Annotated in this window: 78 protein-coding genes (2 of these 78 only partly in view); 55 read left to right on the plus strand and 23 right to left on the minus strand. The window is 72.2% G+C overall.

The window, feature by feature from the left end; genetic code table 11:
* The 13 genes from B7C62_26540 to B7C62_26600 all read left to right on the plus strand — a co-directional run.
* Positions 1 to 898, plus strand: the final stretch of a protein-coding gene (locus B7C62_26540; protein ARF75413.1) for a DNA ligase (NAD(+)) LigA. 1,370 nt of this gene lie to the left of the window's left edge; only the last 898 of its 2,268 coding nucleotides appear in the window; its start codon lies beyond the left edge, outside the window; its stop codon occupies positions 896 to 898.
* 355 nt (positions 899 to 1,253) lie between these two features.
* Positions 1,254 to 3,413: a GGDEF-domain containing protein gene (locus tag B7C62_26545; protein ARF77386.1), complete on the plus strand. Its 2,160-nt coding sequence runs from the start codon at positions 1,254 to 1,256 to the stop codon at positions 3,411 to 3,413.
* Positions 3,414 to 3,527: 114 nt separating this feature from the next.
* A complete protein-coding gene (locus tag B7C62_26550) occupies positions 3,528 to 3,824 on the plus strand; it encodes an aspartyl/glutamyl-tRNA(Asn/Gln) amidotransferase subunit C (protein ARF75414.1) in 297 nt (98 codons plus the stop codon).
* A 5-nt stretch (positions 3,825 to 3,829) separates the two neighbouring features.
* Positions 3,830 to 5,323, plus strand: coding sequence for an aspartyl/glutamyl-tRNA amidotransferase subunit A (locus tag B7C62_26555; GenBank protein ID ARF75415.1), 1,494 nt, complete (start codon positions 3,830 to 3,832; stop codon positions 5,321 to 5,323).
* The gene (locus tag B7C62_26560; protein ARF75416.1) at positions 5,320 to 5,562 is read left to right on the plus strand and encodes a hypothetical protein; all 243 of its coding nucleotides are present in this window, start codon (positions 5,320 to 5,322) and stop codon (positions 5,560 to 5,562) included. The genes B7C62_26555 and B7C62_26560 overlap by 4 nt, the downstream gene beginning before the upstream one ends.
* 16 nt (positions 5,563 to 5,578) lie before the next feature.
* The gene (locus tag B7C62_26565; GenBank protein ID ARF75417.1) at positions 5,579 to 7,087 is read left to right on the plus strand and encodes an aspartyl/glutamyl-tRNA amidotransferase subunit B; all 1,509 of its coding nucleotides are present in this window, start codon (positions 5,579 to 5,581) and stop codon (positions 7,085 to 7,087) included.
* Between the two features lie 270 nt (positions 7,088 to 7,357).
* Complete coding sequence (locus tag B7C62_26570; GenBank protein ID ARF75418.1) at positions 7,358 to 8,575, plus strand: arsenic transporter; 1,218 nt, start codon at positions 7,358 to 7,360, stop codon at positions 8,573 to 8,575.
* Between the two features lie 124 nt (positions 8,576 to 8,699).
* Positions 8,700 to 10,805 (plus strand): phospholipase C, phosphocholine-specific, encoded by a 2,106-nt coding sequence (locus B7C62_26575; protein ARF75419.1) that lies wholly within the window; start codon positions 8,700 to 8,702, stop codon positions 10,803 to 10,805.
* A 184-nt stretch (positions 10,806 to 10,989) separates the two neighbouring features.
* Positions 10,990 to 13,260: a hypothetical protein gene (locus tag B7C62_26580; GenBank protein ID ARF75420.1), complete on the plus strand. Its 2,271-nt coding sequence runs from the start codon at positions 10,990 to 10,992 to the stop codon at positions 13,258 to 13,260.
* A complete protein-coding gene (locus B7C62_26585) occupies positions 13,238 to 13,807 on the plus strand; it encodes a GNAT family N-acetyltransferase (GenBank protein ARF75421.1) in 570 nt (189 codons plus the stop codon). Before B7C62_26580 ends, B7C62_26585 begins: the two co-directional genes overlap by 23 nt.
* 62 nt (positions 13,808 to 13,869) lie before the next feature.
* Positions 13,870 to 14,484, plus strand: a complete 615-nt coding sequence (locus tag B7C62_26590; GenBank protein ID ARF75422.1) for a hypothetical protein — start codon at positions 13,870 to 13,872, stop codon at positions 14,482 to 14,484.
* A gap of 232 nt (positions 14,485 to 14,716) precedes the next feature.
* The gene (locus B7C62_26595) at positions 14,717 to 14,911 is read left to right on the plus strand and encodes a hypothetical protein (protein ID ARF75423.1); all 195 of its coding nucleotides are present in this window, start codon (positions 14,717 to 14,719) and stop codon (positions 14,909 to 14,911) included.
* An 89-nt stretch (positions 14,912 to 15,000) separates the two neighbouring features.
* Positions 15,001 to 18,129, plus strand: coding sequence for a hypothetical protein (locus B7C62_26600; protein ID ARF77387.1), 3,129 nt, complete (start codon positions 15,001 to 15,003; stop codon positions 18,127 to 18,129).
* Positions 18,130 to 18,586: 457 nt separating this feature from the next.
* On the opposite strand, the gene B7C62_26605 is transcribed toward B7C62_26600, so the two are convergent.
* The 5 genes from B7C62_26605 to B7C62_26625 form a co-directional block, all read right to left on the minus strand.
* Positions 18,587 to 19,084 (minus strand): hypothetical protein, encoded by a 498-nt coding sequence (locus B7C62_26605; GenBank protein ARF75424.1) that lies wholly within the window; start codon positions 19,082 to 19,084, stop codon positions 18,587 to 18,589.
* Positions 19,085 to 19,090: 6 nt separating this feature from the next.
* The gene (locus B7C62_26610) at positions 19,091 to 19,501 is read right to left on the minus strand and encodes a hypothetical protein (GenBank protein ARF75425.1); all 411 of its coding nucleotides are present in this window, start codon (positions 19,499 to 19,501) and stop codon (positions 19,091 to 19,093) included.
* Between the two features lie 247 nt (positions 19,502 to 19,748).
* Entirely contained in the window at positions 19,749 to 19,949 is a 201-nt protein-coding gene (locus tag B7C62_26615; protein ARF75426.1) for a hypothetical protein, read from the minus strand.
* A gap of 52 nt (positions 19,950 to 20,001) precedes the next feature.
* Positions 20,002 to 21,249 (minus strand): glucose sorbosone dehydrogenase, encoded by a 1,248-nt coding sequence (locus tag B7C62_26620; protein ARF75427.1) that lies wholly within the window; start codon positions 21,247 to 21,249, stop codon positions 20,002 to 20,004.
* A gap of 128 nt (positions 21,250 to 21,377) precedes the next feature.
* Entirely contained in the window at positions 21,378 to 22,334 is a 957-nt protein-coding gene (locus B7C62_26625; GenBank protein ID ARF75428.1) for an oxidoreductase, read from the minus strand.
* Positions 22,335 to 22,498: 164 nt separating this feature from the next.
* Here B7C62_26625 and B7C62_26630 point away from each other — a divergent pair, with 164 nt between their 5' ends.
* The 12 genes from B7C62_26630 to B7C62_26685 all read left to right on the plus strand — a co-directional run bounded on the left by B7C62_26630 (position 22,499) and on the right by B7C62_26685 (position 39,320).
* Positions 22,499 to 23,461, plus strand: coding sequence for a dihydrofolate reductase (locus B7C62_26630; GenBank protein ID ARF75429.1), 963 nt, complete (start codon positions 22,499 to 22,501; stop codon positions 23,459 to 23,461).
* 442 nt (positions 23,462 to 23,903) lie between these two features.
* Entirely contained in the window at positions 23,904 to 26,720 is a 2,817-nt protein-coding gene (locus tag B7C62_26635; GenBank protein ARF75430.1) for a phosphodiesterase, read from the plus strand.
* A 232-nt stretch (positions 26,721 to 26,952) separates the two neighbouring features.
* Positions 26,953 to 28,809: an acetolactate synthase large subunit gene (locus tag B7C62_26640; protein ARF75431.1), complete on the plus strand. Its 1,857-nt coding sequence runs from the start codon at positions 26,953 to 26,955 to the stop codon at positions 28,807 to 28,809.
* Positions 28,810 to 28,832: 23 nt separating this feature from the next.
* Positions 28,833 to 29,360, plus strand: a complete 528-nt coding sequence (locus B7C62_26645) for an acetolactate synthase small subunit (GenBank protein ID ARF75432.1) — start codon at positions 28,833 to 28,835, stop codon at positions 29,358 to 29,360.
* A gap of 114 nt (positions 29,361 to 29,474) precedes the next feature.
* Complete coding sequence (locus B7C62_26650) at positions 29,475 to 30,476, plus strand: ketol-acid reductoisomerase (GenBank protein ARF75433.1); 1,002 nt, start codon at positions 29,475 to 29,477, stop codon at positions 30,474 to 30,476.
* Positions 30,477 to 30,752: 276 nt separating this feature from the next.
* Complete coding sequence (locus B7C62_26655; protein ID ARF75434.1) at positions 30,753 to 32,345, plus strand: phosphoglycerate dehydrogenase; 1,593 nt, start codon at positions 30,753 to 30,755, stop codon at positions 32,343 to 32,345.
* A 190-nt stretch (positions 32,346 to 32,535) separates the two neighbouring features.
* Positions 32,536 to 34,962, plus strand: a complete 2,427-nt coding sequence (locus B7C62_26660; protein ARF75435.1) for a hypothetical protein — start codon at positions 32,536 to 32,538, stop codon at positions 34,960 to 34,962.
* Between the two features lie 53 nt (positions 34,963 to 35,015).
* Positions 35,016 to 35,714 (plus strand): hypothetical protein, encoded by a 699-nt coding sequence (locus B7C62_26665; protein ID ARF75436.1) that lies wholly within the window; start codon positions 35,016 to 35,018, stop codon positions 35,712 to 35,714.
* Between the two features lie 387 nt (positions 35,715 to 36,101).
* A complete protein-coding gene (locus B7C62_26670) occupies positions 36,102 to 36,593 on the plus strand; it encodes a hypothetical protein (GenBank protein ID ARF75437.1) in 492 nt (163 codons plus the stop codon).
* Between the two features lie 83 nt (positions 36,594 to 36,676).
* Positions 36,677 to 37,426, plus strand: coding sequence for a hypothetical protein (locus tag B7C62_26675; GenBank protein ARF75438.1), 750 nt, complete (start codon positions 36,677 to 36,679; stop codon positions 37,424 to 37,426).
* Positions 37,423 to 38,679, plus strand: coding sequence for a hypothetical protein (locus tag B7C62_26680; GenBank protein ID ARF75439.1), 1,257 nt, complete (start codon positions 37,423 to 37,425; stop codon positions 38,677 to 38,679). The genes B7C62_26675 and B7C62_26680 overlap by 4 nt, the downstream gene beginning before the upstream one ends.
* The gene (locus tag B7C62_26685; GenBank protein ARF75440.1) at positions 38,676 to 39,320 is read left to right on the plus strand and encodes a hypothetical protein; all 645 of its coding nucleotides are present in this window, start codon (positions 38,676 to 38,678) and stop codon (positions 39,318 to 39,320) included. Before B7C62_26680 ends, B7C62_26685 begins: the two co-directional genes overlap by 4 nt.
* A 20-nt stretch (positions 39,321 to 39,340) precedes the next feature.
* On the opposite strand, the gene B7C62_26690 is transcribed toward B7C62_26685, so the two are convergent.
* Positions 39,341 to 40,963 (minus strand): amidohydrolase, encoded by a 1,623-nt coding sequence (locus B7C62_26690; GenBank protein ID ARF75441.1) that lies wholly within the window; start codon positions 40,961 to 40,963, stop codon positions 39,341 to 39,343.
* A 67-nt stretch (positions 40,964 to 41,030) separates the two neighbouring features.
* Positions 41,031 to 41,660 (minus strand): TetR family transcriptional regulator, encoded by a 630-nt coding sequence (locus B7C62_26695; protein ID ARF75442.1) that lies wholly within the window; start codon positions 41,658 to 41,660, stop codon positions 41,031 to 41,033.
* 68 nt (positions 41,661 to 41,728) lie between these two features.
* Here B7C62_26695 and B7C62_26700 point away from each other — a divergent pair, with 68 nt between their 5' ends.
* The gene (locus B7C62_26700) at positions 41,729 to 43,273 is read left to right on the plus strand and encodes a nitrate reductase (protein ID ARF75443.1); all 1,545 of its coding nucleotides are present in this window, start codon (positions 41,729 to 41,731) and stop codon (positions 43,271 to 43,273) included.
* Between the two features lie 54 nt (positions 43,274 to 43,327).
* Here B7C62_26700 and B7C62_26705 read toward each other — a convergent pair whose 3' ends face one another.
* The 9 genes from B7C62_26705 to B7C62_26745 form a co-directional block, all read right to left on the minus strand.
* A complete protein-coding gene (locus B7C62_26705; GenBank protein ID ARF75444.1) occupies positions 43,328 to 44,266 on the minus strand; it encodes a hypothetical protein in 939 nt (312 codons plus the stop codon).
* 186 nt (positions 44,267 to 44,452) lie between these two features.
* Complete coding sequence (locus tag B7C62_26710; protein ARF75445.1) at positions 44,453 to 45,184, minus strand: DNA-binding response regulator; 732 nt, start codon at positions 45,182 to 45,184, stop codon at positions 44,453 to 44,455.
* Complete coding sequence (locus B7C62_26715; protein ARF75446.1) at positions 45,181 to 46,431, minus strand: hypothetical protein; 1,251 nt, start codon at positions 46,429 to 46,431, stop codon at positions 45,181 to 45,183. The genes B7C62_26710 and B7C62_26715 overlap by 4 nt, the downstream gene beginning before the upstream one ends.
* Positions 46,432 to 46,546: 115 nt before the next feature.
* A complete protein-coding gene (locus tag B7C62_26720; GenBank protein ID ARF75447.1) occupies positions 46,547 to 48,157 on the minus strand; it encodes a hypothetical protein in 1,611 nt (536 codons plus the stop codon).
* Positions 48,157 to 49,053, minus strand: a complete 897-nt coding sequence (locus B7C62_26725; protein ARF75448.1) for an ABC transporter ATP-binding protein — start codon at positions 49,051 to 49,053, stop codon at positions 48,157 to 48,159. The genes B7C62_26720 and B7C62_26725 overlap by 1 nt, the downstream gene beginning before the upstream one ends.
* Before the next feature lie 304 nt (positions 49,054 to 49,357).
* The gene (locus B7C62_26730; protein ID ARF75449.1) at positions 49,358 to 50,089 is read right to left on the minus strand and encodes a hypothetical protein; all 732 of its coding nucleotides are present in this window, start codon (positions 50,087 to 50,089) and stop codon (positions 49,358 to 49,360) included.
* 121 nt (positions 50,090 to 50,210) lie between these two features.
* On the minus strand, positions 50,211 to 51,941 hold the full coding sequence (locus B7C62_26735; protein ID ARF75450.1) for a hypothetical protein: 1,731 nt from the start codon (positions 51,939 to 51,941) through the stop codon (positions 50,211 to 50,213).
* 59 nt (positions 51,942 to 52,000) lie between these two features.
* Positions 52,001 to 52,957: a hypothetical protein gene (locus B7C62_26740; GenBank protein ID ARF77388.1), complete on the minus strand. Its 957-nt coding sequence runs from the start codon at positions 52,955 to 52,957 to the stop codon at positions 52,001 to 52,003.
* 59 nt (positions 52,958 to 53,016) lie between these two features.
* Positions 53,017 to 53,223 carry an MbtH family protein gene (locus B7C62_26745; GenBank protein ARF75451.1) on the minus strand — a complete coding sequence of 69 codons (207 nt, stop codon included), beginning with the start codon at positions 53,221 to 53,223 and terminating at the stop codon, positions 53,017 to 53,019.
* 262 nt (positions 53,224 to 53,485) lie between these two features.
* Between B7C62_26745 and B7C62_26750 the strand changes: the two genes are divergently transcribed.
* The 5 genes from B7C62_26750 (at position 53,486) to B7C62_26770 (ending at position 79,360) form a co-directional block, all read left to right on the plus strand.
* On the plus strand, positions 53,486 to 54,490 hold the full coding sequence (locus B7C62_26750) for an SAM-dependent methyltransferase (protein ID ARF77389.1): 1,005 nt from the start codon (positions 53,486 to 53,488) through the stop codon (positions 54,488 to 54,490).
* Positions 54,487 to 55,890 (plus strand): hypothetical protein, encoded by a 1,404-nt coding sequence (locus tag B7C62_26755; protein ID ARF75452.1) that lies wholly within the window; start codon positions 54,487 to 54,489, stop codon positions 55,888 to 55,890. The genes B7C62_26750 and B7C62_26755 overlap by 4 nt, the downstream gene beginning before the upstream one ends.
* A 75-nt stretch (positions 55,891 to 55,965) precedes the next feature.
* On the plus strand, positions 55,966 to 65,673 hold the full coding sequence (locus B7C62_26760; protein ID ARF75453.1) for a hypothetical protein: 9,708 nt from the start codon (positions 55,966 to 55,968) through the stop codon (positions 65,671 to 65,673).
* Complete coding sequence (locus tag B7C62_26765; protein ID ARF75454.1) at positions 65,670 to 78,044, plus strand: hypothetical protein; 12,375 nt, start codon at positions 65,670 to 65,672, stop codon at positions 78,042 to 78,044. The genes B7C62_26760 and B7C62_26765 overlap by 4 nt, the downstream gene beginning before the upstream one ends.
* Entirely contained in the window at positions 78,023 to 79,360 is a 1,338-nt protein-coding gene (locus B7C62_26770) for a hypothetical protein (GenBank protein ARF75455.1), read from the plus strand. The genes B7C62_26765 and B7C62_26770 overlap by 22 nt, the downstream gene beginning before the upstream one ends.
* Before the next feature lie 126 nt (positions 79,361 to 79,486).
* On the opposite strand, the gene B7C62_26775 is transcribed toward B7C62_26770, so the two are convergent.
* Positions 79,487 to 80,728, minus strand: a complete 1,242-nt coding sequence (locus B7C62_26775; protein ID ARF75456.1) for a hypothetical protein — start codon at positions 80,726 to 80,728, stop codon at positions 79,487 to 79,489.
* Between the two features lie 79 nt (positions 80,729 to 80,807).
* Here B7C62_26775 and B7C62_26780 point away from each other — a divergent pair, with 79 nt between their 5' ends.
* Complete coding sequence (locus tag B7C62_26780; protein ARF75457.1) at positions 80,808 to 81,452, plus strand: DNA-binding response regulator; 645 nt, start codon at positions 80,808 to 80,810, stop codon at positions 81,450 to 81,452.
* 89 nt (positions 81,453 to 81,541) lie between these two features.
* Here the strand turns inward: B7C62_26780 and B7C62_26785 are convergent, their stop codons facing one another.
* Together B7C62_26785 and B7C62_26790 are read right to left on the minus strand one after the other, a co-directional pair.
* Entirely contained in the window at positions 81,542 to 82,552 is a 1,011-nt protein-coding gene (locus tag B7C62_26785; GenBank protein ID ARF75458.1) for a hypothetical protein, read from the minus strand.
* A gap of 205 nt (positions 82,553 to 82,757) precedes the next feature.
* Complete coding sequence (locus tag B7C62_26790) at positions 82,758 to 83,987, minus strand: PucR family transcriptional regulator (protein ID ARF75459.1); 1,230 nt, start codon at positions 83,985 to 83,987, stop codon at positions 82,758 to 82,760.
* Between the two features lie 211 nt (positions 83,988 to 84,198).
* Here B7C62_26790 and B7C62_26795 point away from each other — a divergent pair, with 211 nt between their 5' ends.
* Positions 84,199 to 85,125: a proline dehydrogenase gene (locus B7C62_26795; protein ARF75460.1), complete on the plus strand. Its 927-nt coding sequence runs from the start codon at positions 84,199 to 84,201 to the stop codon at positions 85,123 to 85,125.
* 54 nt (positions 85,126 to 85,179) lie between these two features.
* On the plus strand, positions 85,180 to 86,811 hold the full coding sequence (locus tag B7C62_26800; GenBank protein ARF75461.1) for a 1-pyrroline-5-carboxylate dehydrogenase: 1,632 nt from the start codon (positions 85,180 to 85,182) through the stop codon (positions 86,809 to 86,811).
* Positions 86,812 to 86,934: 123 nt separating this feature from the next.
* Here B7C62_26800 and B7C62_26805 read toward each other — a convergent pair whose 3' ends face one another.
* Positions 86,935 to 87,657: a nitroreductase gene (locus tag B7C62_26805; protein ID ARF75462.1), complete on the minus strand. Its 723-nt coding sequence runs from the start codon at positions 87,655 to 87,657 to the stop codon at positions 86,935 to 86,937.
* Positions 87,658 to 87,861: 204 nt separating this feature from the next.
* On the opposite strand from B7C62_26805, the gene B7C62_26810 reads away from it, so the two are divergent.
* Positions 87,862 to 88,935, plus strand: a complete 1,074-nt coding sequence (locus B7C62_26810; protein ID ARF75463.1) for a serine protease — start codon at positions 87,862 to 87,864, stop codon at positions 88,933 to 88,935.
* A gap of 97 nt (positions 88,936 to 89,032) precedes the next feature.
* The gene (locus B7C62_26815; GenBank protein ID ARF75464.1) at positions 89,033 to 89,584 is read left to right on the plus strand and encodes an aminoglycoside 2'-N-acetyltransferase; all 552 of its coding nucleotides are present in this window, start codon (positions 89,033 to 89,035) and stop codon (positions 89,582 to 89,584) included.
* Positions 89,585 to 89,658: 74 nt separating this feature from the next.
* Here the strand turns inward: B7C62_26815 and B7C62_26820 are convergent, their stop codons facing one another.
* Positions 89,659 to 90,678: an NADP-dependent oxidoreductase gene (locus B7C62_26820; GenBank protein ID ARF75465.1), complete on the minus strand. Its 1,020-nt coding sequence runs from the start codon at positions 90,676 to 90,678 to the stop codon at positions 89,659 to 89,661.
* A gap of 204 nt (positions 90,679 to 90,882) precedes the next feature.
* On the opposite strand from B7C62_26820, the gene B7C62_26825 reads away from it, so the two are divergent.
* The 5 genes from B7C62_26825 to B7C62_26845 all read left to right on the plus strand — a co-directional run bounded on the left by B7C62_26825 (position 90,883) and on the right by B7C62_26845 (position 96,578).
* Positions 90,883 to 91,800: a LysR family transcriptional regulator gene (locus B7C62_26825; protein ID ARF75466.1), complete on the plus strand. Its 918-nt coding sequence runs from the start codon at positions 90,883 to 90,885 to the stop codon at positions 91,798 to 91,800.
* Positions 91,801 to 92,309: 509 nt separating this feature from the next.
* Complete coding sequence (locus B7C62_26830) at positions 92,310 to 93,356, plus strand: 3-isopropylmalate dehydrogenase (protein ID ARF75467.1); 1,047 nt, start codon at positions 92,310 to 92,312, stop codon at positions 93,354 to 93,356.
* Positions 93,357 to 93,614: 258 nt separating this feature from the next.
* Complete coding sequence (locus B7C62_26835) at positions 93,615 to 94,718, plus strand: branched chain amino acid aminotransferase (protein ARF75468.1); 1,104 nt, start codon at positions 93,615 to 93,617, stop codon at positions 94,716 to 94,718.
* A 169-nt stretch (positions 94,719 to 94,887) separates the two neighbouring features.
* A complete protein-coding gene (locus B7C62_26840) occupies positions 94,888 to 95,934 on the plus strand; it encodes an agmatine deiminase (protein ID ARF75469.1) in 1,047 nt (348 codons plus the stop codon).
* Complete coding sequence (locus tag B7C62_26845; protein ARF75470.1) at positions 95,931 to 96,578, plus strand: transcriptional regulator; 648 nt, start codon at positions 95,931 to 95,933, stop codon at positions 96,576 to 96,578. The genes B7C62_26840 and B7C62_26845 overlap by 4 nt, the downstream gene beginning before the upstream one ends.
* 61 nt (positions 96,579 to 96,639) lie before the next feature.
* On the opposite strand, the gene B7C62_26850 is transcribed toward B7C62_26845, so the two are convergent.
* A complete protein-coding gene (locus B7C62_26850) occupies positions 96,640 to 96,915 on the minus strand; it encodes a hypothetical protein (protein ARF75471.1) in 276 nt (91 codons plus the stop codon).
* Between the two features lie 116 nt (positions 96,916 to 97,031).
* Here B7C62_26850 and B7C62_26855 point away from each other — a divergent pair, with 116 nt between their 5' ends.
* From B7C62_26855 to B7C62_26910, 12 genes are all read left to right on the plus strand, one after another.
* On the plus strand, positions 97,032 to 98,639 hold the full coding sequence (locus B7C62_26855) for a citramalate synthase (protein ARF75472.1): 1,608 nt from the start codon (positions 97,032 to 97,034) through the stop codon (positions 98,637 to 98,639).
* Positions 98,640 to 98,879: 240 nt separating this feature from the next.
* On the plus strand, positions 98,880 to 99,854 hold the full coding sequence (locus B7C62_26860) for a LacI family transcriptional regulator (protein ARF75473.1): 975 nt from the start codon (positions 98,880 to 98,882) through the stop codon (positions 99,852 to 99,854).
* A gap of 91 nt (positions 99,855 to 99,945) precedes the next feature.
* Positions 99,946 to 101,625 (plus strand): peptide ABC transporter substrate-binding protein, encoded by a 1,680-nt coding sequence (locus B7C62_26865; protein ID ARF75474.1) that lies wholly within the window; start codon positions 99,946 to 99,948, stop codon positions 101,623 to 101,625.
* A gap of 19 nt (positions 101,626 to 101,644) precedes the next feature.
* Positions 101,645 to 102,823, plus strand: coding sequence for a dipeptide/oligopeptide/nickel ABC transporter ATP-binding protein (locus B7C62_26870; GenBank protein ARF75475.1), 1,179 nt, complete (start codon positions 101,645 to 101,647; stop codon positions 102,821 to 102,823).
* Positions 102,820 to 103,800: a peptide ABC transporter permease gene (locus tag B7C62_26875; GenBank protein ARF75476.1), complete on the plus strand. Its 981-nt coding sequence runs from the start codon at positions 102,820 to 102,822 to the stop codon at positions 103,798 to 103,800. Before B7C62_26870 ends, B7C62_26875 begins: the two co-directional genes overlap by 4 nt.
* Positions 103,800 to 104,807, plus strand: coding sequence for a peptide ABC transporter permease (locus B7C62_26880; GenBank protein ARF75477.1), 1,008 nt, complete (start codon positions 103,800 to 103,802; stop codon positions 104,805 to 104,807). Before B7C62_26875 ends, B7C62_26880 begins: the two co-directional genes overlap by 1 nt.
* Complete coding sequence (locus tag B7C62_26885) at positions 104,804 to 105,805, plus strand: dipeptide/oligopeptide/nickel ABC transporter ATP-binding protein (GenBank protein ID ARF75478.1); 1,002 nt, start codon at positions 104,804 to 104,806, stop codon at positions 105,803 to 105,805. The genes B7C62_26880 and B7C62_26885 overlap by 4 nt, the downstream gene beginning before the upstream one ends.
* A gap of 62 nt (positions 105,806 to 105,867) precedes the next feature.
* A complete protein-coding gene (locus B7C62_26890; GenBank protein ID ARF75479.1) occupies positions 105,868 to 107,280 on the plus strand; it encodes a beta-glucosidase in 1,413 nt (470 codons plus the stop codon).
* 76 nt (positions 107,281 to 107,356) lie between these two features.
* The gene (locus B7C62_26895; GenBank protein ID ARF75480.1) at positions 107,357 to 110,458 is read left to right on the plus strand and encodes a glycosyl hydrolase; all 3,102 of its coding nucleotides are present in this window, start codon (positions 107,357 to 107,359) and stop codon (positions 110,456 to 110,458) included.
* A gap of 55 nt (positions 110,459 to 110,513) precedes the next feature.
* Positions 110,514 to 111,896 (plus strand): hypothetical protein, encoded by a 1,383-nt coding sequence (locus tag B7C62_26900; GenBank protein ID ARF75481.1) that lies wholly within the window; start codon positions 110,514 to 110,516, stop codon positions 111,894 to 111,896.
* 82 nt (positions 111,897 to 111,978) lie between these two features.
* Complete coding sequence (locus B7C62_26905; GenBank protein ID ARF75482.1) at positions 111,979 to 112,563, plus strand: hypothetical protein; 585 nt, start codon at positions 111,979 to 111,981, stop codon at positions 112,561 to 112,563.
* A 15-nt stretch (positions 112,564 to 112,578) separates the two neighbouring features.
* On the plus strand, positions 112,579 to 112,812 hold the full coding sequence (locus B7C62_26910; protein ARF75483.1) for a hypothetical protein: 234 nt from the start codon (positions 112,579 to 112,581) through the stop codon (positions 112,810 to 112,812).
* Between the two features lie 66 nt (positions 112,813 to 112,878).
* Here the strand turns inward: B7C62_26910 and B7C62_26915 are convergent, their stop codons facing one another.
* Positions 112,879 to 113,505, minus strand: a complete 627-nt coding sequence (locus B7C62_26915; protein ID ARF75484.1) for a TetR family transcriptional regulator — start codon at positions 113,503 to 113,505, stop codon at positions 112,879 to 112,881.
* A 102-nt stretch (positions 113,506 to 113,607) separates the two neighbouring features.
* On the opposite strand from B7C62_26915, the gene B7C62_26920 reads away from it, so the two are divergent.
* Both B7C62_26920 and B7C62_26925 read left to right on the plus strand, forming a co-directional pair.
* On the plus strand, positions 113,608 to 114,534 hold the full coding sequence (locus B7C62_26920; protein ARF75485.1) for a 6-phosphogluconate dehydrogenase: 927 nt from the start codon (positions 113,608 to 113,610) through the stop codon (positions 114,532 to 114,534).
* 64 nt (positions 114,535 to 114,598) lie between these two features.
* On the plus strand, positions 114,599 to 115,343 hold the 5' portion of the coding sequence (locus B7C62_26925) for an AraC family transcriptional regulator (GenBank protein ID ARF75486.1). It continues 137 nt past the right edge of the window; the window shows 745 of its 882 coding nt (coding positions 1-745); its start codon is at positions 114,599 to 114,601; its stop codon lies beyond the right edge, outside the window.

The following is a 115,343-nucleotide window of genomic DNA, read 5'->3' on the forward strand; positions in this document are numbered from 1 at the left end:
GCGCAAGAGCCTGGACATCGACCACTTCGGCTATGTGGCCGCCGCCGCCCTCACCCGGCCCCTGGAGCCCGCCGAGCCGGTCCTGAAGGACGAGAGCGGCCTGTTCGACCTCACCATCGAGCAGTTGCTGCCGATCCGGGCGTACGTCCTCGACCAGGACAGCGGGCTGCCCAAGCGCGACCCGAAGACCGGCGAGGAGAAGATCGCGACGGTCTTCGCCAACAAGCAGGGTGAGCCGAAGAAGAACGCGGTGGCCATGCTGGAGGGCATCGCCGCCGCGAAGGAGGCGCCGCTGGCCCGTATCCTCACCGGGCTCTCCATCCGGCACGTCGGACCGGTCGCCGCCCAGGAGCTGGCCCGCCAGTTCCGCTCCATCGACCGCATCGACGAGGCCACCGAGCAGGAGCTGGCCGACGCGGACGGCGTCGGCCCCATCATCGCCGCCTCCGTGAAGCAGTGGTTCGCCGAGGACTGGCACCGCGAGATCCTGCGCAAGTGGCGTGCGGCCGGGGTCAGGATGGCCGACGAGGGATCGGACGAGGACGAGGGCCCCCGCCCCCTCGACGGCCTCACCGTCGTCGTCACCGGCACCCTCGCCTCCCACACCCGGGACGGCGCCAAGGAGGCGCTCCAGAGCCTCGGGGCGAAGGTCACCGGATCGGTGTCGAAGAAGACCGCGTTCGTGGTCGTCGGCGACAACCCCGGCTCCAAGTACGACAAGGCCATGCAGCTGAAGGTCCCCGTGCTGGACGAGGCCGGTTTCGCCGTGCTGCTCGAGCAGGGCCCCGACGCGGCACGGGAGGCGGCCCTGCCCGTACCGGGGGAGGAAGAGGCGGAAGCGGAGATGGAGACCGGGGCGGAGGCGGGGGGAACGGAGCCGGGGGCCGCATCGGAGTAGCGCTCCCGGCCCCGCGCCACACCCGGACATCCGCTGTTCGCCGTATCGAGACGACTTCGAGACGATGCCCCGGCGTGGCGCGGCTCCGGTGGGGAAGAAACGGGGCAGAGAGGCCGAGAAAGGTCGGCCGGACCCCGAACGGCCCCACCGATTCACCCGTTCGGCGCATAGCAGATGGTGACGGGTCGTCGGTTCGCCTTCGGCAAGAGCTGTAGAGCGCTGCCCCTGGAAGCCCTTCGCGGCCTACTGTTGAGGGGTAGCGCCTGCCGTGCACCGGCCGCCCGCCCGGGGCGGTGCGGGCCAGGGAGCGGGGGCCACCGAGGGCTTCGGCACCGCCGGCTGTGAGAGGGACGGAATGAAACCGACCGAGAGCGCCGCCCCGGTGTCGCGGCTGCAAGGTTTCGTCGGACTCACCTCCCCCGTGGGCGCCGCCGCCATAGGGATCGCCGCGTTACTGCTGGGGGTCGGCTTCTACCGGACGGTGCGGGACGGCCACGCCCTCTTCCCGGACGGTGCCGTCGGCTGGTCGCTCGCCGTGCTCACCGGAATCATCGTCGGCCATCTGGTCGCGCTCGGCCGCGACCGCTGGTGGGGCGGCACCGGCTCCGGCGCCGCCCTCACCCTCGCCGTACTGCTGCTCTACGGCTGGCTGCCCGCCGGACTGGTCAGCCTGGTCGTCGTGGTGCTCGTCGGGAGCGCCCGCAGACACCGCTGGTGGCAGGGGCTCCTGCACGGTGCGGTGGACATCCTCGGCATCGCGGCGGCGGCGCTCGTGCTGGCGGCCTTCGGTGTGGTGCCGACCGTGGAGCGGCCCTGGCTGCCACTCGACTGGGGCATCGCCGCCGTACCGGAACTGCTCCTGACGGCGTCCACGTACCTGCTCGTCACCCGGGTCCTGCTGTGGTACGCGAGAGCGCCCCAGAACGGCGGGCTGCCCACCATCGCCCGTACCGCCCTGCTCCGTCAGGGGCTCGTCGCCGTCGCCCTGCTCGGGCTCGCCCCGCTGATCTGCGTCGTCGCGATGTCCATGCCCGTCGTGCTGCCGCTCTTCGCGGTGCCGCTGATCGCCCTGGACTCCACGCTCTGGATCGCCCGCGCCCGCGCCGAGGAGCAGCTCCGCGACCCGCTGACCGGACTGCCCAACCGCCAGTGGCTGCTGGAGCGGACCTGGTCGGCGCTGGAGGACGCCGAGAGCGTGGGGACCAGGTCGGGTCTCGTCCTGATCGACCTGGACCGCTTCCGCGCCGTCAACGACACGCTCGGCCACCTCGCCGGTGACCGGCTGCTGCTCCAGATAGCGGAACGCCTGCGCCTCGCCCTGCCGCCCGGCGCGGAGGCGGCCCGGCTCGGCGGTGACGAGTTCGCCGTACTGCTGCCGCAGGCCGACTCGACCACCAGCGCCCAGCGGGTGGCCCGTCACCTGGTCGCCGAGCTGTCCTCGCCGCTCGACCTGGACGGGCTGATCCTCGTGCTGGAGGCCAGCGCCGGGGTGGCGGTCTACCCGGACCACGCGCTGGACGCCGAGGGGCTGCTGCGCCGCGCGGACGTCGCGATGTACCAGGCCAAGCGCGACCGTACGGGCGTGGAGGTCTACGAGTCGAAGCGGGACAGCAACACCCCCGACCGGCTGGGACTGCTGGGCGATCTGCGCCGGGCGCTGGACGCGGGCGACGTCGAGCTGCACTACCAGCCCAAGGTCCGCTTCGACGGGCAGGTCGCCGGTCTGGAGGCACTGGTGCGCTGGGTGCACCCGGAGCGCGGCCGGGTCCCCCCGGACGAGTTCATCGCCATCGCGGAGTCCTCCGGCCTGATGCCGCACCTCACGGAGTACGTGCTGGAGACCGCGCTCGCCCAGGTCGCCCGGTGGCGGGCGCAGGGCCTGTTCGTGCCGGTCGCGGTCAACGTGTCCCCGCGCGACGTCCACACCCCCGGCTTCGCGGGCGGGGTCGCCGCCCGGCTCGCCCGGCACGGCGTCCCGGCCTCGGCGCTCCAGCTGGAGATCACCGAGCATGTGCTGCTGGAGGACCCGCAGCGGGCCGCCGACACCCTCGCCGGGCTGACGGCGCACGGCGTGAAGATGTCCCTGGACGACTTCGGTACGGGGTACTCCTCCCTCGTCCATCTGCGCAGGCTGCCCGTGAGCGAGCTGAAGATCGACCGCTCCTTCGTGGCCCGCCTCGCCCTGGACCACGAGGACGGCGAGATCGTCCGCTGCACGATCGACCTGGCCCACTCGCTCGGCCTGGTCGTCGTCGCGGAGGGCGTCGAGGACGACGAGACCTGGGAGCGGCTGCGGGACCTGCGGTGCGACGCGGTGCAGGGCTGGCTGGTGGCGGCGGCGATGCCGCCCCAGGAGACGACGGCCTGGCTCCGGGCGCGCGACGAGCACGGCTGGCGCCGCCCCGCCGAACTGGAGGCCCAGGCGGCAGCGGCAGCGGCGAACGGCAAGCCGGACCCGGAACAGCACCCGCACCCGGCCCAGGGCCGCACGGTCTCGGGCCCGGCGACGGCCTGAGGCGCGGCGGCGGTCCGGGCAAAAAGGGTGGGCCGATCGGGGTGGGGTACCCGGCCGCAGGGGACCCCATAGGATTGGGGCCAAAACCACACACCAACCCCTGAGGATCGCTGCATGCCTGGCATCACGCGCGAGGAGGTCGCCCACCTCGCCCGGCTGGCGCGTCTGGAGCTGAAGGGCGAAGAGCTCGATCACTTCGCCGGTCAGCTCGACGACATCATCGGCGCGGTCGCCCGCGTCTCCGAGGTCGCCGACCAAGACGTACCGCCGACCTCCCACCCGCTGCCGCTGACCAACGTCATGCGCGCGGACGAGGTCCGTCCGTCGCTCACCCCCGAGCAGGCGCTCTCCGGCGCCCCGGCCCAGGAGCAGCAGCGTTTCAAGGTGCCGCAGATCCTGGGGGAGGACTAACCGCCATGACGGACATCATCAAGCTCACCGCGGCCGAGATCGCCGCGAAGATCGCCTCCGGCGAACTCACCGCCGTCGAGGTCACCGAGGCGCACCTCGCCCGGATCGAGGCCGTCGACGAGAAGGTCCACGCCTTCCTGCACGTCGACCGCGAGGGCGCGCTCGCCCAGGCCCGTGCCGTGGACGCCAAGCGCGAGGCGGGCGAGAAGCTCGGCCCGCTGGCCGGTGTCCCGCTCGCGCTGAAGGACATCTTCACCACCAAGGACATGCCGACCACCGTCGGTTCCAAGATCCTCGAGGGCTGGGTCCCGCCGTACGACGCCACGCTGACGCAGAAGCTGCGCGCCGCCGACGTCGTCATCCTCGGCAAGACCAACATGGACGAGTTCGCCATGGGGTCCTCCACCGAGAACAGCGCCTACGGCCCCACCGGCAACCCCTGGGACCTCACCCGTATCCCCGGCGGCTCCGGCGGCGGCTCCTCCGCCGCCCTCGCCTCCTACGAGGCCCCGCTCGCCATCGGCACGGACACCGGCGGCTCGATCCGCCAGCCCGCCGCCGTCACCGGCACGGTCGGCGTCAAGCCCACCTACGGCGGCGTCTCCCGCTACGGCATGGTCGCCTTCTCGTCCTCCCTCGACCAGGGCGGGCCCTGCGCCCGTACGGTCCTGGACGCGGCGCTGCTCCACGAGGCCATCGCCGGGCACGACCCGCTGGACTCCACCTCCATCGACGCCCCGGTCCCACCGGTCGTCGAGGCCGCCCGCAACGGCTCCGTCCAGGGCATGCGCGTCGGTGTCGTCAAGCAGTTCCGCGGCGAGGGCTACCAGGCGGGCGTCCTCCAGCGGTTCGACGAGTCGGTCGAGCTGCTGAAGTCGCTCGGCGCCGACATCGTGGAGCTGGACTGCCCGTCCTTCGACCTGGCGCTCTCCGCGTACTACCTGATCGCGCCCTCCGAGTGCTCCTCCAACCTGGCCCGCTTCGACGCCATGCGCTACGGCCTGCGGGTCGGCGACGACGGCACGAAGTCGGCAGAGGAGGTCACCGCGCTCACCCGCGAGGCGGGCTTCGGCGACGAGGTCAAGCGCCGCATCATCCTGGGCACGTACGCGCTGAGCTCCGGCTACTACGACGCGTACTACGGCTCCGCCCAGAAGGTCCGCACCCTCATCACCCAGGACTTCGAGAAGGCATTCGAGCAGGTCGACGTGATCGTCTCCCCGACGACCCCGACCACCGCCTTCCCGATCGGCGAGCGCGCCGACGACCCGATGGCGATGTACCTCGCGGACCTGTGCACCATTCCCACCAACCTGGCCGGCAACTCCGCCATGTCGCTTCCCTGCGGCCTGGCCCCGGAGGACGGCCTGCCGGTCGGACTGCAGATCATCGCCCCCGCCATGAAGGACGACCGGCTCTACAAGGTCGGCGCGGCCGTCGAGGCCGCCTTCGTGGAAAAGTGGGGGCACCCGCTGCTTGAGGAGGCTCCGTCGCTGTGACCGCCATGGCAAAGAAGGCCAGTAACTTCAAGAAGTCCAAGACCGGGCTGTACGTCTCGCTCGGCAGTACCGCGTTCGGCGCGATCAGCATCGCCAAGCAGGCGAAGCTCGCCCGTCAGGACAACGACGTGCTGCGGCTCGTCGACGCGGCGGTCTCCGCGGCCGCCATCGTCACCGGACTCGCGATCCTCTATCGCGAACTGAAGCGTCTCGGCGACGACGACGTTCTGCTGGGCTGAGAGGGAAAGTTTCACCGTGACTGTCACCGACCTGGTGTCGTACGAGGACGCGCTCGCGTCCTACGACCCCGTCATGGGCCTCGAAGTCCATGTCGAACTCGGCACAAAGACGAAGATGTTCTGCGGCTGCTCCACGGAGCTGAAGCAGGGCGCCAACTCCCAGACCTGTCCGGTCTGTCTCGGACTGCCCGGCGCGCTGCCGGTCGTCAACGAGATCGGCGTGGAGTCGGCCATCAAGATCGGTCTCGCGCTGCACTGCGAGATCGCCGAGTGGTGCCGCTTCGCCCGGAAGAACTACTTCTATCCGGACATGCCGAAGAACTTCCAGACCTCCCAGTACGACGAGCCGATCGCCTTCAACGGCTATCTGGACGTCCAGCTGGAGGACGGCGAGATCTTCCGCGTGGAGATCGAGCGCGCCCACATGGAGGAGGACACCGGCAAGTCGACCCACGTCGGCGGCGCCACCGGCCGTATCCACGGCGCGTCCCACTCCCTGCTCGACTACAACCGGGCGGGCATCCCGCTCATCGAGATCGTCACCAAGCCGATCGAGGGAGCGGGCGCGCGTGCCCCCGAGGTCGCCAAGGCGTACGTCGCCGAGCTCCGCGAGCTGATCAAGGCCCTCGGGGTCTCCGAGGCGCGCATGGAGATGGGCCAGATGCGCTGCGACGTCAACCTGTCGCTGCGCCCCAACGGCACCGAGACGTTCGGTACCCGCTCCGAGACGAAGAACGTGAACTCGCTGCGTTCCGTCGAGCGGGCCGCGCGCTTCGAGATCCAGCGCCACGCGGCGGTGCTGTCCTCGGGCGGCACGATTGTGCAGGAGACCCGGCACTTCCACGAGGAGGACGGCTCCACCACGGCCGGCCGCATCAAGGACAACGCCGAGGACTACCGCTACTTCCCCGAGCCGGACCTGGTCCCCGTCGCGCCCGCGCGCGAGTGGGTCGAGGAGCTGCGCAAGGGCCTCCCCGAGCTGCCCCGGGTCCGCCGGGCACGGCTCAAGGAGGAGTGGGGCGTCTCCGAGCACGACATGCAGTCCATCCTCAACGCGGGCGCGGTCGACCTGATCGTCGCCACGACCGAGGCGGGCGCCCCCTCGGACCAGGCCCGCAAGTGGTGGATGGGCGAGCTGGCCCGTAACGCCAACGAGACCGGCCGCGGCCTGGACGAGCTGCCGATCACCCCGGCGCAGGTCGCCCGGGTGGCCGCGCTCGTCGCGGCGGGCGACCTCAACGACAAGCTGGCCCGCCAGGTCATCGAGGGCGTCCTCGCGGGCGAGGGCGACCCGGACACCGTCGTCGAGAAGCGCGGCCTGAAGGTCGTCTCGGACGAGGGCGCGCTGTCCACGGCCGTCGACGAGGCCATCGCGGGCAACGCGGCCATCGCGGACAAGATCCGCGGCGGCAAGGTCGCGGCGGCGGGCGCGCTCGTCGGCGCGGTCATGAAGGCCACCCGGGGCCAGGCGGACGCGGCGCGCGTGCGCGAGCTGATCCTGGAGAAGCTCGGCGTCGAGGGCTGATCACCTGATCGTCCCCGAAGGGGCGGTGCACCACCCGTACGCACGTACGCGGGGGCGCACCGCCCCTTCAGCCGTGCGGGACCCGCTCGCGCCGGGCAGCCGTCCCGCCGCCCCTTCCCGCCTCTGGGAGAGCCCCCGGAACCACCCCGCCGTCCGAGCAACCCACGAGAGCGCCCGCCCCCGGACCATCCCGCCGTCCGCACGGCCCTGAGACCCCACGAGAGCCCCCTGAACACCGTCCCCGCCGAGATCGTCTCCCTCGCCCTCCTCCTGGGCGTGCTCGCCTTCGCCGTCGTCCGCCCACGGGGCCTGCCGGAGGCGACCGTCGCGCTGCCCGCCGCCGGGCTCGTCGTAGGGCTCGGGGCGGTGTCCTGGCCCGAGGCGCGGGAACAGGTGGGGGAGCTGCTGCCCGTCGTCGGGTTCCTCGCCGCGATCCTCGTGCTGGCCCAGCTCTGCGCGGACGAGGGGCTCTTCCGGGCCGCCGGGGACTGGGTCGCCCGTGCCTGCCGGGGGCAGACCCGGCCGCTGCTCGGCGGGGTCTTCGGGGTGGCCGCGCTCGTCACCGCCGTGCTCAGCCTGGACGCCACCGTCGTCCTGCTCACCCCGGTCGTCCTCGCCACCGCCGCCCGGGTCGGCGCGCGGCCGCGCCCGTACGTCTACGCCTGCGCGCACCTCGCCAACTCCGCCTCCCTCCTGCTCCCCGTCTCCAACCTCACCAACCTTCTGGCGTTCACCGCGAGCGGCCTCTCCTTCACCCGGTTCGCCGCGCTGATGGCGCTGCCGTGGCTGGCCGCGATCGCCGTGGAGTACGTCGTGTTCCGGCGCGCGTTCCGGGACGACCTGGCTGCCGGGGCGCACGCGCCGGAGCCCGGGGCGGAGCGCACGCCCGTACCCGTCTTCACGCTCGTCGTGCTGGCGCTGACCCTGGCCGGGTTCGTCGTCACCTCGTTCGCGGGAGCCGAGCCGCTGTGGGCCGCGCTGGCGGGGGCGGCGGTCCTCGCCGTACGGGCGCTGGCCAGGCGGGAGACCACGCCCGCCGCCGTCGTCCGCTCGGCCAACCCGCTGTTCTGCCTCTTCGTCCTCGCCCTCGGCGTCGTCGTGAAGGCGGTCGTCGACAACGGCCTCGGGGACGGGATCGCCGCCCTTCTGCCCGACGGCGACACGCTCCCCGCGCTGCTCGGCGTCGCCGTGGTCGCGGCGCTGCTGGCCAACCTGATCAACAACCTGCCCGCGATCCTCGCGCTGCTCCCGATCGTCGCGGCGGCCGGGCCGGGACCGCTGCTGGCCGCGCTGATCGGGGTGAACATCGGCCCCAACCTCACCTACGTCGGATCGCTCGCCACCCTCCTCTGGCGCCGCATCCTGCACGCCCACGGGGACGCGCCCGAACTCGGCCGTTTCACCCGGCTGGGACTCGCGACCGTACCGGCGACGCTCCTCGCCTCGACCCTGGCGCTGTGGGCGTCGCTGCACCTCATCGGGGTGTAGGGCGCCTCTTGGACTTCTCGTCCGGCCTCTTGGACGTTCACCACCGGGCCGTACGCAGTCCTTCCCGACGCCACCTGACCTCACTAGCTTCCCGGCTGTAACCACCGATACCCGGGAGGCTCTTTTGACCACGGACATGTCACGGCGGCGGCTCTTCGCCCTCGGCGGGGGCGCGCTCGGCGCCGCTGCGGCCGGATCGTTCCTGCCGCCGTCGCTCCAGGCAGCCATCGCCGCGCAGCCCGCCCACGCGGCGGGGTCCGGCGGGCTCGGGGCCATCAAGCACGTGGTGATCCTCATGCAGGAGAACCGTTCCTTCGACCACTACTTCGGCACCCTGCGCGGCGTACGCGGCTTCGGCGACCGCAATGCCATCGAGCTGCCCACCGGGGGCACCGTCTTCGAGCAGCCCGGCGCGTCCGGCGCCGCTGTGCTGCCCTTCCCGGTGCGCGGCGCGGCCGAGGAGCAGAAGAAGGACCTCCAGTACATCGGCGCCCTCGACCACTCCTGGAACGGCGGCGCGAAAGCCTGGGGCGGCGGCTGGATGAACGGCTGGATCAGCGCCAAGACCGCGGCGACGATGGCGTACTACGACCGCCGTGACATCCCGCTCCACTACGAGCTGGCCGACACGTTCACCGTCTGCGACGCGTACCACTCCTCGATCCACACCTCCACCAGCCCCAACCGCAACCACCTCTGGAGCGGGAGGACCGGCTTCGAGGCGAACGGGAAACGGGCCGTCGGCAACGACGCGTACAACGAGGGCAGCCATCCCGGCTACGACTGGTCCACCTACGCCGAGCGGCTGGAGCAGGCGGGGCGGAGCTGGCGGACGTACACGGAGTGGGAGAACTTCACCGACAACCAGATCGAGTTCTACGCCACCTTCAAGGCCATCGCCCGCAAGGCCCTGGCCAGGACCGGCGGCCACACCTACATGGAAGCCTTCTACGCCAAGGTGCGCGGCGCGTCCGAGGCCGAGCGCGCCAGGCTGCTCGGGCTGCTGGAGGAGGGCGTCGCCACGCTCACCCGGCACGAGCGGAGCCTGTTCGAGCGGGGGCTGCGCCGGGTCCCGACCGGGACCCTCGCCGACGCGTTCGCCAGGGACGTGGCCGCCGGGACGCTGCCCGAGGTCTCCTACCTGGTGCCCTCGGCGATCGACTCCGAGCACCCGAGCACCTCCTCGCCCGTGCACAGCGCCACCATCGTCTACAAGATCCTGGACGCGCTGGGGAAGCATCCGGACGTCTGGCGGCACACCGCCGTACTGATCAACTACGACGAGAACGACGGCTTCTTCGACCATGTCCCGCCGCCCGTCGCCCCGCCCGAGGTGACCGACGAGCAGTGGGAGGGCCGCCCGACCGGCCTCGGCATCCGAGTGCCGCTGCTCGTCGTCTCGCCGTGGACCGTCGGCGGGTACGTCTGCTCCGAGGTCTTCGACCACACCTCGGTCATCCGCTTCCTGGAGCGCTGGACCGGGGTGAAGGAGCCCAACATCAGCGACTGGCGCCGGCGCGTGACCGGCGACCTCACCTCCGCCTTCGACTTCACCCGGACCCGGCGGCAGCCCGCCGTCCAGGCGCCCGGGGAGATCCCGCCGTTCGGCGGACGCTGGCAGCCCAGGCCCCCCGCCGACCAGCGCCTCCCCGTCCAGGAGCCCGGCGTACGCCCGGCGCGCCCGCTGCCGTATCAGCCGGACGCGCAGGTCAGGCGGGTGGGCGGCGCACTGCGAGTGGAGCTGGGGAACACCGGCCGGTCCTCGGCGCACTTCACGCTCTACCCGTACGCCGGTGAGTTCGCCGCCCCGCTCCACCAGGACGTCCGGGGCGCCGGGCACTGGACCGTACCGCTGACCGGGGACACGTACCGCTTCACCGTCACCGGGCCGAACGGCTTCCGGCGCGAGTTCGCCGGACCGGCCGCCGGGAGCGCCGAGGTCACCACCCGGACCGACGCCCGCGACCGCGACCTCCACCTCACCCTGCGCAACACCGGCCGCCGCCCCCTGACCTTCCTCGTCCGGCCGCTCGGCTACGCCGACGAGGACGACCTGCGCGACTGGACCCGCCGCGTCACCGTCAAGCCGGGCCGCCACCGTACGGTCGTGCACTCGGCGGCCGACGCCCACGGCTGGTACGACCTCGCCGTCACGGCCGACGGGGAGGACGGCTTCCGGCGGCGGCTCATGGGGCACATCGAGAACGGCCGGGCGAGCGTCTCCGGCTGAGTCCTATCGAGGATGGCCTGATCTGCACCATGTAGGGAGCAGATCAGGCCCTGTGAGCATGGCCACGAAAGGGACAAAGGATCACTTTCTGCTGAGAGAGTGGCGGTCTCAGGTCATGCGACGTTTGCGGGCAGATCACGTTATCTGCGGGTAAAGGTCCACGAACCCGCAGGGAGCTCGTCCGTTGGCTGCCATCGCCCGCTGGTGCGTCAAGCACCGTCTTCTCGCCATCCTCATCTGGCTCGCCGCCCTCGGCGGTACGGCCGCCGCGGCGGGGTTCGCGGGCTCCGCGTACTCCAACGACTACGAGGTGCCCGGCACCGAGTCCGGCCGGGCCACCGAGCTGCTCTCGCGCGGCTTCTCCGACCTCGGCGGCGACACCGACACCGTCGTCTGGCACACCACCGGCTCCACGGTCCGGGCCGCCGACGTCGAACAGACGATGACCCGCACCCTCCACGCGATCGATGCCCTCCCCGGCGTCGGCGCGGTCACCGGCCCGTACGGCGCCGAAGGGGCCGCGCAGATCAGCGAGGACGGCCGCACCGCCTACGCCACGGTCACCTTCGACCGCCCCGCCGACGAGATCCCCGTCTCCCAGGCGCAGGCCCTCGTGGACACCGCGAAGGAAGCCGAGAGCGACGGGCTCCAGGTCGAGCTGGGCGGCACCGCCATCGCCCTCACCGAGGCCCCCTCCGCCCATATCGCCGAAGTGGTCGGCGTCGCCGTCGCGGCCGTGGTCCTCTTCCTGGCCTTCGGCTCGCTCGCCGCCAGCCTGCTGCCGATCGCCACCGCCCTGGTCTCCGTGGGCACCGCCTACGCAGGCATCGTCCTGCTCGGCCATGTGATGACCGTGGCGGACTTCGCCCCGATGCTCGGCATGCTCATCGGGCTCGGCGTCGGCATCGACTACGCCCTCTTCATCGTCACCCGGCACCGCAGAGGGCTCCGGCGCGGCATGGCGGTCGACGAAGCGGCCCGGAACGCCGTCACCACCACCGGCCGCGCGGTCGTCTTCGCCGGGGCCACCGTCTGTATCGCCCTGCTCGGCATGCTGATCCTGCGGCTCAGCTTCCTCAATGGCGTCGCCATCGCCGCCTCGCTCACCGTCGTCCTGACCGTGGCCGCCTCCGTCACCCTGCTGCCCGCCCTGCTCTCCCTCATCGGGATGCGCGCCCTCAGCCGCCGTGAACGCCGCCGGCTCGCCGAGCACGGACCGCAGCCCGAGCTCCCCACCGGCTTCGCCGCCCGCTGGTCCGCCTTCGTCGAGCGCCACCCCAAGCTGCTCGGCGGGATCGCGACCGTCGTCATGGTCGTCCTCGCCCTGCCCGCCCTCGGCCTCCACCTCGGCACCTCCGACCAGGGCAACAACCCGGCCACCGCCACCACCCGGCAGGCGTACGACCTGATCGCGGACGGCTTCGGGCCCGGCGTCAACGGCCCCCTCACCATCGCCGCCCAGCTCGACGGGGCGGACGACCGGCTCGCCCTGGACGCGCTGCCCGAGAAGCTCCGTACGACCGAGGGCGTCGCCTCGGTCAGCCCCGTCACGTACAACGGCGGCGGCGACACCGCCTTCCTCACCGTCGTCCCCGACTCCGCGCCCCAGTCGCAGGAGACCAGCGAGCTGGTCGACCGCATCCGGGACGACGTGCTGCCACCGGTCCAGGAGACGACCTCGCTGGAGGCGTACGTCGGCGGAGTGACCGCGAGCTACGACGACTTCGCCGAGATCATCGTCGGCAAGCTGCCCCTCTTCGTCGGGGTCGTCATCGGCCTCGGCTGCCTCCTCCTGCTCCTCGCCTTCCGCTCCATCGGCATCCCCGTCAAGGCCGCGATCATGAACGTGGCCGCCGTCGCCTCCTCCTTCGGCGTCGTCGTCGCCGTCTTCCAGTGGGGCTGGGGGAGCGAGCTGCTCGGCCTCGGCAGCGCCGGGCCCATCGAACCCTTCCTCCCCGTGATCATGGTCTCGGTCCTCTTCGGGCTCTCCATGGACTATCAGGTCTTCCTGGTCGGCCGGATGTACGAGGAGTGGCTGGAGACCGGCGACAACCGGCGCGCGGTCCGGGTCGGCCTCGCCGAGACCAGCCGGGTGATCAACTCCGCCGCCGTGATCATGATCTCCGTCTTCCTCGCCTTCGTGCTCAGCGGGGACCGGGTGATCGCCATGTTCGGCATCGCGCTCGCCACCGCCGTCGCCCTGGACGCCTTCGTCCTGCGCACCCTCCTGGTCCCCGCACTCATGCACATGCTCGGCGGCGCCAACTGGTGGCTGCCGGGCTGGCTGGACCGCCGGCTGCCCCGGATCAGCATCGAGCCGCCGGACTCCGAGGTGGACCATGCGATGATCCCGGGGGCGCGCGTCACGGAAGAGGGCATCGGGGAAGAGGCCGTCGGGGAAGAGGGCGTCGCGTCGGCAAAGGAGGAGCACGATGTTCGCCCTGTCCCTCGGTGACGACCTGAGCGAGCACCGGGCGGAGCTGCGCCCGCTGGAGATCTGGCACGCCGAGGAGTTCCTCGCCCACATGGACCGGGCCCGCGACCTGGTGGACCCGTGGGTTCCGTTCGCCTCCTACGCCACCGACCTGGACTCGGCCCGCGCCCTGCTCCAGCGGTACGCGGAGAAGCAGGCGACGGACACCGGACGCCTCTGCGGCATCTGGCTGGAGGGCACCCTCGTCGGCGGTGTCCTGTTCCAGACCTTCGACGCGCGGTCGGGCAACTGTGAGCTCGGCGTCTGGCTGGAGCCCGCCGCCCAGGGCCGGGGCCTGATCACCCGCGCCGCCGAGCGCCTGATCGACTGGGCGGTGTACGAGCGCGGGATGCACCGCGTCGAGTGGGACGCCTCCGCCGCCAACACCCGCTCGATCGCGGTCGCCCAGCGGCTGGGCATGACCCGGGACGGGGTGATCCGCCAGAACTACCTCTACCAGGGCGTCCGCCACGACTCGGAGATCTGGTCCGTCCTCGCCCCGGAGTGGCGGGCCCGCACCGGCCGCTGACCCCCGGGCACTCACCACGCGCGTTAAGAGGGCTCTCATCCGGGGCCCCTAGCGTGCGGCACATGAACACCAACCCCTCCAAGACGCCCACGCCCGCCGCCGACCCCGAGGCCGACAACCCCGCCGACGCCGTTACGGAGGACACCACCGGTACGCCGTCGGAGGCCGCGCCCGCAGCCGCCGCCCCCGAGGACCACGTACCGGAGGACGACGGGACCGAGGACGCCGAGCACGACGACCTGGAGCCCGGCCCCTTCACCGAGGCCCGCCACGGCGTCGGCGCGGGCGCGGCGGCCGTCGTCTCCACCGCCCTCGGCGTCGTCGCCCTCACCGGCGCCTGGTCCGGCCGGGTCGCCGCCGAGCGCGAGACCCTGATCGGCCAGCTCCAGACCTCCGGCGGCTCCAGCGCGGCCCAGCAGATCTCCGCGATCTACGGGGACGCCTGGCACGCCACCGCCCTGGTCAACGGGGTCTTCGCCGCACTGGCTCTGCTCGTCGGCGCCCTCGTCCTGGTCCGCCCCGCCTTCGGCACCCCCGCCACGAGGCCGCGGCCCGCCTGGGTCCGGGCCGTCGCGCTGGCCGGTACCGCCCTCGGCACCCTCGGTGTGCTGATCTCCGTGGGCATGTACTTCGACCTGTTCCTCGCCCTGCCCGTCGCGGGCGCACCCGCAGGCTGACGCGCCCCCTTGCACCGCCCTACGCCGTCCTACGTCCCCGAGGCGCCCCCAGGCAGGGCGAGTAAGGCATACGGCACCCGCGCCTAAGGCCCCCGGCCCCGTACAGATGTGGCACTCGCCCGATGCGGCGGCACCCCCTGGCCCACGAGAGTGGAGGCACAGCGGAGACAGCGCCCCGGCCGACCGGCCGACCGGCCTCCCCGCCGCTGTGACCGTCACCAGGGAGCACCGTATGTACGAGTACGAGCTGTACCGGAACACCTCCGCCGAGCTCATCCGCCGGGCCGACGCCGAGCGCGAGGCCCGCCGGGCCGGGCTCGCCCGCCGGGCCGCCCGCCGCCGTTCCGGGCGCCAGGACCCAGAAGGGCGGGTGAGCGGCGGCCGGGGCGGGCCCGCCCGCTTCCTCCGCCTCGTCCGCCCCGCCTGACGGTGGCGGCCGACATCACCACCGCCCCGGCCACCCCTTCGGCCGGGGCGGTCCCGGTGGCCCCGGGGGTCCCGGGAGGCTCTGAGACCATGATCACCACGGCGGAAACCGGTGCCGCCCGGGCGGGCCGGTATGCGATGCTCCAGACCGTGGAGACCAGGTCAGTGAGCCCCCGCTTCGTCGGACGCGCCGAAGAGCTCGGCGTCCTCACCGAAACGCTCGCCCGTGCCGCCGCGGGAGAACCGCAGGCGCTGCTGATCGGCGGTGAGGCGGGCGTCGGCAAGACCCGTCTGGTGGAGGAGTTCCTCGGCCGGGCGGCCCGGCGCGATGCCGTGGGGGCCGTCGGCGGCTGTGTGGAGATCGGCGCCGAAGGGCTCCCGTACGCTCCCTTCCCCGCCGCCCTGCGCGCCCTGCGCACCACCCTCCCCGAGGAGATGGCCGCCGCCTGCGCCGGACAGGAGGGCCAGTTGGCCCGGCTCCTGCCCGAGCTGGGGGAGGCGCACCGGGACGAGACCGACGAGCACAGCACCACCCGCCTCTTCGAGCTCACCGTCCGGCTGCTGGAGCGGGTCTCCGCGGACCGCCCGGTCGTCCTCGTCCTGGAGGACCTGCACTGGGCGGACGCCTCCACCCGGCACCTCCTCTCCTACCTCTTCCGCACCCTGCGCAGCGGCCGCCTCCTGGTCATCGGCACCTACCGCTCCGACGACATCCACCGCCGCCACCCCCTGCGCCCGCTCCTCGCCGAGCTGGACCGGCTGCGCACCGTCACCCGTATCGAACTCGGCCGGTTCAGCCACGCCGAGGTCCGCCGCCAGCTCACCTCCATCCTCGCCATGGAGCCCGGGACCGTCGTGGTCGACGAGATCTTCGACCGCTCCGACGGCAACGCCTTCTTCGTCGAGGAGCTGGCCTGCTGCCTGGGGGACACCGGTGGCAGCTCCTGCCTCCCCGAGTCCCTGCGCGATCTCCTGCTCGTCCGGGTCGAGGCGCTTCCCGAGCACGCCCAGCGGGTCACCCGGGTCGTCGCCGAGGGCGGCTCCCACGTCGAGCACGAACTGCTGGCCGCCGTCGCCGGGCTCGGCGAGGACGACCTCGACGAGGCGCTGCGCGCGGCCGTCGACGCCCACCTGCTGCGGCCCGCCCCCGACAGCGACGGCTACCGCTTCCGGCACTCCCTGGTCCGCGAGGCCGTCAGCGACGACCTGCTCCCGGGCGAGCGCACCCGCGTCAACCGCCGGTACGCCGAAGCCCTGGAGGCCGACCCCTCCCTGGTCCGGGACGACGAGCGCGCCACCCGCCTCGCCAGCTACTGGTACGCCGCCCACGACCCGGCCAAGGCGCTGCCCGCCGTGCTGCACGCCTCCGTGGAGGCCCGGCTCCGCTACGCCTACTCCGAGCAACTGCGGCTCCTGGAAAGGGCGATGGAGCTGTGGGACGACGTGCCCGATGCGGTACGCGACACCCTGCGCCCCTTCGACTTCGCGGAGGTCTACCCGGCCTCGGGCGCCGACCCGGCGAACACCCCGCTGCGCCTTCTGGACGTGCTGGCCGAGGCCACCGTCGCCGCCCGCTTCAGCGGGGACCTCCAACGCTCCCTGGCCATCTCCAGGAAGGCCCTGCGGACCCTGGAGGCCGAGGGCGACCCGCTGCGCGCCGCCTGGTTCTGGGTCCAGCGCTCGCGGCTCATGCAGGGGCTCGACCGGGGCGACGGATGGGAGGAGCTGGCCACCGCGCAGGAGCTGGTGCGCGGACTGCCGCCGTCCGCCGTGCACGCCGACGTCCTCACCCAGGTGGCGGGCTGGCGGGCGCTGCACGAGCCGGGCCCGCAGGCGCTCGCCGACAGCGACCGGGCGGTGGAGTACGCCCGGCTGGTCGGTGACGAGTACATCGAGCTGAACGCCCGCCTCACCCGGGGCTGGCTCGTCGCCGACGCGGGCGGCGTCGAGGACGGGCTCGCGGAGATGTACGCGGTCCGGGACCGCGCCGACGAACTCGAAGTCATCCACCTCGCCTGCCGGGCGAGCATCAACCTGCCCTCCTCCCTCGAAGCGATGGGCCGCTCACTGGAGGCGGTGGCCGCCGCCGACCACGGCATCGAGCTCTGCCACACCCACGGCCTGGCCGACCCCGGCGCCTGGGTGTACTCCAACCAGGCCCAGTCCTACTTCTCGCTCGGCCTCTGGGAGCAGAGCGAGGCCGCCGTGGCCTGCGCGGAGCGGCTGGCCCTCGCGCCCAAGACCCGGGCCCTGGCCGCGGTGCACCGCGCCGAACTGGCCGTGGCCCGCGGGGAGCAGGCCGAGGCGGAGGAGCAACTCGCGATCGCCCTCAGGAACTTCGGGCTGCGCGACCCGCAGCCCCAGCACCAGATCACCCCCGTCCGGCACGCCATGCTGCTGGCGGCGGCCCGGGGCCGGACCGCCGAGGCGCGGCAGGCGTTCGAGGAGCTGGCCCGCCGCGGTTTCCCGCCCGGCACCCAGCGGTACGCGCTGCCGCTGCTCCAGGCCGCCGCCGCGATCGAGGCCGACGCGCGCGGGCTGCCCGCCACCGAGCCGGGGCGGCCCGCGATGCTGGCCCTGATCCGGCGGCACGCCAAGGGGCTGCCACTGCTCGTCCCCGTCTGGGCCGCCCACGGACTGGCGATCGACGCCGAACTGGCCCGCGCGGAGGGCGTCGACACCCCGGACCACTGGGCGCGCGCGGCGGCCGCCTTCGCCCCGCTGTCCCGCCCGTACGAACTGGCGCGGATGCGTCTCCGCTGGGCCGAGTCCCTGCTCGTCGCGCCGGGGGACCGGTCTGCCGCGACGGCCCTGCTGCGCGAGGCCCATACGGCGGCCGTCCGGCTCGGCGCCCGCCCCCTGGCCGAGGCGGCCGAACAGCTGGCGGCGCGGGCCCGGATCGGCCTGGCGGCGGCCGGTCCCGGTGAGGAGATCCACCCGGCGGTCCTGGTCGCCCCCGCCGGGCCCCCGTCCCGCCCGGCGGAGGAGACGGAGCCCGCGATCGCCGCCGCCGAGTCCTTCGGGCTGACCCCGCGCGAACAGGAGGTGCACCGGCTGGTCGCCGCCGGGCACACCAACCGGAGGATCGCCGAGGAGCTGTTCATCGCACCGAAGACCGCGAGCGTGCACGTCTCCAACATCCTGGCCAAGCTCGGGGTCGCCACCCGGGGCGAGGCGGCGGCCCTCGCCCACCGCCTGCGCCTCTACCCGTCCCCGTAACCTCCGGGCCACAGCAGCCCCCGGACATCAGCGCCTCCGTCGGCACAGCTTGCCCCCCGGTCCCGGCGGTTCCAGAAGTCATTGGAGGACTTCTGCTGCTTCTCGGAGCTTTCGCCGCCATCTGCGCTGTCAGCGGGCAGGCCAAGGCGTAGGTGAATGCGTGCGCCAACACCTCGAACGCCTAAGCCACTTGGGCGAAGGCTTTTGGCTCCACTCCGAAGTGTCGCTCGTTGTTCTGTGTCAGGCCAACGCCCATAGCTGCCGTACCGGGAAATTTCCGGGCCCTTGGGGTGGAAGGCCGGATACATTGTGCGGGCCCCGGGTGCTCGCAAGCTTGGGGTCACGGACCGGCTGCCACACTGGCGAGTCCTGGCCCCAGCCAGGCCGTCGCGAGACGGGGTGAGAGCCGGTTCCCTTCTCGGCCCCGCCCGCGATTCTCCCTGGCGCGTGTGCGCCATCACGGAGAGAGATGGGGGGCGAACAGATAGAGTGCCACGCCGCCGATCACCAACATGAGTCGAGGCAGGACATCGTGCAGGAGCACGGGGGCACCACTCGTGAGCAAGGGATTGTCCTGGGACTCCAGACGGTGCCTGGCCCAGAAGAACAAGGCATCGCCGAGCCATCCGAGAGCCGCTGCCAGGACGAGCCAGTGCAGATTCCCACGCAGTAAGTAGGCCACGAGACCGATTTCCCGCATCACCAGGATACTGATGGCTGTTCCAGCGAATTCGGCGGCGACGAAGGCTTTCCAGATCCAGAGAAGCAGATCCCTTTTCATCTGCCAGTACGTGGCCTGGGCGATGAGTTCGCGGTCACGGAGCAGGTCGTGGGCGGAGGGAGCCAGCCCCTGCCCGATGAAGTTGTTGACCTGGCTTCCCGCGACCTGAACAGGGCCGATGATGGTGCTGTCGCGCACACTGTTGGACTCGTGCCGGTCGTTCAACGCCTCCACCTCCGACTAGAGCGAATTGTGCTGAACGCCCGAGCCCAACACGGGGCCGATGATGGTGTTGTTGACCAGGGAGACGCTGGCCGAACGCCCGTCAGGTTCCGTCTCCGGCGCGTGGCGCACGGAAGAGAGCAACTCCGCGACAGCCACAGGATCGGCATCGATCAGGCTGCGCACGTAGCCCCTCAGTTCACGTGCGAGCACACGCTGCTTCCTCGCATCTCCCCGCGCAATCGCGCCGGACAGTTCATGGCGGAGTCGATCGAAGTCCTCGATGTCCGGCAACTGCACCGACGATCGCCCGCCTCTGAGCAGCGCCGCAACCCTCGGACGCACGACGCACTCGTACATGTCCGTCAGCAACAGCCCGCTCAGCGCTGCGACGCCTCCGTCCACCAGCCCGGCCACTTCGCCGTCCATACGTCTCCCTCCACTCCAATGATTGAGTCCAATGATTGAGTACCGAGCGTACGGAAGAGCTCACTAGCTGTCAGATATTCGCAGCTCGTGATACCCGAACAGGTGACGAAGGCGCCGCCGCTGATGCACTTCTCCCGCTCTGGCCGCAGGATGGCCCCTGGTATCTCGGCGACCGCCTCCACCGGAAGCGCTTCGAGTTGATCACTCCAGCGGCGCTTTCCGCATCTGCGGGGGACCTGCCTCGCCCTCACGGTCCCCGGCCAGGTCCCGCCCCCGGCGCCGTCCCCGCCCCGGGCGCGCGGACGGTCACCTTGCCGGAGGTCAGGTCTATCGGCCCGTGGCCCGGGTCACCGGCGGTGACGTCCACCCGGCTCAGCTCCAGCCGCTTCCGCTCGTCGGTCGCGTGCTTGCGCCCCGGGGCGAAGAGCTCCTCGAAGAAGTTGAACACGGTCGTGCTCCCTCCGACATACCGCGCGGACGGTGCGGTCCGGGGTGTCCGGCTACTCCACTTCGACCAGCAGGACCCGGTCGTCCCCCGGCTTCGGCTCTCCCCGGCCGTCCGTATTGCTGGTGACCAGCCAGAGCCGGTCGCCGCCCGCGCTCACCACCGTACGCAGCCGGCCGTGCTCCTCCTCCAGGAACGCCTGGGGGTCGGCCAGAGGTTCCCGGTCCGCGTCGCCGGAGAGCGGAACGCGCCAGAGCCGTTCGCCGCGCAGCCCCGCCATCCAGATCGAGCCCCCGGCATACGCGATACCGCTGGGCGACGCCTCGGAGGTCTGCCACTGCGCCACCGGGTCGATGAACCCGTCCTCGCCCTCCTTGCCCTCCGCCTCGGGCCACCCGTAGTTGCCGCCGGGCTCGATCAGGTTCAGCTCGTCCCAGGTGTTCTGGCCGAACTCGGCCGCCCACAGCCGCTTCCGGTCGTCCCAGGCCAGCCCCTGCACATTGCGGTGCCCGTACGAATACACCACCGAGTCCGCCTCCGGGTTGCCGTGCACCGGCTCCCCGTCCGGGGTCATCCGCAGGATCTTGCCCGCCAGCGACTCCTTGTCCTGCGCCAGCCCGGTGTCCCCGATCTCGCCCGTGCCCGCGTACAGCATCTTGTCCGGGCCGAACGCGATCCGGCCGCCGTTGTGGATGTTCCCCTTGGGGATACCGCGCAGGACGGTGTCCGGGGCGCCCAGCTGCTGCCCCTCCGGGCGCTTCTCGTCGTAGCTCATCCGGACGATCCGGTTGTCGGACGTGGTGGTGAAGTAGGCGTACACCCACCCGTCGGCGGCGAACGTCGAGGGGACCGCGAGCCCCAGCAGACCGCCCTCGCCCGCCGGGGAGACCCCGGGCACCGAGCCCAGCAGTGTCTGCTTCCCGCTCTCGCCGTCGATCCGGTGGACCGTCCCCTCGTCGCGCGAGGCGACCAGCAGATCACCGCCGGGCAGCGCGGCCAGCCCCCACGGCGACTTCAGCCCCTCGGCCAGCGTCGAGACGACCTTCACCGAGCCCTTGGCGGGCGGCAGATCGGCCGATGCGCCGGGGGAGGGGGAGCCGGAGCCCTGCGGGGCGGTCGGTGAGGCGGTGCCCGTACCGGAGGGGGAGCCCTCCGTCCCGCCCGGGGAACACGCGGCGGACAGGAGCAGCGAGGCCGTCGCCAGCGCGGCCACCACCCCCCTGCGCACCGCGGCGGACCGAACGGCTCCGCACCTCCTGCGCACCTCGGGGGACTGAACAGCTCCGAACACAGCACCGCGCACTGGACCGATCCTTTCGACGGCTGCCTGAACTCTGCCCGTACCACCTGCTACCTGTTCCTACCTCACGGCGGCGCCCGGAGTTCCCGGTCCGGCCCATTCTCCCGCCGCCACCCGCCGGGCGCGCGGCCTCAGTCCCAGGACCCGCGTGCCCGGGGCAGCGCGGCGATCTCCGCCAGGTCCGCCGCGTCGAGCTCCACCTCGGCGGCGCGCGCGTTCTCCACCGCCCAGCGCTCCCGCTTCGTCCCCGGCACCGCCACCACGTGCGGCCCCTGCCGCAGCACCCATGCCAGCGCCACCTGCGCCACGCTCGCCCCGCGCCGCTCCGCGATCCGCCGCAGACCGGCCACCACCGGCTGGTTCGCCGCCATCATCTCGGCCGTGAACCGGGGGTGCCGGGCCCGCAGGTCCTCGGGCTCGAACCCCTGCCCCGGCTTCAGCGTTCCGGTCAGATAGCCGCTGCCCAGGGGCATCGCGGCGAGCACCCCCACCCCGCGCGCCGCGCACCAGGGCAGCAGCTCCTCCAGGGCCTCCGGCGACCACACCGACAGCTCCGCCTCCACCGCGCTGACCGGGAAGACCTGCTGGACCCGCTCCAGCTGCCGGATCGTTCCCGCATGCGGCCCGGCCCCGGACCGGCGCGGGGCGCGCGCCCCCACCGCGCAGAGCCCCAGCGAACGCACCTTGCCCGCCGTCACCAGCTCCGCCATCGCACCCCAGGTCTCCTCCACCGGCACCTCGGGGTCGGCCCGGTGCAGCTGGTAGAGGTCGATCACATCGGTCTGGAGCCGCCGCAGCGAGGCGTCGCAGGCCCGTCGTACGTACCCGGGGCGGCCGTTGGAGACGATGTGCTGATCACCCACCAGCAGCCCGCACTTGGTGGAGAGGAACGCCTCGGAGCGCCGCCCCTTCAGCGCCCGCCCCACCAGCAGCTCATTGGTGAACGGCCCGTACATGTCCGCCGTGTCGAGCAGCCGGACACCCGCATCGAGCGCCGCGTGCACCGTACGCAGCGAACGGTCACCGAGCTGCTGCGATGCGCTGTAGCCCCAGCTCATCGGCATACAGCCCAGGCCGACCGCGCCCACGGCGAGCCCCGCCGCCCCGATAGTCCTGCGCTCCAACTCCCCTGGCCTTTCCTCGTTCCCGCGGTCACGGGGCCGCACCGCCCCCCAAACTAACCTCTGCCCGGGCCACGTCCGCGATCAGCCGTCCTGGAGCGCTCGCACACCCGTCGCATAGCCTCCTGACCATGACTGCGACGACTGCCGGCGCGACGAACGCCGATGTGTGGCTGCCCTTTGCGGCCGACGAGATCGACGGGCTTCCCGAGGGCCTTGACTACCTCTTCTGGGACGGCGGCCCGGAGTTCCCGGGCGACCCCGCGCACTGCGTGTACTACGTCGTTCCGTACATGAAGGGTTCCGAGATCGCCGTACGGCCGATGGCGGCCATGAGCGCCGTCCAGGTGGTGCAGACGCTCTCGGCGGGCATCGACCACGTGGAGCCGGGGCTCGGGCTGCTGCCCGCCGGTGTACGCCTGTGCAACGCCAAGGGGGTGCACGAGGCGTCCACCGCCGAGCTGGCGCTCGCCCTGATCCTGGCCTCCCTGCGCGGGTTCCCCGGCTTCGTGCACGGCCAGGACAAGGAGGAGTGGCGCTCCGGGTTCTACCCGGCGCTCGCCGACAAGTCCGTGCTCATCGTGGGGTACGGCTCCATCGGCTCGGCCATCGAGGACCGGCTCGCGGCCTTCGAGTGCGCGCGGGTGGTGCGCGTCGCGCGCTCCGCCCGGACCACCGAGCGCGGCCCCGTACACACGCTCGACGATCTGCCCGCCCTGCTGCCCGAGGCCGACGTGGTCGTCCTCTCCACCCCGCTGAACGCCTCCACGCAGGGGCTGGTGGGCGCGGAGTTCCTCGCCGCGATGCCGGACGGCGCCCTCCTCGTCAACGTCGCCCGGGGCGGGGTGGTGGACACCAAGGCCCTGCTGGCCGAACTGGAATCCGGACGGCTGCGGGCGGCACTCGACGTCACCGACCCGGAACCGCTGCCCTCCGGCCATCCTCTCTGGCATGCTCCGAATGTCTTGATCACGCCTCATGTGGGCGGCAGCACCTCGGCGTTCGAGCCGCGCGCCAAGCGGCTGATCGCCTCGCAGCTCACCCGCTTCGTCGCGGGGGAGCCGGTGGTGAACGTCGTCAGCACCACCGGCTGAGGGGCCCGGGACCGCCGGGTGAGGAGTTCCGGCGGTCGCGCAGGGGCATGATCCGCATGCGCTTAGCGCCGCCCACCTCGTATTTCGTCACGGAGCGTAGAGAAGCTATGGCCCTGAGTGACGAACCTGGTGTATCGTCCGCACCGGGGTGCTGCGCCGTGGAAGGGGCGGCGCGGGGGGAGCATCGGAACGCGAGGGGGCGACGGGCGATGTGCTGGCCATGGAGAGACGATCCGAGTCGGCGGGACGGAGTGCGGCGGTCATCGGCGCTGCCCGGGTGCGGCGCCCTCCGGTGGCCGGAATTCCACCCGGGGCGACGGCCGGGACCCGTCCGGGCACCGGCAGTTGCCCCGGCGCGCGGCGGACGGCGGCGGACGGCACGGACCGGCCGGCCCGCGCCGGGGCGTCCGGGCCTTGCCGGGCCGGGGCGGGGAGCCCTCCGGTGAGCGTGCTGGGGGCCTGGCTCTCGCCCCGCACCGCCACCGGCTCCACGGGGCTGCGGTCCCGGATTCTGCTCGGCGTCGTCTGCGCCGCGTACTCCGTCGGCGCGGCCGTCGGCTGGGGCTCACCGGAACTGGCCCGCTTCATGGGGGACTTCGGCCTCGCCGCCGCTGCGCTGGTGGCCGCCGTCTCCTGCTTCCTCTACGCCCGGGTGAGCCCCGGCCGGCTCCGCCCGGCCTGGCTGCTGTTCTCGGTCTCCTCCCTCATGGCGGCCTGCGGGAACGCCGTCTGGGGGTGGTACGAGGTGGTGCTCGGCGTCCCCGTGCCCACCCCGTCGCTGGCCGACGCCTTCTTCCTCTGCTTCGCGCCACCCGCCATCGTCGGGCTGCTCGTCCTCGCCAAACGCCCCGTCACCCGGGCCGGATGGGTCTGCCTGGCCCTGGACGCCTGGCTGATCGGCGGCTCCCTGCTGACCCTCGCCTGGAGCCTCGCCCTCGCGCACACCGCGCACATGGCGGGCGTCGAGGAGGCCAGCGTGGGTCCGGCGGCGCTCTCGCTGGCCTATCCGCTGCTCGACATCGTGCTCGTCTCCATGGTGCTCGCGCTGCACTTCCGCCGCTCCGGGGCCAACCGCTCCGCCGTGAACACCGCCATCGCCGCCCTGGCGCTGACCGTCCTGAGCGACGCGGTGTTCACCTCGCCGCTGCTGCGCTCCACCTACCACTCGGGCCAGTTGCTCGACGCCGGGTGGTTCGCCGGTTCGCTGCTCCTCGCCTACGCCCCCTGGGGCGTACGCCGGGCGCCCGGCGCCGACCGCCCCGCGCCCCCGCGCACCACCAGCCGCCCGATCGCCGGGTCGCTGGCCGCGCTGACCCCGTATCTCGCCGCCGCCGTCTGCACGCTGGGCATCCTGTACAACGTGGTCGAGGGCCGCCGGGTGGACCGGGTCGTCGTCCTCACCGGCTGTACGGTCGTCCTCGCCCTGGTCGTCCGGCAGGGCATCATGCTGCTCGACAACATCTCCCTCACCCAGGAACTGGCCCAGAAGGAGAACCACTTCCGCTCCCTGGTGCAGGGCTCCAGCGACGTCATCATGATCGCCGCGCCCAGCGGCACCCTGCGCTACGTCAGCCCCGCCGCCGCCGGGGTCTACGGGCGCGACGCGGAGGATCTCGTCGGCTCCGAGCTCTCCTCGATCATCCACCCCGACGACCTCGGCCGGGTCGTCCACGAGGTGCGGCGCTTCCTCGCCGCACCACCGCACGAACAGCCCACCACCCGCATCGAGTGCCGCTTCCGCTCCGGCACCGGCGACTGGCTGCACGCCGAGTCCACCGTCAACCGGCACCAGGGCGGGCTGCTGCTCAACAGCCGGGACGTCACCGAACGGGTACGGCTCCAGGCCCAGTTGCAGCACAACGCCGAGCACGACCCGCTCACCGACCTGCCCAACCGGGCCCTGTTCACCCGCCGGGTCCGCCAGGCGCTCACCGGCCGCCGGACCGGGGACTCCGGCACCGCCGTGCTCTTCATCGACCTCGACGGCTTCAAGGCGGTCAACGACACCATCGGCCACCAGGCGGGCGACGAGCTCCTCATCCAGGCCGCCCGCCGCCTCCAGGAGTCCGTCCGGGCCGGGGACACGGCGGCGCGGCTCGGCGGCGACGAGTTCGCCGCCCTCATCATGGGCGACGGCACCCGCGACCAGGGCGCCCGGGAGTACCAGGTGCACGAGATCGCCGACCGGCTCCGCCTCACCCTCTCCCAGCCCTACCGGATCGGCGCCAGCGAGGTCCGGGTGGCCGCCTCCATCGGCGTCGCCTTCGCCGAGCCCGGCATCACCCCCACCGACCTCATGCGCAACGCGGACCTCGCGATGTACCGGGCCAAGGCCGGCGGCAAGGACCGCGTCGAGCTGTACGCCCCCCAGATGCAGGCCGACGTCGTACGCCGCTCCGAGCTCGCCACCCGGCTGCGCACGGCCCTGCGCGAGGGCGAGTTCGCCCTGCTCCACCAGCCCGTCGTCCACCTCGCCAGCGGCTCCGTCGCCGCCGTCGCCGCCCAGGCCCGGTGGCGCTCCACCCAGGGCATCCTGTTCACCCCCGCCGAGTTCCTCCGGGTCACCGGCGACGACGACCGCACCGCCGAGCTCGGCCGCTGGCTCCTGGAGGAGGCCGTCAAACAGGCCGCCGACCGGGCCAGGGCCGGGCACCCCGTCGCCGTCTCCGTACGGCTCTCCGCCACCCGGCTGCTGGACAAGGCCCTGCCCTTCGGCTCCATCGAGGCCCTGCTGACCCGGCACGGGCTGCCCTCGGGGGCCCTGATGATCGAGGTCGCCGACAGCGACCCCCGGATCTCCTTCGACGAGCTGGAGCAGCGCCTCGTGGCCCTGCGCCGCCTCGGCGTCCGGATCGCGCTCGACGGCTTCGGCAGCGGATTCGCCGCCATCAACGCGCTGCGCCGCCTCCCCATCGACGTACTCAAACTCGACCGGAACCTGGTCGAGGGGGTGGTCGAATCGGCCAGGCTGCACAAGATCACCAGCGGGCTGCTGCGGATCGCCTGCGACCTCGGCCTCCAGTCCGTCGCCGACGGGGTCGACGTCCCCGAGCAGGTCCTCGCGCTGCGCTCCATGGGCTGCACCCACGGCCAGGGAATGGCCTTCTCCGGCCCGCTCGACGAGTACCGGCTGCGCCGCGCCCTGGTGCGCGGCCAGTTCCCCGTGCCGGGCGTCCCCGGCCCCCGTACGGTGATGGCGGGCGGCTCGATCCCCCTGCTCACCGGATCACATGCTGAGACGCCCGTCCCACCCACTTGACACGCCATGCGTGCCGGAGAGAGGGTCAATGCCATGCGCACCCGAATTCTCGTACTTGGAAAGCGCGTCGGCTGAAGCAGAGTCACTCCACGACACTCTGCGGACCGCACCCGGCGCGCTCCCCTCGCTTGCCTCACGGCACGAGGGGTTTTTTGTTGCACTGACACCTCTCAAAACGCTGCAAACCACCCGCGACACACCACCCGCGAACACCCTCAGCTTCGAGAAGAGAATGCCGATGACCGAGCAGGCCACCGGGGCCCACCACCCGCAGCCGCGCGCCCGTAACGGCGGACAGCCGTCCGTCACCGTCGAACACGTCACGGGCGCGCAGTCCCTCATCCGCTCTCTCGAGGAAGTCGGCGCCGACACGGTATTCGGCATCCCCGGCGGCGCGATCCTCCCCGCCTACGACCCGATGATGGACTCCACCCGGGTCCGTCACGTCCTGGTCCGCCACGAGCAGGGCGCCGGCCACGCCGCCACCGGGTACGCGCAGGCCACCGGCAAGGTCGGCGTCTGCATGGCCACCTCGGGACCCGGCGCCACCAACCTGGTCACCCCGATCGCCGACGCGCACATGGACTCCGTGCCGCTCGTCGCGATCACCGGCCAGGTCGCCTCCAAGGCGATCGGCACCGACGCCTTCCAGGAAGCCGACATCTGCGGCATCACGATGCCGATCACCAAGCACAACTTCCTGGTCACCAAGGCCGAGGACATCCCGCACACCATCGCCGAGGCGTTCCACATCGCTGCCACCGGCCGCCCGGGCCCCGTCCTCGTCGACATCGCCAAGGACGCCCTCCAGGCGAAGACCACCTTCAGCTGGCCGCCCACCCAGGACCTGCCCGGCTACCGGCCCGTCACCAAGCCGCACGCCAAGCAGATCCGCGAGGCCGCCAAGCTGATCACCCAGGCCAAGCGCCCCGTGCTGTACGTCGGCGGCGGCGTCATCAAGGCCGGGGCCACCGCCGAGCTGAAGGTCCTCGCGGAGCTCACCGGAGCGCCCGTCACCACCACCCTGATGGCGCTCGGCGCCTTCCCCGACAGCCACCCGCTGCACGTGGGAATGCCCGGTATGCACGGTGCGGTCACCGCCGTCACCGCACTCCAGAAGGCCGACCTGATCGTCGCCCTCGGAGCCCGCTTCGACGACCGCGTCACCGGCAAGCTGGACAGCTTCGCCCCGTACGCCAAGATCGTCCACGCCGACATCGACCCCGCCGAGATCGGCAAGAACCGCACCGCCGACGTCCCGATCGTGGGCGACGCCCGCGAGGTCCTGGCCGACCTGGTCCAGGCCGTCCAGGCCGAGCACACCGAGGGCCACACCGGCGACTACACCGCGTGGTGGAAGGACCTCAACCGCTGGCGCGACACCTACCCGCTCGGCTACGACCTGCCCGAGGACGGCAGCCTCTCCCCGCAGCAGGTCATCCAGCGCATCGGCAAGCTCGCCCCCGAGGGCACGATCTTCGCGGCGGGCGTCGGCCAGCACCAGATGTGGGCCTCCCACTTCATCGACTACGAGCAGCCCGCCACCTGGCTCAACAGCGGCGGCGCCGGAACGATGGGGTACGCGGTCCCGGCCGCCATGGGCGCCAAGGCCGGGATGCCCGACCGCACGGTCTGGGCCATCGACGGCGACGGCTGCTTCCAGATGACCAACCAGGAACTGACCACCTGCGCGCTCAACAACATCCCGATCAAGGTCGCCATCATCAACAACGGTGCCCTCGGGATGGTCCGCCAGTGGCAGACCCTCTTCTACAACCAGCGCTACTCCAACACCGTCCTGCACGCCGGCCCCGGCTCCGACGGCGCCCCCAACAAGGGCACCCGCGTCCCGGACTTCGTCAAGCTCTCCGAGGCCATGGGCTGCCACGCCATCCGCTGCGAGGACCCGGCCGACCTGGACAAGGTCATCGAAGAGGCCAACTCCATCAACGACCGCCCCGTCGTGATCGACTTCATCGTCCACGAGGACGCCATGGTCTGGCCGATGGTCGCCGCGGGCACCTCCAACGACGAGGTCCAGGCCGCACGCGGCGTCCGCCCCGACTTCGGCGACAACGAAGACGACTGAGAGACAGAGAGAGACCGACTCCCATGTCCGAAAAGCACACGCTCTCCGTCCTGGTCGAGAACAAGCCCGGTGTCCTCGCCCGGATCACCGCCCTGTTCTCCCGACGCGGCTTCAACATCGACTCGCTCGCCGTCGGCACCACCGAACACCCCGACATCTCCCGCATCACCATCGTCGTGAATGTCGAGGACCTGCCCCTGGAGCAGGTGACCAAGCAGCTCAACAAGCTGGTCAACGTCCTGAAGATCGTCGAACTCGAGCCCGCCGCCGCGATCCAGCGGGAGCTCGTCCTGGTGAAGGTCCGCGCCGACAGCGAGACCCGCTCCCAGATCGTCGAGATCGTCCAGCTGTTCCGCGCCAAGACCGTCGACGTCTCCCCGGAGGCCGTCACGATCGAGGCGACCGGAGGGGCCGACAAGCTGGAGGCGATGCTCAAGATGCTGGAGCAGTACGGCATCAAGGAGCTCGTCCAGTCCGGCACCATCGCCATAGGGCGAGGCTCGCGCTCCATCACCGACCGGTCCCTGCGCGCCCTCGACCGCTCGGCCTAGCCGGTACGCGAGCGGCGCCCGCCCGCGCCGCTCGTATGGCGAGACCCGATCACGTATCCCGACGCCCCCGCCGTACGGTGGGACGCAACACCTGCACACCAAGGAGAAGACCCAGTGGCCGAGCTGTTCTACGACGACGATGCCGACCTGTCCATCATCCAGGGCCGCAAGGTCGCGGTTCTCGGTTACGGCAGCCAGGGCCACGCCCACGCGCTGTCGCTCCGTGACTCCGGCGTCGACGTCCGCGTCGGTCTGCACGAGGGCTCGAAGTCCAAGGCCAAGGCCGAGGAGCAGGGCCTGCGCGTGGTGACCCCGTCCGAGGCCGCCGCCGAGGCCGACGTCATCATGATCCTCGTCCCGGACCCGATCCAGGCCCAGGTCTACGAGGAGTCCGTCAAGGACAACCTCAAGGACGGCGACGCGCTGTTCTTCGGCCACGGCCTGAACATCCGGTTCGGCTTCATCAAGCCCCCGGCCAACGTCGACGTGTGCATGGTCGCCCCCAAGGGCCCCGGCCACCTGGTCCGCCGCCAGTACGAGGAGGGCCGCGGCGTCCCCTGCATCGTGGCCGTCGAGCAGGACGCCTCGGGCAAGGGCCTGGAGCTGGCCCTGTCGTACGCCAAGGGCATCGGCGGCACGCGCGCCGGCGTCATCAAGACCACCTTCACCGAGGAGACCGAGACCGACCTCTTCGGTGAGCAGGCCGTCCTCTGCGGTGGCACCGCCGCCCTGGTCAAGGCCGGTTTCGAGACGCTGACCGAGGCGGGCTACCAGCCCGAGATCGCGTACTTCGAGTGCCTGCACGAGCTGAAGCTCATCGTCGACCTCATGTACGAGGGCGGCCTGGAGAAGATGCGCTGGTCCATCTCGGAGACCGCCGAGTGGGGCGACTACGTCACCGGCCCGCGGATCATCACCGACGCCACCAAGGCCGAGATGAAGAAGGTCCTCGCCGAGATCCAGGACGGCACCTTCGCCAAGAACTGGATGGCCGAGTACCACAACGGCCTGCCCAAGTACAACGAGTACAAGAAGGCCGACAGCGACCACCTGCTGGAGACCACGGGCCGTGAGCTGCGCAAGCTCATGAGCTGGGTGAACGACGAAGAGGCGTAGGTCCTCGGGGGAGCGGGGCGGGTCCGGCAGGGCCCGCCCCGCCCCACATCACCGGAGGATCACCGGAACGAGGCGTTCCGTACGGGTGTACACCCCGTCCACCCTCATGCGGGTGATCCTTCCACCGGGGCGCAGTACAAGGCCCTCCGCACCACTACACTTCTCAACACATACACGCGTCAGGGCCCACAGTGTCGTGCGTCTACCACGCGGCTAGCCCCTCCACCGCCTGCGGCCGTCGGGACGGCCGTCCGCACTGGACTTGTGAGGACTCACGTGAGCTCGAAGCCTGTCGTACTCATCGCTGAAGAGCTGTCGCCCGCCACGGTCGACGCTCTGGGTCCGGATTTCGAGATCCGGCACTGCAACGGCGCGGACCGCGCCGAGCTGCTCCCCGCGATCGCCGATGTCGACGCCATCCTGGTGCGTTCCGCCACGAAGGTCGACGCCGAGGCCATCGCCGCCGCGAAGAAGCTCCGGGTCGTGGCCCGGGCCGGTGTCGGTCTGGACAACGTGGACGTCTCCGCCGCCACCAAGGCCGGTGTGATGGTCGTCAACGCCCCGACCTCCAACATCGTGACCGCCGCCGAGCTGGCCTGCGGTCTGCTGGTCGCCACCGCGCGCAACATCCCGCAGGCCAACACCGCCCTGAAGAACGGCGAGTGGAAGCGCTCCAAGTACACCGGGGTCGAGCTCAGCGAGAAGGTCCTCGGCGTCGTCGGCCTCGGCCGCATCGGCGTCCTGGTCGCCCAGCGCATGTCGGCCTTCGGCATGAAGATCGTCGCCTACGACCCCTACGTCCAGCCCGCCCGCGCCGCGCAGATGGGCGTCAAGCTCCTCAGCCTGGACGAGCTGCTGGAGGTCGCCGACTTCATCACCGTGCACCTGCCGAAGACGCCCGAGACCCTCGGTCTCATCGGGGACGAGGCGCTGCACAAGGTGAAGCCCTCGGTCCGCATCGTCAACGCCGCGCGCGGCGGCATCGTGGACGAGGAGGCGCTGTACTCCGCCCTCAAGGAGGGCCGCGTCGCGGGCGCCGGGCTCGATGTGTACGCCAAGGAGCCCTGCACGGACTCCCCGCTCTTCCAGTTCGACCAGGTCGTCTGCACCCCGCACCTCGGCGCCTCCACCGACGAGGCCCAGGAGAAGGCGGGCATCGCGGTCGCCAAGTCCGTCCGCCTCGCCCTCGCCGGTGAGCTGGTCCCGGACGCGGTCAACGTCCAGGGCGGCGTCATCGCCGAGGACGTACGCCCCGGTCTGCCGCTCGCCGAGAAGCTCGGCCGGATCTTCACCGCGCTCGCGGGCGAGGTCGCGGCCCGGCTCGACGTCGAGGTGTACGGCGAGATCACCCAGCACGACGTCAAGGTGCTGGAGCTCTCGGCGCTCAAGGGTGTCTTCGAGGACGTCGTCGACGAGACCGTCTCCTACGTCAACGCCCCGCTCTTCGCCCAGGAGCGCGGGGTCGAGGTCCGCCTCACCACCAGCTCCGAGTCGCCCGACCACCGCAACGTGGTCACCGTGCGCGGCACGCTCGCGAGCGGCGAGGAGGTCGCGGTCTCCGGCACGCTGGCGGGCCCGAAGAACCTCCAGAAGATCGTCGCCATCGGCGAGCACGACGTGGACCTGGCGCTCGCCGACCACATGGTCGTCCTGCGCTACCAGGACCGGCCCGGTGTGGTCGGCGCGGTCGGCAAGATCCTCGGCGAGGCCGGGCTCAACATCGCGGGCATGCAGGTCTCGCGCGCGGCGGAGGGCGGCGAGGCCCTGGTCGTCCTCACCGTCGACGAGACCGTCCCGCAGGCGGTGCTGACCGAGATCGCCGACGAGATCGGCGCCTCCTCGGCCCGCTCGGTGAACCTCACCGACTGACACACCCCGCTCCGCACCCGGCTGCCGGGCGCCCCTTCACCGGGGGCGCCCGGCAGCCGTTCGCGTAGCCGAGCCAACCCGCTTGTATGGGCCCCGGGTTGGGCCCTGGGACCCACGACGGTGAGACGGCCCCGACCCTAGGGTGACCGGTTGTCAGGTCAGCCAGGGGGTGCCGGGGGTCGGATCACGTATGTCTGCTGTCGGTGGCATAGCCGGAGGCCCGGCCCCGGCCCCGCGCCGCGACCTCCCCGGCCCGCTCGTCGTCGTACGCGTCCTGCTCCTCGTCCTGCTCGGCGCGACGGTCCTCGGCGCGATCGGCCTCTCCGGCTCCGCGCTCGCCGCCGACGCCCTGGGCGCCCAGGTGCTCGGCATCCTGCTGTACGCCTCCGTGCCCGGGGTGCTGTGCGCGCTGCTGGCCCGCCACCTCCGTACGGGCGGCCGACGGGTGCGGTGGGGGATCGCCGCCGTCCAGGTCTGGCTGATCATCGGCGGCCTCGGCAACCTGGTGGACGGTTCACCGGACGGGTTCACCCAGCTGGTGCTGCCCGTGGTGATCCTGGTGCTGCTGAGCCGTCCGCAGAGCCGGGCGTGGTTCCTGCTGCCGCCCGGCGAGCGTGGGGAGCCTCCGAGGTTCTCGCTCCCGCACATGATCACCTGGCGCCGGGACCGGGGCCAGTCCGCGCTGGAGTACCTGGGCCTGGTCCTGATCGTGGTCGCGCTGATCGCGGCCCTGACGGTGGGGGGCCTCGGCGGCCGGATCACGGAGGGGCTCCAGTCGGCGATCTGCTCACTGACCGGCAGCTCGTGCCCGGTCTCGGACGGGGGCGGCAGCGGCCCGGTGGAGGCGGGGGATGCTTCGGGGGGTGCGTCCAGCGGCGGTACGGACGCGGGCTCGACGGTCACCGGCGGTACGGGAGCCTCCGGCGGCGACGCGACGGGCGGTACGGGTGGGACCGGCGGGGCTTCCGGCGGGACTTCCAGCGGTACGGACGGGGGCGCGACCGGCGGCGAGACCTCCGGCGGTACGGGAACCACAGGCCCCGGCCCCGCGACGGGCGGCGGCACCGGTGGCCCCGACGACGAGGGCCGCCCCGGCACCGGCGAGGACACCTACGCCGAGGACCACGAGGAGCCCGAGGCCGCCTACGACGTACCGGCCTCCGCCGAGGGCGAGGGCGACGGCGGGAGCGGCGGCGGTGAGCGAGCGTCCGCCCAGGAGGACTGCGGCGGCTGGGGCTTCTTCGGCTGCGCCTGGGACCGTACGACCCAGGTCTTCGAGGGCCTGGTGATCGACGGCATCTGGGGCGACATCGCCGGGATCATCGCCCTGTTCACGCCCGAGACCTGGGCCGGTCTCGCGGAGTACGGACGGCAGCTCGGGGACCAGTGGGTCAAGGACTCCCGGGGCGCGGGCGACAAGTGGAGCGACGGCGACTATCTCGGCGCGCTCCGGGACTGGGGCAAGGCGTCCGTCAGCACCGTGGTCACGGTGGGGGACGACGTCTTCGTCGGGGACGAGGTCCGCGAGCGCTGGAACAACGGGGAGAAGACCCGGGCCGTCACCAACGTGCTCTGGAACGTCGGTTCGCTCTTCATCCCCGGCTACAACGTGGCCAAGGCGGTCGGCAAGGCCGGAAAGCTCGGCAAGGCAGGCAAGGTGGCCTCCGAGGTCGCGGACGCGGCGGGCGACGCGGGGGCGGCGGCCCGGCGGGCCCGGCAGGCGGCGGAGGCGGGCGACCTCGACGGCGTACGCAAGGCGGCGAAGGAAGCGGACGAGGCGGCCGACAGCGCGGAGGCCGCGGCGCGGCGGACGGGCTGTGCCATCGCGTCGGGCCCGCCACGCGTCCGGTACGGCGGCGGTGGAGTACCCGGTTCCGGTACGGGAGTGCCGGCGGGCGGTTCGCCGGGCCGGGTGGTCCTCGTCAACGGCGGGTGCGACGAGGCGGCCAGGGCCGCGGCGGCGGAGGCCCGTCAACAGGAACGCGCCGCCCACCTGGAGCAGAAGCGCCTGGAGGAGCCGGAGCGGGCGCGAAAGGCGGAGCTGGAGAAGAAGCGGTACCCCGAGCCGCGGCGCAACGACACCTCCGACCCGCGCAACTACGACCCGCCGGCCTGGGCGGACGGCCTGAGGACCCGCACGCTCGGGGACGCCGACGCGGGCGACGGCTTCTGGGCGAGCCGGGACCGCAACCCCGCGCCCAACTGGAAGAACGAGTCCTGGCTCCGCTACCAGGAGCAGATCACCGGCACCGACCGGGGCCAGGAGTACGTCGTACCGCACCCCCGCGAGGGCAGGCCGGCGGTCGAGTACGACGGCTGGGACTCCTCCCGGCAGACGTATCTGGAGGCCAAGAACGGTTACGGCAGCTACCTCTCCACGACCGACGCGGGCAGGCTCACCGCCTCCGGCAAGGAGAAGTTCGTGACCGAGGCCCGCGCCCAGGTGGAGGCGGCCGGGGGCAGGCCCGTGGAGTGGCACTTCTCCGACCCGGAGGTGGCGAAGGCGGCCCGCAGGGCGTTCCGGGACGAGGGGCTGCCGGTCACGGTGGTGCACAGCCCGGCGAAACCCGGCGACAGCACCAGGAAGCCCGGAGCCTTCGACGAGCAGCCGCGTTAGCCTGCACGCGAGGGCGGCCCGGAGCGGTCCGGCGACGGAGGAGAGAGATCAGCATGCGACGTATGGTGCGGGGCTTCTGGGGCCCGAGGCCGGAGCCGGTCGAGGCCGTGGCGGAGCGGTGGCGGCAGACCCTCGACGGGTTCGCCGCCCTGGTCCCGGAGGCGGCGGACGCCTGGAGCCAGGTGCACTCCGAACAACCGGCGACCGCCATCACGGCGGACGGGCAGGCCCTGCTCGACGCCCTGCGTACGGCCCGGGACGCGGCCGACTGGTCGGACCTGACGGGCACCGGACTCCGGCTCGTCGGCACGGGAAGGCCCGGCTGGGGGGCGGAGGTCAGCGGACTGGCGGGCGGCACACCGGATTTCCTGCTCCAGTCGCTCGTGATCATCCTGCACGCCCCGGACGCCTCGCCCGTCCCCGAGGAGGACATCCTCACCCTCATCGCCCGGGTGTGGGAGCCGGACTTCGGCGATGTGAGCGACGACGACGTGCTGGACGCGCTGGAGGACGAGGCCGGGTACGCGGTCGACGACCCGGTCGTGGGCCGCGCCGGCTATCTCTCCCCGGCCCGCGCCGCCCTCGTACCCGACGATCTGGAGGCGGTCCGCCAGGAACTCCCGTGCGGCGGCGAGCTGTTGAGCATCGCGGCCCCCGGCGACAGCGCGGCGGTGGTCCGCGCGTGGCAGCGCCTGCGCGAGGCGGGCGCCCTGGCCCCACTTCCCCGCCCGATGGACCGGCCGGTGCTGTGACCTGCGGGGCTCCCCCCTCCGATAACTCCCTGCGGGGCTCCCCCCCGTAACTCCCTGTGGGACTGCCCCCGAGCGGAGCGACGGTGACCAGCCGCCGGTGATGGCGGCTCTGTTCAGTGACCGGGCTGTAGCGGCGCGTAACGAAAGTTCGCCGTCGTAAACGGTGATCACGGGCATATGGAAAGCGGAATGCGATCCTCGATGTCCGCACCTCAAATCTAGCTCAACAAACCGTACCGGCTCTGTGCTCCGATGGCTGTTCGCTGTACTTTCTGGATGTCAAATCGGTCGGCGGGGATCGCTTATATCGCGGGCCGTACCAGGCGACAAAAATTGCAGGGGGAAAATGTGGCAATGAAGCGACGTTCCACTGTTCTCAGGCGGGCCGTGGAGGCCGGACTCATCGCGGCTCTGACCGTGGCGGCTCTGCCCACGGCGGCCCAAGCGCTCAATGTCGAACGGACCTGGAACGGGACGAACAACCCGTTGAAGGTGACGGGCTACGGGAGCACCGGCCATGCCTGGGGCACCTGGAAGGTGGGTAACACCTCCAACGGCACCCGGTCGATCGTCAACAGCTACACCAAGCTCAACAACGCGGACAACCACAAGGTGTACGTCGAGCTCCAGACGCAGGTGAACGCCGGATACTGCGTCCAGGCCAGCAAGTACATGAACTGCACGCAGAAGTACTGGAACCACGCGACCGCCGAGACGGCGCACCACAGCAGCAAGTCGTACACGTTCAAGTCGGCCTCGACCGGTGTGAAGTCGGAGGCGGACTACGCGCGCGGTATGGTCCGTGCCCGGCTGGACATCCCGTACCGCACCGATCCGGCGACGGGCTGGTCGTACACGGACGGCGGCGACAAGTACTGACCGGCACCCGGCGCCGGTGCTGACACCGGCGGTGGCCGGCCCCCCGCGGAGGGCCGGCCACCGCCGGGCCCGACGGGTACGTCATGAGAAATGAGAGAGCAGTGAGCCTTCATCGCCTCAGTTGTGACGGGTTGGTCAAGGACCATGGAGGAAGTTTTCAGCTGGGGCCGTTGTCGTTGGAATTCGCCGACGGGGTGACCTGTCTGGTCGGACCGAACGGCGCGGGGAAGTCGACGTTCTTCCGGATCGCCGCCGGTCTCGAGAAACCCACATCCGGATCGGTACGCCTCCCCAGAGGGAAGTCCGACGAGCGGATATCCCCTCTCGGTTACCTTCCGCAAATACTGGATATGCCGCCGGGAGCCACCTGTGAAGAGTTTCTTCACTATGTCGCCTGGGTGCACCGGATTCCCGCCGGTCGCCGTGAAAAAGCTGTCGCCGACGTTCTTTCCCGCACCGGCCTCGCCGAACGCGTGACAAGCAAGATCCGCACCCTGTCGGGCGGTATGGCGCGACGGCTGGGGATTGCCCAGGCAATGATTCACGATCCGGTGATGCTGCTCCTCGACGAGCCCACCGTGGGACTCGACCCCCGGCAGCGCCTCGCACTGCGCGAGACCATCGCCGCGATCGCCGCCGAACGCATCGTCATCGTCTCCACCCACCTGGTCGAGGACATCCGGGGGCTCGCCGACCGCGTCGTCGTGCTGGACGGTGGCACGGTCGTCTTCGACGGGGACGTACCGGCCCTCGAAGCGAAGTCGGACCCCGGGGCACCGGGCGAGACCGATCTGGAACGGGCCCTCGCGACCTTGATGGGAGCACCGGAATGACGCGCGCGCTGCGCTACGCCCTCAAGACGCTCATCGGCCCGTGGATTCTGCCCGTCGTCATCGCCCTGGAAGTGGTGAACCTCTTCCAGCGGGGCATGCCCTGGCGCGGTGAACCCCTGTGGACGGTGGACTGGTTCGCGATCTCCCTGTTCATCGTGGGCCCCCTCCTGGCGGGTGCGGCGGCGGTCGACGCCGCGCGGCTCTCGAAGGACGGCACCATCCACCTGGTGCTCGCCACCCGCCGCCCGTACCGCCCGTATCTGCGGGCCGCCGCCTGGTGCGTCGTTCCGGTGCTGGCCGTGCACTTCCTGGTCCTGGCCGTGGGGCTGGCCATCGGCGGTCTGCCCGGCGGCTCGCCGTGGTGGGGCCTGGCCGGTGCCGTACTCGTCCAGGCGCTGGCGATCTGCTGGTACGCGGCCGTCGGCTCGGCCGTCGGACGGCTCGCCGGACCCCTGGTGGCGGGAGCCGTCGGCGCGATCGGCTCGTTCACCCTCATCTATCTGCTGGGGGAGGGGAGCGGGGAGCGTTTCGAGCCGCTCTCCCTGGGCGGCGCGACGGTCTCCCGGCTCGGTCTCGTGTACAACCCCGGGTATCTGCTCTCCCAGATCGCCCTGTTCGCCCTGACCGGGGCGGCGCTGCTGCTGCTCCCGGTGACTCTGCGGTCGGGCCGCCGCGTCCTGACCGCCGCGGGCGCGGCGCTCGCCGTCGGTGTCGTCGTCGCCGTCGTGGGGGGCCAGTACGCCCTGCCCGCCGAGCGGCTCACGGCGAAGGCCGAGGCCCCGGCCGACTGCACCGAGGGCGCCGGGCCGGTCATCTGCCTGTACCCGGAGCACCGGCGCTTCCGCGACCAGGTCGTCCAGCATGTGCGTACGCTGACCGAGGCCGCCGGGGAGGCCGGGCACACGGCCCTCGTGCCCCGGCGGGTCGAGGAGCTGAGCCGGACGTACCAGGTCACCACCCCCGACCGCATCGGCCTGGAGATCTCCGCGGACGCCTACGCCTCCGGCGAGGTGTCCGTCCAGGACATCGCCGCGAGCCTCGTCCGCCCCCTGCACTGCTCGGCCCTGTACGAGGAGCCGGGCCCGGGGGAGAAGTACTGGAGCCGTGAGTTCTCCCTCTACTTCACGCTGCTGCACACGGCCGGGATCACGGTCGACACCGCCGAGTTCCCGGTGAAGCCACGCGTGCTGACGCCCGCCGAGAGCGCGGACATCATGAAGGACTACGCCACCTGCGATCTGGAAGGCGCATGACCGGCCGCACAGGTCTCCTGAGGGCCTGGGCGGGGGTGCACCCCACCCGGCCCGCCGGGACGCTCCTGCTGATCAGCGGCACCCTCTCGCTCCTCGGGGCGCAGGCCACGATCGACAGCCTCGGGTTCCTCCTGTTCGAGACACCCGTGGCGCTCATGCTGCTGGTGCCCGTCGTCGCGGGCATCGCGGTCGCCATCGCCACCGGCGGCGGTACGGGGATTCCGCTGCCCGAACACCCGGCGCTGCTCTCCGCCCGGCTGGCCTGGCTGCTCGCCCTCACCGCCGCCGGAACCCTCGCGGTCAGCACGGGCCAGCTGGTCGGGCCGGAGCTCACCTGGGAGCCCGCCGTCCGCAACCTGCTGCTGTACGCGGCGCTCGCCGTCATCACGGTGAGCCTCGCCGGTCCGTCCATGGCCTGGCTGCCGCCGGTCGCCCTGACCCTCGCCGCGATGCTCTTCGGCTACCCCCCTTCGGAGCCCGGCTACTACTGGTGGGCGGCCGTCATGGAGGAGACCGTGACCCCGGGTCAGTGGGGCGTGGCGGGCGGGCTGTTCCTCTGCGCGGCCCTGGTCCACCTCGGCCATCCGCTTCTGGGCCCCTACCTCGGCCGTCACACCGAACGGAACGGGGACAAGAGGTAGGGGGCGCCCCCCCCCGGGTCTCACACGCTCGCGTCGCGGTGGGTCGGGCGGCCGTCGACCGCCGTGAGCAGCACCGGCAGCTCCGGCAGGTCGGTGGCGGCCGTGGTGAGCGGGCTGTCGGCGAGGACCGTGAGGTCGGCCCGGCAGCCGACGGCGAGCCGACCGGCCTCCTGCTCCTCGCCCGCCGCCCAGGCCGCGTTGACCGTCATGGCCCGGAGGGCTTCGAGGGCGGTGAGCGCCTGCTCCGGGCCGTGCGGGGGCTGGGTCAGATCACGGGAGGGGCGGCGGTGGCGGGCGCCCGCCATCACGCCCAGCGGCGGGAACGGGGCGATGGGCCAGTCGGAGCCGAGGACGACCCGCGCCCCCGCGTCCCACAGGTCGCGGCACCGCCAGGCCCGTGACGCGCGCTCCTCGCCGAGCCGCCGCGACCAGTTGTCGGTGTGGTCGGCGCGGGTGAAGTCGCAGCAGTGGGTGGGCTGCATGGAGGCGATGACGCCCAGCTCCGCGAACCGGGGCAGGGTGTCATCGGGCACGGTCTCGATGTGCTCGATCCGATGGCGTACGGAAGGACCTCCGGCGGCCGTCGCCCCGGCCACCGCGTCCAGGGCGTGCCGCACGGCGGCGTCCCCGATCGCGTGCGTCGCGGTGGGCACCCCGGCCCGGTGGAGTTCGCCGATGACGCGCGTGTACGCCTGCGGGTCGGGCCAGAAGGCGTGCGTCGACTCGCCGTGGCAGTCGGGCTTCTCCAGCCAGGCGGTGCCGTTGTCGATCGTGCCGTCCATGAAGAGCTTGACGCCCGCCGTCCGCCAGAGCGCCCCGCCGGTGCCCTGCAGCCCGATCAGCTCCCGTACGGCATCGGCGTCCGCACCGGGGCGGCACCAGGGCGCGACCCGCAGCCGCAGCGGCAGTTCACCGGCCGCGTCCAGCTCGGCGTAGAGGGCGGCGCTGTCCCCGTTGGCGTCCATGACGTGCCCGCCGGTCAGCCCGGCGGCGGCCATGGAGCGCAGGGCGGCGGCGAGCCGGTCCCGGCTCTCCGCCCGGGTGGGCCGGGGCGCGGCCCGCTCGACGAGTTCGCAGGCGGCGTCCTCCAGCAGCAGCCCGGTGGGCCGTCCATCGGCGTCGCAGACGACCTCGGCGGCCTGGTCGAAGGTGCGCGGCCCGTCGACGCCCGCGAGCTCCAGGGCGCGCGGACTGGCGAGCATGGAGTGCGCGTCGAAGAGCAGGAGCGTCGCCGGTACGCCGTCGAGTACGGGGGAGAGGGCGGCGGACCCCACCGGCCGGTCGCCGAACACGTTCGGGTCGAGCCCCCAGGCGTGCAGCCAGGCCCCGGGCGCCAGCCGCCGCACCTCACCGGCCAGCGCCTCCCGTACCGCTTCCAGGTCCGTACAGCCGGACAGGTCCAGCCCGTGGGTCAGCTCGGCGCCCGTGACCGGGTGGAGGTGCCCGTCGGTCAGCCCCGGGGTCACCACCGCGCCCTTCAGGTCGATCACGGTGGTCGGCGCACCGGCCAGCGCGCGGATCTCGCGGTCGTCGCCGAGGGCCGCGATCCGCCCTCCGGAGGCGGCCAGCGCGGTCTGCGGCAGGAGGCGGCCGGTGACCGGGTCGAGCAGCCGGGCGGAGAGCAGGACGAGGGAGGGGTGCACGGGGACTCCAGGAACGTTCGTCGAGAAGGTGGCCGGGGGAGCGGAGACGGGGGGCGGGTTCGGACGGTCAGGCGTTCAAGGCGCCTTCCGGCAGGCCCAGTTCGCGTTCCGCCGTGGCAACGGCCATCCGGACGACGGCGGCAGGGGTGTGCTCAGCCGTCCCGGTATTGGCGTGGGCACCGAGCCCGTCGAGCACCACCAGAATCTGAATGGTCGTCAGGGACGGGTCGGGGGTGCGGAATTCGTCGAGCTCGACGCCCTCCCGTATGACCCCTTCCAGCCGCCCCCGCCAGGCGGCCTGCTGCGTGGTCACCCGGTCGCGCAGGACGGGCCGGTAGCGGCTGAGGTGGCGGGCGTTGATCCAGAGTCGGCTGATGGCGTCGTACGGCTCCCCCGTCGTCCGGGTCAGGAAGTGCGCGAGGCGCTCCGTCGGGGTGGCCCCCGGGGACTCCTCCGGCAGCAGCGTGTCCAGCTCGCCGCTCGCGGCGCTGCCGAACGCCTCGGCCACCAGCTCCTCGGCCGACGGGAAGTAGTGGCTGATCAGCCCCGGCCGGACCCCCAGCTCCTCGCCGATCCGCCGCAGGGTGATGCACTCCAGCCCCTCGGCCAGGGCGACGGCCGCCGCCGCGTCGACGATTTCCGCACGTCGGGCGGCCGGACTTTTGCGAACTCGGGGGCGCTGAACGCTTGACGACATGCCCCGAACGTTATTGAGTGTGCGACCAATAAGCAAGCAGGTGGGTACGACCAGCACCCGGAGGGCCCATGGCGTCCACGATTCCCGACCCGCTTCCCGGGCCGCACGACACCGCGTGCGCCCCGGCGGACGCGCCCCCGGCCCCGGCCCCGGCCCCGGAGAGCACAACCCCGGACCGCACAACTGCGGAAACCGCGGCGCCGGACCGAGCAGCCCCGGAGAGCGCAACCCCGGACCGCGCGGCACCGCGTATCGAGGCCCACGGCATCGACCACATCCCCGACGCCGAGCGCCGCGGCCGGCCGCGCGAGCTGTTCTCCGTATGGGCGGCGGCCAACGTGAACTACCTCAGCCTGCTGGCCGGAGGGGTGCTCGTCCTGATGGGCCTGACCCTGGCGCAGGCGCTCGCGGTGATCGTGGCCGGCAACCTGTTCTGGCTGCTCACCGGGGTGCTCGCGGTCTCCGGACCGGCCTCGGGCACCCCGAGCGAGGTGATCACCCGGGCGATCTACGGCATCCGCGGCAACCGGGTCAACAACGCGGTCGTCGGCTGGGCGATCTCCGTCTGCTACTTCGCCCTCAACCTGGCCGCCGCCGCGAGCGCCGCCACCGCGCTGACCGCACGGGCGGGCATCCCGGCGGGCGACGGCGTCACGGCCGCCGTCGTGATCGTGATCGCCGCGCTCACCCTCGCCATCAGCGTCTACGGCCATGCGGCGATCGTGAAGCTGTACCTCCCCATCACCCTGGCGCTCGCCCTGGCCTTCGCCGTCGTCGCCGTCAGCGTCCTCGGGCGTGCCGACCTCTCCTACCGCCCCGCCGAGCCGCTGCACGGCACCGCCCTGTGGGCGACCCTGGCGGCCGGACTCGCGCTGACCGCCTCGGCCCCGTTGTCGTACACCACCAGCGCCGACTTCTCCCGCTACCTGCCCCGTACGACACCGAAGCGGGCGATCGTCGGCTGGACCGCCCTGGGTGGCTTCCTGCCCGGCGTCGTCGTCTGCTCGCTCGGCGCGTTCGCCGCCACGGCGGTGGACATGAGCGATCCGCAGGCCGGACTGGAAGGGCTGCTCCCGGCCTGGTTCGTCCCCGTCTTCCTGCTGGCCCTGGTCCTCGGCACGATCGCCATCAACGCGCTGACCGCCTACAGCGCGGGCCTCGCCCTCCAGGCCGTGGGCCTGCGCATCCGGCGCTCGTACAGCGTGCTCGTGGACGGGGCGGCGGCGGTCTCCCTCACCCTGTACGCGCTGCTCGTCTCCGATCTCCTGGACACCGTCAGCAACGTCCTCCGGCTCACCGTCGTCCTGCTCGGCCCCAGCATGGCCGTCTACGCCACCGACATCCTGCTCCGCCGCAACCGCTACGACGGCCCGGCCCTCACGGACGAGAGCCGGGGCGGCCCGTTCTGGTACACCGCGGGCGTCAACCCGGCCGGAGCCCTCGCCCTCACGGCGGGCGTCACCGCCGCGGCCCTGTGCGTCGACACCGCGTACACCGGCCCGGTCGCCGCCGCCCTCGGAGGCGTCGACCTCTCGCTCCCGGCCGGGATCACCGTCGCCGCCGGGTGCTACGCGCTCCTGACGCGGACCGCACCGCTGACGCGGAACTCCTGAGGCGGGCCGCCGGGGACGGTGGCGCGGGCGGGCCCGAGGGGCGTGGTGCGGGGGTCAGGACTTGGTCCGGCATCCCGATGCCTGCGACCCGACCGCGGGGGCGGGTGTCCTGGGGCCGCTGCCCAGCAGGGAACGGCCCAGCGGAGTCACTGTGTGCAGCACCAGATTGCGGGTCCTGCGGGTGGTGATCAGGCCCGCCGCCCGCAGGACCGAGGTGTGCTGGCTGACCGCGGCGGCCGACACGCCCACCCGGTCGGCGAGTTCGCCGTTGGCGCAGCCCCTGCGCAGCTCCTCCAGGAGGGCTGCTCTGGTCCGGCCCATCAGCATCGCGAGGGCCGCCTCCGGGTTGCTGTCGCGGGTCGTGGTCTCGGCTCCGGCGCCGAGGGGGATGCTGGCCCGTGGGTCGGGCCGGACAGGGAACACCAGTGTCGGTGACGGATCGTGGGAGTCCGCCACCGAGGGGAGCAGGGTGCCCGGGTTGGTGAGGAAGAGCGAGGGCGACACCAGCAGTCCACGGCCGCCCAGTTCGATCTCGTGGCTCTCGGGCCCTTCGATCTCCAGGACCGGTGCTCGCCAGTGGATGCGCGGATGCAGGCTCCGCAGCAGGGTCTCCACCCCGGAGGCGCTCATGATCTGCCGGTAGGCGTCGATGTCGCTGCCCAGCCGGGTCTGGATCTCGGTTCGGTAAGGAGCCAGGGCCAGCTTGGCGAACTCGTCGAGCAGCGAGGCGAGGTCACTGCGCGTCATGCCCCCCGGAGGCCGGTCGGGAAGCTCATGGGGCGACCGGTCGGCCGGGTCGGCGGCCAGGGCGATGAGGTCCTCGGCCGTGCGGCCCGACTCCGTGAAGCGCTGCAACGAGTGCCGTACGCGTGCGTTTCGGCCCACTCTGCGAGCTACGGACTGATGCCATATCCGGAAATAGCCTCCCGTTTTCTTCTGCCAGTTCTCCAGTGCGAAAGCTGCTTCGTGTGCAGGATCGACAGGGCCGGCCATACGGACACGGGAAAGATCTTCCACTGATAAGACGACACGGATCACGCTATGCTCCTCCCCCCCGAGAAGAGGGGCGGCGTGCGGATTCGGCCAAACCCCTCAGCGTAGGGGAATCATGCACGACCGGTATCGTCCTGCGGCATCGGCCTTTGGGTAGATAGCCCAAGCGGCCGGGAGAGGGTAGCATCAGGGCGAATAACCGGTATGAATTGCTCCGCTTTCCCAGATCCATGCGGCGATCTCCACCCGATTACGCACCCGTAACTTTCCCTGAATGTTGGTCAGGTGCGTTTTGACCGTGGAGAGCGAGATGTCGAGCTCATCGGTGACCTCCTGATTGGTGCGACCGCGCGCCACCAGGCGTGCCACGTCCAACTCCCGCTCGGTGAGGGGAGGGCAGCCCGGGAGGTCCGGAGCATGGGGCGGCCCGGTCGGCCGGGAGACTTGGTTCCCGTGCCCCGCCGTCCGGCCGGAGCCGGGCGCGGGGCTGTCCGCCGAGAGCTGTTTGAGCAGCCGCAGCGCGACCGTGGGCGAGATCATCGCGGCGCCGGCCGCGACCGCCCTCACCGACTCGATCAGCAGCGCCGATCCGCTGTTCTTGAGCAGGAATCCGCAGGCCCCGCTGCGCAGCGCGCCGTAGAAGTAGTCGTCCAGGTCGAAGGTGGTGAAGATCAGGATGCGCAGCGGGTCGACGACATCGGGACCGGCCAGCAGGCGGGTCGCCTCAAGGCCGTTCAGCCGGGGCATACGGATGTCGACCAGACAGACGTCCGGGCGCAGCCGCCGGGCCAGCTCCACACAGGCGATACCGTCGGACGCCTCCGCGAGCACCTCGATATCGGGCTCGTTCTCCAGGATCAGCCGGAAGCCGGTACGTACCATCTCCTGGTCGTCGGCGATGAGCACCTTGATCGTCACGGTGACGCCTTCCGGGCGGAGATGTCGGAGTCCCGGATCGGTATGACGGCGGAGACCTCCCAGCCCCCGGAGTCGTCCGGTCCGCTGACGAGGCTACCGCCGACCGCACTCACCCGTTCGTGCAATCCGACCAGACCGTACCCCGGGCGTCCCCGCCCGGAGATCCGCAGGCTCCGCTTGCCGCTCGCGGCCGCCGGTTCATTGCGTACCCGGACCGCCAGACCGGCCGTCTCGCGCGTGACGCGTACGAGGACCCCCGGGCTGTGGGGGGCGTGCTGGCGGATGTTGGTCAGCCCCTCGGTGACGATGCGGTGCGCCGTGGTGGCGACCTCGGGGGGAAGTTCCATGGTGCGGACGTCCTCGCCGAGCTCCAGCCGCACGGGAGGCCCGCCGCGCCGGAAGGACTCGACCAGGGCGGGAATCTGCGCGATGCCGTGCAGCGAGGCCGAAGAGGCGGTGGACGATCCGTCCTCCTCGCGCAGGACGGTCACCAGCTGCTGCATCGAGTCCATCGTCCGGGCCCCGGCCAGCTCGATGTCGTTGAAGATATCGCCGACCTTGCACGGCGCGGACTCCCACACCGCTCGTCCGGCCTGGGCCAGCACCACGATCCCGGTGACGTGATGGGCGACGAAGTCATGCAGATCACGGGCGAGTTCCAGCCGCTCGCCCTGCCGTATCCGCTGCATCATCCGGAGCCTGCGCGCGTCCTGGGCCCGCAGCTGGAGCCCCCGGCCGATCGCCGCCGCCGCGACGAAGGTGACCATGAGGATCGCCAGCGCGGTGCCGTCGGTGCTCTGCGCGACGCGCGCGGCTTGCAGCAGCAGCGCCAGGGTCAGGGCGCCGCAGGTGCCGAGCGAGGACACGAGGGGGCCGGAGCGCCGGGCATTCGCGATCAACAGCGCTGCCAGAGCCAGCAGTTCGGCCAGCCCCGGGGTATCGGTCGCCGTGCCGCGCAGCAGCATCAGGAGGGAGAGGGCCAGGGACCAGCCGGCGGCGAGATACACCAGCGGTGGCTTGAGACCGCCGGCGGGGCGGATCAGCGCCAGGCCCACGGGCAGCAGGCCGGCCAGGGGGAGCAGCGGCCCCGCGGCGTCGAGGCTCATGACCCAGTCGACGAGCAGCAGCAGGACGAAGGCCGTGGCCAGCGCCGCCGTGCCCAGGCGACCGCCGTCGTGATCCGTGTCCGCCCGTGCTGTGTCGTCGGTCCTCCGGGCAACGGTCCGGTGGAGGCTGTGTGGCCGCAAAGGAACAGCCTTTCGGTGAGGGTTCAAGTGGCCGACGACCCGGTACGGGGGCAACCGGATCGTCGGCCACGTCTGTGGGGCGGCGTCCCCGCCGCGTGAAGGCGCGTGTGGTGGTTCAGCGGCGGGCTCTGCGCAGCTCGTCGGCGGCGAGGCCGACGAGCGCCAGGAACAGGGCCGCGCCCACGACCACCGCGGCGGCCGGGCCCTCGCCCGGCGCGCTGCCGAGGAAGTCCAGCTCGGGGACGCCGTTGAACATCGCGTACCACAGCAGCGGATAGACGGCCTGGAAAAGCCGGGCACCGCGGCTGAGGACACCGCACGCCAGCGCCAGCGCGGGCACGAAGAGTACCCCGCCCAGCCCGGCGGCCACCGCCGTCCCGTCACCGGAGAACGCCAGCCGCAGGATCGGGACGGAGGCCGTCAGCAGCCCGAACGTGATGCCGGCGAGCAGTCCGGCCAGCAGCCGCTGCCGGGCACCCGGGCAGGCGGCGAGCAGATCGTCCACGTTGCCTGCGTCCGCACGGTGGCCCAGCTGGGACCAGATCAGCACCGGCCACAGGACCGCCAGCGCCAGCACGGGGACGACCAGGCTCTCCACGTCCACCAGCGCGGCCGTGACCAGAAGCACCGCGGTACCGGCCCACCACCAGGGGCGAACCCCCTTCAGCAGCACCCGCAGTTCGCCGGAGAAGGTTCCGGGGAACGAGGCCCCGAACCGCACCGGAGTCATGTGCGCCGGGTCCAGGTCGAAGGAGGCGCTGCGCCTGCCCTCCTGCTCCATCTGGCCGGCCGGACCCGAGGCGGCTGTGTCCTGGGTGAAGGCCCCGGCCGCACCCGCGACCAGTGCCCCTGCCCGGTTCACCGGCGCGGCGGGATCGAAGCGGCGGAACCACAGCACGGCGACCGTGGCGATCAGCACCGAAGCAGCGGTCAGCAGTACGGTGTTGAGCAGCAGGCCGCCGCCCGCATCACCCGGGCCGAGCCCGGCCCAGTCGAAGGTGGACAGTTTCCCGTCGGTGGCGGTGAGCCCGACCCCGAAGTGCACCGAGTCGACCGACCCGCCGCCCGCGGCGATGGCCGTACGCATGGAGTCGCTGATGCGGTCCATGCCCAGGAGGTCGTAGCCGCCCGAGGACTGGGCCGTCATCATGCCGACCATCCACACCACGAACCACACCAGGGCGCCGATGCCGCCGCGCAGTCCGGGGACGGTGTCGAGGAGGACCGCGCAGGCCGCGACCAGGGCCAGCAGAGGCAGGGTGATCAGGACGAAGGGCATGAGCAGCCGTACCGGGTCGACTGCGTACGACTCCCCCTTGAGCAGCTGCATCCCCACGGCCGTCAGCGCCAGCGCCAGCAGCATCGAACCGAGCACCAGCAGATTGCTGCAGAACTTGCCGAAGAGGTACGAGACCCGGCTCATCGGGGTCGCGGCCAGGATCTGGCCGACCCCGGTCCGCTCGTCCTTGGGGATGGTGCCCCGGGTGATGCTGAACCCGGCGAGGGCCAGCCAGACGGCGCCGCCGAGCGCGGTGACCGTACCGACGTAGCCGCTGGTGTAGAGGCCGCGGTAATCGCTGATCTGGAAGATCTGGAAGTCGGAGTCACCGACCGGCGCCGCCAGCAGCCCCAGGGCCAGGGTCCCGAGCAGGACCACGAGATACGCGGGGCGCCGGCGCCTCTCCCGGAAGTCGGCGAGGGCCAGGGCTCCGACCGTGCCGCCCATCACCGCCCCACAGCCTGGGGCCGGGCGCCGGGCAGCGAGGAGGTCATCAGCAGATACGCGTCGTCCAGCCCGGGCGCGACGGCCTCGGCCTGCGCCAGCGGCTGACGGTTCGCCAGCAGCCGGACCCGTACCCCCCGCGGAGTACGCGTGGTGTCGCTGATGACGAACTGCCCGCGCAGACCGACCAGTTCCTCCGAGGGCACGGTGGCCTCCCAGACCGAGCCCTCGGCCAGGCGCAGCAGCTCCTCGGGGGTGCCGTGGCGGAGCAGCCGCCCCTGCGCCATGATCGCGATCCGGTCGGCGGTGGACGCCACATCGGAGACGATATGGGTGGAGAGGATGACCACCCGGTCGGAGGCGAGGCCGGAGAGGAGGTTGCGGAACCGCATGCGCTCCTCCGGGTCCAGGCCGGAGGTCGGCTCGTCGACGATGATCAGCCTGGGATCGTTCAGCAGGGCCTGGGCGATGCCCACCCGCTGGCGCATACCGCCGGACATGGACCCGAGCCGCCGGCCGGCCGCGTCGGTGAGGTTGACCAGCTCCAGCAGCTCGGAGATCCGCCCCCGGGCGGACTTGCGGTCCAGCCCCTTCGCCGACGCCAGGTAGCCCAGGAACTCCTTGGCGGTCAGCTGCGGATACACACCGAAGTCCTGCGGCAGGTAGCCGAGGGTCCGGCGCAGCTCACCCGGATGCTCACCGATGTCGGTGCCCTGCCACCGCACATGCCCGGACGTGGGTCTGGTCACCGTGGCGAGAACCCGCATCAGGGTCGATTTACCGGCGCCGTTGGGGCCGAGCAGCCCGAGCACTCCGGGTCCCAGGTCCAGGGAGAAGGAGTCGACGGCACGGGTGCCGCCGCGGTGGACCTTGGTCAGGTCCGTGATCTGGAGCTCCATGCGTGCTCAGCCTTCCCTGAGGACCCGTACGGGACCGTCGGCCCCCGGGACCCGGCGTACGGCCGGGGCCGCCGGAGTGGTCGATTTCGTCATGCCGTCATGCTCCTGGTGTGCGTACGGGGCGCACCATCTGCCTTTAGGGGGAGATCCGGGGCGGCCCATCGGCTTTTCGGCCGGAGGGGCCGCATCGTCCTTTTGGCCGATGCGCTTGTTCATGGTTCTTCCGGCCGGTGCCCGGTCCGGTCATCCGCGTGGATTTCCGCTTCGCCGGGCTTCTCGCCGGCCTCTGCGCGAACTCGGGGAATCAGCTCTCCCGCGTCACCAGGACGCGCCCGCGGGGGCTTTCCACGGTGACCTTGTGAGCGGCGTCGGGGGTGTTCGGAATCTTGATCCGGTACTTCTCGCCGTCTTCGGCTTTGCCGTCGATCGCGTAACGGGTGTTGTCCTTGGGGAGGGTGAGTTTGATGTCACCGATTTTCGTACGGGACGACACCCGGCTGGGGGCCTTGCTGAACGAGAGGGTGTGGTCGGCGTTGTCGCTGCGCACATCGACGTGCGCGGAGCCGGCGTCCCGCACGACGACCCGTCCGGTGCCGGAGCTCAGCCGCAGTGTGCCCGAGCTCCGCTCGACCCGGATCGCCCCCGTCCCGGTGGTGGCCGTCAGCGCGTTGGCGAGCCCCTCGGCCAGCACGTCGGCACCCGTGGTGACCACGGTGACGGCCACCCCCGACGGCACCTTGACGGTGTACTCGCTGCTGCAGTTGAGGACCATGCCGCTGCACTTCGCGGTGAGCTTGAGACGGTCGCCGTTCAGCTCCCAGGACGCGTTGCCGTCCTCGGCGGCCTGGCCGGTGAGGTCACGGTCGACGGTGAGTTCCGGGCCGTCGGCCGCCTCCAGGCGCAGGTTGCTCCCGGACTCCACGACCAGGGTCTTGCCCGTGAGGCCGAAGGTCCGGCTGTCGCTGCGGGGCTTGACGTCGAGGTCGCCGATCGAGCCGCAGGAGCTGAGGGCGAGCGTGGCCGCCAGGGCCGCCACGCCGGTACTCCATCGAGTGAGTGATTGCATGCCATCCATGCTTTCCGGCCCCGGTGGGCGGGGGTATCTGCCGATCGGGAGATTCTGGGAAACGCCGTAGATTCCGGAAACGCCGTCCGGTTCAGGGAATGCCGAGCCAGCGCAGCTTCGGCCACAGCTCCGCCCAGGTGGTGCGCGGCCCCTCGCAGACCAGTACGTCCTCGTGCTGCCAGGGGTTCCGGGCCCGCAGTGTCAGCGGGCCGGCGGGCTCGCAGCGCCGGAAGTACGGCCGGGGGTCGGGACGCTGGTCGGCGGGGATACCGCTGAGACCGGCCAAAAGGACTACTCCGGTCCCCTCCGGGGGGCGCCCGAGGGCGTGGTACGAGTTGTGCCCGCTGTAGACGGGCGGCAGGCCGAGCTCCGGCCCGTAGCGGTCGAGCGCCCCGGCCTCGGCGTAGTTCCCCGCCACGATCACCGCGTCGCGCCGCTCCGCGGCCGGCAGCGACGCGTGCACCCGCGCCACCTGCCGGGCGTACTCCGGCCAGCCCATCTGCTGGGTCTGTACGTCGCTGAGGCCCTCCAGCGCTTCGTCGCGATGCCAGGCAGCCGGTGCCAGCGGCAGCGCGATCACCGCGGCCACCAGGGCGTTGGCCACCAGCAGGGAGCCGAGGGCGGCACGGCGCGGGTGCGATCCCGCCCAGCGCACGGCGGCCACGCAGCCGAACACCAGCAGGACCTGGAGGAGGCCGGTCAGATAGCGCGGCTGACCGGCGAGCAGGATCAGGATCAGCAGTACGGCCAGGTAGGCGCCGGCCACCACGCGGTACGTCCGCCAACCGGGGTGGCGGAGCAGGGCGACGAGGCCGGCCACCCACAGCGGCGCCAGGAAGGGGCCGAGCAGGAGCAGTTGGGCGGGGATCAGCTCCACCCGGCCGGGCATCCCGCCGGACTCCGACAGCGCGCGGGCCATGGTGATCTGCGGCCAGCCGTTCACCGCCTGCCACACCAGATTGGGCAGGGTGATGAGCAGCCCCGCGGCCGCACCGCCCAGCAGCCATCCGGTGCGCAGCAGGGACCGGGGGCCGTAGCGGAGCAGGCCGATGAGGAGTCCCAGGGCCAGCAGCGGCACCAGGCTCTTGGCCAGCATGCCGATTCCGAGGACCGCGCCGATCGGCAGCCACAGCCGCCGCTCACCGGTGTTCAGCATGCGCAGGAGCAGCAGGACGGCGGCCATCCAGACCACGGTGTCCACCGAGCCGGGGGTGAGCATGTGGCCGTAGGCCAGGGTGCTCGCCGAAACGCCCGTGGCCAGGGCCGCCAGGAGCTGTGCGGGGCCCCGGCCGCCGGCCTCCCGGGCGATCAGCCCGGCCAGCAGCACACAGGCCCCGGCCAGCAGGGCGGCGGCGGCCCGGATCGCGGTGGGCGAGTCGCCCAGCAGCTCGGTCTGTGTCCGGGCCAGCAGGGGGACGAGCGGCGGCTGGTCCACGTACCCCCAGTCCAGCTGCTGTCCGGCCGCACGGAAGTACAGCTCGTCGCTGTGGTAGCCGTACCGGTCCGCCGTGCTCAGCAGGAGCAGGACGAGGGCCGCGGCCACCGCCAGGACGGGCCGGTGGTGGAACGGCGGTGGGCCGGGGGCCGGTGCGCTTTCCGGCCGGGGGTTGCTCGGCAGCGTGGTCCGGTGGCTGGTCATGGGCACGTTCCTCAGAAAGGTGGACCGGAGCAGGACGACGGGCGCCGGCCGGGTGGCGCGGACGCGGAGCACGGGCCGCCGGGGAGCGGCGCCCGCTCCGGGCCCGTCGGTGCGACGGGCGCCCCGGGCCGGGCCGAACCACCGCACGGCCACACGGTGTCGGCCGGACGCGGGGGGTGCCATCTGCCGTTCGGTGGATTCACCGTCGGCCTTTCCGGTCCGGCGCCGAGGTGCGGTGGGGGTCAGATGATGACCGACCGCTTGCCGGTGAGTGCGCTGATCCGGCGGGCGTCCCTGGTCAGATTGAGGCGCTTGAGCCAGCGGTCGGTCCCGTCGTAGCGGGAGACGAACGGCTCTCTGCCGTGCACCACGCGGTAGTTGTCGACGAAGACGAGTTCACCGGGGGAGAGGGCGATCCGCTCGGTGTGCTCCAGCAGCGCCGCCTGGACCGCGTCGATGGCCTCCGAAGCCTCCTGGTCGCCCGGCACGGCGCGCATGAAGTCGATGTCGAACCTGAGGTAGGGGGCGTCGGCGGGGCCGAAGAGCACGGCGCCGCGATGGGTGCCGGGCGTCTCGCTCTCCGGCGTCGCGGGCAGGCTGCTGAGACTGTGCGAGTCGTCGGGCAGGAACAGGAAGCGTTCCTGGAACAGCACCGCGCGGATCTCCGCGGGGAGGTCGAGCGCGTCGGTGCGCACGATGGTCGTCCCCACCTGGGTGGGGTTGCGCAGGCAGAACAGCGAGACGTAGTCGCACCGGCAGGGGTGGAAGACGTCCTCGGTGTGGAAGTTCAGCGCGAGGGTGCTGCTCGCGCTGGTGAGGGAGGTCTCCTCGCCGGGCGTCGGGCACACGTCGTGGACGAGACGGCCGGCCTGCTGGCTGATCCAGCCGAACGGCTCGGCCAGCGCGGCACCGCAGAGCAGCAGCACCGTCTCCTCGCGCTGGGCGGCCCCGAGCTTCGACGCGAGCTCCCAGCCGACGGGGGTCGGCTCCAGGGACTCCTGGACCGGCAGGTTGGACAGGACCGTGACGGCCGGCTCCTCGGCGCGGGCCCGAGCCAGGAACTCCCGGATGCGGGAGGGCAGACGCTGTGCGGCGACGGTGGCCGCGGCGGCGATTTTCGCCGGGTCCCGCATAGGGCCGAAGGAGTCCAGGAACTCATCGGCGAGATCGCCGACCGCGCGGCTTTCCGCATCGTTCAGGAGCAGACTTGCGGACATTTCTCACACCTTTCTCTGGTCGCTGCACCGAAATGCTTCCGCTATGAATTCGAGGCAATTCGGGTGCGAGGCCGGATATCGATCCAATGAGTTTCTATGTAATCGATGCAGGCGGTTCTCCCGTTCGGGCCGAAAGCGATTTCCCAGCCCGCCGGAACCTCTGCGAACCCGGGCCAGAGGCTATTCTGATCGTTATCGTTCCGCAGCACCAGAAAAGTGCCTTCCGGGTCGTCGAACGGATTCCCCATGGATTCCTCCGAAGTAGAGACGAGTTACCTTCTTTTTCTCATGCTTGGCATGATCGATGAGCACTGGCAAGCTATTTAAGCCTCCTCTTAAATTCGTGCCCGGAGAAGGTCGCCACGAGCCCGCCAGGGGCGCTGAGCAGGCCCTGTGTGCCGTCTGATCAAGGGTTATTGCTCAGGACTTAAGTGGCTGGAGTTCTCCTCGAGGGGTGGCTGACACTCATGGCAACCCACTGGAAATCGAACTGGAGGAGTACCTGTGTCGATCATCGAAGCGGAAAGGAAACGGGCTCAGCTCACGGCTGCGGACATCTACAACTCGGCAGTAGCTTCGTGGGCCATCGCCGCCGCCTGGGAGGTGGGCGTTCTTGACGAGATATACAACACCGGAACGGTCGACGGGGATGAGCTCGCCCAGAAGCTGGAGCTGGACCCGATCGCCGCGCGCGGCATGTATCAGGCGCTCGCGGCCGTTCGGATCGTGACCCGGGAAGACGGCAAGATCAGCGCCGGACCGCTCTTTGACGAAGTGAACCACTACCGGTCCTACTTCCACTGGCTGAGCCGTGGCTGCTCGGGGCTCTACACGGAAATGCCGTCCGTACTGCGGCAGGCCAACCGCGTCGGTGACGACTTCTACCGGCGTGATGCCAGGGCTATCAGCTACGCCTGCCGGGAGCTGACCACCTTCTCCTTCGACCCGGCGTTCTGGACCGCCCTGGAGCGCGTCCCGTTCGACTTCTCCGTGGTCGCCGACCTCGGGTGCGGCAGCGGCGAGCGCCTGATCCAGGTCGCCCGCAGATACCCGCACGTCCGCGGCCTGGGCATCGACATCGCCGAGGCGGCCGTCAGGATGACCACCGAGGAGGTGGCGCGCAACGGCCTGTCCGACCGGATCACGGCGGTGCTGGCCGACGCGCGCGGTCTGCGGACCCACCCCGCCTTCGCGGAGGTCGAGGTCCTCACCTGCTTCATGATGGGCCACGACTTCTGGCCCCGGGAGAGCGCCGTCGAGCGGCTGCGCACGCTCCGCGAACAGTTCCCGAACGTCCGCCGGTTCCTGCTCGGCGACGCCACCAGGACCGTCGGCTACGCCGACCACGAGATCCCGCTGTTCAGCCTCGGCTTCGAGTCCGCCCACGACCTGATGGGCCAGTACATCCCCACCATCGACGAGTGGCACGGTGTCTTCGCCGAGACCGGCTGGACGCTCGTCGGCGAGGAGAAGATCAGCTCTCCCGCGGCCTCGGTCGTCTTCGAGCTGGAATGACATCAGCCGTCATGAGCCAATCCACCCTGGTCAGACGGCAGCCCGCGACGACCGGCTCCGGCCGGCTCGGACCCCTGCTGGACGGACTGATCCGGCACCACCACGTCCCCGGTGCCCAGCTCGCCGTGCTGCACCCCTCCTGGGGCCCCCTCGGGATCACCGTGGAGGCGGGAGAGGAGCGGTACGGCGGCGGGAGCCCGGTCACCCGCGGCTCCCGCTTCCCCGTCGGCTCCCTCACCAAGGCTTTCACCTCGCTGCTCCTGCTGACCCTGGCCGACGACGGCGACATCGAACTGGACACCCCCATCGGCGACCAGTTCGACGAGCCGAGCACCTGGGCCGCCGACGCGGCGCGGGTGACACCCCGGCAGCTGCTGACGCACACCGGCGGACTGCCCGGAAGCCACTTCGAGGCCGAGGAGACCATCGGACGGGCCCGGTATCTCGCCCGGGCGACCGCCGTTCCGGCGGTCTGCGCCCCCGGAGCGGCCTTCTCCTACTCCAACGTCGGCATGGTGGCGGCGGGCCACCTCGCGGAGCTGGTGCTGGGCATGGACTGGGAGGAGGCGCTGCGCACCGTCGTCCTGAACCCGCTGGGCATCGTCCCGGCCTGGGTCACGGGTCCCGCCGGAGCGCATGTGCCGGGGCACACCGCACGGCCCGAGCAGGGTGACGCGGTGCCGGTCGCCCAACTGCTCCCACCGGCCCAGGCCCCGGCCGGTGCGCTGGCCCTCAGCGCCTGGGACCTGCTCAGGTTCGGCCGGCTGCTGACCGATGCCCCGGTGCGCCCGAGCGGCGGGCTGCTGCCGCCGGTGAGGGTCACCGAGGCCATGAGGCGGCTCCAGCCGGGCACCGACGCGTTCGGGCTCGCCGACGGCTGGGGGCTGGGAGTGGCCGGCTACCGGGAGCCCGGCGGACCCGTCTGGGTCGGTCATGACGGCACCGGGGACGGCACCTCCTGTCACCTCCGGGTCGACCCGTACGAAGGCACGGTCGTGGCCCTCACCACCAACGCGGGCACCGGGCTGGCCCTGTGGGAGGACCTGGTGGGGGAGCTCCGCCAGGAGGGTCTGGGGATCGCCCACCACCCCTTCGCCCGGCCGCGCGGCACGGCGCCGCCCGCGGAACCCTCCCTGCTCGCCCGCTGCGCCGGGACCTATGTCAACGGCGGTACCTCCTACGAGTTCGTCCAGGACGCCGGAGGGCTCCGGCTGGACCAGGGCGGCGCGGCCTACGCCCGGATCACCCTGCGGGCCGACCTCGCCTTCTCGGTCGTCGAGCTCACGACCGACAGGACGGCCTACTCCGGCCGCTTCCTGGCAGATCCCGGTACGGGGCGGATCGACCGCATGCAGCTCAGCGGGCGCCTCGCGGCGCGTGACGGACACCAGCACGGCTAATCACCGTCCGGTGCGCCCGGCTCTTCGGCCGGGCGCACCGAACGGGCCTCAGCAACCGAAAGGGCAGGTCACTCCATGTCGCACGAGGCGGCTTCCTCGACCGAACGGCACCAGCGCGGCACCGCCGAAGGGCCTGAGAAGCAGATGGCGGGCGATACCCTCGCCAGGATCGCCGACACGCTGCCTCGTCTGCTGCGCCGACAGGTGGCGCGAGACCCCGAAGCTCCGGCACTCGTCTGCGGCGCCGAGACCCTTTCCTATGCCGAACTGGACCTGCGGACCAACCGGTTGGCCCATCTGCTGATCGACCGCGGCACCGGTCCCGGGGACCTGGTCGCCCTGCACCTCCAGCGCGGCACCGACTTCGTCCTGTCGGCCCTGGCCGCCGTCAAGGCCGGTGCGGCCTTCCTGCCGGTGGACCCCGCCTACCCGGCCGAACGCGTGGCGTACGTGCTCGGCGACGCCCGGCCGCAGACCGTGGTGACGGCGGACGCCGCACCGCGGGGCACCCCGGACCCGGCCACCGTCCTCACCGTCGGCCCGGACGGGGTCACCGCCCTGGCGGCCGACCGGCCCGGCGAGGACCCCGTCGCCGCCGGGCGGGTCCCGGCCGGGCAGCCGGGCGACGCGGCCTACGTCATCTACACCTCCGGCTCCTCCGGACGCCCCAAGGGCGTGGTCGTCCCCCACAACGGCCTGGCCTTCCTGGCCGAGCAGCACGTCAGCCGGCTCGGCGCGGGCCCGGGGTCCCGGGTGCTGCAGTTCGCCAGCCCCAGCTTCGACGCCTCCGTCTTCGAACTGTCCATGGCCCTGCTCACCGGCGGCACCCTGGTGCTCGCCGCCCAGGACCGGCTGGAAGTGGGACCGGCCTTCGCGAAGCTGCTCACCGAGGAGCGCATCACCCATGTGACCCTGCCGCCCGCCGTCCTGGCCACCCTCCCCGACAAGGCCGTCCCGCCGGGCGTCACCCTCGTCACGGCGGGGGAGGCATGTTCGGCACGGGTGGCCGCACGCTGGGCCACCGACCGGCTCATGGTCAACGGCTACGGGCCGACCGAGACCACCGTGTGCGCGACCATGAGCGCCCCCCTGCCCGGGGACGGCACGACCCCCGACATCGGCGGCGCCGTGGTGGGCACCCGGGTCCATGTACTCGACGACCGGCTCCGGCCGGTGTCCGACGGGGTCCCGGGCGAGCTGTACGTGGCGGGCGAAAGCCTGGCCATCGGCTATCTGCACCGGCCCGCCCTGACCGCCGAGCGGTTCGTCGCCGACCCGTTCGGCCCGCCCGGCAGCCGCCTCTACCGCACCGGTGACATGGTCGAGCGCTCCGGGGACGGGACCCTGCGCTACCGGGGGCGCTCCGACGACCAGGTCAAGATCCGGGGATTCAGGGTCGAGCTCGGCGAGGTGGAGGCGGCGGCCCTCACCCACCCGGACGTCGCCGAGGCCGCCGCCGGGGCGCGCGACGACGACCGGGGCCACCGGCGGCTCGTGGTGTACGTACGGGCCGAGGCCGGGCGCCCGGCACCGGACCGCGCGGCACTCGCCGCCCATCTCGGCGCCACCCTGCCCGGGTTCATGCTGCCCTCGGCCGTGGTACCGGTGAGCCGCTTCCCGCTGGGGCCGACCGGCAAGGTGGACCGGGGACGGCTGCCCGCACCGGACTGGCGGGCCGCCGCAGGCGCCCATGTGCCCGCCGCCGACCGGACCGAGGAGACCGTCGCCGCCCTCTGGGCGGAGGTCCTCGGCACCGATGTCCCCGGCATGGACGACGACTTCCTCGACCTGGGGGGCGACTCGCTCCTCGCGGTCCGGGTCCTGGCCCGGCTGCGGGCGGAGCTCGGCGTCCGGCTGAGCCCACGGGACCTCTTCACGGCCACCACCCCCAGGGGCCTGGCGGACCTGGCCAGGAACGCGCGCGACACCGGTGCCGCGGCCGGGCCCGGGCCCGCGCCCGTAGCGGACGACCACGACGCCGCGCCCATGTCCTTCGCACAGGAGGGCCTGTGGTTCCTGCACGACACCGCCCCGGAACAGGTCGGCTACGGGGCCGCGGTGGGGATCGAACTGCGGGGCGCCCTGGACGAGCCCGCCCTGCGGTCCGCGCTGCGCGAACTGACGGCACGCCACCCGGTCCTGCGCACCACCTTCCGCGCCCGGGAGGACCTGGACGGCCGGCACCCGCACGGGGCGCAGGGCACGCAGCTCGTCCATCCCCCCACCGACCCGGTCCTCGCCGTCGCCGATCTCCGGGACCTGCCCGCCGACCGGGCGGCACAGGAGCGTGAGCGGCTGGTCGCCGAGGAGACCGCCCGGTCCTTCGACCTCGTCGAAGGACCGCTGCTGCGCACCCTGCTGCTCCGTCTGCCCGGGGACCACCACCTGCTGGTCCTCAACCAGCACCACATCGTCACCGACGGCTGGTCGGCCAGACTGCTGACCGGCGAACTGCTCGGCCTGTACGAGAGTGCCGCGGCGGGCGAGGAGTTCACCCGCCCCGACCCGGCCCCCGCCCCGTACCAGCGGTACGCGCGCATCCAGCGCGAGCACGCCCGGACCGGGGCCTGGGACGAGGACCTCGCCTACTGGCGCCGCGCCCTGGCGGAGCTGCCCACGCTCGACCTTCCCACCGACCGCCCCCGCTCGGCCGCCGTCCGGCCCGGCGGAGCGCTGCACCGTTTCACGCTCCCCGCCGACGTCGTGACCGGCCTGCGCGCGCTCTCGCGGGAGCGCCGGGCGACGCTGTTCACCACCCTGCTCGCCGGGGTGCACACGGTCCTCGCCCAGCACTCCGGACAGGACGACTTCGCTCTGGGCACCGCCGCCTCGGGGCGGGGCGACGGCGACTGGGAGCGCACCCCGGGGTTCTTCGTCAACCTCGTACCGCTGCGCAACCGCCTGGACGCGCGGCGCCCCTTCGCCGACTTCCTGGACGCCGTACGGGACACCACCCTGGAGGCCCTGGAGCATGCCGCCGTGCCCTTCGACCGGCTGGTCGACGCGCTGCACGTGCGGCGGGAGCCCGGCCGGATGCCGCTGGTCCAGACGGTCGTCTCCTACCAGGAGCCGCTGCTGACCCCGCACCGCCGCGCCGGACTGGAGGTGGCGGAGGCCGAACTCCCCCGCTCCACAGCCCGGTTCGACCTGCTCTTCGAGTTCTGGGACCACGGGCAGAAGCTGGCCGCCGACATCGAGTACAGCACCGCGCTCTTCGACGCCGCGACCGTCGAGAGGCTCGCCGACCATCTGACCGCCCTGCTGCGCGCCGCCGTCGCCGCCCCCGCCACCCCGGCCGGCCGGCTGCTCCCGGCCGGTGCGGGCACGGCCGAGGAGCAGGCGGCCGCGCGCCGGTGGAACGACACCGCCGTGGACTACCCGCGCGACCGGTGTGTGCACGAGCTGTTCGAGGAGGTCGCCGCAGCCCGCCCGGACCAGGTGGCACTGGTCTTCCAGGACGACACGCTCACCTACGGCGCGCTCGACGCCCGTGCCAACCAACTGGCACACCGGCTCGCCGAGGAGGGCATCGGCCGGGGCTCGCTCGTCCCCGTCTGCGCGGAACGCGGCCCCGATCTGGTCACCGGGCTCCTCGCGGTCCTCAAGGCGGGCGGCGCCTACGCGCTCCTCGACATGGGGCTGCCCCGGGAGCGCCTGCATGCCATGCTCCAGGACCTGGACACCCCCGTCGCCCTCGTCCAGGACCATCTCGGCGAGACCCTGCGGCGGGCCTGGCCCGCCGACCGGCCGTGCACCCTGCTCCCGCTCGGCGCCGACGGGGCGACCGACCGGCAGCCGACCGGCAGTCCGGGGGCCGCCGCCACGGCCACCGACCCGGCGACCGTGATGTTCACCTCGGGCTCGACAGGCCGCCCCAAGGGAGTGGTCGCCCCCCACCGGGCGCTCGTGCGCACCTTCGTCGGCACCGAGTTCGTACGCTTCGGACCCGACGAGGTGATCCTCCAGTCCGCCCCCGTCTCCTGGGACGCGTTCCTGCTGGAGCTGTTCGGGGCGCTGCTGCACGGGGCCCGCTGTGTGCTCCAGCCGGGGCCCGTACCGGAGCCCGAGGCCATCGCCGAGCTGGTCGAGCGGCACGCGGTCACCACCCTGTGGCTGTCCTCGAGCCTGTTCAACGTCATGGCCGAGGAGTACCCCGGCGTCTTCGACCGGCTGCGCCAGGTGATGACGGGCGGCGAGGCGGTCTCCGTCGAGCACGCCGCGCGCGTACTGCGGCGGGTCCCGGGGCTGTGCCTGGTCAACGGCTACGGGCCGGTGGAGAGCATGGTGTTCGCCACCAGCCACCGGGTGCGTCCGGCGGACCTGGAGCGGGCGTCCGTACCGATCGGGCGGCCGATCGCCAACACCCGCGTGTACGTCCTGGACACCGAAGGCCGTCCGGTGCCCGACGGCATACCGGGGGAGCTGTACATCGGCGGCGACGGCCTGGCGACCGGCTACCTCCACCAGCCCGGACTCACCGCCGAACGGTTCGCCCCCGCGGCCTTCGGCCCGGACGAACGGCTCTACCGGACCGGCGATCTGGCCCGTCGGCTGCCCACGGGGGAGCTGGAGTTCCTCGGCCGGGCGGACGACCAGGTCAAGATCCGAGGTTTCCGTATCGAGCCGGGAGAGATCGTCCGGGCGCTGCTGCGCCACCCCGGGATCGCCGATGCCGCCGTCACCGCCACGGCGGCCGGGACGGACCGCCGTCTGGTGGCCCACGTGGTGCCGAAGACACCGGGCACCGCCCCGGACGCCCCGGAACTGCGCCTGCTGCTCGGCGAGTCGCTGCCTTCGTACATGGTGCCCGCGGCCTTCGTGACGCTGGACGCGCTGCCGCTGACCGCCGCGGGAAAGCTGGACCGGGGGGCGCTGCCCGTACCGGCGGCCGACGCCGGCCGCCCGGCCCGGCCCTATGTGGCCCCGCGCGACGACCGCGAGCGGCTGCTCGCCGACCTCTGGTGCCGGCTGCTGGACGTGGAGCGCGTCGGCGTCGAGGACAACTTCTTCGAGCTCGGCGGCGACTCCATCCTGACCATGCGGGTGGCGGCGCGGGCCCGGGCGGAGGGCTTCGCCCTGCGCTCCGGCGACGTGCTGCGCCACCAGACCGTCGCGGCGCTGGCGGCGGCGGGCAGCTGGGTGCGGGACACCGGGCGGGACGCGGAGCAGTCGGCCGTCGAGGGCGACGTACCGCTGTCCCCGATCCAGCGCTGGTTCTTCGGCACCGCGACCGGCCGGGTGGAGCACTTCGACCAGACCGTACGGGCCGAGCTCGACGCGGCGGTGGACGGGGACGCGCTGGAGACCGCGCTGCGGTCCCTGACCACGCACCACGACGCACTGCGCCTGCGGTTCACGGAGGCGGACGGCCGCTTCGCCCACAACGCCCCCGAGGAACAGGGGAGCCTGCTGCGCCACGAGGATCTCTCCCGACTCCCCGCGGACCAGCAGAACGCGCGGATCGCGGAGGTGGCCACCGCTGAGGCCGCGTTCGACCTGGCCACCGGGCCGCTGCTGACGGGCGTGCTGTTCCGGCTCGGTGCCGCCCGCCGCCCGCACCTGGTCCTGGCCGCCCACCACCTGGTGGTCGACGGGGTCTCCTGGCGGATTCTGCTGGAGGACCTGGCCACCGCGTACGGGCAGGCCGTGGCCGGGGAGCAGGTGGCCCTCGGCCACAAGACGACCTCCTTCCGCTCCTGGGCGACGGACCTCGCGGCGCGGACCCGCGCGGGAGCCTTCGAGGCCGAGCGCGGTCACTGGGAGGAACTTCTGGCCGGGGACGCGCCGGGGCTGCCGCGCGACTTCCAGGGCCGTAACACGGCCGGTTCGCTGCGCACCCTCACCGTCCGCCTCGGCCGGGCGGAGAGCGAGGCCCTGCTGCGTGAGGTACCGGCGCTGTACCGGGCCGGGGCCGACGACGTCCTGCTGGCCGCGCTGGGTGCCGCGCTCGCCGACTGGACGGGCCGGGACCGCTTCCTGGTGGATCTGGAGGGGCACGGGCGCGAGGAGGAGCACACCGCCGCCGGACTGTCCCGCACCGTCGGCTGGTTCACCAGCCTCTACCCCGTCGCCCTGCGGCCCGCCCCGCCCGCGCTGGGCTGGCCCACCGCGATCAAGTCCATGAAGGAGCAGCTACGGGCCGTCCCCGGGGCCGGACTCGGCTACGGCGCGCTGCGCGAGGCCGCCGACCACCGCGCGGAGCGCCACCGTACGCCCGAGATCAGCTTCAACTACCTGGGCCGTACCGAGGCCCTGCCCGGTGGCGGTCTCTTCGCGCCCGGCGCCCACCCCGAGCTGTGGCTCCGCCAGGACCCGGAGCACGAGCGCCCGCATCTGATCGATGTCATCGGCAGCGTCCGCGACGGATCGCTGGAACTGCTGTGGCAGTTCTCCGACCAGATCCACCGGGAGGAGACCGTACGGGCCCTCGCCGACCGGATGACCGGGGCAGTGCGAGCCATCGCGGCGCACCGGGACGAGCCGGGCGCCGGCGGCCGCACCCCCTCCGACTTTCCGCTGCTCGGCCTCGACCAGGCATCCGTCGACCTGCTCGCGGGCGACGGGCGGACGGTCGAGGACCTGTACCCGCTCACTCCGATGCAGGCCGGGATGCTGTTCCACAGCCTCGAAGCGGGGCAGCGGGGTGCCTACGTCGCCCAGATATCCTTCCGGCTCGACGGGGTGGAGCGGACCGAACTGCTGGCCCGGGCCTGGCAGCTGGTGGTGGACCGGACGCCGGTGCTGCGTACCACCTTCGTGGAGGAGGGCGCGGGCGAGCCGGTGCAGCGGGTGCTGCGCCATATGACCGCGCCGCTGCGCGAGCTCGACTGGACCGGACTGCCGGAGCAGGAGCGGAGCCGGGCGCTGCGGGACCTCTTCGCCACCGAACGCGAGCGGGGCTTCGACCTGGCCGCCGGGCCCCTGACCCGGCTCACGGCGGCCCGCACCGACGGCCGCACCCTCCGGCTGATGTGGACCTTCCACCACGCGCTGCTGGACGGCTGGAGCCTCTACCAGGTACTGGCCGACCTGTTCACCACGTACGCCGCGCTGCTCGACCCGGCGGCAGGCTCCGACGCCCCGGGGACCCCCCGGCCGCCCTTCAGCGACTACGTACGGTGGCTGAGCGCCCAGGACGACTCGGCGGCGCGGCGTCATTTCACCGAGGCGCTGGCCGGTCTGACCACACCCACCGCACTGCCCTACGACCGCAGGCCCGGGGCGGCCCACCAGCCGCGCTCCACCGCGCGGCTGCGGACCGAGCTCCCCGCCGAACTCTCGCGGCGGGTCTACGCCCTGGCCCGGACATGGCAGGTCACGGCCAACACCGTGGTCCAGGGTGCCTGGTCGCTGCTGCTGGCCCGGCTGTCGGGACAGCCGGACGTCTGCTTCGGCTCGACCGTGTCCGGCCGCCCCGCGGAACTGGACGGTGCGCAGGACATGATCGGTCTGTTCATCAACACCCTGCCGGTACGGGTGTCCACGGACGGCACCGGAAGGCTGGGCGGCTGGCTCCAGGAGATCCAGCGCTTGCAGTCCCGTTCCCGCGAGTTCGGGCACCTCTCCCTGCCGACGATCCAGTCCTGCGGCGAGATCGAGTCGCCCGCCCGGCTCTTCGACAGCGTGCTGGTCTTCGAGAACTACCCCGTCGACGAGGCGGCGCTCGCCGGTTCCGGACTCCGCATGGGCGAGCTGACCGGCGATGCCGAGACGACGAACTACCCGCTGGTGGTGGGCGTGTACCCGCAGGAGCGTATGGCGTTCTCCTTCGCCTACGACCCGGAGCTGTTCGACGAGGAGACGGTGGCCGGTCTCTCGCACCGGCTCGGCGTACTCCTCGAAGGGTTCGTGGACGCGGAGGAGGACACCGGGCCCGGTCAGGGCCAGGGCCCCCGCCTGGCCCGGCTGCCCTGGCTCAGCGCCGCGGAACGGCACGAACTCCTCGTCACCAGCAACGACACCGGGCGGGAGACGGACACCGCCACCGTGGTGCAGCGCATCGCCCGCCAGGCCCGGCGCACCCCCGAGGCCGTCGCCGTACGGGACGGCGGCCACCGTCTCCGCTACGCCGAACTGGCCGCCCGGTCCGATGCCCTGGCCGCCCGGCTGGTGGCCGCCGGGGTCGGGAGCGAGGACGTGGTGGCGGTGGGCATGAGTCCGTCCGCCGACCTCCTGGTCGCGCTGCTCGCCGTATGGAAGGCCGGGGCCGCCTACACCCCGCTCGATCTGGCGCACCCCGCGCACCGGCTCGCCACCCTGCTCACCGAGTCCGGTGCGGTCCTCGCCCTGGCAGACCCCGGCAGCGCGGAGCTGCTGCGCCCCCTGGTTCCGGCCGGCTGCCGCCTCGAGGTGCTGGAGCAGGGGACCGGCGCGGCCGGTGAGCGGCCGGCCGACGGCCCGACGGTGCTCCCGGAACCCGGGCAGGCCGCCTATGTGCTCTACACCTCGGGTTCCACCGGACTGCCCAAGGGCGTCGTCATCGAGCACGGGGCCCTCGCGCACTACGTGGACCACTCCGCCGAGAGCTACACCGGGCTGCGGGGGGCGTCGCTGCTGCACTCCTCGCTCGCCTTCGACCTCACGGTGACCGCGCTGTGGACGCCGCTGACCCTGGGCGGGGAGGTCGTCGTGGCAGGTCTGGAGCACGAGGAGCTGGAACGGCTGGCCGCCACCGGAGACCTGCCGACCTTCGTCAAGGCGACCCCGGCCCACCTCGCCCTCCTCGACCAGCTCCCGGACGCGTCCGACGGCTCCGCCGACCTGGTGGTGGGCGGTGAACAGCTGCCGAGCGAGGCGCTGGACGGCTGGCGCGCCCGGCACCCGGGCAGCGCGGTGATCAACGAGTACGGGCCCACCGAGGCCACCGTCGGCTGTGTGATCCACCGGGTCGAACCGGGCGAGCCGCTGCGGCCCGGCCCCGTGCCCATCGGGTTCCCCATCCGCAACACCCAGGTCTACGTGCTGGACGAACTGCTCCAGCCGGTGCCCGTCGGCGCCGCGGGCGAGCTGTACCTCGGCGGCAGGGGGCTCGCCCGTGGCTACCGGCGCAGCCCCGGCAGGACCGCCGAGCGCTTCGTCGCCAGCCCCTTCGGAGCTCCGGGCAGCAGGCTGTACCGCACCGGAGACCTGGTCCGCCGCCGCACCGACGGCGCACTCGAATACATCGGCCGCACCGACGACCAGGTCAAGGTGCGTGGCTTCCGGGTCGAACTCGGCGACGTGGAGAGCGCGGTGATACGGCACCCGGACCTCACCGCCGCCGCGGTGGTGCTGGTCGGGGGGAGCCTGGTGGCGCACGTCGTGCCCGTCGACGGGGCGGCCCCCGAGGAGGCCCAGATCCGCACCTTCCTGTCCGGGCTGCTGCCCGAGCACATGGTGCCCGCGCGCGTGGTGCGCACGGCCGCGCTGCCGCTCACCCCCAACGGGAAGGTCGACCGCAAGGCGCTGCGGGAGGTACCGGCCCCAGCGCCCGGCACCTCCGGGTACGTGGCGCCCCGCACCCCCACCGAGCAGGCGCTCGCCGGGATCTGGAGCGAGGTGCTGGGCGTGGAGAAGGTCGGCGCCACCGACGACTTCGTGACGCTCGGCGGCGATTCGATCCGCAGCCTCGCGGTGATGGCACAGGTCCGTACGGCCTTCCGCGTGCGGCTCACCCCGCGTGAGGCGCTGGGCGCCGGGACCATCGCCGATCTGGCCGCGGTGGTGGAGGAGAAGGTTCTGCGCGATCTGATGCGGCAGGCGGCGGAGAGCGGATACGGCGGGAACGAGGCACGAGGAGCATGAGCATGGACAACGACGTATCCCTCAGCGGCGGCATGGACGCCCTCCCGGCGCATCTGCGGGAGGAGCTGCTGCGCCGGCTGGCAGGCGGTGCCGGTGCCGGGGACCGGTCCGAGGCGGTCGGCACCGGGCCGCGCCCGGCCCGGCTGCCGCTCTCCCCGGGCCAGCAGCGCCTGTTCTTCCTGAACGGTCTGAACCCCGACGGCAGCGAGTACACCAGCGCCTTCGGGCTGCGCCTGTCCGGTGAGCCGGACACCGAGGCCCTGGCGCGCGCCGTGGACCTGCTCGTGGCGCGCCACGAGGTGCTGCGGACCACGTACGCCGCCGATGACGACGGGCTGCGGCAGGTGGTGCACGAACCGGTGCCGGGGGTCCTCACCCTGACCGGTGATCTCCCGGCCGCCGGGATGGACAGCGCGATACGCGCGGAACTCGCCCGGCCGTTCGACCTCACCCGGGGACCGCTGCTGCGCGCCACCCTTCTCAGCGCGTCCGCCCTGGACCATGTCCTGCTGCTCACCGCGCACCACAGCGTCATGGACGGCTGGTCCTCCGCAGTCCTCTTCGACGAACTCAGCACCGCCTACACGGCGTTGACGGAGGGGCGCGATCCCGGACTGCCCCCGGTCGAGGTGCAGTACGCCGACTTCGCCCACCGGCAGCGCGAACGGCTGACCGGGAAGGAGCTGGAGCCGGGCTTCGCCTACTGGAGGAAGCGGCTGGCCGGTGTCCAGCCGCTGGACCTGCCCACGGACCGGCCGCGCCCCGCGGTGCGCGGCACGGCGGGAGCCGTCCACCGGTTCCCCGTACCGAAGGAACTGACCGACCGGCTCGGACAGCTGGCACAGGAGCAGGGCACCACCCTGTTCACCGTGCTGATGGCGTCCTTCCAGCTGCTGGCCGCCCGCGTCTCGGGTCAGCGGGACATCACGGTGGGCACCGTGACCTCGGGCCGGGGTCTGCCCGAGGTCGAGCGCGCGGTCGGCTTCTACGTCAACACGCTCGTGCTGCGCACCGAGGTGGACGAGAGCGAACCGTTCACCGCGCTCCTGGCCCAGGTGCGCGAACACGTCCTGGACGGCTTCGAGCACGACGAGGTGCCCTTCGAGCAACTGGTCGAGGTGCTGGAACCGGTCCGTGATCCCAGCCGCACCCCGCTGTTCCAGGCCATGCTGGTGCTGCAGAACACCCTGGGCGACCCTCCCCGGCTGCCCGGCCTCACCGTGGAGACCCTGGAACTCCCGCTCCGGGAGACCGGCCTGGACCTGAGTCTGGAGTTCCGGGAGGTGGCCGACGGGCTGGACGCGGGCATCGCCTACAGCACCGAGCTCTTCGACGAGGCGAGTGTCCGGGCGCTGGCGGACCAGCTCGTGAACGTGTTCGACACCGTCACCGCGAGCCCCGCCGCGCCGCTCCGCAGCCTGCCGCTCCGGCCCCCGGGCATGCCCGCCGGGCCGCGTGCCGAAAAGGACCCCGACCGCACCGGGGAGGAGGGCCCGCGGACCGTCGTCGAGGCATTCGAGGCACAGGCGGCCCGCACCCCGGACGCCGTCGCCGTGGTGCACGGGGACACCGAACTCACCTTCGCCGAGCTGGACCGCCGGGCCGGTCTGCTCGCCCACCGGCTGACCGGGCTGGGCATCGGGCCCGAGCGCACCGTGGCGCTGGTACTGGACCGCGACGCGGACTTCGTCGTCGCGCTCTGGGCCGTCCTCAAGGCCGGCGGGGTCTATGTGCCGCTGAACACCGAGGAACCCGCCGAGCGGATCTCCGAGACGCTGCGCGAGGTGGCCCCCGCGCTGGTGCTCACCACCGGCGACCCCGGCAGGGCGGTCCCCGACGCGCTGCCGCGCCTGACCCTCGACCCGCCCGGCACCCCCGTGGGCCGGGGCACACCCGGGCCCGCGCCCCGGGTGTCCCCCGAGGACGCGGCGTACGTCATCCACACCTCCGGCTCCACGGGGCGCCCCAAGGGCGTCCTGGTCGAACACCGCAGCCTGGCCAACCTGTTCGCCCGGCACCGCGCCGAACTGTACGGGCCCGCCGAGCGGCTGCTCGGCCGCAAGCTGAGGGTGGCGCTCACCACGGTCCCCACCTTCGACGCCTCCTGGGACTCGCTGCTCGCCGTCGCCGACGGGCACACCCTGCACCTGATCCCCGCCGCTGTCCGGCTCGACGCCGATGACCTGGTGGCCTACAGCCGTGAGCGGCGTATCGACTTCTTCGAGCTCACCCCGTCCCTCGCCAGACCGTTGCTGGCGGCGGGGCTGCTGGCCCCGGACGGGCACCGGCCCGGCACCCTGGCACTCGGCGGCGAACCCGTCGGCGAAGAGCTCTGGCGCGAACTGGCCACCACCCCCGGCCTGACCGCGTACAACTTCTACGGACCCGCGGAGTGCACCGTCGACACCGTCACCGCCCGGCTCGACGATCCCTCGCGCCCCCTGCTCGGCCGACCCGTCCGCCACACCCGCGCCCATGTGCTCGACCCCTATCTGCGCCCCGTCCCCGACGGCGTACGAGGTGAGCTGTACCTGGCGGGGCTGCCGGTGGCACGCGGCTATCTGCACCGGCCCGGACTCACCGCCGAACGGTTCGTCGCCGACCCGTTCGGCGCTCCGGGCGACCGGATGTACCGCACCGGTGATCTGGTCCGGCGCACCGGGGACGGGCAGCTGGAGTACCTGGGCCGCGGCGACGACCAGGTCAAGATCAACGGTGTCCGGATCGAACCGGGCGAGGTCGAGGCGGCCCTCGGCAGCCACCCGGAGGTGGCGGACTGCGCCGTGGCGGTCCGCGAGAACGGATCGGGCGGGTACCGTCTCGTCGCCTTCGTGGTCCTCACCGAAGGAGCCACCGTCCATGCGGCACGGCTCCGTGAGCATCTGACCGGGCTGCTGCCCGCCCCCATGATCCCCACCGGGTTCCGGTCCGTGGACGCGCTGCCGCGCACCCCCGGCGGTAAAATCGACCGGCGCGCTCTCCCGGCCTCCGCCGACGAGGAGCCTCCGGCCGGCCATGTCCCGCCCAGCACCCCGGTGGAGCGCACGCTGGCCGGGATCTGGTCCGAGCTGCTGGGCGTGGACCGCGTCGGTACCGAGGACAACTTCTTCGCCCTCGGCGGCGACTCGATCCTCAGCATCCAGGCCGTCTCCCGCGCCCGGGCGGCCGGGCTGCGCCTGAGATCCAAGGACATCCTGGTCAAGCAGACCATCGCCAGGATCGCCCTCGGCCTCACCCCGGAGCAGGCCGGGAACGCGGGCGTCACGGCCTGGCGGGGAGGCCCGGCTCCGCTCGGCCCGATCCAGCTCGGTCTGCTGGCCGGCCGCGACGAGATCCCCCGCTACTCCATGTCGCTGCTGCTGGAGCTGGCCGGGGGCACGGACACCGGAGCACTGCGGGAGGCGGTCGCGGCGCTGGTCGCCCACCACCCCGCACTGCGCACCCGCTTCTCCCGGCGGGACGGCGACTGGGTCCAGGAGCCGGTGGAGCGGGAGGCCGCCGAAATCTTCAGCCACCACGACCTGTCCGCCCTCGGACCGGACGCGTACGAGTCCGCGGTGCGGAAGGCCGCCGCTGCCGCCCGGGCCGAACTCGAACCGTACACCGGGCCCCTGCTGCGGGCGGTCCTGGTCACCGGCGGCCCGGGCCTGCCGTCCCGGCTGCTGCTGACGGCCCACCACCTGGTGGTGGACGGCGTCTCCTGGCGCATCCTGCTGGACGACCTCACACAGGCGTACGAACAGCGCGCGGCGGGCCGGCCGATCGCCCTGGACCCGGCCACCACTCCGTTCGCCGAGTGGGCGAGCCGGCTCGCCGACCATGTGCGGGGCGGCGCCCTGGACGGTGAACTCCCTCACTGGACCGCGGTCACCGAGGGGGAACCCTGCCGCATCCCCCTCGACCACGACGGCGACAACACCGCCGGGTCCGTCGAGCGGGTGGACTTCTCGCTCACCCGCGAGGAGTCCGAGGCCCTGCTGCGCCAGGTGCCCGCCGCCTATCTGACCCGGATCGACGATCTGCTGCTGACCGCACTGGGCGACGTCCTCGCCCGGTGGACCGGCCGGAACCGGGTCGTCATAGGACTGGAGGGGCACGGCCGCGAGGAGATCCTCGACGGGGTGGACCTCTCCCGCACCGTCGGCTGGTTCACCGCCGCCCACCCCGTGGCGCTCGACCTGCCGGACACGGGGGACTGGGGCGACCGGCTGAAGGCCGTCAAGGAACAGCTGCGCGCCGTACCCGGCCGAGGAGTGGGGTACGGCGCACTCGCCGCGCTCACCCGGCCGAGCACCCTGCCGGAGCCGTGGAAGCCGCCGGTCGGCTTCAACTACCACGGGCAGCTGGACAACACCTTCACACGCGGCTCGCTCTACCTCGCCCACCTGGGCGATCCGGGCCGGCAGCTCGACGACAGCCATCCGCGGGAGCACGCGATCGACGTGGTGGGAGCCGTCCAGGACGGCGTACTCACCCTGTCCTGGCACTACTCCCGGGCGCTGCACGACCGGGAGACCGTGGAGCGCCTCGGGCAGGGCATGATGAGCGCCCTGCGGGAGATCGTCGGACACTGCGCCGCACCGTCGGCGGGAGGGCGCACCCCTTCCGACTACCCGCTGGTCCGGCTGGACCAGCCCGCCGTGGACCGCCTGGCGGGCAACGGCCGGGGCGTCGCCGACGTCCTGCCGCTGACACCCCTCCAGAGCGGCATGCTCTTCCACACCCTCGTGGACGCCGACAGCACCGCCTATGTGGACCAGCTGGCCCTGCGACTGGACGGCGTACGCGAACCGGACGCGCTGGCCGCCGCCTGGCGCGAAGTCTTCGGGCGCACCGCGACGCTGCGGTCCACCGTCCACTGGGAAGGGCTGCCCGACCCCGTACAGCTGATCCGGAACGACCTGGAGCTGCCCGTCACACTGCTGGACCGGCGCGGGCTGACCGCTGAGCAGCACGAGGCGGAACTCGACGAGCTGCTGGCGGCGGACCGCGCGCTCGGCATCGATCTGCGAGAGGGCCCGCTCACCCGGGTGACCTTGCTCCGCACCGCGGACGACGCCGTGTATCTGCTGTGGACCTTCAGCCATCTGCTGCTGGACGGCTGGAGCACCGTACGGGTCTTCGACGACGTCCTGGAGTGCTACGCGGCGGCCACCGCGGGCCGCACACCTGTGCTGCCGAGCCGACTGCCGTTCCGCGACTATGTGGAGTGGCTCTCGGGCCAGGAACACACGGCCGCGCTCACCCACTGGCGGGAACTCCTGGGCGGATTCACCGCGCCCAACTCCCTCCCGGTGGACCGGCAGCCCGCGGAGTCGCACCGGTCGCGGGCCACCGGATCGCGGCACTTCGCGCTCGCCCCGGAGACCGGGCGACGGCTCGCCGACTGGTGCCGGGAGAACCGCGTCACCCTCAGCACCCTGGTGCAGGGCGCCTGGGCGGTCCTGCTGTCCCGGCACAGTGGCGATGACGACGTGGTCTTCGGCGTCGCCGTCTCCGGCCGCACCCCCGAGGTGCCGGGCATCGAGAGCAGCATCGGCATGTTCGTCAACACCGTCCCGGTGCGGGCACAACTGACCGATACCGACAAGCAGTTCGCCGTCTGGCTGCGCGAACTCCAGGCGGTCCGGGCCGAGACCGCCGCGCACGACCATCTCGCGCTGAACGACATCCAGCGCTGCGCGGACCTGGCCCCGGGCGACCGGCTCTTCGACAGCATGGTCGTCTTCGAGAACTACCCCATCGACAACAGCGCCGCCGGCCGCGACGGGGTGGGGGTGAGCGTGCTGCGCGCGACCGATGTCAGCACCCTGCCGCTCACCCTGAGCAGTCACTACGACACCACACTGCGCTGCGAACTCCTCTACGACCCGCAGCTGTTCGACGCCGCCACCGTCGGCCGTCTCGCCGCGCGGCTGACCGCGCTCCTCGACGGCGTGGCGGACGACCCCGGGATCGGCCTCGGCGCTCTGCCCTGGGTACCGGCGGACGAGCGGCGCGCCCTGCTCGGCGCGTGGAACGACACCGCCATGCCGCGCCGCACCGAGAGCCTTGTGCAGGAGCTGTTCGACACGCAGGTCCGCCGGGCCCCCGACGGGATCGCGGTCCTGGACGCCCACGGCGGCGAGTCGCTGACCTTCCGCGCCCTGGACGAGCGGGCCGGCCTGCTCGCCCACCGGCTGCGCGCCGCAGGCGCCGGCCGCGGCCGACTGGTCGGGCTGCACCTGGAACGCGGCACCGATCTCGTGACCGCTGTCCTCGCCGTACTCAGGACGGGCGCCGCCTATGTGCCGCTGGACCCCGAATACCCCCGGGAGCAGCTGGAGTTCATGCTCGAGGACGCCGCACCGGCAGCCGTGCTCACCCAGGAGTCCCTCGCCGGACGGCTGCCGGAGGCCGAGGCCGAGACCCTGATCCTCGAGACCGCCCTGAGCCCCTCTCCCGAGGTCCCGCCCACCGCACCACCGGTCGGGGCCGAGGCCGACGACCCGGTCTACGTCGTGTACACCTCGGGGTCCACCGGACGGCCCAAGGGCGTCGTGGTCACCCACCGCAACCTGGTGCACATCGCGGCGGCCTGGGACGAGCTCTACGACCTCACCGCCAAGAAGCTCCGCTTCATGTCGGTCACCAGCCTGTCCGTCGACCTCTTCTTCGCGGACCTGCTGCGGTCGGTCTTCTTCGGCGGCTCCATCGTGGTCGTTCCCACCGAGCTGGTCACCGACCCCAGGCGGCTGCTCGACCTCATCGACCGTACCGGTGGCACCGCCATCGAGCTGGCGCCCTCGCTGGCCAAGACCCTGGTCGAGGAGGTGGAGGCCGACGGCCGGCGGCTGCCGCCACTGGACCTGATGTCGGTCGGCTCCGAGGCATGGCACGTGGAGGACTGCCGGGAACTCCTCGCCCGCGTCCATCCGTCGACCATGGTGGTCAACGCCTACGGAGCCACCGAGGCCACCGTCGACTCCACCGTGCTGGTCCTCTCCTCCGAGCTGCTGGAGCAGTACACCACCTACGTGCCGATCGGACGGCCCCTGGGCAACACCACCGTGCACCTCCTGGACGACCGGGGCGCCCTGGTGCCCGTCGGCGTCCCCGGCCATATCCACATCGGCGGCGACGGCGTCAGCGCGGGCTACCGGAACCGCCCCGAACTGACCGGCCGGCACTTCGTCCCCGACCCCTTCACCCCCGGCGGGAGGCTCTACCGGCCCGGCGATCTGGCCCGCCGCCGCGCCGACGGCAGCCTGGAGTTCATCGGCCGGGCCGACCACCAGGTCAAGATCCGCGGCTTCCGGATCGAACCCGGCGAGGTCGAAAGCGCCCTCACCGCACTGAAGGAGATCGGCGAGGCCGTCGTGGTCGCCCGCCGCGACCGGGGCCGCGACCGCCTGATCGGCTACGTCGTCCCCGCGGCCGAGGGCGCCACCGTGGACCTCTCCGCGGTCCGGGCCGGGCTCGCCGCCGTACTGGCCCCCGCGATGGTGCCCTCCGCCTTCGTCGTCCTGGAGCGGATACCCCGCCTCCTCGGCGGCAAGGCCGACCGCCGCTCGCTGCCGGAACCGCCCGCCGACCAGCGCCCCGAGAAGGAGTACGTCGCCCCCCTGGGACACCTCGAACGGCTGCTGGCCGGCATCTGGTCGCAGGTCCTGGGCGTGCCGCTGGTCGGGGCCGAGGACAACTTCTTCGAGCTCGGCGGTGATTCCCTGCTCAGCATCCGGGTCATCGGCCGTCTGCGCGCCGCCGTCGGCACCGACCTCTCCCCACGGGTCCTGTTCACCGCGCCCACCGTGCGGTCCCTGGCCGCACGGGTCGCCGGGGCCACGGCGGGCGGCCCGCCCGGGGACGGTGTCGTCCCGGCCGGCCGGGACGGGGCGCCGCCGCTCTCCTTCGGTCAGCAGCGGCTCTGGTTCCTGAACCAGGTCGGCCCGGCGGGCGCCGAGTACAACTCCCCGCTGGGCCTGCGGATCACCGGCCCGGTGGACGGCGACGCCCTGGAGGCGGCCCTGGCCGGCCTGGTCGACCGGCACGAGGCGCTGCGCACCGTCTTCCGGGCCGAACAGGGTTCGCCCCGGCAGCTCGTCCGGCCCCCGGGAGCGCCCTTCCCCCTGATACGTACCGATCTGTCGGAGCTGCCGGACGATGTTCGCGAGCAGCGGCTGCACGCCCTGGCAGCCGAGGACGGCTCGCACCGGTTCGACCTGGAATGGGGGCCGCTGCTGCGGGCGCGGCTGATCCGGCTCGCGGACGACGCGCACGTACTGACCCTGTGCCTGCACCACATCGTCACCGACGGCCGGTCGGCCGGCATCATGCTGCACGACCTGGCGGCGCTCTACCGCGCCCGGCTGGACGGGACACCGGCGGACCTGCCCGCGCTCCCCGTACAGTTCGCGGACTACGCGGTCTGGCAGCGCCGCCGCTGGGAAGCGGACGGAGAGCGGCAACTCGCCTACTGGCAGCGGCAGCTGGCCGGTCTGGAACCCCTGGAGCTGCCGACCGACCGGCCGCTGCCCCCGGTGCGGCCGACCACGGGCGCGGAGGTGGAGTTCACCGTGGGGCCGGAGGTCGCCGAGCGGCTGAAGGAGATCAGCCGGGACCATGGCGCCACCCTGTTCATGACGCTCGTGGCCGGTACCCAGGTGCTGCTCGCGCACTACTCGGGCCAGGACGACATCGCGGTGGGCACCGTGTCCGCCGGGCGGGACCGCGCCGAACTGGCCGGAGTGGTCGGCTTCTTCGTCGACACCCTGGTGCTGCGCTCGGCCGTGGACTGGGAGGCGGACTTCGGCGGCTTCCTCAGCCAGGTGCGCGAGACCGTCAACAGCGCCTTCGACCACGCGGACGTGCCTTTCGACCGGATCGTCGACGCGTTGCGCCTCGACCGTGATCCGAGCCGTACACCGCTCTTCCGGACGATGGTCGTCCTCCAGGACGCGCCCGGCACCCTGCCACCGCTCGGCCCCGGCACCGTCGAGGAGTTCGGTCTCCCGGCCGCCGGCGCGCCCTTCGACCTCACCTTCCAGTTCCAGGAGACGGAAGGCGGCATCGACGCGGCCCTCCAGTACAGCACCGGCCTCTTCGACGCCGGTACCGCGCGGCGGATGGCCGCCGCCCTGGTGACACTGCTCGGCGCCGTCGCCGACCGGCCCCGCCGACGGCTGCGCGAGCTGCCCTACGTCCCCGACGAGAGCCCTCGCGCCCCGGCCGACCGGCCCTGGCACGACGAGCCCGCGGACGGCGAGGCGGACATCGCACCGCATGTGCTGATGCAGCGCCGCGCCCAGGAGGCACCCGGTGCGGTGGCCGTGGTCGCCGCCGACGGCACGGAGGTCGGCTACGCCGAGCTCGATGCCCGTGCCGATGCCCTCGCCCGGCGGCTGGTGGCACACGGCGTACGACCCGACACGCTGGTCGGAGTGTTCGCCGACCGCAGTGTGGAGATGGTGGTCGGCGCCCTCGCCGTGCTGAAGGCGGGCGGCGGCTATGTGCCGCTGGACCCGCAGTACCCCGCCGACCGGATCGGGGCCATGATCAGCGGAACCGCCGTACCGCTCGTCCTCGCCCAGCCGCACCTCCAGGACCGGCTGCCGGACGGCGACTTCGCCGTGCTGCCCCTCGACGAGGCCGCCTCCGGCAGCGCCGCCACCGCTGCGGCGGCACTGCCGGGCGAGCCGGGCGCCCCGTACCGGCAGACGCTGGACCAGATCGCCTACGTGGTCCACACCTCCGGGTCCACCGGCCGCCCCAAGGCCGTGATGATCACGCACGGAGCGATCGGCCGCGCGGCACGCGTGCTGCGGCGCGCCTGGGGCATCGGGCCGGGCAGCCGGGTCCTGCAGTACGCTCCGGCGAGCTTCGACGGCGGGGTGTGCGATCTGTTCTGCACGCTCACCGCGGGCGCGACGCTCTGCCTGACCAGCCCCCGCCCCGCCCCCGACCCCGTGGGCGAGATCATCAGGACCGGTGCGACCGTGGCGGTCCTGCCCCCGGCCCTGCTCGCCGCCATGGAACCGGAGCGGCTGGAAGGCCGGCCGGTGACCATCGCGGCAGCCGGTGACGTCTGCCCGCCGGGGCTGGTCCGGGCCTGGTCCGGCGGGCGTGGCTTCTTCAACGTCTACGGACCCAGCGAGGGCACGCTCGTCTCGACCCTGTGGAGCCCCGCCGGACCGGACGGCCTCGACGACACCGCGATGACCGTGCCCGTCGGCACCCGGCTTCCCGGGGTGGGGCTCTATGTTCTGGACCGCTTCCTGCGGCCGGTGCCCACCGGCGTACCCGGCGAGCTCTACATCGACGGCCCGGGGCTTGCCCGCGGGTACGCCGGACAGCCGGGGCTGACCGCCGAGCGCTTCGTCGCCAACCCCTACGGCTCCGCAGGCGGCCGGATGTACCGTACCGGCGACCTGGTACGGCAACGGGCCGACGGGAACCTGGAGTTCGTCAGCCGTGCCGACAGCCAGGTCAAGGTGCGCGGCCACCGGGTGGAGCCCGGCGACATCGAGGCGGCGCTGATGCGCCGGCCGGGGGTCGCGGACGCGGCGGTCACCGTGTGGAAGCCGGTCGGCGGCCGGGAGGTGCTGGCGGCCTATGTGGCCCCGGAGCCGGGCGTACGCACCGCCGACATCGACCCCGACGGGCTGAAGGCGGCCATCGCCCTGACCCTGCCCGGGTACATGGTCCCGGCCGCCGTCCAGGTCCTCGACGCCCTGCCCCTGGGCACCAACGGCAAGGTGGACCGGCGGCTGCTGCCCCGGCCCGCCGAGCCCCGGGAGGGCCGCGCGTACACCGCGCCCCGGACCCCCCAGGAGAAGATCCTGGAGCGGGTGTGGGCCGAGACCCTCGGCCTGGAGCGGGTCGGCGTCGAGGACCGGTTCTTCGACCTCGGCGGCGACTCCATCCTGAGCATCCAGGTGATGGCCCGTGCCCGCCGGGCCGGGCTGCGGCTGGACACCCAGGACATCTTCCTGCACCAGACGATCGCGGAGCTGGCCGCGGTCGGCGAGTTCGTCGGCGACACGGCGGGCGACGCCCGCCCGCCCGCCGTCGGGCCGGTGCCGCTGACCCCGGTGCAGCGCTGGTTCTTCGCCACCCACGACGTGCCCCACCACTTCAATCAGTCGATGCTGGTGGAGCTGCGGGGACGGGCCGACGAACAGGCCCTGCGCACCGCCCTGGAGGCGCTGATCGAGCACCATGACGCGCTCCGCATGCGCTTCACCCGCGACGGCGACCGCTGGGACCAGCAGAACCCGCCCCACACCCCGGGCAGCGCCGGCCTGTTGCGGGTGGTGGACGCCACCGGCACAGCCGAGGACGCCCTCGACGGCCTGATGGAGCGGGAGGCCACCCGGGCCCAGGCGGGCTTCTCGCTCGCCGAAGGCCCCCTGCTCGCGGCGGTCCTGTTCGACCTGGGCGAGGAGCGGCGCGGACGGGTCTTCCTCACGGCCCATCATCTCGTCGTGGACACCGTCTCCTGGAACATCCTGCTGGACGACCTGGAAGTGGCCTACACCCAGGCGGTCGCCGGAGCCCCGGTGGATCTGGGGCCCCGCGGCACCACCTTCCAGGAGTGGTCGACCCGGCTGAGCGCCCACACGCGCCAGGGCGGCCTGGACCACGAGCTCTCCTACTGGCGGGCCGTGGACACCGACCTGCCGCTGCCCAGGGACTTCGCGGGCACCCCGAAGGCGGCCGACGGCCGGCAGGCCGAGATCCTGCTCGGCCCCGAGGAGTCCGTGCTGCTGACGGACCATGCCCCGACCGTCTACCGCACCCGGGTCGAGGAGGTGGTGCTCAGTGCCCTGGCCCGGACGCTGGCCCGCTGGACCGGACACGGTGCCGTCGCCGTCGACCTGGAGGGCCACGGCCGCGAGCGGCTGCTCGACGGCGTCGACCTCTCCCGCACCGTGGGCTGGTTCACTTCGGTGCACCCGGTCCGCCTGGACGCTCCGGAGGGCGCCGGGTGGCGCGAGCTGATCCGCGCCGTACGCAGACAGCTCAGGGCCGTCCCCGGCAAGGGCATGGGGTACGGGCCGCTGCGCCATCTGCGCGAGGGTCTCCCCGGCGCCGGACCGGGCGGACCGGACCCCGAGGTGGTTTTCAACTTCCTCGGCCGGCACCGGACCCGGAGCCGCTCCGACGACGGCCTCTACCACGCACTCCACGGAGCCCTGGGCGAGGACCTGAGCCCGGACGACCGCACCAGCCACCTGCTGGAGATCGTCGGCGGCATCAAGGACGGCCGGCTCGCCTTCACCTGGTACTACTCATCAGCCGTCCACGAACCGCGGACAATCGCCCGTCTCGCGCGGGACTTCGAAGAGGCCCTGCGGGAGATCGCCGCCGAGTGCGCGGAGGCCACGCGATGACGGACGTACGCCAGGAGGGCACGGGAGAGCCCGCCGCCCGGGCACTCTCCGCTCCGGAGCCCGTCGGCAAGGAGGCCGGGCCGGAGCTGCCGCTGCGGCGCAACCGCGCCTACCACCTGCTGTGGATCGGTACCACCTCGTCCGAGGTCGGCCTGAACCTCTCCAACATCGCCTTTCCGCTGCTGGCCCTCGCGGCCACCGGTTCCCCCGGCGTCGCCGGTGCTGTCGGGGCGGTGAACGCCCTGGCCCAAGTGGCGGTCGGACTGCCGGCGGGGGCACTGGTCGACCGCTGGGACCGCAAGAAGATCATGCTGAGCTGTCTCTTCGCCCGGATGGCGGCCCTGGGCTGCCTGACGGCGGCCGTCGCGGCCGGTTACCCGGCGGTGTGGCTGATGCTGCTGACCGCCGCGGTCGCGGGCGGCGCCTCCAGCCTCTTCGACCCGGCCGAGCACGCCTCGCTGCCCATGGTGGTCACCAGGAGCCAGCTGCCGACGGCGCTCTCGGTGAACACCGCGCGGATGCATGTGGGACAGCTGGTCGGCACCTCGGGCGGCGGCTTCCTCTTCGGCATCGGCAGAGCCGTGCCCTTCCTGGCCGACGCCCTCGCCCACCTGATCGCGATGGTTTCCATCTGGTTCGTCGACCTGCCCGCGCGGGAGCGCAGCCGCAGGCCGATGTCGCTGATCCACCGGGATATCGCCGCCGGCTTCGGCTTCCTCTGGAAGCAGAGGTTCCTGCGCACCTCCACCCTGGTCCTGCTGGTCCTCAACTTCCTTTTCCAGGTGCTCTTCCTGGTCACCGTCGTGGCCGCCGAACGCGGTGGCGCGGCGCCCGGACAGATCGGCGTCATGGCCGCCATGTTCGGGGTCGGGGGACTGCTGGGCGCCCTGGTCGCGCCGAGGATCTACCACGCGGTCAGCCCGCGCCGGGCCATCCTCGGCGTCATCTGGATTCTCGCGGTCCTGGTGCCGCTGATGGCACTCACCGAGGAGGTCATGGTCTGGGGGCTGCTGCTCGCGGGTATGTCGTTCATGGCTCCCACCGCCTACACCGTTCTCGGTACGCAGCAGATCCTGATGACGCCCGACGACATGCGTGGGCGCCTCAGCTCGGCGACCAACCTCTTCAGCGGCGGCGCCCAGGCCGCCGGGGCCGCCGGGGGCGGCCTGCTCGCGCAGTGGCTGACCGGGGCGCAGGCCATGCTCTGCTGCGCCGCGGGTCTCGCCCTGCTGGCACTCGTGGCGACCGCGGCCCGTGGGCTGCGGCTGCCGCCCGCCGTCGGGGAACAGCCGACCGGACCTGCCGGAGAGGACTGAGCCATGGCACGGGCGGCGAAAGAAAGTCCGGGGAAGGGCAAGGGCAAGAGGAAGAGGGAGGAGGAAGGGGAGGGGAAGAGGGAGGGGCAGGCGGTGCCCGGTACCGTCCGGGCGCCCCGGGTCCGGTCAGCCGCCCCCGGGTCCGGCGGCCAGCGGAAAGTCCGCGGTCACCTGCCAGCCGACGGGGTGCGCCGGTTCGGCCGTGAGCCTCCCGTCCAGCTCCCGGACCCGCTGCTCCAGGGCCTCGATACCCGTACCACCGCCCTCCCGTTCGGCTTGGGCGGCGGCCGGGTCGTCCTCGGCACCGTCACCGTCGTCCACGACGTGGACCCGCAGCACCTCGGTGCCGCTGCCGCCGTCCCCCGCCGTCCCACTGGAGCGGCGGGCTATCGTGACCGTCACCCCGGAAGCCGACGGGGCGTGCCGGCGGACGTTGGTGAGCGCCTCCAGCACCACGCGGTACCCGACCGAGCCGACGCGGTTCGGCACCGTGTCCAGGGTGCCGGGTGCCATGTGCAGCCGGGTGGGGATGGTCCCCGTCCGGTTGAACCGCTCGATGAGTGTGGGGACCTCCTCCAGGGTGAGGGCGCGTCCGGTCTCCTCGCGCGGTGCGGCCCCGGGCTCCCGTGCCCCGGCGGGCCGGGGGAGCTTCTCGTCGCCGTCCAGATCGCGCAGAATTCGGATCGTCCGGTCCATGGCCTCCAGGGCGTTCACCCCGGCCGTCTCGATCTGCGGCAGCAGGGCCAGCGCGCGCTCCGGAGAGCTCCGGGCGAGCGTCTGCGCCGCCTGGGAGAGCACCATCACCCCGGTCACGTCATGGGCCGCGAAGTCGTGGAGATCGCGGGCGATGGCGAGCCGCCCGGCCCGGCGCTCGGCCGCCACGGCGATCCGGCGGTGGCTGTCCAGGGACCGCAGATAGCAGGAGGCGCCCACGGCGATGGCCGCCGCCACACCCCAGATCACGCAGAGCCCGAGTGTCTCGCGGGTGCCCGCGGGCGGCTCGATGGTCAGCGCGATCCGCAGGGGCAGCACCGTCACCGTCGCGGTCATGGCCAGCGAGACAACCGTGGCGACCAGGGGCCCCGGGTGCCGGACGGACGGGACGATGATCACCAGAAGCGCGAACGTCTCCAGCAGAATCCACAGTGCCGTGGCGTTGTCGACGGGCCCTCGGTAGACCGCTGTCACACCCAGCGAGACCAGACACACGACCGGGACCGTGGAGACCATCCGCTTCATCCCTGTCGCGGGCAGCCACACCGTGTGCACCACGGCCGCCAGCACCGCGACCAGGGTCGAGGTCAGGATGAGGGGATGGATGTCACCCCCTTGTGCGACTGCGGTCACCAGGACCACGACAGCCAGCATCGCGGCACCAACAGGTCTGGCGAGAAGGCACAGTTGGTTCCACACGTGAGCCGATGTTACAGCGTGCAAGGATCATGTTATGACGACCCGGATTGTGATCGCAGACGACCAGCGAAGCGTGAGGGAAGGGTTCCGCTGCATTCTCGACCAGCAGCCGGACATGAAAGTCGTGGGTGAGGCGGCGGACGGCCGCGAGGCGCTGGAACTGGCCCGTACGGAACGCCCCCACGTACTGCTTGCCGATATCCAGATGCCCACCATGGACGGGCTGGAACTCACCCGCGAACTGGCCCAGAAGGTCCCGTCGGTCCGGGTGGTGGTGGTCACCACCTTCGACCTGGACGAATACGTGCATACGGCGTTGCGCTCCGGTGCCTACGGCTTCCTGCTGAAGCGGTCCGGCGCGGCCCTGCTGGTCGAGGCGGTACGGGCCGCGGTGAACGGGGACTCGCTGATCAGCCCGCAGATCACCACACGGCTGCTGCGCAGTGTCACCGCGCCCCGGCGGGCGGACCCCGCCGGCACCGAGCGGCTGACCCCGCGTGAGCTGGAGATCGCCAAGCTGGTCGCCGACGGAATGACCAACGCCGACATCGGGGCGGAACTCTTCATCTCGTCCGGGACGGTGAAGACCCACCTCACCCATATCCAGGGGAAGTTGGATGTACGCAACCGGGTGGGGATCGCGGCCTGGGTGTGGGACGCGGGGCTCCAGGGGAAGTAGTGCCCCGCGGCCCACGGGCGCGCCCCGGCCGGGAGACGGGAACCTGTGCCGGTCCCTCCGTCCTCCGGCCGGGGCATCGCCCCCGGTGGTCAGGGCCGGGGCCAGTCGTCCCAGTCCGCGGCCGTCATGGTGACCATGATCTTCCGGTCGCCCTCGTAGGGCGCCCGGCCGTGGCTGGCCAGGATGTTGTCGACCATCAGCATGTCGCCCGTCTCCCAGACGGGCCCCACGGACGTCCGCTCGAACGCCGCGTGGATCGTGGCGAGATCATCGGCCCCGATGGGGCTGCCGTCACCGAGATAGGCGTTCCGGGGCAGGTCCTCCTCGGGGAAGAACGAAAGCAGGGTCTCCGCCGTCTCGGCCGGCAGCGAGCCGACGTGGAAGAGATGGGCCTGGTTGAACCACACCGTCTCCCCGGTGACCGGGTGGTCGGCGAGCGCCGGGCGTACCTGGTGGGTCCGCAGCAGATCCCCGTCCCACTCCCACGAGATGGCGTTGGTACGGCAGTACTCCTCGACGGCCGTCCGGTCCTCGGTCTGGAACGCCTCCTGCCAGGACAGTCCGACACCGTCGTGGTAGGCCCGGGTGTAGCGCACACCGTGCTCGGCGAACCGGTCCACCAGATCGCGGGGCAGCTCGGCGAGCACGGAACGGCTGTCGGCCACCGGGGTCTGTCCGCCGGTACGCGACGGCACAGCCGCGAGGAAGAACAGGTGGTCCGGCCAACGGGACGAGTAGGAACTCTCGTTGTGCTGCGGAATCCGCTGGTCGGCGGGGTATTCGGTGGAGGTGTAGACCGTTCCTTCGACCCGGGAGCGCGGAGTGGACCGCTCGGTGTACTCCAGCGCACCGCCGCCCAGCAGGGCCGCGGTCTCGGCGAGGTCCACCGGGTCGGTCAGGGTGCCGCCGGAGAGCCGTACCGCGCCGTGCCGCAGCACCAGCCGCCGCAGCTGGTCCCGGTGCGTGAGCAGCCACTCCCGGCGGTCCCTCCCGGTGCTGGGAGCGGAGACCGTGGGCAGTGTCGTACCGGAGTTCTCGATGGAGGACACAGGGATGTCCTGACCTGTGCCCGGGATGCTTTCGGCGCGGGGTTCTGGCATGGCCTGCGCCACCTCGCTTCTCTGAGTCGGGAGCCTCGCTTCCCGGCTATCCTCGCCGCGCCCGATCCGGCCCCACCAGGCGGTTTAGCGGACACTGAAAACAACGTGGACGTCCGCCCCCCGTCCGGTGCTCCGGCCCGGTGCTCCACCGTCCCGCGGCGCAGGAGGCCGTACCGCCCGCGGGCCACCCCTGCGGCTCCACCTCCTACAGCCGCGCCCGCTTCACCGCCATGTGCAGCAGCAGCCGGTCCTCGCCGTCGCCCAGGTCGAGGCCGGTGATCTGCTCGATCCGGGAGAGGCGGTAGTAGAGCGTCTGGCGGTGGATGCCCAGCTCGGCGGCCGTCCGGCCGGCCTGGCCCGCGCAGTCCAGGAACACCTCCGCCGTGTGCGCCAGCTCCTTGTGCAGCGGGGTCAGCAGGGTGGCCACCGCCGGGTCCGCCGGGTCCGTGCCGGTGCCGGGGAGGGCGGTGAGCAGACGGTACGGGCCGATGGCCGACCAGCGGGCGACCGGGCCGAAGCGGGTCTCGGCCCGGGCCGCCCGGGCCGCCGCCACCGCCTCCCGCCAGGAGGCCGTCAGCTCCTCCAGGCCCCGGCGGGGCGCCGCGATCCCCCCGGCGGCTCCCGGGCCCGCCGACGTACGCAACCGGTCGGCGGCGCTCGTCGCAGGGTCCAGGCGGTCCGCCGAGCGCAGCCTGATCAGCGCGGCCAGGGAGACGGGGCCCACGCCCCTCGGACCTGCCCCGGAGCCTCCCGTGGCGGCGGTGGGCCCGACGCCTCCGGAAGCGCTGGACCCGGCGCCCGCGCCCCCCGGCGCGGCGACCGTCGCCAGGGCCGCCGCCGAGGCCACGCCCCGTACCGACGGGGTGTCGTCGGCCGTCCACGGCGTCACGCACACCACCGCGTGCAGCCCCTCCGCGTCCTGGCCCAGCGCCTCCCGCAGCGCCGCCACCGCCGTGTCGTGCCGACGGCCCGGCCCGGCCGTGAGCACCGCGCCGAACTCCCGCGAGAGGTCCGCGCCCGCCCGCGCCTCGTCCGAGAGCAGCGCCCCGATCCGGGCGGCGACCTCCATCGCGGCGGCCAGCTGCCCGTCGGTCGGCCCGGGGGAGGTGTCCAGGAGCCAGACGTAACCGAGGACGACGCCCCGATGGCGTGCCGGAAGGCAGACGCGGTCCCGGTAGACCCCGGCCTCCGGGGCGGCGGGGATGCGGACCGGGCCGGTCGCCCGGGTGATGCCGAACCCCTCGAACCAGGCGCGGACGGCCGGGGTGGAGCGGCGGGTCAGGATCGAGCGGGTGCGGACCGGGTCCATCGCGCTGTCGTCGTCGCTGTCGTGGGCCCCGAAGGCGACCAGGCCGAAATCGCGGTTCTCCAGGGTGGCGGGGGCGCCGAGGAGGGCGGAGATCTCGTCGACCAGTTCCTGGTAATCGCCTGTCACCCGGCCATTCTCGCACCCCACGCCCGGTTTCTTCAGACAGATGTCTGAGATGGCGGCCACGGATGCGTGACAGGTGTCGATGGCACAGGATCGGAGCGGTACCTAGATTTCACGGTGGTTATCCGTGCCGTACCAGTGTGTTCATGTCCGTTCACCTACGTTCATGTACGTACCGTTACGGCCCTTCGTCCGAATATTCGTGGAGGTCCCCGTGCTGGGTCCCGTGATTCTCGCCGCATCGCGCAGCGACAAGATGCGCCGGTTCGTCTCGGCCGCGCCCGGCACCAAGCAGGTCGTCGACCGCTTCATCGCCGGGGAGACCGTCGACCAGGTCATCCCGATCGTCGAGGACGCCGCGGGCAAGGGCCTGGAGGTCACGCTCGACGTCGTCGGCGAGGACATCACCACCCCCGCCCAGGCCGAGGCCGCCCGCGACGCCTACCTGGAGCTCATCGAGCGCCTGAAAGCCCTGGACCTGGGCCCGCGCGCCGAGATGTCCGTGAAGCTCTCCATGTTCGGCCAGGCGCTGGAGGGCGGCCACGAGCTCGCCCTCGCCAATGTGCGCCCCGTCGTGGAGGCCGCCGACGCCATCGGTACCACGGTCACCCTGGACGCCGAGGACCACACCACCCTCGACTCGATGTTCGCCATCCACGAGGAGCTGCGGAAGGACTTCCCGCAGACCGGCTGTGTCATCCAGTCCTACCTGTTCCGCACCGAGGACGACGCCCGCCGCCTGGCCGCCGCGGGCAGCCGCGTCCGCATCGTGAAGGGCGCCTACAAGGAGCCCGCGTCCGTCGCGTACCAGGACAAGGCCGAGATCGACAAGGCGTACGTCCGTATCACCCGCATCCTGATGGAGGGCGCGGGCTACCCGATGATCGGGTCCCACGACCCCCGTCTCATCGCCATCGCCCAGGAGCTGGGCCGCCAGGCCGGGCGCAAACTGGATGAGTACGAGTTCCAGATGCTGTACGGCATCCGCAGCGACGAGCACGTCCGGCTCGCGGCCGAGGGCCACCGGATGCGCGTCTACACGGCGTACGGCACCGACTGGTACGGATATTTCATGCGCCGCCTCGCGGAGAAGCCGGCCAACCTGCTGTTCTTCGGCCGCTCGGTCCTCACCAAGGGCTGAACCGGTCCCCGGGCCGACCCCCATCCCCGCCGACACCAAGGAGACAAGGCACTCATGGACGCCGTCACCCAGGTCCCCGCGCCGGTCAACGAGCCGGTTCACTCCTACGCCCCGGGCTCCCCGGAGCGCGCCCGCCTGGAGGTGAAGCTCAAGGAGCTCGCCGACAACCCGATCGACCTGCCGATGACCATCGGCGGCGAGAAGCGGATGGGCGGCGGCGAGCGGGTGAACGTCGTGCAGCCGCACAACCACCAGGCCGTCATCGGCACCTTCGCCGGGGCCACCGAGCAGGACGCCCAGGACGCCATCGACGCGGCCCTCGCCGCCGCTCCGGCCTGGCGCGCGATGTCCTTCGACGACCGCGCGGCGATCATCCTGCGCGCCGCCGAGCTGCTGGCGGGCCCCTGGCGCGAGACGCTGGCCGCCTCCACCATGCTCGGCCAGTCCAAGACCGCCCAGCAGGCCGAGATCGACACCCCCTGCGAGCTCGTCGACTTCTGGCGCTTCAACGTGCACTACGCGCGCCAGATCCTCGCCGAGCAGCCCCCGGCCAACTCCCCGGGCGTGTGGAACCGTATGGACCACCGCCCGCTGGAGGGCTTCGTCTACGCGATCACGCCGTTCAACTTCACGGCCATCGCGGGCAACCTCCCCACCGCCCCCGCCCTCATGGGCAACGTCGTGGTGTGGAAGCCGTCCCCGACCCAGACCCACGCCGCCGTGCTGCTGATGCAGCTCCTGGAGGAGGCCGGGCTGCCCAAGGGCGTCATCAACCTGGTCACCGGCGACGGCATCGCCGTCTCCGAGGTGGCACTGAACCACCGCGACCTGGCCGGTATCCACTTCACCGGCTCGACCCCCACCTTCCAGCACCTGTGGAAGACGGTCGGCAACAACATCGCCACCTACCGCACCTACCCGCGGCTCGTCGGCGAGACCGGCGGCAAGGACTTCGTCGTCGCGCACCCCAGCGCCGACCGCGCCGTGCTGAAGACCGCGCTGACCCGCGGCTCCTTCGAGTTCCAGGGCCAGAAGTGCTCCGCGTCCTCGCGTGCGTACGTCCCCGCCTCCATCTGGAACTCCGGTTTCAAGGAGGAGTTCGCGGCCGAGGTCGACTCCATCAAGATGGGTGACGTCACCGACCTGAGCAACTTCATCGGGGCCGTCATCGACGACCGCTCGTTCGCCAAGAACAAGGCCGCGATCGACCGCGCCAAGACCGACCCGGCGTGCACGATCGTCGCGGGCGGCACCTACGACGACTCGGTGGGCTACTTCGTCCGCCCGACGGTCATCGAGTGCACCGACCCCGAGAACGAGGTCTTCACGACCGAGTACTTCGGCCCGATCCTCGCGGTCCACGTCTACGAGGACGAGAACTACGACGCGATGCTGGAGCAGATGGAGTCGGTCTCCGACTACGCGCTGACCGGCTCGGTCATCGCGGGCGACCGCGCCGCCGCCGCGTACACGATGGAGAAGCTCCGCTACGCCGCGGGCAACTTCTACATCAACGACAAGTCGACCGGCGCCGTCGTCGGCCAGCAGCCCTTCGGCGGCGGCCGCGCCTCCGGCACCAACGACAAGGCGGGCGCCCCGCAGAACCTCCAGCGCTGGACCCTCACCCGGGCCATCAAGGAGACCCTGGTCCCGCCGACCGACTACACCTACCCCCACCAGGGCTGACGGCCCTCCCCGGGGCGCCGCAGCACGACGCCCCGGGCCCGGGTCCCCCGTGGGGACCCCTCCCAGCACCGCCCCCCGACCGGTCCCCCTACCGGCCGGGGGGCGGTTTCCACGTAGGTGTCCTCAGATCTCCACGAGCACCTGGTCCAGCGACTTGCGGACGAGGTCGGGGACCTCGCAGTCGTCGGACGGGTAGCCGACGGGGATCACCGCGAACGCCTTCTCGTTCTCCGGCCGGTCCAGCACCTCACCGAGGAAGCGCATCGGGCTCGGGGTGTGGACCAGCGCGGCGAGCCCGGACAGGTGCAGGGCGCCGAGCAGCATCCCCACCGCGATGCCCACCGACTCGTCGACGTAGTAGTGCTTGCGCCTGGTGCCGTCCTCGCCCAGCCAGTAGCGCTGCTGGAACACCACGATCAGGCCGGGCGCGTCCGTCATATGGGCCTTGACCGCGTCGGTGCCCAGCGGGCGGAGCGCCGCGAGCCACTCCTCGCCGAGCCGCCCGTCGTAACTCAGCTTCTCCTCGTGCTCGGCGGCCTCCCGGATGCGGCGGCGCACCTCCGGGTCCTTGACCAGGACGAAGGTCCACGGCTGCTGGTGGGCACCGGAGGGGGCGGTGGCCGCGCAGGCGACGGCGTCGCGCAGCACCTGTTCGGGGACCGGGTCGGGGGAGAACGCGCGGACGGTCCGGCGCTCGTCCATGCGCCGCCGCAGCCGGGCGGCCCGGGCGAGGGACTCCTCGGGGGCGATCCGCTCGGGGCGGTAGGGCGTGGGGCGGTACGGGTCGCCATGGGTGGGCGACCAGGGGCGGGGCGCGGATGCGGGCGCGGGTGTGGTGTCGGGCATGGGCGCAGTGTGCGGCGCGGGGGCGGGCGGGGGAAGCGGGGCTTCGGTCAGGTACGGGGCCGGTCCCGGACAGTGTCCGGTGAGCGGGGGCGACGGCCTGGCGTCAACTGCCTCCAGGGCAGGCGGTCTTGTGGTGAAGGTAATGAGCATGTCAAATTCCTTCTCGGTACGTCCCCACACGTCACCCGAGAAGGAGCTCCCCCCATGAGACGCAACCCCCGTGCGCGCCTGAGCCTTTCCCTGCTGCTCGTCGCCGGTGCCCTCGGCCTCGGCGCGGCCCCCGCCACCTCCGCCGAAGCCCGCTCCGCCGCCGCTGCCCCCTCGGCGATCCCCTCCGCGTCCGCGTACGCGCTCGACGCCGCCGTCGAACGCGAGCTCGGCGCCGACACCGCCGGAACCTACCTCGACCGGAAGACCGGCGACCTGGTCGTCACCGTCACCACCGACCGGGCCGAGGAGCGGGCCCGCGCCACCGGGGCCACCGTCCGCCGGGTGGCCCGCAGCGCCGCCCAGCTCGACGCCGCCATGAAGACCCTGGAGGCCGAGGCGAAGATCACCGGCACCTCCTGGGGCATCGACCCGCGCACCAACCAGGTCGCGGTGGAGGCCGACTCCTCCGTCTCCGCCCGGGACATGGCCCGCCTCGAAGCCGTCGCGAAGCGGCTCGGCGGCGCGGTGAGCATCAGCCGCGTACCCGGCGTCTTCGACCGCGAGGTGCTGGGCGGCGGGGCCATCTACGGCGGCGGCAGCCGCTGCTCGGCCGCCTTCAACGTCACCAAGGGCGGGGCCCGTTACTTCGTGACCGCCGGGCACTGCACCAACATCTCCGCCAACTGGTCGGCCACCTCGGGCGGTCCGGTCATCGGTGTCCGCGAGGGCACCAGCTTCCCGGTCAACGACTACGGCATCGTCCGCTACACCGACGGCTCCTCGCCCGCCGGAACCGTCGACCTCTACAACGGCTCCACCCAGGACATCAGCTCCGCCGCCAACGCCGTCGTCGGCCAGGCGATCCGCAAGAGCGGCTCCACCACCAAGGTGACCTCCGGAACGGTCACCGCCGTCAACGTCACCGTCAACTACAGCGACGGGCCCGTCTACGGCATGGTCCGCACCACCGCCTGCTCGGCCGGCGGCGACAGCGGCGGCGCCCACTTCGCCGGGACCGTCGCCCTCGGCATCCACTCCGGCAGCTCCGGTTGCTCCGGCACGAGCGGTTCGGCCATCCACCAGCCGGTGGTGGAGGCGCTCTCGGCGTACGGCGTCTCGGTGTACTAGAACCGGGAGGCCGGGGTACGGAGCCCGCGCGACCGGCTCCGTACCCCGGATCGGCCCTGCGTGCCTGGTGGGAGCGGGTGTTTGGGAAACTGGGATCATGACCGAGCTCCCCGCGGTGCACGCCGCCCACACCTATGAGCTGACCGCGGCTGTACGGGACGAGATCCGCGCCCTGCTGGACTCCGCCTTCGACGGCGACTTCGGCGACGACGACTGGGAGCACTCCCTCGGCGGCGTCCACGCCCTCGTCCGCGACACCGGCGGGCTCCTGATCGCCCACGGCTCCGTCGTCCAGCGCCGGGTGCTCCACGAGGGCCGCTCGCTGCGCGCCGGATACGTCGAGGCCGTCGCCGTCCGCCCCGGCCGCCGCCGCCAGGGGCTCGGCCACCGGGTGATGGCCGCGCTGGAGCGGGTCGTCGACGGGGCCTACGAGTTCGGCGCCCTGTCCGCCTCCGACGCGGGCGCGGCGCTCTACGCGGCGCGCGGCTGGCAGGTGTGGCCGGGGAGCCTCGCCGCCCTCGGGCCGCACGGGACCGTCCCGCTGCCGGAGGAGGAGGGCAGCACCTACGTCCGCCCGGCCGCCGGGCACGTACTGCCCGCCGCCGCCCACCCGCTCGTCTTCGACTGGCGCGACGGCGACCTGCTGTAGGGGAGACGGGCACAACTCGCTCCAGAAGAGGGCCGAGGTGCCGTCAGGGCCGGTCAACGGCCCTTCCCCGGGCCTCAGTCGGCGATCCGGATCAGCATCTTGCCGGTGTTCTCGCCCCGCAGCATCCCGAGGAACCCGTCCACCGTCCGCTCGAAGCCGTCCACCACCGTGACATCGGGCACGACCAGCCCGCTCCGGAGGTGCGGCACCAGGAACTCCTCCAACTCGGCCATCACGTCGGGATAGTTGCGCACCATCACCCCTTCCAGCCGCAGGCTCTTCTCCACGATGTCGAACAGGTTGCGCGGGGCGGCGGGCGGCTCGTGCGCGGAGTGGTACTGGGAGATGGCGCCGACCCAGGCGATCCGCCCGTGCTCGCGGAGCACGGAGATCGCGCCCTCCAGATGGTCCCCGCCGACGTTGTCGACGTACGCGTCGATGCCGTCCGGCGCCGCCTTCGCCAGCAGCTCACCGACCGGGCCGTCGTGGTAGTCGAACGCCGCGTCGAAGCCGAGCTCGCCGGTCAGCCGGGCCACCTTCGCGGGCGTCCCGGCGCTGCCGATGATCCGCCCGGCACCGAGCAGCCTGGCGAAGCGCCCCACCGCCGTACCGACCCCGCCTGCCGCCGCCGAGACGAAGAGGTCCTGACCGGCCCGGAACTCCAGCGTCCGGGTGAGCGCCACATAGGCGGTGAGCCCGGTGCCGCCGAGGAGCGACATGTACGCGGTGAGCGGGACCCCGTCGTACGAGGGCACCTTCCGCACCCCGGCGTCGCCCGGCGCCACCACGGCATGGGTCCGCCACCCCTCGCGGTGCAGGACGAGGTCGCCCTCCGCCAGCTCCGGGGCGCGGGAGGCGATCACCCGGCCCAGCGCGCGCCCCTCACGCGGGGCGCCCAGGTCCCATCCGCTGTCCATCTCCTCGCGGTGGTACGGGTCCACGGAGAGGTAGAGGTTCTCCACGACGGCCGTGCCGGGGGCGGGCTCGGGGACCGGTGCCTCGTGGACGGAGAAGAGGTCCGGCGTCGGGAAGCCCTGCGGGCGGGCGGCGAGGTGGATGGTGCGGGCGGTACCGGTGGTGCGCTGCGTCGTCATGGTGTCGACCGTAGGAGGAAGAGGTGCGGGTGGGGGAGAGGGGGATGTCGATGGAAGAATCGTTTCCATGAACAGCTTTCATGGGTCGGGTTTCCCCGGGTCGGGTTTCCCCTGGTCCGGTTTCCCTGAGTCCGGCCTTCCGGGGTCCGGTCTTCCTGGGCCCGGCTCTCCGGGGGCACGATGCCCCGGCCCTCCGGGGGCGCGATGACCGACCTCGCCCCGCATGAACTCCGCGTCATCGTCGCCGTCGCCGACGCCCAGGGGTTCTCCGCCGCCGCCCGCGCCCTCGGCATGACGCAGTCCGCCGTCTCCCACTCCGTCCGGACCAGCGAGCGCCGGATCGGCGCCCTGCTCTTCGAGCGCGGCCGACGGGGCGCCACGCCCACCCCCGCCGGTGAGGTGGTCGCCGGACACGCCCGGCGCATCCTGCGGCTGCTCGAGGTGATGGGTGCCGAGGCCCGGGGGACCGCCGCGGGGCCCACCGGCTCGGACACCGTGAGCGGGCCGCTGCGGATCGCCGCGTTCCGCAGTGCCGCCCTGTATCTGCTGCCGCCCGCGCTGGAGCGTCTCACGGCCCGCCATCCGGGGGTCGAGCCGGTGGTGCGCATGGTGCGCGAGGTGGGGCGGGGCACGGCCGGTGAGGTGCTGGACGGGCGGGCCGATCTGGCCGTCGCGACGATCGGGACCACCTCGCCGGTCCCGCCCGAGCTGGTCGGCGGCGTACTGCTGGAGGAGGAGTACTCCCTGGTGCACCCGGCCGGGCACGCCGCGCCCCGGACGCTGCCCCTGGTCGACTGGGCCGAGAACTGCACCTCGTACACGCGCGACTGGTGGGCGGCCCAGGCATGGATTCCCCGGGCGACGGTGGAGGCCGAGGACGACGGAGCGGTGCTCTCGATGGTGTCCCGTGGTCTCGGTATGGCGATCATGCCCGGTCTGTCCCTGTACGGAGCACCCGACGGAATCGAGATCACTGCTCTCGGACCCGATCGGCCCACCCGCTCGATCGGCTATGTCACCACCCCTGAGCAGGCACGATCCCTCGCCGTACGGGCGTTGATCCGGGAGTTGCGAGCACAGCGCGGTGGAGCGGCCGTCTCAGATAGTAGGAAGTCCGACTAACTGTAGAGACAGAGCGGCCCGACTGTCCTAGCTTTGTAGGAGCCGAACGAATCGCTCGATCGAGCGACTGTGGCGGTCGCGGGCGCGCGCCCCGAAGCAGGTAACCCCCTGCGGCGTACGCCCCCCGCTCCTTCCGGCACCTCGAAATCCGATCCCGGCCCGGCCCCGGCGCCGCACCGCGATGTGCGCCCCGCCCCCGGCATCCACGCGATCTCAAGGAGTCGATCCATCATGGCCAACACCACCACCCGCCGCGTCCGTCACAGCTCCCGCGCCGCCGAGGCCGAGCGCAAGAACGCCGCCGCCGCCCTCCAGCGCGCCCTGGACCGCCGGGACAACGGCGGCTCGACCGGCCACTGAGCCGAGGGCCCGCCGGCCCCGACCGGAACACCCGTCCCGGAACACCCACCTCGGAACATCCGTCCCGGGCGGCCCCGGAACACCAGTTCCCTGTCCGCATCGTGGACGTCATATGTCATGGGGTGGGACGCACCGTTAGGCTTTCCCGTATGTCTCGCAGCATCGATCTCGCAGTGATCCCCGGTGACGGAATCGGCCAGGAAGTCGTGGCCCAGGGCCTCAAGGTCCTCAACGCTGTCCTCCCGCAGGATGTGAAGCTGGAGACCAAGGAGTACGACCTTGGCGCCCAGCGCTGGCACCGCACCGGGGAGACCCTCCCGGACGCGGAGCTGGAGGCGCTCAGGAGCCACGACGCCATCCTCCTCGGCGCGATCGGTGACCCGTCCGTGCCGTCCGGCGTCCTGGAGCGCGGGCTGCTGCTGAAGCTGCGTTTCGCCTTCGACCACTTCATCAACCTGCGCCCCTCCAAGCTCTTCCCGAACACCGCGACCCCCCTCGCGGGCCGCCCCGACATCGACTTCGTCGTCGTCCGCGAGGGCACCGAGGGCCCGTACACCGGCAACGGCGGCTCGCTGCGCACCGGCACCCCCGCCGAGGTCGCCACCGAGGTCAGCGTCAACACGGCGTACGGCGTCGAGCGCGTGGTCCGGGATGCCTTCGAGCGCGCGGCCGCCCGGCCCCGCAAGAAGCTGACGCTGGTCCACAAGAACAACGTCCTCGTCTACGCCGGTCACCTCTGGAAGAACACCTTCGACAAGGTCGCCGCCGAGTACCCGCAGGTCTCCACCGACTATCTGCACGTCGACGCCGCGACGATCTTCTTCGTCACCCAGCCGGAGCGCTTCGACGTCATCGTCACCGACAACCTCTTCGGCGACATCCTCACCGACCTCGCCGCCGCCGTGACCGGCGGTATCGGCCTGGCCGCCTCCGGCAACATCAACCCGACGGGCGCGTTCCCGTCGATGTTCGAGCCCGTCCACGGCTCCGCCCCCGACATCGCGGGCCAGGGCAAGGCCGACCCCACCGCCACGGTCCTCTCCGTCGCCCTCCTGCTGCGCCACCTCGGTTACGAGGCCGAGGCCGTGCGCATCGAGGACGCCGTCTCCGCCGACCTCGCGGAGCGCGACGGGGCCGCCGCCCCGCGCACGACCGACCAGATCGGCGACGCCCTCGCGGTACGCGTAGCGAGCTGACCCGACGACTCCACTTCGAGGCCGCCGGGTCGCATTCAGCGCCCGGCGGCTTCACCTGTGCGGCCCCCGGGTGCCACCATCGACCCCTGGACCGCAATCCCACCATTTCGTGCCTGGCCCCCCGCAAGAGATAATCGAACGCGGGGCCGTGGCTCGCGGTGAAGCTCGGACGTCCTAGGACCTGACCGGAAAGCGTCGGGAGGAGGACGGGCGTGGGCGCGGTCCATCACACACAAGACCGGTGAAGGACACGCACTCATGACGACGCCCACGATCGAGCTCAAGCCCTCCTCGAACCCGCTGTCCGACGCGGAGCGCGAGGCGATTCTGGCCAACCCCGGATTCGGCCGGCACTTCACCGATCACATGGTGACGATCCGCTGGACCGAGGGCCGCGGCTGGCACGACGCCGAGCTGGTCCCCTACGGCCCGCTGTCCCTGGACCCGGCCAACATGACCCTGCACTACGCGCAGGAGATCTTCGAGGGGCTCAAGGCGTACCGCCAGCCCGACGGCTCGGTCGCCTCGTTCCGCCCCGACGCCAACGCCCGCCGCTTCCAGCGCTCGGCCGCCCGCCTCGCCATGCCCGAGCTGCCCGTCGAGACGTTCATCGCGGCCTGCGACGCGCTGGTGCAGCAGGACAAGGCGTGGGTCCCGGCGCACGGCGGCGAGGAGTCGCTGTACCTCCGCCCGTTCATGATCGCGACCGAGGTCGGCCTCGGTGTGAAGCCGGCCAACGAGTACCTCTTCCTGGTCATCGCCTCGCCCGCAGGCGCCTACTTCCCCGGTGGCGTGAAGCCCGTCTCCATCTGGCTCTCCGAGAACCGCGTCCGCGCCGTCCCCGGCGGCGTCGGCGACGCCAAAACCGGCGGCAACTACGCGGCCTCCCTCCTCGCCCAGGCCGAGGCCGCCGAGCACGGCTGCGCCCAGGTCGCCTACCTCGACGCCGTCGAGCACAAGTGGGTCGAGGAGCTCGGCGGGATGAACCTGTACTTCGTGTACGAGCAGGAGGACGGCTCCAGGAAGATCATCACGCCCGCCCTCACCGGCTCCCTGCTCGCCGGGGTCACCCGCGACTCCCTCCTCAAGGTCGCCCGCGACCTCGGTTACGGCTCCGAGGAGGGCCGGATCTCCATCGACCAGTGGCGCGACGACACCGCGAAGGGCACCCTCACCGAGGTCTTCGCCTGCGGCACCGCCGCCGTCATCACCCCGGTCGGCACCGTGAAGACCGCGGGCGGCGAGTGGACCCAGGGCGACGGCACGCCCGGCGAGGTCACCATGAAGCTGCGCGAGCGCCTGCTCGACATCCAGCGCGGCACCGCCGAGGACACCCACGGCTGGATGCACCCGCTCGGCTAGTCCCCCCGGGCTCCTGGGAGAGGCCGCACCGCCCCGAGGCCGGTGCGGCCTTTTCCGTACCCGACGACTAGAGCACCGCTCTAAAAGGGCCGCAAGAAACTTCCGTACGGCTTCGCGGTAAAGTTAGAGTGACACTCTAACTGTCTCACCCGGAAGCCCAGGAGCCCCCATGCCGGCCGCCACCCCCACCCCCTTCCGCATGCCCCCCGAGTGGGCCCCCCACGAGCGCACCTGGATGGCGTGGCCCGGTCCCAACCCCACCTTCGCCTCCGACGCCGAGCTGGACGGGGCCCGCCGTGCCTGGGCCGCCGTCGCCCGGGCCGTACGCCGGTTCGAGCCGGTCACGATGGTGGTCGGGCCGGGGCAGGAGGAGGGGGCCGCCGCACTCCTCGGGCCCGACGTCGAGCTGGTCGTACGCCCCCTGGACGACGCCTGGATGCGGGACATCGGGCCCACCTTCGTCACCGACGGCCGCACCCTCGCCGCCGTCGACTGGACGTTCAACGGCTGGGGCGCCCAGGGCTGGGCCCGCTGGGAGAGCGACCAGCACATCGCCCGGGCCGTCGCCGAGCTGACCGGCACCCCCGCCCACAGCTCCCCGCTCGTCAACGAGGGCGGCGCGATCCACGTGGACGGCGAGGGCACCGTCCTGCTCACCGAGACCGTCCAGCTCGGCGAGGAGCGCAACCCCGGCTGGACCCGCGAGCAGGTCGAGGCGGAGATCCACGCCCGCCTGGGCACCGAGAAGGCGATCTGGCTGCCGCGCGGGCTGACCGGCGACTACGGGACGTACGGCACGCTCGGCCATGTCGACATCGTGGCCGCCTTCGTCCGCCCGGGCACCGTCGTCGCCCACGTCCAGCCCGACCCGGCCCACCCCGACCACGAGGTCACCCGGGAGCTGCTGGCCGTCCTGCGGGCCGCCACCGACGCCCGGGGCCGCCCGCTGGAGGTCATCGAGGTGCCCGCGCCCACCGTGCTGCGCGACGAGGACGGCGAGTGGGTCGACTACTCCTACATCAACCACTACCTCTGCAACGACGGCGTGGTCCTCTGCGCCTTCGACGACCCGCGCGACGAGGAGGCCGCCGCGATCTTCCGGGGCCTCTTCCCGGACCGTACGGTGACCCTTGTCGACGCCCGTACGATCTTTGCCGGCGGTGGAGGCATCCACTGCATCACCCAGCAGCAGCCGAAGGTACGAGCGACCCCATGACCCCCGCCCCCCGCCGCACCCACCACGCCGCCCCGCCCCGTGAGGACGTCCTCGCCGCCGCCATGGCCACCGTCGCCGCGCGCGGCCTCGACGGGCTGACCATGGCCGGGCTCGGGCGCGAGGTGGGGATGAGCAGCGGGCACCTCCTCTACTACTTCCGCACCAAGGACGAGCTGCTGCTCCAGACCCTGGAGTGGAGCGAGAACCGCCTCGGGGCCGAGCGGCGCGCCCTCCTCGCCGGGCCGGGGACCGCCCGCGAGCGGCTGGAGGCGTACATCGGCCTCTACCTCCCCGCCGGTCACCGCGACCCCCACTGGACGCTCTGGCTGGAGGTGTGGGGCCGCTCCCAGAACGCGGACGACGACGCCAGGGCCCGGCAGGCCGCCATCGAGGGGGCCTGGCACCGGGACCTGGTGGCGCTGCTGGCGGAGGGGGTCTCGCGCGGGGAGTTCCGGGCGGTGGACGCCGACCGGTTCGCGACCCGGCTGCGGGCGCTGCTGGACGGGTTCAGCGTCCATGTGACGGTGGGCATTCCGGGGACGGGCCGTGACCAGGTGCTCGTCCAGGCGGCGGAGTTCCTGGACGAGACGCTCACGCCCACCCGGCCCGGGGGCGGTGCGACGGGTGTCACGACCGCATCCTGAGACACCGCCGTCACGGACGCGTCACTGTGCGAGACTTCTCCCGTGTCCTCGTTCGTCATGATTATTGGCAGCAGGCGCGCCGGTCCGCAGTGACCGTCCCGTACCACCCCGTACGGCACGGCCACCGTGCCCCAGACCCGCGCGCAGACCTCTCGCACCCGCGAGGGGTTTTTTCGTTTTCCGGCCCGCACCCGGGCCGGAGCCGCGCACGCGGGATGATGGGGGCAAGTGGAACTGGGGCCTGTTCCGGGTCCCCCGTCTGTGCGGCGACGCCCAGCACGCACACTCGCCGCACGGCGACGCAGGACAGGTGGCTCCGCCACATGACCTGCGACACCGCACGCCGATCGCACGCACCGAACGCCGCCGCACCCGCGCTTCGCGCGGACGACGGGGGACCCGGAACAGGCCCCAGACCGTCCGGTCCACTCATCCGACAGGAGCCAGACCAGCATGACCACCAAGGCCAACGCCACCGACGACAGTTTCCATGTCTTCGACACCACACTGCGCGACGGTGCTCAGCGTGAGGGCATCAACCTGACGGTCGCCGACAAGCTGACCATCGCCCGGCACCTGGACACCTTCGGGGTCGGATACATCGAGGGCGGCTGGCCGGGTGCCAACCCCCGTGACACGGAGTTCTTCGCCCGCGCCCAGCAGGAGATCACGTTCGAGAACGCCCAGCTCGTGGCGTTCGGCGCGACCCGCAGGGCCGGGGGCACGGCGGCCGACGACCCCCAGGTGAAGGCGCTGCTGAACTCCGGCGCCCCGGTGATCACGCTGGTCGCCAAGTCCCATGACCGCCATGTCGAGCTGGCCCTGCGCACCACCCTGGACGAGAACCTGGAGATGGTCCGCGACACCGTCTCCCACCTGCGCGAACAGGGCCGCCGGGTCTTCGTGGACTGCGAGCACTTCTTCGACGGCTACCGGGCCAACGCGGAGTACGCGAAATCCGTGGTCCGCACCGCGTACGAGGCGGGCGCCGAGGTCGTCATCCTCTGCGACACCAACGGCGGCATGCTCCCCGCCCAGGTCCAGGCCGTCGTCTCCACGGTCATCGCGGACACCGGGGCCCGGCTCGGCATCCACGCCCAGGACGACACCGGCTGCGCGGTCGCCAACACCCTGGCCGCCGTGGACGCGGGCGCCACCCACGTCCAGTGCACGGCCAACGGGTACGGCGAGCGGGTCGGCAACGCCAACCTCTTCCCCGTGGTCGCCGCCCTGGAGCTGAAGTACGGCATGAAGGTGCTGCCCGAGGGCGCCCTCGCCGAGATGACCCGGATCTCGCACGCCATCGCCGAGGTCGTCAACCTCACCCCCTCCACCCACCAGCCGTACGTGGGTGTCTCGGCCTTCGCCCACAAGGCCGGGCTGCACGCCTCCGCGATCAAGGTCGACCCGGACCTCTACCAGCACATCGACCCCGAGCGGGTCGGCAACACCATGCGGATGCTGGTCTCCGACATGGCGGGCCGCGCCTCCATCGAGCTGAAGGGCAAGGAGCTGGGCGTCGACCTCGGCGACGACCGCGCCCTGGTCGGCCGGGTCGTGGAGCGGGTCAAGGAACGCGAGCTCCAGGGCTACACCTACGAGGCCGCCGACGCCTCCTTCGAACTCCTGCTGCGCGGCGAGGTGGAGGGCCGGGCCCGGCGCTACTTCCGTACGGAGTCCTGGCGCGCGATCGTCGAGGACCGCCCCGACGGCACCCACGCCAACGAGGCCACCGTGAAGCTCTGGGCCAAGGGCGAGCGGATCGTCGCCACCGCGGAGGGCAACGGCCCGGTCAACGCCCTGGACCGGGCCCTGCGCGTCGCCCTGGAGCGGATCTACCCGCAGCTCGCCAAGCTGGAGCTGGTCGACTACAAGGTCCGCATCCTGGAGGGCCGTACGGGCACCGAGTCCACCACCCGGGTCCTGATCACCACGGGCGACGGAGCCGCGGACTGGGCGACCGTGGGGGTCGCCGAGAACGTCATCGCCGCGTCCTGGCAGGCGCTGGAGGACGCGTACACCTACGGCCTGCTCCGCGCGGGCGTGGAGCCCACGGAGTAGGTCCAGCCCGCCCGGCCACGAGAGCCGCCACCCCGCCCCCGGGGATGGCGGCTCTCGTACGTTCAAGAGGTGAACGCTCAACCCGCCCTCCCCGCCCGGCAGATGAGACCCGACCAATGTCGACGTGAAGTATTGACGGCTCTGTATCGGCGCGGTTAACTCCAGCCGCAACGCCGGTACCGGTTCCGGAACCGGTACCGGAAACCTCTCCAGCACGTCTCCCGGCCCCTGGAGGCCCCGATGCGCGTCACCATCGCCGATGTCGCCCGCGAGGCCGGCGTCAGCAAGACGACCGTGTCACGGGTCATCAACACCAAGGGCGAGGTGGACGGGACGACCGCCGCCCGCGTTCGTGAAGTGATCGCACAGCTCGGCTATGTACCCAGCTCCGGAGCCGTGGGCCTGGCCCGCGGCTCCAGCCGTACGGTCGGGATGCTGGTCCCCTCGCTGACCTGGCCGTGGATGGGCGAACTGCTCCAGGGGGTCGTCGACACCGTCGAGGCCGCCGACTACGGGCTGCTGCTGTTCACCTGCAACCGGGGCGCCGAGTCCGTCCAGCGCTTCACCGGTCAGGTGTCGGCGCGCGCCTTCGACGGGCTCGTCGTCGTGGAGCCCGAGAACACCCTCGGCCACCTCACCGCCCTGCACCGCGACGGCCTGCCGATCGTCCTCATCGACGACCGGGGCCACCACCCCGCGTTCCCCTCCGTCGTGACCACCAACCACGAGGGAGGAGCATCGGCGGCCCGCCACCTGCTCGCCGCCGGACGCTCCCGGCCCGTCGTCCTCACGGGCCCCCGCCACTTCGGCTGCGTACGGGACCGGCTGGGCGGATTCCGCTCGGTCCTCCCCGACGCCCATGTCGCCGAGGGGGACTTCACTGAGCTGGGCGGCCGTCTCGCGACGGAGGAACTCCTCGCCCGGGGCGTCGCCTTCGACTCCGTCTTCGCGCACAACGACATCAGCGCCGCCGGGGTGCTCCGGGCCCTGCGGGTCGCCGGGCGCCGGGTCCCCGACGATGTCGCGGTCGTCGGCTTCGACGACATCCCGATGGCCGAACACACCGAACCGCCCCTCACCACCGTGCGCCAGCCCACCCGCCGCATGGGGGAGACGGCGGCCCGGATGCTGCTCTCCCACCTCGGCGGCACGCCCGTACCGGACGGCCCGGCCGTGCTGCCCACCGAACTGGTCGTGCGCCACTCGGCGCCGTGACGGACCCGGCCGCCCGGCCGCGCCCCGCCCGCCCCCTTCCTCCCTCCGCCGGATCACCGTGACCCGGCGGCAGCCCCTTCCTGGAGTCGCCATGTCCGTACGCCGTCGCACCACGCTCAGAGCGGTCGCCGCAGCCACCGTCGTCATCGCCCTCGCCGCAGGCTGCTCGAACGCCAACTCGGGTGCGGGCAAGGGCGGTGTCGGGGGAGCCACCGGCGTACTGACCCTCGGCAAGCCGGACGGGCCGCAGACCAACAACAGCAACCCGTTCCTCAACACCTCGGCGGGCGCCACCCTCGGCTACCGGTACATGATCTACGAGCCGCTGGCCATGACGAACATGATCAAGCCCACCGACAAGGCGGACCCCTGGCTCGCCACCGACTGGGAGTGGGAGGCCAACTTCACCAAGGTCACCTTCACCCTGGACGAGCGGGCGAAGTGGGCCGACGGCAAGCCCCTGACGGCGGCCGACGTGGAGTTCACCTTCAACCTCCTGAAGAAGCACTCGGCGCTCAACTGGAACGGCATCCCCTTCGACGGGGTCGCCGTCGAGGACGGGAAGGTCGTCCTGACCTTCAAGGAGTCCCAGTTCGTCAACCAGAACAAGATCATCCAGACGTTCATCGTGCCCAAGCACATCTGGGAGAAGGTCAAGAACCCCGAGACCTGGCCCAACCGGACGCCGGTCGGCTCCGGCCCGTACCGGCTCAAGACGTTCACCCCGCAGACCACCACCCTGACCGCCACGCCGACCTACTGGAACGGCCGGACCAAGGTCAAGGAGCTCCGCTACACCGCGTACAACGACAACAGCGCCGCCACCACCGCGCTGGCCACCGGCAAGGTCGAGTGGTCCTTCGTCTTCATGCCGAACCACAAGCAGCTCTACATCGACAAGGACCCCAAGAACCACAAGCTGTGGTTCCCCTCCGGCCTCGGCGTCCACGGCCTCTGGTTCAACACCGCCCGCAAGCCCTTCGACAACCCGGCGCTGCGCCGGGCGATGGCGATGGTCGTCGACCGCAGGGCCATCCACATCCAGGCGCAGGCCACGCTCTACCCGGAGATCACCAGCCCCACCGGTATCCCGCTCCCGGCCGGTGAGCCCTTCCTCGCCCCCGAGTACCGCAGCGCCACCACCCGGCCCGATGTCGCCGGAGCGAAGAAGCTGCTGGCCGAGGCCGGGTTCACGCTGAGCGGCGGGGTGCTCAAGGACCCGTCCGGCAAGCCGGTGACGCTCACCTTCACCGACCCGGCCGGGTGGAACGACTACATCACCGGTCTCGCCATCATCAAGGACAACATCAAGCAGCTCGGCATCGAGGCCAAGGTCAAGACCCAGACCGCCGAAGCCTGGGGCGTGGACGTGGCCAACGGCAACTTCGACGCCACCCTGCGCTGGACCAACAGCGGCGCCACGCCCTACGACATGTACCAGAACGTCATGGACGGCGCGCTCCTCCAGCCCATCGGCAAGAGCTCCCAGCAGGGCAACTTCGGCCGCTTCAAGAGCGAGGAGGCCACCACCGCCCTCCAGGCGTACGCCAACGCCAAGGACCAGAAGACCCGCACCGAGGCCATGAACGCCCTCCAGAAGATCTTCGTGGAGCAGGCCCCCATGATCCCGACGGCCGCCGCCCCGATCGGCGCCGAGTACTCCACGAAGAACTGGATCGGCTGGCCCACCGAGGCCAACCCGTACGCCCCGCCGCAGCACACCCAGCCCAGCGCGCTGGAGATCGTGCTGAACCTCACGCCCGCCAAGTAAGTACGGGGAAGAACCGGCCATGACCACCGATCAGTCCGAGAACGTACGGGCCGGAGCCGACGCCGCCGCGGGCGCCGGACCCACCGGCACCGACGTGGTGCTCGAAGCACGCGGAGTCACCAAGCACTTCCCCCTGCGCCGCACCGCCCGCGACCTCCTCACCCGCGAGCGCCGCAGCGTCCACGCCGTCGACGACGTCTCGCTCCGGCTCCGGCGCGGCACCGTCACGGCCCTGGTGGGGGAGTCCGGCTCGGGCAAGTCCACCGTCGCCCGCCTGCTCGCCCGGCTCCACCCGCTCACCTCGGGCGAGATCCGGCTCGGCGGCGAGCCGGTCGTGGCCGGTGGCGGCCGGTCCTTCCGCCGTTACGTCCGCCGGGTCCAGCTCATCTTCCAGGACCCGTTCGCCTCGCTGAACCCGGTGCACACCGTCCGCTACCACCTGACCCGCGCCCTGAAGATCCACGGCCGGGCGGGCAGCGGGAAGGAGGAGCTGGAGCGGGCCCTGACCGATCTGCTGAACCGGGTCCAGCTCACCCCGGCCCACCAGTACCTGGACAAGTTCCCGCACGAGCTCTCCGGCGGGCAGCGCCAGCGCGTCGCCATCGCCCGCGCGCTCGGCGCCGACCCGCAGGTGCTCCTCGCCGACGAGCCCGTCTCCATGCTCGACGTGTCGATCCGCCTCGGCGTCCTCAACCTGCTCCGCGACCTCAAGGAGCGCCTGCACCTGGCGATCCTCTACATCACCCACGACATCGCCTCCGCCCGCTACTTCGCCGACACCACCCTCGTCATGTACGCGGGCCGGATCGTCGAGGGCGGCGACAGCGAGACCGTGACCCAGCGCCCCGCCCACCCCTACACCCAGCTCCTCATCGCCTCCGCGCCCGACCCCGACCGGGTGGCCGCGGCGGCCGACCAGGAGGAGACCGGCACCGGCGAACCGCCCTCCCTCATCACCCCGCCGCCCGGCTGCCGCTTCCACCCCCGCTGCCCGCAGGCCATGGAGCGCTGCCGCACCGAACTCCCGCCCCGCTTCGACCTGGCGGACGGCCAGTGGGCGGCCTGCTGGCTGTACGAGGGCCAGGGCGTGCGGTCGTACGGGAACGGGGACGCGGGCGCGAAGCCGTACGGGAACGAGGGCACGGCGGCGACCGGCACCCCGGCGCCCGGCACCACCGCGCGGGAGGTCTCCCGGTGAAGTACCTCCTCCAGCGCATCGCCTTCTACACCGTGACCGCCTGGGCCGCCATCACCATCAACTTCCTCATCCCGCGCCTGATGCCCGGCGACCCCGTACAGGCCCTGCTCAGCCGCTACCAGGGCCAGCTGGACACCAAGGCCATCGACTCCCTCAAGGCCCTCTTCGGCCTCGACGAGGAGCAGTCGCTCTGGCAGCAGTACACCGACTACTGGGCGCACCTCCTCGACGGCGACCTCGGCCTCTCCTTCACCTTCTTCCCGACCCCGGTCAGCGAGGTGATCACCCAGTCCCTCCCCTGGACGCTCGCCCTGGTCGGCGTCACCACCCTCATCAGCTTCGTCCTCGGCACCGGCATCGGCGTCTACAGCGGCTGGAAGCGCGGCTCCTGGCTGGACGGACTGCTGCCCGTCACCACGTTCATCTCCTCCATCCCCTACTTCTGGCTCGGCCTCATCGCCATCGCGCTGTTCGCCGAGAAGTGGTCGCTCTTCCCGAACTCCGGCGGCTACGACAGCGCCCTCGTCCCGGCCTTCGACTGGCCGTTCCTCTCCAGCGCGCTCTACCACGCGGTCCTGCCCGGCGTGACGATCGTGCTCAGCGCCGTGGCCGGCTGGATTCTCGGCATGCGCAACATGATGGTCACCGTCTCCTCCGAGGACTACGTGATGGTGGCGCAGGCCAAGGGGCTCTCCGAGCGGCGCGTCATGTTCGGCTACGCGGCCCGCAACGCGGTCCTTCCCAACATCTCGGGCTTCGCCCTCTCCCTCGGCTTCATCGTCGGCGGCACGCTGCTGGTCGAGATGGTCTTCACCTACCCGGGCATCGGCTTCCAGCTGCTCCAGGCGGTCGGCGCCAAGGACTACCCGCTGATGCAGGGCGTCTTCCTGATCATCACGCTCTCCGTCCTCGCCGCGAACCTCCTGGCCGACCTGGTCTACGCGGCCCTCGACCCCCGCATCCGGAAGGAGGCGTAGTGTCCATCACCGCCACCGACACCGCCGTCCTGGACGGCGCACCCGCCCCCGAGGCGCCCACCCGCCGGGCCCGGCTCCGGTTCCTGCGCGGCGGAAAGACCCGCACCGGGCTGATCGTCCTGACGTTCTTCGTCCTGCTGGCCGTCATCGGCCCGTGGATCGCCCCGTACGACCCCGACGCCATGAGCGACCAGCTCCTCCAACCCCCCTCCGGGGCCCACTGGTTCGGCACCACCCACACCGGGCAGGACGTCTTCTCCCAGATCCTCGTGGGCACCCGGGGCGTCCTCGTCGTCGGGTTCGTCGCGGCCCTCGTCGCCACCGTGCTCTCGGTCCTCATCGGGGTCACCGCGGGCTTCCTCGGCGGGGCGGTCGACGAGATCCTCTCCGCGCTCGCCAACATCTTCCTGGTGCTGCCCGGACTCCCGCTGATCATCATCGTCGCGAGCTTCGTCCCCGACACCGGAGACCTGCTCATCGCCTTCGCCATCGCCCTGACCTCCTGGGCCTGGGGCTCGCGCATCCTGCGCGCCCAGACGCTGTCGCTGCGCCGCCGCGACTACGTGGAGGCGGCCCGCGCCACCGGGGAGCCGACCTGGCGGATCATCCTCTTCGAGATCATGCCGAACCTCACCGCCGTGATCGCCTCCGGTTTCGTCGGCACCGTCATCTTCGCCGTCCTCACCGAGATCACCCTCGCCTTCATCGGGGTCGCGGACATCTCGCACTGGAACTGGGGCACGGTCCTGTTCTGGGCCCAGTCCAACCAGGCCCTCGCCCAGGGCGCCTGGTGGTGGTTCGTCCCGGCCGGCCTCTGCATCGCCCTGCTGGGCACGGCGCTCGCCCTCATCAACTTCGGCATCGACGAGTTCGTCAACCCGCGCCTGCGCACCGCCACCGGCTCCTCCCGGAAGGTGAAGATGCGCGTCGGCTTCACCCCCGTGGCCCGCAGGCCGCTGACCGGCGACCGTCCCGAGCACCGCACCAGCAAGGAGCCGCGCCCATGAGCGCCGAGCCGGTCCTCACCATCAGCGGACTGAACGTCGACTACGGCACCGACGAACGGGCCGTGCACGCCCTGCGGGACATCGACCTCACCCTGCACCGGGGCGAAGTCCTGGGCCTGGCGGGGGAGTCGGGGTCGGGCAAGTCGACCCTGGCGTACGCCGTGACCCGGCTGCTCGCCCCGCCCGGGGTGATCACCGGAGGAGAGGTCCACTACCACCGGCCGGGCGGTGACCGGCTCGACATCCTCTCCCTCTCCCCGGAGCAGCTGCGCGCCTTCCGCTGGCAGGAGCTGTCCCTCGTCTTCCAGGGGGCGATGAACTCCCTCAACCCCGTGCACACCGTCCACAGCCAGCTCACCGACGTCCTCAAGGCCCACCGCCCCGACCTGCGGAAGGCCCAACGCACGGGCCGGGCGAAGGAGTTGCTGAGCCTGGTCGGGATCTCCGCCGACCGGCTCGCCGCCTACCCGCACCAGCTCTCCGGCGGTATGCGCCAGCGCGTGATGATCGCGATGGCGCTCGCCCTGGAGCCCGAGATCGTCATCATGGACGAGCCGACGACCGCGCTCGACGTGGTGATGCAGCGCCAGATCCTGCGGCGGCTGGTCCAGTTGAGGGAACAGCTCGGCTTCTCGGTCGTGTTCATCACCCATGACATCTCGCTCCTGATCGAATTCTCGGACCGGATCGCGATCATGTACGGGGGCCGCATCGTGGAGGAGGCGGGTGCGGCGGAGATCTACCGCGACCCCCGCCACCCCTACAGCGACGGGCTGCTCCACTCCTTCCCCGCCCTCCACGGCCCCCGCCGCGAACTGACCGGCATCCCCGGCTCGCCCCCGCACCTGTCCGCGATGCCCACCGGCTGCGCGTTCCACCCGCGCTGCGGCAAGGCGTTCGAACCGTGCGCCGTACGGGTCCCGCCGCTGGCGGCCCCCGCCACCCCGCAGGGAACCACCCCCGGCCGCCGCACGGTCGCCTGCCATCTGCACACCTGACCAGGCCCACCCGACCGAATCCACCCGACCAGGACCCTCCCCTCCTCACCCCCGGAGACCGGATGAACCTCGCCACCACCCCGCAGCGAATCCTCCGTCCCACCGCCGTACGCGGACTCCCGGCCGACTTCCGCTGGGGCGTCGCCACCTCCTCGTACCAGATCGAGGGAGCCGCCACCGAGGACGGCCGCACCCCCTCCATCTGGGACACCTTCTGCCGGGTGCCCGGCGCCGTCGAGGGCGGCGAGAACGGGGACACCGCCTGCGACCACTACCACCGGATGCCGCAGGACGTGGAGCTGATCGCGGGCCTCGGCGTCGACACGTACCGCTTCTCGCTCGCCTGGCCCCGCATCCAGCCCGGCGGCCGGGGCCCGGCGAACAGCAAAGGGCTGGACTTCTACAAGCGGCTGGTCGACGAGCTCCACGGGCGGGGCGTCACCCCGTGGATCACCCTCTACCACTGGGACCTGCCGCAGGAGCTGGAGGACGCGGGCGGCTGGCCCGTACGGGACACGGCCCTGCGCTTCGCGGAGTACGCCTCCCTCGCGTACGAGGCCCTCGGCGACCGGGTCGAGCACTGGACCACGCTCAACGAGCCCTGGTGCTCGGCGATGCTCGGTTACGCGTACGGCGTCCACGCCCCCGGCCGCCAGGACTTCGGCGCCTCGATGCACGCCGTCCACCACCTGCTCCTGGGCCACGGCCTGGCGGCGCGGGCGCTGCGGGAGGCGGCGGGGGACAACCCGCTGGAGCTGGGCATCACCCTCAACCTGGGCACCGCGACCCCCGAGACCCCGAGCGAGGCGGACCGGGACGCGTGCCGCCGCGCCGACGGGATGGGGACCCGCCTCTACCTGGACCCGGTCGTCCACGGCCGCTACCCGGCGGACGTCGTCGCGGACCTGGCCGCACAGGGCGTGGAACTCCCCGTCCAGGAAGGCGACTTGGCGGCCATCGCCACCCCGCTCGATGTCCTCGGCGTCAACTTCTACCGGGGCATGCGGTTCTCCGGCGTCACGGAGGACGGATCACCGGCCGACGCCGAAGGGCTGCCCGTGGTCCGGATGGTCGAGCGTGATCTGCCGCGTACGGCCATGGGCTGGGAGATCACCCCCACCGAACTCACCGATCTGCTCGTGCGGTTGGAGCGCGACTACGGGCTCCCGACCGTCATCACCGAGAACGGTGCGGCCTTCGACGACACCGTGGCTGCCGACGGATCGGTCCCCGACGCCGACCGCACCGCCTACCTCGCCGACCACATCGACGCCGTCGTCGCCGCCCGGGCTCAAGGGGCCGACGTCCGGGGCTACTTCGCCTGGTCGCTGATGGACAACTTCGAGTGGGCCTACGGCTACGGCAAGCGGTTCGGGATCGTCCGCGTCGACTACGCCACCCAGACCCGCACCCTCAAGGGCAGCGCCAGGTGGTACCGCGACACGATCCGGCTCACCCGCGCGTCCACCACGTGATGCCCCAACACCCCTGATCCGTAACACCGTTCGACGTACGGCCCACCCGACCCCGAAAAGAGAGCGCTCCCAACCCATGTATCGCATCCCGCGCCTCCGCCCCCGCAAGGGCAGGAGCAGACCCGCCACCGCCGCCCTCGCCGCCGTCGCGGTCCTGGCCACCCTCCTCGTCGGAGCCGCCCCCGGAGCGGCCGCCGCCGAGGACCCGGCCCCCGTTCTCATCGACCGCTTCGAAGGTGAGGTGCCCCTCGGCAACACCCCGCCCGCCGACGCCCTCTTCACCTGGGGCGGTAACGCCACCGACCACCCGCAGCTCAAGCTGGCCGAGCGCGCGGACGCCCCCGAGGGCGAGCAGGTCCTCGAAGGCTCCTACGACATAAGCGCGTACGGCGGGTTCAGCCACGAGTTCGCCGTGGACACCCCGCCGCAGGACTGGACCGCGCACAAGGGCATCCGCTTCTGGTGGTACGGCCAGAACACCGCGCCCCTGCCGCCCGGTTCGGGCAAGCGCATCCACTTCGAGATCAAGGACGGCGGCGCGAACGGCGGCGCCTCCGAGCTGTGGACCACCTCCTTCACCGACGACTGGGAGGGCTGGCAGCTCGTCGAGATCCCGTTCGCGGACTTCGTCTACCGGGCCGACTACCAGCCCGTCGGCGGCATCGACCAGGTCCTCGGCCTGAACGAGATGTGGGGCTACGCCTTCACCATGCCGCCCGGCGCCCCCGGCTCCTTCGCCCTGGACGCGGTCGAGCTGTACGGCAAGGCGGACCCGGCGCTCACCGCGAGCGTGGTGACGAACGCGGCCGTGCACCCCGTGAAGAACGGCGGCAGCGCTGACATCACCCTCTCCGTCGCCACGACCGGCTCCGTCCCCACCGAGGAGCCCATCACCGTCACGTACGCCACCAAGGGCGGCACGGCGGTCGCGGGCAAGGACTACACCCCGGTCACCGGCAGCCACACCTTCCCCGCCGGTACCGCCTCCGGCGCCACGCACAAGGTGACCGTCCGCACGGCGAAGGCGTCGAAGCCCTCCGAGGCGAGGACGATCCCCCTGGAGCTGACCGTCACCGGCGCCAAGGCCCCCGCCGAGCACCCGCAGGTCGTCATCGACGCCCACGGACTCCCGTACCAGAACGCCAAGTTGCCCGTGAAGCAGCGCGTCGCGGACCTGCTGGGCCGGATGTCCCTCGCGGAGAAGGCCGGTCAGATGACCCAGGCCGAACGCAACGCGCTCCGCACCCCCGGCGACATCGCCGCGTACGACCTCGGCTCGCTGCTCTCCGGCGGCGGCTCGGTCCCCACCCCCAACACGGCCGCCGCCTGGGCCAAGATGGTCGACGCCTACCAGCTGCGCGCCCAGGCCACCCGGTTCCAGATCCCGCTGATCTACGGCGTGGACGCGGTGCACGGCCACAACAACGTCGTCGGCGCGACGATCATGCCGCACAACATCGGCATCGGCGCGGGCCGCGACCCGAAGAGCGCCGAGAAGACCGGCGCGATCACCGCGAAGGAAGTCCGCTCCACCGGTATCCCCTGGGACTTCGCGCCCTGCGTCTGCGTCACGCGCGACGAGCGCTGGGGCCGTTCCTACGAGGCGTTCGGTGAGGACCCGGCCCTGGTCGAGGCCATGGAGACGGTCATCCAGGGCATGCAGGGCCACCCCTCCGGCAAGGACCTGCACCGCAACGACAAGGTCCTCGGCAGCGCGAAGCACTTCGTCGGGGACGGCGGCACCGAGTACGGCTCCGCCACCACCGGCTCGTACACGATCGACCAGGGCATCACCAAGGTCACCCGCGAGGAGCTGGAGGCCGTCCACCTCTCCCCGTTCGCGGAGTCGGTCAAGCGGGGCGTCGGCACGATCATGCCCTCGTACTCCTCGCTCGACATCATCGGCGACGGCGAGGGCCCGGTGAAGATGCACGCCCACGGAGAGATGATCAACGGTGTCCTCAAGGACCGGATGGGCTTCGAGGGCTTCGTCATCAGCGACTGGCAGGCCATCGACCAGATCCCCGGCGACTACCCGAGCGACGTCCGTACGTCGGTCAACGCCGGACTCGACATGATCATGGTCCCGACCGCGTACCAGGAGTTCACCAAGACGCTGAAGGACGAGGTCACGGCGGGCCGGATCAGCCAGGCCCGGATCGACGACGCGGTCTCCCGCATCCTCACGCAGAAGTTCCGCCTCGGCCTCTTCGAGAAGCCGTACGCGGACACCACGCACCTGGACAAGGTCGGCTCGGCCGCACACCGCGCGGTGGCCCGTGAGGCCGTCGCCAAGTCGCAGGTGCTCCTGAAGAACGACGGAGCGGTCCTGCCGCTCAAGCCGAACCAGAAGGTGTACGTCGCCGGGTCCAACGCCGATGACATCGGCAACCAGGCCGGCGGCTGGACGATCAGCTGGCAGGGCTCCTCCGGCCGGACCACTCCCGGCACGACGATCCTGGAGGGGATGAGGAAGGCGGCGAAGAACCCCGACTCCGTCACGTACTCGAAGGACGTCTCGGCCGCCACGGACGGTCACGACGTGGGCGTGGTGGTCGTCGGTGAGACCCCGTACGCCGAAGGCATCGGTGACGTCGGCAACGGCCACGACCTGGAGCTGACGGCCGCCGACCAGGCCGCCGTCGACACGGTCTGCGCGGCCATGAAGTGCGCGGTCCTCATCGTCTCGGGCCGCCCGCAGCTCATCGGGGACCAGCTCGGGGAGATGGACGCGCTGGTCGCCTCCTGGCTGCCGGGCTCCGAGGGCGACGGCGTGGCCGACGTCCTCTACGGCAAGCGCCCCTTCACCGGACAGCTCCCGGTGACCTGGCCGAAGTCGGAGGCGCAGCTCCCGATCAACGTCGGGGACACGGCGTACGACCCGCAGTTCCCGTACGGCTGGGGCCTCACGACCCTGAAGAAGCCCCCGGCGGGTGGCGAGCTGACCCTCTCGGCTCTCGCCGTCGCCGCCCAGGTCGCGGAGAAGGCGAAGCTGGGCAGGACCCCGGCGGGCAAGGCGATCGTGGACCAGGCCCGGCTGCTGGTCCAGCAGAAGATCAACGGGAAGTTCACGCAGGCGGTGTCGAAGCCGTTCGCGGAGGCGGACCACCTGCTGCTGACCGGTGATCTGACGGGCGCGGTGGCCAAGCTGCGTACGGCGTACAGAGCGGCCCGGTAATCCGGTGCTCCGGACGGGCGACGGCGTTCGTCGCCCGTCTGGAGTAGCGTTAAGTATGAGGAAAAGGCTCTTCCCCACGCTGCTGGCGGGCCTGCTGCTCATCATCGCAGCGGCTGCTCTCGCCCTGACCTCCCCTGCGTCGGCCGCCGCCCCGGCGACCGTCACCGACGCCGCCCAGGCCCTGCGCGAGGACCCGGTCTATGTGGACCCGGCCGCCCGCGATCAGCTCTCCGTCGCTGACGAGAAGGCCCTGGAAGCCACCATTCAGAACGCGGACAAGCCGGTCTTCGTCGCTGTGCTGCCCGACACCGCGGCCTTCCCGGAAGAAAGCCTCCTCCGGAACCTCCGCAACGACACCGGCATCACAGGCGTGTACGCCGTCCGCCTCGGCGACGGCTTCAGCGCGGGCGCGGACCCGCAGGTCATGCCCGCCCGCGCGGTCGAGAACCTGACCGCCTCCGTCCAGAACCCGGCCACCGCCACCGACGCGTCGGCCCAGCTCAACGCCTTCGTCGACCGCGCCGTCGAACAGGCCCGGGGCACCGCCCCCGCCTCCTGGTCCGGCGGCGGAGGCGCGGCCGACGACCCCGGCGCCCCGCTCTCCGGCCTGATCACGCTCGGCGCCCTGGTGGCGGCGGGCGGCGCGGGCGTGTACGCGATCTCCCGCCGCACCAAGCGCCGGAAGGCGGAGGAGGAGCGCATCGCCCTCGACAAGCTCCGGGTCGTGGTGGACGAGGACATCACGGCGTACGGCGAAACCCTGGAACGCCTGGACTTCCACCCCGCCGAACCGGGCGCCGACGACACCATGCGCGGCGACTACGAACGCGCCCTGGACTCCTACGAGAGCGCCAAGACGAAGATGGCCAAGGCCGAGCACCCCTCCGACGTGCGCGGGGTCACCCAGGCCCTGGAGGACGGCCGCTTCTCCCTCGCGGTCCTGGAGGCCCGCCGCACCGGCAAGGAGCTCCCGGCCCGCCGCCCGCCCTGCTTCTTCGACCCGCGCCACGGCCCCTCGGTCGCCGACGTTCGCTGGACCCCCTCCGGCGGCGCGCCCCGCGAGGTCCCGGTCTGCGCGGCGGACGAGGTGCGCCTCAGCCAGGGCGAGGACCCCATGAGCCGCATGGTCGACGTGGGCGACGGCAACCGCCGCCCGTACTGGGAGGCGGGCCCGGCCTACGGCCCCTGGGCGGGCGGCTACTTCGCCGGAGGCATCCTCCCCGTCCTCCTGATGGGCACCATGCTCGGCTCGATGCTCGCCACCCCGGCGTACGCCTCCGAGTACGGCGGCGGTGACTTCGGCGGCGGGGGCGAGTGGGGCGGCGGCGACTTCTCCGGCTCCGACTTCGACTCCTCCGGCTTCGGCGGGTTCGGGGACGGGGGCGGAGGCGGGTTCGGGGACGGCGGAGGCTTCGGCGGGTTCGACGGGGGGTTCTGACACCCGGCTCCGGGGACGGTCGGCTTCGGTGACGCCTGGCCCCGGTGACGGCCGGGGCGGGGCGTGTGCCAGGCTGCGGCCCATGGGGTGGACGTACAGACTGCACGGCGCCGTGGGTGCCGCACTGGGGGCGGGGCTGCTGGGGCTGGCGGCGCTGACGTGGCTGCCGGGGGCACTGCCGCTGGTCGAGCCGCTGTGGGTGATACCGACGGGGTTCGTGGCGGCCCTCGTGCTGCTGGTGGCGGCGCTCGTACGTGCCGCCCTGCTGAGGTCGGACAAGCGCGTCCTGTGGGAGGCGTTCCGGTGCCTTCCGGGCAGGGTGCGGGCGGGGCTGGCGGCCCTGGCCCTGGTGGGGGTGGCGATCCTGGTGCTCGACGCGACGGGGGCGGGCTCGTCGGGGAGGCTGCGGGACGCCGAGGTGCGGGACGGCCGGTACTACGCGTTCGACCCGGCGCCGGAGACGCGCGGCACGGTGGAGATCTCGCGGAGCGCGTACGAGGCCCTGCTGCCGGGCAGCCGCCGCCCCTTCCTCGCCCTCCCCGGCGTGCTCCTGCTCGGCGCCTCCGGCCTGGTGCTGGCTGCGGGGGAGCTGCACCGGGCGGACCGGGCCCGCACCGCTCCGCGACCCGCCGGGGGAAATTCGGGGCGTGCCCTTTCCGGGGGCTGAGCCGTTGAACCCGTCATGAAGAAGCGAAGCGTTCTCGCCGTCGTCACCCTCGCCACCGGAGCGGTCATCGCCGCGATCTCCCCGCCCCCCGGTGGCGGGGACACGGCCCACGCGGCCGAACCGCCCATCAGCCTGGGCGCACTGGACACCGTCAGCGAGCTCGGCCCGCTGGTCGAGGGCGCGGCGGGGGCGACCACCTCCACCGCGGGTGCGGTGACGAGCACCGTCTCCGACCTCCAGAAGAGCTGAACCCTTCGGACACGAGCCTGAGCGGCGGCCCACCGAGAACTCTTCGGTGGGCCGCCGCTCGTGCGTTCAGCCCTTCGCCGGAGCGGCCGTGGGTGATGGGCCGGTGACGCCTTCGGCGCCGTCGACCTCGTACGAGCGTACGAGGCGGGCGAGTTGGCGGCCCGCCGCCAGGAGGGGTTCCTCGCTCCGGTTGACCTGGGAGGTGACCTCGGCGCCCTCGATGGCGCTGATGACGGTGGTCGCCAGCTCGCGGGCTTCCTCGGCCGGGAAGCCGGAGCGCAGCAGCTTGTCGCGGACGAGCCGCTCCCAGCCGTTCAGCGCCTCGGCGCACGCCCGCTGGATCTCGGAGTCGGTACCGAGCGTCTCCAGGGCCGCCGCCGTGACCGGACAGCCGTCGATCCAGCCCGACTCGCGGAGCCCGGTGGCCAGGTCGCGGCAGCAGGAGAGGACGGCCTCCGCCGGACCGTCCGCGCTCTCCAGGGCCTCCCGCAGGACCGCCGTGAACTCGTCGCAGCTGTACCGGATCGCGGCGACGGCGACGGCTTCCTTGCCACCCGGGAAGAAGTGGTAGATCGAGCCGAGCGTGGCCTGCGACTCGGCGGCGATCTGCTTGATGCCGGTGCCGACGTACCCCTGCCGCTGGAGGAGGTGCGCGGCCGCCACGACGATCCGGTCCCGGGTGCTGGTCTGCATGGCGTCACTGTAGCGGGAACTGAGTAGAGCGTTCGTTCTAGAACGTGCTAGCTTTCTCTCATCCACTAGATAGAACGTTCGTTTTAGTGACAGGGGAAGCGCATGCGCAGCACACAGCAGTCGGTCACGCTCATCGGTCTCGGCCCCATGGGCCGGGCGATGGCGGCGGTCCTCCTCGATCGGGGCCACGCGGTCACCCTCTGGAACCGCACCGCGTCCCGCGCCGACGATCTGGTGGCCCGGGGGGCGGTCCTCGCGGCCGATCCGGCGGAGGCGGTCGCCGCCAACGAGGCGGTCATCCTCAGCCTCACGGACTACGAGGCGATGTACGACGTACTGGGCCCCGTCCCCGCCCCGGCCCTGGCCGGCCGGGTCCTGGTCAACCTCACCTCCGCCACGCCGGAGGAGGCCCGCGCAGGGGCCCGCTGGGCGGCCGAACGCGGAGCCGTACAGCTCACCGGCGGCGTCAACGTCCCGCCCTCCGGCATCGGGCAGCCCGAGTCGTCCACCTTCTACAGCGGGCCGCGCGAACCCTTCGACCGCCACCGGGCGCTCCTCGAAACGCTGACGGGCCGCGTCGAGCACCACGGGGAGGACCCCGGCCTCGCCGCGCTCCTCTACCAGATCGGCGTCAGCATGTTCTGGACCTCCATGCTGAGCTACTGGCAGGCCATCGCCCTCGCCCGTGCCAACGGCCTGACGGCGGCGGACATCCTGCCCCACGCGGACGACACGGCGAACTCCCTCGCCCGGTTCTTCGCCTTCTACACCGGCCGCGTCGACGCCGGGGACCACAGCGGTGATGTCGACCGGCTCGCCATGGGGATGGCGAGCGTCGAGCACGTCGTGCGGACGAACGCCGACGCGGGCGTCGACACCGCCCTCCCGGCGGCCGTCGCGGACCTGTTCCGGCGGGGCATGGAGGCGGGGCACGGGGGAGACAGCTTCTCGACCCTGGTGGAGGTGATGAGCAAGCCCGCCGGAGCGGCCGTGGAGGCGGTCGCCGGGTCCCGACCGATCCGGGCATGAACGGTCGGGTCCGGCAGGCTGGTCCTTTCCTACGGTGAACGGGAAAAGGATAGGCGGGACAGGGTTGCTGGAACGACTGAACGAGGCCATGGAGTACATCGAGTCGCATCTCGGTGAGCGCATCGAGGCCGCGGAGCTGGCGCGCACCGCGATGACCTCGGAGTACCACTTCCGCCGGATGTTCTCCGCGCTGGCGGGCGTCCCCCTGGCGGAGTACATCCGCCGTCGCCGTATGACGCTCGCGGGCGCCGAGGTGCTCGCGGGCGACCGGACGCTGCTCGATGTGGCGGTGCGGTACGGCTACGACACCGGGGAGGGCTTCGCCCGCGCCTTCCGGGCGGTGCACGGCATCGGACCCGGCGAGGCGAGACGTACCGGCGCGGTTCTGCGGTCCCAGCAACGCCTGACCTTCCGGCTCGTCGTCGAAGGGAGCAGTGCCATGCACTACAGGCTGGTGGAGAAGGAAGAGTTCCGCGTGGTGGGGAGGAAGGCGCGCGTGCCTCTCATCCACGAAGGGCCGAATCAGGCCATCGCGGAGTTCATCCGGGGGATCGGGCGGGAGGAGCTCGACCGTATCGCGGCCCTCTCCGACCAGGAGCCGGCCGGACTGGTCGGGGTGAGCGACCAGCTCGACCCCAGCCGCGCGGAGGGCACCGAACTGGACTACTACCACGGTGTGGTGACGGCCCGCCAGGACCCTCCGGAGGGCCTCGACTCCCTCACCGTACCGGCCGGTTCCTGGGCGGTCTTTGAGAGCTCGGGCCCGTTCCCGCGGACGCTCCAGTACCTCTGGCGGGACGTGTTCACCC

This window comes from Kitasatospora albolonga, assembly GCA_002082585.1.
GTDB lineage: Bacteria > Actinomycetota > Actinomycetes > Streptomycetales > Streptomycetaceae > Streptomyces > Streptomyces stephensoniae.

Excerpts from the sequence above, each read along its gene's own strand:
- B7C62_26555 (ARF75415.1), top strand. The coding sequence starts at position 3,830 with ATGACGGACATCATCAAGCTCACCGCGGCCGAGATCGCCGCGAAGATC.
- B7C62_26630 (ARF75429.1), top strand. The coding sequence starts at position 22,499 with ATGACTGCGACGACTGCCGGCGCGACGAACGCCGATGTGTGGCTGCCC.
- B7C62_26870 (ARF75475.1), top strand. The coding sequence starts at position 101,645 with ATGACCACCGATCAGTCCGAGAACGTACGGGCCGGAGCCGACGCCGCC.
- B7C62_26685 (ARF75440.1), top strand. The coding sequence starts at position 38,676 with ATGACCGGCCGCACAGGTCTCCTGAGGGCCTGGGCGGGGGTGCACCCC.
- B7C62_26745 (ARF75451.1), bottom strand. The coding sequence starts at position 53,223 with ATGGGGAATCCGTTCGACGACCCGGAAGGCACTTTTCTGGTGCTGCGG.
- B7C62_26845 (ARF75470.1), top strand. The coding sequence starts at position 95,931 with ATGACCCCCGCCCCCCGCCGCACCCACCACGCCGCCCCGCCCCGTGAG.
- B7C62_26760 (ARF75453.1), top strand. The coding sequence starts at position 55,966 with ATGTCGCACGAGGCGGCTTCCTCGACCGAACGGCACCAGCGCGGCACC.
- B7C62_26910 (ARF75483.1), top strand. The coding sequence starts at position 112,579 with ATGAAGAAGCGAAGCGTTCTCGCCGTCGTCACCCTCGCCACCGGAGCG.
- B7C62_26785 (ARF75458.1), bottom strand. The coding sequence starts at position 82,552 with ATGCCAGAACCCCGCGCCGAAAGCATCCCGGGCACAGGTCAGGACATC.
- B7C62_26695 (ARF75442.1), bottom strand. The coding sequence starts at position 41,660 with ATGTCGTCAAGCGTTCAGCGCCCCCGAGTTCGCAAAAGTCCGGCCGCC.
- B7C62_26905 (ARF75482.1), top strand. The coding sequence starts at position 111,979 with ATGGGGTGGACGTACAGACTGCACGGCGCCGTGGGTGCCGCACTGGGG.
- B7C62_26810 (ARF75463.1), top strand. The coding sequence starts at position 87,862 with ATGAGACGCAACCCCCGTGCGCGCCTGAGCCTTTCCCTGCTGCTCGTC.
- B7C62_26700 (ARF75443.1), top strand. The coding sequence starts at position 41,729 with ATGGCGTCCACGATTCCCGACCCGCTTCCCGGGCCGCACGACACCGCG.
- B7C62_26775 (ARF75456.1), bottom strand. The coding sequence starts at position 80,728 with ATGCTGGCTGTCGTGGTCCTGGTGACCGCAGTCGCACAAGGGGGTGAC.
- B7C62_26610 (ARF75425.1), bottom strand. The coding sequence starts at position 19,501 with ATGGACGGCGAAGTGGCCGGGCTGGTGGACGGAGGCGTCGCAGCGCTG.
- B7C62_26800 (ARF75461.1), top strand. The coding sequence starts at position 85,180 with ATGGACGCCGTCACCCAGGTCCCCGCGCCGGTCAACGAGCCGGTTCAC.
- B7C62_26805 (ARF75462.1), bottom strand. The coding sequence starts at position 87,657 with ATGCCCGACACCACACCCGCGCCCGCATCCGCGCCCCGCCCCTGGTCG.
- B7C62_26780 (ARF75457.1), top strand. The coding sequence starts at position 80,808 with ATGACGACCCGGATTGTGATCGCAGACGACCAGCGAAGCGTGAGGGAA.
- B7C62_26645 (ARF75432.1), top strand. The coding sequence starts at position 28,833 with ATGTCCGAAAAGCACACGCTCTCCGTCCTGGTCGAGAACAAGCCCGGT.
- B7C62_26765 (ARF75454.1), top strand. The coding sequence starts at position 65,670 with ATGAGCATGGACAACGACGTATCCCTCAGCGGCGGCATGGACGCCCTC.
- B7C62_26640 (ARF75431.1), top strand. The coding sequence starts at position 26,953 with ATGCCGATGACCGAGCAGGCCACCGGGGCCCACCACCCGCAGCCGCGC.
- B7C62_26665 (ARF75436.1), top strand. The coding sequence starts at position 35,016 with ATGCGACGTATGGTGCGGGGCTTCTGGGGCCCGAGGCCGGAGCCGGTC.
- B7C62_26825 (ARF75466.1), top strand. The coding sequence starts at position 90,883 with ATGACCGACCTCGCCCCGCATGAACTCCGCGTCATCGTCGCCGTCGCC.
- B7C62_26595 (ARF75423.1), top strand. The coding sequence starts at position 14,717 with ATGTACGAGTACGAGCTGTACCGGAACACCTCCGCCGAGCTCATCCGC.
- B7C62_26720 (ARF75447.1), bottom strand. The coding sequence starts at position 48,157 with ATGGGCGGCACGGTCGGAGCCCTGGCCCTCGCCGACTTCCGGGAGAGG.
- B7C62_26915 (ARF75484.1), bottom strand. The coding sequence starts at position 113,505 with ATGCAGACCAGCACCCGGGACCGGATCGTCGTGGCGGCCGCGCACCTC.
- B7C62_26895 (ARF75480.1), top strand. The coding sequence starts at position 107,357 with ATGTATCGCATCCCGCGCCTCCGCCCCCGCAAGGGCAGGAGCAGACCC.
- B7C62_26755 (ARF75452.1), top strand. The coding sequence starts at position 54,487 with ATGACATCAGCCGTCATGAGCCAATCCACCCTGGTCAGACGGCAGCCC.
- B7C62_26900 (ARF75481.1), top strand. The coding sequence starts at position 110,514 with ATGAGGAAAAGGCTCTTCCCCACGCTGCTGGCGGGCCTGCTGCTCATC.
- B7C62_26815 (ARF75464.1), top strand. The coding sequence starts at position 89,033 with ATGACCGAGCTCCCCGCGGTGCACGCCGCCCACACCTATGAGCTGACC.
- B7C62_26885 (ARF75478.1), top strand. The coding sequence starts at position 104,804 with ATGAGCGCCGAGCCGGTCCTCACCATCAGCGGACTGAACGTCGACTAC.
- B7C62_26545 (ARF77386.1), top strand. The coding sequence starts at position 1,254 with ATGAAACCGACCGAGAGCGCCGCCCCGGTGTCGCGGCTGCAAGGTTTC.
- B7C62_26860 (ARF75473.1), top strand. The coding sequence starts at position 98,880 with ATGCGCGTCACCATCGCCGATGTCGCCCGCGAGGCCGGCGTCAGCAAG.
- B7C62_26855 (ARF75472.1), top strand. The coding sequence starts at position 97,032 with ATGACCACCAAGGCCAACGCCACCGACGACAGTTTCCATGTCTTCGAC.
- B7C62_26865 (ARF75474.1), top strand. The coding sequence starts at position 99,946 with ATGTCCGTACGCCGTCGCACCACGCTCAGAGCGGTCGCCGCAGCCACC.
- B7C62_26735 (ARF75450.1), bottom strand. The coding sequence starts at position 51,941 with ATGGCACCCCCCGCGTCCGGCCGACACCGTGTGGCCGTGCGGTGGTTC.
- B7C62_26585 (ARF75421.1), top strand. The coding sequence starts at position 13,238 with ATGTTCGCCCTGTCCCTCGGTGACGACCTGAGCGAGCACCGGGCGGAG.
- B7C62_26725 (ARF75448.1), bottom strand. The coding sequence starts at position 49,053 with ATGGAGCTCCAGATCACGGACCTGACCAAGGTCCACCGCGGCGGCACC.
- B7C62_26890 (ARF75479.1), top strand. The coding sequence starts at position 105,868 with ATGAACCTCGCCACCACCCCGCAGCGAATCCTCCGTCCCACCGCCGTA.
- B7C62_26675 (ARF75438.1), top strand. The coding sequence starts at position 36,677 with ATGAGAAATGAGAGAGCAGTGAGCCTTCATCGCCTCAGTTGTGACGGG.
- B7C62_26550 (ARF75414.1), top strand. The coding sequence starts at position 3,528 with ATGCCTGGCATCACGCGCGAGGAGGTCGCCCACCTCGCCCGGCTGGCG.
- B7C62_26820 (ARF75465.1), bottom strand. The coding sequence starts at position 90,678 with ATGACGACGCAGCGCACCACCGGTACCGCCCGCACCATCCACCTCGCC.
- B7C62_26920 (ARF75485.1), top strand. The coding sequence starts at position 113,608 with ATGCGCAGCACACAGCAGTCGGTCACGCTCATCGGTCTCGGCCCCATG.
- B7C62_26600 (ARF77387.1), top strand. The coding sequence starts at position 15,001 with ATGATCACCACGGCGGAAACCGGTGCCGCCCGGGCGGGCCGGTATGCG.
- B7C62_26830 (ARF75467.1), top strand. The coding sequence starts at position 92,310 with ATGTCTCGCAGCATCGATCTCGCAGTGATCCCCGGTGACGGAATCGGC.
- B7C62_26835 (ARF75468.1), top strand. The coding sequence starts at position 93,615 with ATGACGACGCCCACGATCGAGCTCAAGCCCTCCTCGAACCCGCTGTCC.
- B7C62_26680 (ARF75439.1), top strand. The coding sequence starts at position 37,423 with ATGACGCGCGCGCTGCGCTACGCCCTCAAGACGCTCATCGGCCCGTGG.
- B7C62_26660 (ARF75435.1), top strand. The coding sequence starts at position 32,536 with ATGTCTGCTGTCGGTGGCATAGCCGGAGGCCCGGCCCCGGCCCCGCGC.
- B7C62_26590 (ARF75422.1), top strand. The coding sequence starts at position 13,870 with ATGAACACCAACCCCTCCAAGACGCCCACGCCCGCCGCCGACCCCGAG.
- B7C62_26705 (ARF75444.1), bottom strand. The coding sequence starts at position 44,266 with ATGGCCGGCCCTGTCGATCCTGCACACGAAGCAGCTTTCGCACTGGAG.
- B7C62_26840 (ARF75469.1), top strand. The coding sequence starts at position 94,888 with ATGCCGGCCGCCACCCCCACCCCCTTCCGCATGCCCCCCGAGTGGGCC.